This window comes from Rhizobium sp. Root1212 (genome assembly GCF_001424985.1).
In the GTDB taxonomy this organism is placed as follows: Bacteria; Pseudomonadota; Alphaproteobacteria; order Rhizobiales; family Rhizobiaceae; genus Pararhizobium.
This window is the reverse complement of the sequence record NZ_LMDA01000001.1, coordinates 1,353,433-1,466,122: the sequence shown is the minus strand read 5'-3', so window position 1 is coordinate 1,466,122 and position 112,690 is coordinate 1,353,433. Positions and strand designations below refer to the sequence as shown.

The following is a 112,690-nucleotide window of genomic DNA, read 5'->3' as shown; positions in this document are numbered from 1 at the left end:
GCCATCCCAGTTGCGCTTGGCATAGGGGCCGATGATATCGGCCTCGCCTTCCGCGCTGATGCCGTCATCGTTCAGTGAGGCATCGCCGGGGCGGCGCTTGGAATAGCCGTTGGCGATATGGGCGATCTGTCCGGTGTCGAGGTCATGGAGCACGACTTCGACATGGGGGAAGAACAGCCGGGCAATCGCGTCGGCAACGGGAATATGGGCATGGATCGGGCTCGTCATGGCCCATCCATGCTGTCAAAAATACAAAATGTCAATATTAGATTTTTTGTCTAATCCATAGGCGGTGAAATTCCGGATCGCGGGCGGCGAGGCGCTTGTAGAGGTGCACCATCATCGCGCCGGCAAAGAGCGGCGTGGCGAGGTTCAGGATGGGCACGGCAAGGAAGGCGGCAATAATGATGCCGGCGCCGAGAACCGTGCGCGCGTGCTTGGCGCGGAACTCCCGCGCGGCTTCCGGCGGCAGATGGCGCATGGCGGCGAATTCGAAATATTCGCGGCTGAGCAGATAGGCGTTGACGAGGAAGAAGGCGACGAGGTTGATGCCCGGCACCAGCAGCAGGAACAGGGCAAGCAGGTTGCCGGCGATCACCACGCCGAGGAATTTGACCGTGGCGAGCATCGCTTCCCCGAGCGGCAGCGCCCGGCCGGTCGGATCGGTGGGATAATCGCGGCGTTCGACGGCCTCCGCGACCTCATCGAGGAAGAAGCCGGCGATCAGCGCCGTCACCGGCGCCATCAGCAGCGCAAGCCCCAGCGCCAGGCCGAAGCTCGCGAACAGCCCGAGCACGAAGGTTAGCCAGCCCGCCCAGCCGGGCGTGCCCGGCATCCACTGGTCGATGAAGGGCATGGCAAAATAAAGGAAGCTTTCCCGCAATCCGAGCCAGAGGCCGGCAAGCACCAGCAAAGTGAGACCGATCACCTTCCACAGAACCGAGCGCGTCTCCGGCGCGAAGAGATTGCTGAAGGCGAGCCGTGCCGCGTCGAATATCATGCTCGTGTATCTCCGTTGTGACCTAGCATGTAGGCAGGCGCGCAACCGGCGGCAAGATCGCGCAAAAATCATGTGTGCGATAACCGAAAACGCTGCAAAATCCGGCTGATGGCGATAAGGTGCCGGGCAAAGCCGATACGGAGAACAGAGAATGGGCGAAATTGCCGTAAACCGCTCCATTGCGGGGCTCAGCGCCTTGCTGCAGACGGGCGCGCTCGATGCCGTCGTCCTGACGGAAGCGGTTCTGGAAAAGATAGCCGGCTATGCGGATCGCACCGTCTTTACCGCGCTTCTGCCGGAGCGGGCGCGAGCCGAAGCGCAGGCGGCCGCAAAGCGCCTTGCCGAGGGCCGGTCGCTGGGCGTGCTCGACGGCATCCCCTTTGCCTGGAAGGACCTGTTCGATACAGAGGGCAGCGTCACCATGGCCGCCTCTGCCTCCATGATGGAAAATGCTCGCGCCGCGAAGGATGCCGAGGTGGTTTCCGCCCTGCGCGCCGCGGGCATGGTCAGCATAGGTCGCACCAATCTGAGCGAATTCGCCTTTTCGGGCCTCGGCATCAACAAGCATTTCGGCACGCCGGAAAATCCGGCCTCGACCGACGTGCCGCGCATTGCCGGCGGCTCTTCGTCCGGTTCGGCCGTCGCGGTCGCAGCCGGGCTGTTGCCGGCGGCGATGGGCACGGATACGGGCGGCTCGATCCGCATTCCCGCCGCCTTTACCGGTATCGTCGGCTACAAGCCCACCCGCGGCCGCTACTCGATGCAGGGTGTCTTTCCGCTGGCGACGAGCCTCGATTCCATCGGTCCGCTCACCCGCACGGTGCAGGATGCCATCTGGATCGACGCGGCGATGCGCGGGTTGACGGCATCGCCTGTCCGGCGCGGCGGCCTTGAGCGTCTCAAGCTCGTCGTCGCCGAAACGGTGGTCTTCGACGAGGCGGAAGCCGGCGTCGTCGCCGCTTTCGAGCAGGCTCTGGAGCGGCTTTCCGCGGCTGGCGCCCGTATCGTCAGGCGCCCGTTCCCGGTCTTTTCCGAAGTCTATGCCCTTGCCGCGCGCCACGGCGCGTTGGTGGTGGCGGAAGCCTATGCGCTGCATCGTGAACGGCTGCAAAGCCCGGAGGCGGACCGCATCGACCCGCGTATCGCCGCCCGCATCCGCCTGGGCGAGAAGATCACCGCGCCGGACTACATCGCCATCCTTACCGAGCGTCAGCGGCTGATCGCCGCCTTCGAAGCCTCCTTCGCGCCGGACGAACTGATCGTGCATCCGACCGTGCCGCATGTGGCGCCGGCCATCGCCCCGCTCGATGCCGATCCCGATCTCTTCGGCCGGACCAACCTCAAGACCCTGCGCAACACGACGATCGGCAATGTGCTGGATGGCTGCGGCATTTCCATCCCTTGTGGAACGGGCGATGCCGGCATGCCCGTGGGTTTCCTGCTGTCGGCCCGCCGCAATGACGACGAGCACCTGCTGTCGGCCGCCCTTGCCGCTGAAGCCGTCATCCGGGGGGAACCATGATCGCCTGTTTCGACATCGGCGGCTCCGCCATCAAGACGGCTTACGCGGAAACGCCTGACCATATCGTCACGCTCTCGCGCGAGGTGACGCCGCTCAAAAGCTTCGACGATTTCGTATCGGTCCTGAAAGCCTCCATCGATGGTCTGCCTGCAAGGCCGCAGCGCGTGGCGATCTCGATCACCGGCGTCATCGACCCGGAAACTCAAAAAATTACCTGCGCCAACATCCCTTGCATCGATGGCCGCAGGCTTGCGGACGATCTTTCCGAAAGGCTCGGCCTGCCGGTACTGATCGCCAATGATGCCGATTGTTTCGCGCTCGCCGAAGCCGGCCTCGGCGCCGGCCGCGGCCACCGCATCGTGCTCGGCGCGATCTTCGGCACAGGTATCGGCGGCGGGCTGGTAGTTGACGGCCACCTCATCAATGCCGATGGCGGTTTTGCCGGCGAGTGGGGCCATGGCCAGGCGGTGGCGCTGCGGGCCGGCAATCCGCCGGTCGATATTCCCTATTTCGATTGCGGCTGCGGCCAGCGCGGCTGCGTCGATTCCGTCGGCGCGGCGCGCGGCATGGAGCGGCTGCACAAGCTGCTGCACGATGTCTCGCTGACCAGCGCCGAGATCACCGCCCGCTGGGAAGAGGGTGATGCGGATGCGGCACGCACCATAGACGTGCTTGTCGATCTCGTCAGCTCGCCGCTCGCACTCACCATCAATATCACCGGCGCGACGATCGTTCCGGTCGGCGGCGGGCTGTCGAAGGTTCCGGCGCTGATTGCGCTGATCGACAGCACGGTACGCACCCGCACGCTGCGGCGCTTCGAGCGGCCGCTGGTCGTGCCGGGAGAATTGCAGATCGAGCCGGGCCTGATCGGCGCGGCATTGCTGGGCCTTCAGGCCGGGGAGAAACGTTGATGAGTGGATGCCGTCTCGAAGTTTGCGTCGATGATGCGGCCGGCGTCGACGCCGCCGTTGCCGGCGGGGCCGATCGCATCGAGCTTTGCGCCGCGCTCGCCACCGGCGGGCTGACGCCGCCGCCGGGCCTGATGGCCTATGCGGCGAAAGCGCCGATCCCGGTCTATGCGATGATCCGCCCCTGGGCGGGCGGCTTCGTCTTCGATGCCGGCGGGATAGATACCATGCTATGGGATATCGATGCCGCCCGCCGCGCCGGCCTTGCCGGCGTCGTGCTCGGCGCAAACCTGCCCGACGGCCGTCTGGATGCCGAGTTGTTGCGCCGGCTTGCCGCCCATGCGGAAGGCTTGGGGCTGACGCTGCACCGCGCCTTTGATCTGGTCCCGGATTTTACCGAGGCGCTCGAAACCGCCATCGAGATCGGTTTCGAACGCATCCTGACCTCGGGTGGGCAGACATCCGCCGTCGCGGGCATCGATGCGCTGGCCGAGATCGTCGCCCATTCCGCCGGGCGCCTGTCGATCATGCCGGGTTCGGGCGTTTCAATTGCCAATGCCGGCCTGCTCCGCCAAAGGCTCGGCGTCGACGAGTTGCACTCCTCCTGCTCCGTCGCGGTGCGGGAAGAGAATGCACGCCTGGTTTCGATGGGTTTTTGCGGCGAAAAGGCCCGTCACACGGACGCGGCGACCGTCAGGGCCTTGAAGGAAAGCCTCTCGGCATAACCAGCCGCCCGAAGGCGGCTGGTTTGAGTTGCGTCAAGCGCTGTGAACGCAGGTGCCGCCGATATAGGTGGCGGTGAGGTCGAGGCCTTCGGTCAGCACGACGAAATCGGCGTCGTAGCCGGCTGTCAGGCGTCCCTTGTGGTCATCGACCCGCATGGCTTCGGCGGCATAGACGGAGGCCATGCGCAGCGTTTCTTCCAGCGAGATATCGAGCTTTTCGTGGGCGAAGCGTACCGAAGACAGCATGTCGATATCGGCGCCGGCCAGCGTGCCGTCGGCGAGCGCCAGGCGGCCGTCCTTGCGGAAGATCTCGCGGCCGTTGAGGAAGAAGCCGGTCTGGTCCGAGCCGATGGTCGACATGGCGTCGGTGACGAGGAAGATCTTGCCGGGGCCGCGCTTGGCACGCAAGGCGGTTCCCATGCTCGCGGGATCGACGTGGAAGCCATCGGCGATCAGGCCGGCATAAAGGCTGCCGATATCGATGGCAGCACCGACGACGCCGGGCTCGCGGTTGCCGAGCTGGCTCATGGCGTTGAAGAGATGGGTGATCGTGCGGGCGCCGGCTTGTGCATAGGCTTTCACCGTCTGGTAGCCGACATCCGTATGGCCGAGGCTGACGACGATGCCGGTTTTCGCTAGTGCTGCGACCTGCTCGATCGTCGTGTTTTCCGGCGCCACCGTCACCATCAGGGCCTCAAACGCGTCGGCGCAGCCGAGCAGCGCCTGCAGGTCGGCCTCGTCCATCGGCCGGATCAGCGACGGATCGTGCACGCCCTTGCGGGCGACCGACAGGTGGGGGCCTTCCAGATGCAGGCCGAGGAAGCCGGGCACGCCGGCCTTCCGTGCCGCGATCCCCGCTGCAATCGTCCGGGCGCGGACTTCGAACGCGTCGGTGATCAGCGTCGGCAAAAGCGCGGTCGTGCCGAATTTCGCATGGGCGGCGCAGATCGTGCGGATCGCCTCGACATCCTGCTGGTGGTTGAGCAGCACGCCGCCGCCGCCATTGACCTGCAGGTCGATGAAGCCGGGCACGACCAGCTTGCCGTCGGCGGCGATTTTCTCGACACCGGCGGGCAGGGCGCTTTCGGGGCGGATATCGGCGACCTTGCCGTTTTCGACCAGCAGAGCCTTGCTCTCATGCCAGGTCTCGCCGTCGAAGATGCGGGCGCCGGTGATTGCGGTTTGAGCGCTCATCTCGTCTCCGTCACTTTCTTCAGGGCCACCGGTGCATCGGGGTTCAGGCCGCGGGAGCGCGACCAGGCTTCGACGAAGCCGTAGAAGGGCAGGATCAGCGTCAGCGCGTCGGTGATCGGATGACCGGTCGCGACGAAGGGCAGCTGTGTCGCGGTCTTGAGCTTCGCGGAGGTGCCGAAGGCAAGCGCGCCTTTGGCGCCGAGCCCGTCGACGATATCGACGACCGAGCTTTCCGCGGCATCGCGGGCGGCAAGGCCGATCACCGGGAAGCGGCGCTCGACCAGCGCCACCGGCCCATGCAGCACTTCCGCCGCCGAATAGGCTTCCGCGTGCATGCCGGAGGTTTCCTTGAATTTCAGCGCCGCTTCCGAAGCGATCGCCAGCGCGGGGCCGCGGCCGAGCATGTAGAGCGATTCCGCCTCGCCGAGATTATCGGCCAGCACCTGCCAGTCGAGCTTCACGGCCTTTTCAAAATGGCCGGGCAAGGCCTGAACGGCGGCGCGCAGCGCCTCGTCGCCCGTCCATTCGGCCAGAATCGCGAGGCCGGCAACGATGGAGTTGACATAGGACTTGGTGGCCGCGACGGCGATTTCAGGGCCGGCCTGGATATCGAGCGCGTGGATGCTGGCCTCGGCAATCGGCGAGGGCAGGGTATTGGTGAGCGCGATCGTCACCGCTCCGGCCTTGGTGGCCGCGTCTGCCATCGCCACGATGTCCGGGCTCTTGCCGGATTGGGAGATGGCGATCGAGGCGGCGCCTGCAAGCTCGATCTTGGCACCGTAGATCGAGGCGAGCGACGGACCAAGCGATGCTACGGGACGGCCGGTCGAAAGCTCGATCGCATATTTCAGGAAGAGGGCGGCGTGGTCGGAGGAGCCGCGCGCGATGGTGACGAGAAAAGCGGGGTTCTTTTCGCGCAGGGCCGCGCCCGCCTTGCGGATGACCTCGCCCGAACGGTCGAGCACACGGGCCGCCGCCTCGGGGATTTCGTCGATTTCGCGCCGCATATTGGTCTGCATGTCTTTGCCTCTTTCTCGGGGTGGGTCAGGAGTCCGAAAGGGTGAGTTCGGCGACGAAATCATAGGCGTCGCCGCGGTAAAGGGAGCGGGTGAATTCCACCACCCGGCCGGAGGCGAGGTAGGAGATGCGCTCGATGGAAAGGCTGGCGGAGCCCGGAGCGACGCCGAGCATGGCGGCGTCGGGGTCCTTCAGGCTGCAGGCGGAAATGCGCTGTACGGCGCGCACCGGCCGCGACCGGGTCTTGTCGAGTTCCGCATAGAGCGACGACGTCACCCGGCTGGGGTCCGGCAGGAATTCGGCCGAAATGCTCGCCCGCTCGATGGCGAGCGGCATGTCGTCGGCGATGCGCAGGCGGCCGAGACGGGCAACGAGGCCGTCGGCGGGCAGGCCGAGCGTCATGATCTCATCCGGCGAGGGCTGGAACAGGCCGCGCTCGATCCATTGCGCGCGGGTGTTGAGGCCGCGCCGGGCCATGTCCTCGGTAAAGGAGGTGAGGCGCGACAGCGATTGCTGCACGCGGCTCACCGGCTTGACGACGAAGGTGCCCGATCCGTGACGGCGCATCAGCAACCCGTCGCGAACCAGATCGTCCACCGCCTTGCGCACGGTGACGCGGCTGATGCTGGCATAGTCGGCAAGATCACGTTCCGGTGGAAGCGCGTCTCCATGGTTGAGCTTGCCCGACAGGATCGCCTCTTCCAGCGATTGCCTGAGTTTCAGGTAAAGCGGGCCGGAACCGCCGGCCTGCAGCCCTTCGAGCGGGAGGATGGCCTGGAGATGCTGGGTCATGCGCGAACCTCCGTATCGGTGACGAACCGTTTCGCGGCCAGCGCCACCGAGCCGGTCAGGGCATCGGCCTCGGGCTCGACGAACAGCGGCTGGTGCCGCTCGGCAAGCCAGGGGCGATAGAGCGGCGCAAGCCCGCCGAGCAGCGAGATCCGCCGGCTTCCGCGCGCCACGACCACGTCGAGCGCTTCGTTGATCGTCTGTGCCGCTGCTTTCAAAAGCGCCAACGCGACCGGGTCCTGGCGTTCGGCATGGGCAAAGACCTTCGGCGCATAGCGGCCGAAGCCGCCGGGAGAGGCAAGCCGCGCGAATTCTACGACGGCGCTCGGGCTTTGGTCGAATTCCGTCATCACTTCCTCCGTCAAGGGCGAGGGCGGATGGATGCCGTCATGGGCGAGCAGGCTTTCCTGCAGCAGCGCATGGCCGAGGCGGGCGCCGCTGCCGAGATCGCCGACCTTGAAGCCCCAGCCGCCGATATAGGAGACGTCTTGGCCCTTTCGGGAGATATAGATGCTGCCGGTACCGAGGATTGCGACGGCGCCGTCGTGGTCGCCGATCGCGCCCTGGAGCGCGATCAGGCCGTCGGATTCGATATCGGCACGAGCAAAGGGCAGCCGCTTCTTGACATAATGCACGGCATCGCCTGCATTGCTTCCGGCCACGCCCACGAGGGCGTCGGTGGTGGCAAAGCCGTCGGGATCGATACCGGCTTCCTCGAAGGCGGCTTTCGCTGCGCCGACAATATGGATGAGCGCCGTATCGGGGTCCGTCAGGATGTTGGCGGCCCCGCTCTTGCCGCGGCCGAGAATACGGCCGTCGATCCCTGCGACTGCAGCCCGGCAGCTCGTTCCGCCGCCATCGATTCCGAGAATATAGTGTGGCATGGGTACCTCCGAAAATGATGATACCAAAAAAATACCATTAACCAAGCAAAATTCTCTGATTTTCTGAATTCAAATATAAATATTTGAAATTAAACGATAATTTTTTTGACGTGAACTTTTTTGCATTCTCTCATTAATTTTTTCTGGACAATTGGTATTTTTTTGGCATTAATTTGCGGCAGAGGAACTTGGGAGCGAGCCATCCGTGAAAACTGAAGAGCGTCATGATGGAGCCATCGGCCTGGATGCAGCCCATCCGCAGACGGTACTGCGCCTTCTGGCGGCGGGCCAGCAGGCAGCCGCCAAGGCTGTCGACGGCGCGATCGAAAGCATTGCCGCGGCCGCCGAAATCGCAGCCGGCGTGCTGTCGTCCGGCGGACGTCTTGTCTATGCTGGCGCCGGCAGCTCCGGCCTGATGGCGATGGCCGATGCATTGGAGCTTCCGGGCACCTACGGCATCGCCCACGACAAGATCGTCGTGCTGCTTGCCGGCGGTGCTGCAAGCCTTACCGATCTTGCCGGCGGCTATGAGGACGATATCGAGCTTGGGCGAGGGGATGTGGCAAGGGCCGGCATCGGCGCCGGCGATTGTCTCGTTGCGATTTCGGTAAGCGGTTCCACGCCCTATACGCTTGCAGCGCTCGACGAGGCCCGTGGCCGCGGCGCCCGCATCGTCGCCGTCGCCAACAATCCGGGTGCGGCGCTTTTCAAGGATGCCGATGTCTCGATCCTGTTGCAGACGCCGCCGGAAGTTATTTCAGGCTCGACCCGCATGGGTGCCGGCACGGCGCAGAAGATCGCCTTCAACATGTTCTCGACGCTGGTCGGCATTCGCCTCGGCCATGTCTATGACGGCCACATGGTCAATCTGAAGGCCGACAATGCCAAGCTGCGCGGCCGCGCCGTGCGCATCGTCTCCGATATTGCCGGCATCGATGCGACCGAGGCTGCCCGTCATCTCGAGACGGCCTCCGGCTCTGTGAAGATCGCCATCCTGCTTGCCGCCGGTGCCGATCATGTCGCCACTGCCGAAACAACGCTTGCCGGCGCCGGACAGAACCTGCGCCAGGCGCTCGAAAGCTTCAGGCCGAAGGGCTGACGCATCGCCGGCCCGACCGGCTTTAAACGAATCGGCCCTGCTCAAGCGGACCGGGCAGGGTCGGAATACTGAGGACCAAAACGCGCCATGCCGGCGCAGATAAAAGGGAGAACGGAATGACCCGCACGACTTTGAAAGGCCTGCTGCTTGCCACCAGCATACTCGGCTCCGCCGGGCTGGCGCATGCGGAAGACGTGACGCTGACCATCGACAGCTGGCGCAACGACGATCTGTCCATCTGGCAGGAAAAACTGATCCCGGCCTTCGAAGCCAAGAATCCGGGCATCAAGGTGAAGTTCGCGCCGACCGCGCCGACCGAGTATGACGCGGCAACCGATGCCAAGCTCGCCGCCGGCACCGCAGGCGACCTCATCACCTGCCGTCCGTTCGACAAGTCGCTGGCACTTTACACCCGCGGGGATCTCGCCGGCCTGAACGACCTTTCGGGCATGGAAAACTTCTCCGACGTCGCCAAGGCTGCATGGACGACGGACGACGGCAAGACCGCCTTCTGCGTGCCGATGGCATCGGTCATCCACGGCTTCATCTACAACAAGGATGCCTTCGACAAGCTCGGTATCGCGATCCCGGCGACGGAAGCGGACTTCTTCGCCGCCCTCGACAAGATCAAGGCCGACGGCACCTATATCCCGCTGGCCATGGGCACCAAGGATCTCTGGGAAGCTGCGACCATGGGCTACCAGAACATCGGCCCGACCTATTGGAAGGGTGAAGAAGGCCGCGCCGCCCTCATCAAGGGCGAGCAGAAGCTGACCGACGCCGCCTGGGTCGAGCCCTACAAGGTTCTCGCCAAGTGGAAGGACTATCTCGGCGACGGCTTCGAAGCCCAGACCTATCCGGATAGCCAGAACCTCTTCACGCTCGGCCGCGCTGCGATCTATCCGGCCGGCTCATGGGAAATCGGCCTGTTCAACAGCCAGGCCGACTTCAAGATGGGCGCCTTCCCGCCGCCGGTGAAGAATGCCGGCGACACCTGCTACATCTCCGACCACAACGACATCGGCGTGGGCCTCAACGCCAAGAGCGCCCATGCCGAGGAAGCCAAGAAGCTGCTCTCCTGGATCGCTTCGCCGGAATTCGCCGAAATCTACGCCAACGCGCTGCCGGGCTTCTTCAGCCTGAACTCGACGCCGGTGAAGATGGCCGATCCGCTCGCCCAGGAATTCGTCTCCTGGCGTGAAAAGTGCAAGCCGACGATCCGCTCGACCTACCAGATCCTGTCGCGCGGCACGCCGAACCTCGAAAACGAGACCTGGGTCGAATCCGCCAACGTCATCAACGGCACGGATACGCCGGAAGCTGCCGCCGAAAAGCTGCAGAAGGGCCTCGACAGCTGGTACAAGCCGGCAAAGTAAGCTGGCATACCCTGAGGAAATCCCCTCTCCCCGTCTGCGGGGGGAGGGTGCTCCGCAGACCGCTGCGGCGCAGCCGTTGCCAATGGCAACAGACCTTTCCGGATGGGCCGGCCTTTGCAAAACGGCAGGGCGTGCCCGCACATTCATGTAATCTGACATTCATGGGCACGACGATCGGGGCATCGTCGGCGAGGCGTGCGCGGCAAGGCCGGCAGCGCGGGCCTTTCGCACATCGCGACATCGACGATCCGGCCGGAGCGGCAGAGCCATGAGCAGCGCCACCCTTTCTGAAGACGGAACGACGATTGCACCCCGCGCCAGGCGCTGGCACATCGCCGTGTTCCTGTTGCCGGCCTTTATCGTCTATACGGCCGTGATGATCCTGCCGTTGATCGAAACGCTTCGGCTTTCGCTTTTCAACACGGTCGACGGCCACTCCACCTTCGTCGGTTTCAGCAATTTCGGCGTGCTGTTCGGCGACGCCCGCTGGGCTCATGACTTCTGGAACGCATTGAAGAACAACACGATCTTCTTTGCGATCCACATGCTGATCCAGAACCCGCTCGGCATCGCGCTTGCCGCCATGCTGTCGATCCCGAACCTCAGGCTCGCGCCCTTCTATCGCACGGCGATTTTCCTGCCGACGCTTTTGTCCTTCGTCATCGTCGGCTTCATCTGGAAGCTCATCCTCTCGCCGATCTGGGGCATCACCCCGTTCTTCATGGATCTGGTCGGCCTGAAGTCCTTCTTCTCGCCCTGGCTCGGCAAGCCCGGCTCGGCGCTGATCGCGGTGTCGCTGATCTCGGTCTGGCAGAATGTCGGCATTCCGATGATGCTGATCTATGCCGCCCTTCTCAACATTCCCGACGAGGTGATCGAGGCTGCCGAATGCGACGGCATCACCGGCTGGAGCCAGTTCTGGAAGATCAAGCTGCCGCTGATCCTGCCGGCGATCGGCATGGTCTCGATCCTGACCTTCGTCGGCAACTTCAACGCTTTCGATCTGGTCTACACCGTGCAGGGCGCCCTTGCCGGGCCTGACGGCGCAACCGACATCCTCGGCACGCTGCTCTACCGCACCTTCTTCGGTTTCCAACTGCAACTGGGCGACCGCTCCATGGGCGCCACGATCGCGACGGTCATGTTCCTGATCATCCTCGCCGGCGTGTCTCTTTACCTGTTCATCATCCAGCGGCGCATCCGCCGCTACCAGTTCTAAAGGAGGCCGCGATGTCCAAAGCCCGTATCTCGCCGGTTCGCTCCGGCTTCGTCCACCTGGCGCTCGTCGCCTATACGATCATCGCGCTGTTCCCGGTCGTCCTGACGATCGTCAACTCCTTCAAGGACAAGAACGCGATCTTCCGCTCGCCGCTGACGCTGCCGACTGGCAGTTCCTTCAGCACGGTCGGCTATGAAACCGTCCTAAAGCAGGGCGATTTCATCAGCTACTTCCAAAACAGCCTGATCGTGACGGTCGTTTCGATCTTCTTCGCCCTGCTGTTCGGCGCGATGGCCGCCTTCGCGCTCTCGGAATACCGCTTCCGCGGCAACACGCTGATGGGGCTCTATCTCGCCATCGGCATCATGATCCCGATCCGCCTCGGCACGGTCGCGATCCTCCAGGGCATGGTCGCGGCAGGCCTCGTCAATACGCTGACGGCGCTGATCCTCGTCTATACGGCGCAGGGGTTGCCGCTGGCCATCTTCATCCTGTCGGAGTTCATGCGCACCGTCTCCGACGACCTGAAGAATGCCGGCCGCATCGATGGATTGTCCGAATATGCGATCTTCTTCCGCCTCGTGCTGCCGCTCGTCCGGCCGGCCATGGCGACGGTTGCGGTCTTCACCATGATCCCGATCTGGAACGACCTCTGGTTCCCGCTGATCCTTGCGCCCGGCGAGGCCACCAAGACCGTCACCCTCGGCAGCCAGGTCTTCATCGGCCAGTTCGTCACCAACTGGAATGCGGTTCTGGCCGCCCTGTCGCTGGCGATCTTCCCGGTCCTCATCCTCTATGTGATCTTCTCGCGGCAGCTGATCCGCGGCATTACGGCGGGAGCAGTCAAGTGAGCAACACGCAAACCCCGACCCGCGTTCTCGTCGCCGGTCTCGGCAACATGGGCCGCAGCCACGCGCTCGCCTATCACAACAATCCGGGCTTCGAGATCGTCGGCCTCGTCAACCGCAGCCGTCCGGTTCTTCCGGGCGAGCTGGCAGGCTACGAAGTCCTGCCGGATTTTGCGAGTGCGCTGAAGGAGCTGAAGCCTGACCTCTGCTCCATCTGCACCTATTCCGACAGCCATGCGGACTATGCCGTCATGGCCTTCGAGGCGGGCTGCGACGTCTTCATCGAAAAGCCGCTGGCAACGACGGTGGAAGATGCGGAGCGCGTCGTGGCGGCAGCCAGGAAGGCCGGCAGGAAGCTCGTCGTCGGCTATATCCTGCGCCATCATCCCTCGTGGATGCGGCTGATCGAGGAGGCCCGCAAGCTCGGCGGTCCTTACGTCTTCCGCATGAACCTCAACCAGCAATCGTCAGGTCCGACCTGGGCGACCCACAAGTCGCTGATGAAGACCACGTCGCCGATCGTCGATTGCGGCGTGCATTATGTCGACGTCATGTGCCAGATCACCGATGCCAAGCCGGTCGAAGTCCGTGGCATGGGCCTGCGCCTGTCGAACGAGATCGGCCCGGATATGTATAATTACGGCCATCTGCAGGTGATCTATGCCGATGGTTCGGTCGGCTGGTACGAGGCGGGCTGGGGGCCGATGATTTCGGAAACCGCCTTCTTCGTAAAAGACGTGATGTCGCCGAACGGCGCGGTCTCGATCGTCATGGACCCGAATGTGAAGTCCGACGATATCGACGCACACACCAAGACGGCGGTCATCCGCATCCACCGCGCCGAGACCGGCCCGGCCGGAAAATTCCTGCACAAGGACGAAGACCTGAAGATGGACGGCGAACCCGGCCATCAGGAACTCTGCGACCGCGAACAGGCCTACGTGCTGAAGGCCATCCGCGAAAACATCAATCTCGACCGCCACATGGACGACGCCGTCCAGTCGCTGCGCATCTGCCTTGCTGCGGATGAGAGCGTGCGCACCGGTCGCCCCGTTACACTCTGAGGAGAAGGCTTACATGGGATCGCTTCAACTGAAATCCATCCGCAAGGCCTTTGGCGGCCATGAAGTCCTGAAGGGCATCGACCTTGAGGTCAAGGATGGCGAATTCGTCATCTTCGTCGGCCCCTCGGGCTGCGGCAAGTCCACGCTGCTGCGCGTGATCGCCGGTCTGGAAGACGCCACCTCCGGCAGCGTCCAGATCGACGGCGCCGAGGTGGTCAACACCCCGCCCGCCAAGCGCGGCATCGCCATGGTGTTCCAGTCCTATGCGCTCTACCCGCACCTGACGGTCAGGGACAATATGGGCCTCGGCCTCAAGCAGGCCGGCGCGCCGAAGACCGAGATCGACACCAAGGTCGCCAAGGCGTCCTCGATGCTGTCGCTGGAACAGTACCTCGCCCGCCGTCCCTCGGAACTGTCGGGCGGCCAGCGCCAGCGCGTCGCGATCGGCCGCGCCATCGTCCGTGAGCCGAAACTCTTCCTGTTCGACGAACCGCTGTCGAACCTCGACGCGGCGCTGCGCGTCCAGACCCGTCTGGAAATTGCCCGCCTGCACCGCAGCCTGAAGGCCACGATGATCTACGTGACCCACGACCAGGTGGAAGCCATGACGCTCGCCGACAAGATCGTCGTGCTGAATGCCGGCAAGATCGAGCAGATCGGCTCGCCGATGGACCTCTACAACAAGCCCGGCAACATCTTCGTCGCCGGCTTCATCGGCTCGCCGCAGATGAACTTCATCGAAGCCGCCCGCCTCGGCGACACGCAAGCCAAGACTATCGGCATCCGGCCGGAGCACATCACGCTGTCGCGCGATGCCGGTACCTGGAAAGGCAAGGTCGTCCATGTCGAGCACCTCGGCGCCGACACCATCGTCTATCTCGAAACCGAGAAGACCGGCCTGCTCACCGTGCGTCTCTTTGGCGAACACAAGTTCGCGGTCGACGACATCGTCTATGCCACTCCGGACACGTCGCTGATGCACCGCTTCGGCGCCGACGACCGCGCGCTCGGCTAAACTCAAGCGGTCTTTTGTTCACGTTTGTCTGTTCGGGAAAACCGGTTTCCACTTTTCCCTGACAAACTCTTTGTTGCGATTTGTAACCGGACGATGCGGGCTCGTATCGTCCGGTTACGTTTTTTTGTGCGCCGCATCATTGGCTTGCGCGGTTTCAATTTTTAACATACAGAAGTGTTTGTATAATTTGATGCGCTCTTTCGGCTCCCAGTCGATCAAGGCGCATCATGCTGATTTTCTTTATATTCCGGGTGCGGCCACTGTTTTGACGGGAGGTTCGCAGGCGCCGGAGTTTTTCATATGGAACCGACCATGCGGATGAACCGACTGATCCTGACCGCTGCCGCAGCAAGCCTGGCGTTTCTCGCCGGCTGCCAGAAACAGGAGGAGCAGCAGGCTGCTCCCGCCTACCCGCCGGCCCAGGTCTCGGTCGTGACGACCAAGGCCGAAGAGCTGCCGATCATCAACGAACTGCCGGGCCGCATCGCCGCCACGCGCGTCGCCGAAGTGCGCCCGCGCGTCTCCGGCATCGTCGTCGAGCGCGTGTTCGAGCAGGGCTCCGTCGTAAAGGAAGGCGACGTGCTCTACCGGATCGACCCGGCGCCTTTCCAGGTGCAGGTTGATAGCGCCGCGGCGACTTTGGAGCGCGCCAAGGCCGTGCAGCTTCAAGCCCGCCAGACGGCGGACCGCCAGGAGACGCTGCGCAAGGCCAATGCCGCATCGCTGCAGGCCTATGACGATGCCATTGCCCAGCTTGCCCAGGCTGATGCCGATGTGGCGGGCGCGCAGGCCGGTCTCGCGACCGCCCAGCTGAACCTGCAATATGCAAGCGTCACCGCGCCGATCAGCGGCCGCATCGGCCGTGCGCTGATCACCGAAGGCGCTCTCGTCAGCGCAAACAGCACCGAAAACCTGGCGACGATCCAGCAGCTCGACCCTGTCTATGCCGACTTCACCCAGCCGGCGACGGACCTGATCCGCCTGCGCAAGGCGCTGCAGGACGGCCAGATGATGACCGACAAGAACGAGGCGACGGTGCAACTGATCCTCGACGACGGCACACCCTACGATCACAAGGGCAAGCTCCTGTTCTCCGAAGCCGCCGTCGACGAGACGACCGGGCAGGTGACATTGCGCGGCGAGTTCGCGAACCCGAACACCGACCTGTTGCCCGGCATGTATGTGCGCGTGCAGATCCAGCAGGGTGTCGAGAAGAACGCGATCGCCGTGCCGCAGCAGGCGGTGCAGCGCAATGCCGGCGGCCAGTCGCTGGTCTATGTCGTCTCGGCCGACAACAAGGTCGAGTTCCGTACCATCACACTCGGCCGCACGGTCGGCAATCGCTGGCAGGTGACGAGCGGCCTGAAGCCGGACGAGAAGGTCATCGTCGAAGGCTTCCAGAAGATCGGACCCGGCGCGCCGGTCGTGCCGTCCGAATGGGACCCGAATGCAAAGCCGGCAGGCGATGCGCCCGCAGCCGCTGCCGAAAAACCGGCCGGCGACGCGGCAAAGCCCGCAGCAGAAGGCGCCGACAAGGCGACCGCCCCGGCTGAAGGCGAAAAGCCTGCCGAGCAGAAGTAAGGACACGCGACATGCCAAGTTTCTTCATCGACAGGCCGATTTTCGCCTGGGTCGTGGCGATCTTCATCATGATCGCCGGCATCATCGCCATTCCGATGCTGCCCGTATCGCAATATCCCGACGTTGCGCCGCCGCAGATCTCGATCAACACCAGCTATCCCGGCGCCTCCTCGCAGGATACCTATCAGAGCGTCACGCGCCTGATTGAAGACGAACTCAACGGCGTCGAAGGTCTGCTCTATTTCGAATCGACCTCGAGCGCCTCGGGTTCGGTCGAAATCAGCGCGACCTTCCAGCCCGGCACCGATCCGGGCGATGCCGCCGTCGATGTGCAGAACCGCGTTCGCCGCGTCGAGCCGCGCCTGCCCGACAGCGTCAAGCAGCAGGGCGTACAGGTCGATGAAGCCGGCTCCGGCTTTCTGCTGATCATTGCACTCACATCCACCGATGGCACCATGGACGCCATCGGCCTCGGTGACTACCTGAACCGCAACGTGCTGTCGGAAATCCAGCGCGTGCCGGGCGTTGGCCGTGCGCAGCTCTTTGCCACCGAGCGCTCGATGCGCATCTGGCTCGACCCGGACAAGATGCTCGGCCTCAACATGACGGCCAGCGACGTCACGTCCGCTATCGGCGCGCAGAACGCGCAGGTCGCGGCTGGCTCCATCGGCGCCCAGCCGAACCCGATCACCCAGCAGATCGCCGCCCCTGTGCTGATCAAGGGCCAGCTGACCTCGCCGGAGGAATTCGGCGCGATCGTGCTTCGCGCCAACCCGGATGGCTCGGCCGTGCGCCTGCGCGACGTTGCCCGTGTCGAAGTCGGCGGCGAAAGCTACAGCTTCTCCACCCGCCTCAACGGCAAGCCGTCCGCCGCTATCGGCGTGCAGCTCTCGCCGACCGGCAACGCCATGGAAACTTCTGCCGCCATCCAGGAACGGATGAAGGAGCTTTCGACCTACTTCCCGCAGGGCCTCGAATATTCGATCCCCTACGACACCTCGCCCTTCGTCAAGGTATCGATCGAGAAGGTGGTGCACACGCTGCTCGAAGCCGTGGCGCTGGTGTTCCTGGTGATGTTCCTGTTCCTGCAGAACATCCGCTACACCGTCATTCCGACGCTGGTCGTGCCCGTGGCGCTGCTCGGCACCTGTGCCGTCATGTATGGCATGGGCTTCTCGATCAACGTCTTGACCATGTTCGGCATGGTGCTGGCGATCGGCATTCTCGTCGACGATGCGATCATCGTCGTCGAAAACGTCGAGCGCATCATGTCGGAAGAGGGGCTGACCCCGCGCGAAGCCACACGCAAGGCGATGAAGCAGATCACCGGCGCCGTCATCGGCATCACGCTGGTTCTGGCCTCCGTGTTCATTCCCATGGCCTTCTTCCCCGGCGCCGTGGGCGTGATCTACCGGCAGTTCTCGCTGACCATGGTCGTGTCGATCCTGTTCTCGGCGTTTCTTGCTCTATCGCTGACGCCGGCGCTCTGCGCCAGTTTCCTGAAGCAGGTGCCGAAGGGTCATCATCACGCCAAGCGTGGCTTCTTCGGCTGGTTCAACCGCGGCTTCGACAAGTCGTCGCACGGCTACAGCGGCTCCGTCTCGTGGCTCATTCGCCGCACCGGCCGTTTCATGCTGATCTATGTCGTCATCCTCGGCGGCCTCGGCTACCTGTTCATGAAGCTGCCGTCGTCGTTCCTGCCGGATGAAGACCAGGGCTTCGTCATCGTCATGATGCAGCTGCCGTCGGAAGCGACGGGGCACCGCACGGATGAGGTCATCGCCGCGACCGAAGGCATCTTCAGCAAGGAACAGGCTGTCGACCGTATCGTCGCGATCAACGGCTTCTCCTTCTTCGGGGCCGGCCAGAACGCAGCACTCGCCTTCGTCACGCTGGACGACTGGAGCAAGCGAAACGCCGAGAATTCGGCTCAGTCGATTGCCGGCCGCGCCACCATGGCGATGTCCCAGATCAAGGATGCGATCTCGTTTGCATTGTCGCCGCCGCCGATCCAGGGCCTCGGCACGACGGGCGGTTTCTCCTTCCGTCTGCAGGATCGCGCCGGTCTCGGCGAGCAGGCGCTGGCGCAGGCCCGCGATCAGCTTCTGGGCCTTGCCGCCCAGAGCCCGGTGCTCGCCGGCGTGCGCTTCGAAGGCATGCCGGATGCGGCGCAGGCAAACGTGCTGATCGACCGCGAAAAGGCCAACACCTTTGGGGTGACGTTCGCCGACATCAACTCGACGATCTCGACCAATCTCGGCTCGTCCTATGTCAACGACTTCCCGAATGCCGGCCGCATGCAGCGCGTGACGGTGCAGGCGGACGAGAACAAGCGCATGCAGACCTCGGACCTGATGAACCTCAACGTCCGCAACGCCAATGGCGGCATGGTGCCGATTTCCTCCTTTGCCACGGTGGAGTGGGTCAAGGCGCCGACGCAGACGGTGGGCTATAACGGCTATCCGTCGGTGCGCATCAGCGGCGATACCAAGCCGGGCTATTCTTCCGGCGATGCCATCGCCGAGATGGAGAACCTGATGAAGCAGCTGCCGTCCGGTTTCGGCTACGAGTGGACCGGCCAGTCGCTGCAGGAAATCCAGTCCGGCTCGCAGGCGCCGCTGCTCATCGCGCTGTCATGCCTTCTGGTGTTCCTGTGCCTGGCTGCGCTTTATGAAAGCTGGTCGATCCCGGTCTCGGTGATCCTCGTGGTGCCGCTCGGCGTCATCGGTGCGGTTCTCGCCGTCACCATGCGCGACATGTCCAACGACGTGTACTTCAAGGTCGGCCTGATCGCGATCATCGGTCTTTCCGCCAAGAACGCGATCCTGATCATCGAGTTCGCCAAGGAGCAGATGGAAGCGGGCAAGTCGCTGATGGAAGCGACGATCGAGGCGGCGCATCTGCGCTTCCGCCCGATCCTGATGACCTCGCTCGCCTTCACGCTCGGCGTTCTGCCGCTCGCCATCGCCACGGGTGCAAGCTCGGGCAGTCAGCGTGCCATCGGCACCGGCGTCATGGGCGGCATGATCTCGGCGACGATCCTTGCGATCTTCTTCGTGCCGGTCTTCTTCGTCTTCGTGATGAAGCTCTTCGGAACGAAGGATGTGCATGTGAAGACGGCCGAGACACCGGCGACGCCGGCTGAGTGATCGAAGGAGAGGCCCGCCTTGACCGGCGGGCCTTTTCACAAGGGAGGAAAGCCATGCGCAGAACGAAGGCCGAGGCGGCAGAGACGCGCCAGAGCATCCTTAGCGCTGCCGAGCGTGTTTTCTACGAAAAGGGCGTGTCCAACGCGACGATGGAAGAGGTGGCCTCTGCCGCCGGCGTGACCCGCGGCGCCATTTACTGGCACTTCGCCAACAAGACCGACCTCTTCCTCGAACTCTACAATGCCGTGAAAATCCCGCAGGAAGACATGGTGGCGCGGGATATCGAGGCCGACCAGTCGGAGGATATCCTCGGCGATATCGAGCGCGTGGCGAGCGACTGGCTCGATGTCATGAACGCCGACGAACAGCGCCAGCGTGTCCTGACCATTCTCCTGCGCTGCGACTATTCCGGCGATCTCGCCCCCGTGCTGGAGCGCCAGCAGGAAGTCGACGACTATCATACAAGGCTGCTGGAAACGGCCTTCGAGCGCGCGTTGAGCCGCGGCCAGATGGATGGTCGTTGGACGCCGCACGCAGCGACCAACCTTCTGCGCTGGACAATGCAGGGCCTGTGCAGCGAATGGCTGCTCTTCGGCCGGCGCTTCGATCTTCCGACTGAAGGGAAGAAGAGCGTTCAGCAACTCTTCGCGAGTTTCCGGCCCGCTGGAATTTGAGAAAAGAACCCCTCCCCACAAGGGAGAGGGAGCCTATGGAGCAAGCTTTGGGCTCAGAGCGTCAACACCCTCGATAAACTCCCTCCCCCTTGTGGGGAGGGTTGGGGAGGGGGCTTTTCCCGATCCTCAGTGCGCCTCGTCCCAGTTATGGGCGGCGCGGGCATCGACCTTCAGCGGCACCTTCATCGAAAGCGCCGGCATCGCCGCATCTTCCATGACGGAGACGATCAGCGGGATCGCCCGCTCGACGTCGGCATCCTCGACCTCGAAGATCAGTTCGTCATGCACCTGCAAGAGCATGCGGGCGCGCTCGGCAAGTCCGGCTTCCTTGAGCGCCGGTTCCATCTTCACCATGGCGCGGCGGATGATATCAGCCGCGGACCCTTGGATCGGCGCATTGATCGAGGCGCGTTCGTTGAAGGCGCGCAGCGACGGGTTCGACGAGCGGATATCCGGGTAATGCGCCCGGCGGCCGAAGATGGTTTCGACATAGCCGTTTTCGCGGGCGAAGGCCTTGGTCTGCTCCATGTAGTCGCGAATGCCGGGGAAGCGTTCGAAATACTTCTTGATGTAATCGCCGGCTTCCGAGCGCTCGATCGACAGCTGGTTGGCAAGGCCGAAGGCCGAGATGCCGTAGATGATGCCGAAGTTGATCGCCTTGGCGCGGCGGCGGATTTCACTCGCCATACCCTCGACCGGAACGCCGAACATCTCGGAGGCGGTCATGGCATGGATATCGACACCATCGGCGAAGGCCTGGCGCAGCTGCGGAATGTCGGCGACATGGGCGAGAACGCGCAACTCGATCTGGCTATAGTCGGCCGAAACCAGCTTGTGGCCGGGCGTCGAGACGAAGGCGGTGCGGATCTTGCGGCCTTCGGTGGTTCGCACCGGAATGTTCTGCAGGTTCGGATCGGAGGAGGAGAGGCGCCCCGTCGTCGTGGCGGCAAGCGCATAGGACGTGTGGACGCGTTTCGTTTCAGGATGCACGAAGCCGGGAAGGGCGTCGGTATAGGTGGATTTCAGCTTGGTCAGCTGGCGCCAGTCGACGATCTTGCGCGGCAATTCGTGGCCGGTGGCAGCGAGGTCCTCCAGCACCTGCGCCGAGGTCGACCATTGGCCGGTCTTGGTCTTTGATGCACCGGGCAGGCCCATGCGGCCGAAGAGGATATCCCCCAGCTGCTTCGGCGAGCCGATATTGAAGGTCTCGCCGGCCAGCTTGTAGATCTCGTCTTCAAGGGCGGCCGCACCCTGCGCCAGTTCGCCGGAAAGCCGCGACAGGATCTGGCGGTCGATGCTGATGCCGCGCTCTTCCATGCGAGCGAGCACCGGCACCAGCGGCCGTTCCAGCCGCTCGTAAACGGCGCTCAGCTTGCTTGCCGCCAGCCGGGGCTTCAGCACCTGCCAAAGGCGCAGTGTCACATCGGCATCCTCGGCGGCGTAGGCGCTGGCGCGGTCGATATCGACATAGTCGAAGGTGACCATGGATTTGCCGCTGCCGGCCACGTCCTTGTAGGCGATCGGCTTGTGGTTCAGCCAGCGCTCCGAAAGCGCATCCATGCCATGGGTGCCGGTTCCGGCATCGACGACATAGGACATCAGCATCGTATCGTCGAAGCCCTCGACGGTGATGCCGTGGCGCTTCATTACGAGGTAATCGTATTTCAGGTTCTGCGCGACCTTCAGCACGGACGGGTCTTCGAGCAGGCCTTTCAGCCGGTCGAGCGCATCGCGCGTCGAAATCTGGTTCTCGACCAGCCCGCCGCCGAGCAGGTCGCCGACGCCGCTCTTGTGGATCAGCGGCACATAGGCGGCCGTGATCGTCGCCCCTGTCGGATCCTTGGCATTGTCGGAAACGGCGAGCGAGAAGCCGACCAGTTCCGCCTGCATCGCATCGAGTGAGGTTGTCTCGGTATCGAAGGCGACGATGCCGGTCTCGCGGGCAAGCGCGATGAAGGCATCGAGTGTCGCGAGGTCGCGGATGGTCAGGTAGCTGCTATGGTCGATCTTGGCAGCGCCGAAGAGCTGCGCGCGCGACTGCGCCAGCGATTGGGCGGTATTCGCATCCTCGGCCGCCGTGCGGCCGGCGGCGATGAAGGCGCTTGCGGCTTCGGCTGCGGTTTCGCCGGCAGGGGCAGCATCGGCGCTCGCCGTTGTGGCCTCCCCCTTGTCGAGATCGGGGCCATGGGCTGCAGCTCCCCATTCGACCGGCACCTTCGCGGCTTCGACCGCATCCGCATCCGTCTCTGTCGCGGCGGCGACGCGGCGGGTCAGCGTGGTGAATTCCATCGCCTTGAGGAAGGCAATGAGTTTCGCACCGTCCTGCGGCTCAAGTCCCAGCTCTTCCAGCGGTACGTCGATGGGCGTATCCACCTTCAGCGTCACCAGCTGGCGCGAGAGCCGGGCAAGCTCGGCATTAGCGATGATGTTTTCGCGGCGTTTCTGCTGCTTGATTTCGCCGGCGCGGGCAAGCAGCGTGTCGAGATCGCCGAATTCCTCGAGCAGTTGCGCCGCGGTCTTCGGACCGATGCCGGGAATGCCCGGCACGTTGTCGGTTGAATCGCCGGTCATCGCCTGCAGGTCGATCATCTTGTCGGGCTTCACGCCCCATTTTTCGACGACCTCGGGAATGGAGATCTGCTTGTCCTTCATGCTGTCATACATCGAGACGTTTTCAGTCACGAGCTGCATGAGGTCCTTGTCGGAGGAGACGATGGTCACATCCGCGCCCGCGGCTTCCGCAAGCCGGGCGTAGGTGGCGATCAGGTCGTCGGCCTCGAAACCTTCCTTTTCGATGCAGGGCAGGTTGAAAGCGCGGGTGGCGTGCCGGATCAGACCGAATTGCGGGATCAGGTCTTCCGGCGGCGCGGTGCGGTTTGCCTTGTATTGATCGTAGAGATCGTTGCGGAAGGTCTTCGACGAATAGTCGAAGATGACGGCGAAGTGCGTGGGCGTGACGCCGACGGAGGTGTCGCGCGCGTCCGTCAGCAGCTTCCACAGCATGTTGCAGAAACCCGAGACCGCATTGACCGGCAAGCCGTCCGACTTGCGGTTCAGGGGCGGGATGGCATGGAACGCCCGGAAGATGAATCCGGAGCCGTCGACGAGGAAGAGATGATCGCCTTTTTTCATGGCGACAAGGGATAGCGCGGGGCGCTTTGGGCGTCCATCTCTCATTCCCTGGATGCAGCGAATTTTGCCGCCGCCGACCGTCACGGCAACGTTACCAATTTGTAATGGAGGGTAAGACCGACTCTCCCTTGAAAAGCCACATTTGCCACCACAAATCTAGGTCAACGGCGATCGAACGCCGTCGTCTGGCAAGTGGCCTGTCCCCCGCCCGCGTCAGATGTCAGGACAAAGGCCTATCCCCCTCTCCGGGCCTTTGTCCGGTTATGCAGAAAACCGCCATGGCTCCGCCTCCGCCATGGCGGTTTTTCTTTGGCGGTTCAAAAACCCGTGAAAAGCCTGTCAAAATGCCATGTTACGTCGATGTAACTTGTCATCGGATAGCGGGCGGCGTACCCATTGCACATGGCCTTCGACAGGATGGAGTCTGCGACTTATCTGGCCACGCTGCTGGCCAAGAACTTCTCCCGCGCGCTGCAGGAGAGAGGCCACAAGCTCGGCTTCGCGCCGGGCCAGTTTCCAGTTCTCCTGGAACTGTGGAGCGAAGAGGGGCTGACCCAGCGCCAGCTGATCGACCGTCTCGATATCGAGCAGGCGACCATGGCCAACACGCTCGCCCGCATGGAGCGCGACGGCCTGATCTTCCGCAAGCGCCACCCCACCGACAAGCGCGCCCAGCAGATCTTCCTCACCGACAGGGCGCGTTCCATGGAATCGCAAGCGAAGGAAGCAGCCGCTGCCGCCGACCAGTCGCTGTTTACCGGCTTCCGGCGTTTCGAGCGCGAACTGATGCTCGAATATATGCGCATGGCCATCGCCAACAGCGAGCGTGAATAGATCGATCAAAAGTTTTTGCTTAAAGCTGGCCGCGTCTTTGTCTAGGTTCCGCTCCAAACGAAAGGAATCGGATAATGACGCAAAGCGTTCTCACCCGCGCAGACGAAAACCTCACCACCAGCCTGGAACGGCTGTTCGAGCTGGTGCGCATCCAGTCGATCTCCACCGATCCAGCCTACAAGGGCGAATGCCGCAAGGCGGCCGAGTGGCTGGTCAGGGAGCTCGAAAGCCTCGGTTTCACCGCCTCCGTGCGCGACACCCCCGGCCATCCGATGGTCGTTGCCCACCATGAGGGCGCCAAGCCTGACGCGCCACACGTGCTGTTCTATGGCCATTACGACGTGCAGCCCGTCGATCCGGTCGAGCTTTGGGATACCGCTCCGTTCGAGCCGGCCATCAAGGAGCTGAACGGCAGCAAGGTCATCACCGGCCGCGGCACCGCCGATGACAAGGGTCAGTTGCTGACCTTCGTCGAAGCTTGCCGCGCCTATAAGGAAACCGTCGGCTCGCTGCCCTGCAAGGTGACGATCCTGTTCGAAGGCGAGGAAGAATCCGGTTCGCCGTCGCTAAAGCCGTTCCTCGAAGCCAATGCTGCCGAACTGAAGGCCGATTATGCCCTCGTCTGCGATACCAGCATGTGGGACCGCGATACCCCGGCGATCTCCGCCGGACTGCGCGGTCTCGTCGGCGAGGAAATCGTCGTCACCGCCGCCGACCGCGACCTGCATTCCGGTTATTTCGGCGGTGCCGCCGCAAACCCGATCCACATCCTGACCAAGGCGCTGGCCGGCCTGCATGACGATCAGGGCCGCGTGACGCTCGATGGCTTCTACGAAGGTGTCGAGGAAACCCCGAGCCAGATCAAGGCCGCCTGGGAAACGCTCGGCCTGACCGCTGAAAAGTTCCTCGGCGAGATCGGCCTTTCCATCCCCTCGGGCGAAAAGGGCCGTTCGGTTCTGGAACTCACCTGGGCGCGTCCGACCGCCGAGGTCAACGGCATCTGGGGCGGCTATACCGGCGAAGGCTTCAAAACCGTAATCGCCGCCAAGGCTTCGGCAAAAGTTTCCTTCCGCCTCGTCGGTCATCAGAACCCGGACAAGATCCGCGAAGCTTTCCGCGCCTATGTGCGCTCGATGATCCCTGCCGATTGCTCGGTCGAATTTCATCCCCATGGCGGCTCGCCGGCCATTCAGCTGCCCTATGATTCGGCGCTGCTGAACACCGCCAAATCGGCGCTTTCGGATGAGTGGCCGAAGCCGGCGGTTATCATCGGCATGGGCGGCTCGATCCCGATTGTCGGCGATTTCCAGAAGATGCTCGGCATGGAATCGCTGCTCGTCGGTTTCGGTCTCTCCGACGACCGCATCCATTCGCCGAACGAGAAGTACGAACTCACCTCGTTCCACAAGGGCATCCGTTCCTGGGTGCGCATTCTGGAAGCGATTGCCGCGTGATTAACGGCAAAGCGTGATGACTTCCCCGGCCACGGCTTGACCCGACCGGCCGGGGATGGTCTTTTTTACGGATGAAAGTGCCACTGCTCTTGAAATTGTCCGCCGCATGAAGATCGTGCGTAAGTTCATCTGGCCGATTATCGGGCTGGCGGCCATCTGTTTCTCGCTTTACGGCCTTTACCATGAACTGCGCGGCCTTTCGCTCGGCGACGTGCTGGCGAGCCTTGCGGGCGTCTCGATAAAACAATGGTTCCTCTCCGGCTGCGCCACCTTGCTGGCCTATGCGGCGCTTGCGGCCTATGACCATCTGGCGCTCGAACATCTCGGCCGGCGCATCTCCCTCTGGTTCATCACCATCTGCTCGTTCACGGCCTACGCGCTGTCGCACACGGTCGGAGCATCGGTGTTTTCCGGGGCTGTCGTGCGCTACCGGGCCTATGGTTCGCAAGGTCTGTCGGCCGGCGAAACCGGGATTCTGGTCGCCTTCTGCTCCTTCACCTTCGCACTCGGCACCCTGCTTCTGTCGGCGATCGTACTTTTGCTCGAACCGGACATCACGGCGCGCTTTGCATCCTTCCTGCCGGTGGAAGCGTCGATTTCGCTGGCGGTGCTGATCCTGCTGTTGATCGGGCTTTATCTGCTGGGCAGCCTCGTCGGCTTTCGGCCCATACACACGAGCTGGTTCCGGCTGGAATATCCAAAGCCGCGGCTGGCGCTCAAGCAGCTGGTCATCGCGCCGTTGGAGCTGATCGGCTCGGGCGCGATCATTTATTTCGCGCTGCCGGAGGCCGGCAATCCCGGCTTCCTCATCGTGCTCGGCGTCTTTCTCGCCTCGTTTTCGGCGGCGCTGCTGTCGCATGCGCCGGGCGGGCTCGGCGTTCTGGAACTGGTGTTCATCGCCGCCCTGCCGGAAATGGACCCTGCCGCGGTGCTTGCGGCGCTTGCCATCTTCCGGCTGTTCTATCTGGTCATTCCCTTCCTTCTGGCGCTCGGCGTCGTGGTGTTCTTCGAGCGTGCGCAATATGTCGCTGAGCGGAAAAAGGAAAATTCCACGGGAGAAGGCTGAGTGTCCGTCAGGACGGCGTGTGGCAGACCATCGGCACGGCCTGATCGAAGGGTTTGCCAACTTCTTCCAGTTCGGCGCTGTCGATCAGAACGGGCGTGAAGGGCGGCTCCTGCACGGTGGGGCTTGCAAGCCGGGTGACATAGCAGCCGGCAAACACATGCTCCTTGCCCGCCTTGTCGATCGAGCGCACCGCGACCGGCACCGGCATATAGAGGCTTCCCGCGGCGCCTTCCGGGGTCACTGTCCCCGTCTTTACCTCGACCTCAACCGTATCCGCGTAGCCTCCGGCGAAGTCCTGATAGCTGGCAAGCTGGCTCTTGTCGGAGAAATAGCTGTAGGCGCGGGCATATTCCTTGCGGGCGATTGCATTGTAGAGGGAGCGCACCAACGCTGCGCCATCCGAGCGGTCGTCGCTGTAGGCGGGCTCCTGTGCAAAGGAAACGGCGGGATAAGTGATCAGGCAAGCGGCAAGGACAAGGCGCTGGATCATGAAAGCCTCCTCGGGTCAGGGGATAGTTAGGGCAGGAGTTGCGGCGGTTGTGTGACACCCGCAAACGCAAAGAGACGGCATCGGATGATGCCGTCTCCCGACAGGTATCGCATTTTTTTACTGGATGACCTGCACGACCGTATGGGTCTGCGGATCGACGATCACGCGCTGGTCATTGACCACGGCATAGGCATAGCGGTTATCTTCCGGTACGGGCACCAGCACCACATCAGAGGGGATCGGCTTACCGACCACGATCGGCTGCTGGACCACGACCGACTGCGGGGCAGGCTGCTCCTGCACGTAGGTCACGACACGCTGCGGCGGCGGATCGAGTGCGGTGCCGACAACCGCGCCCGCAACACCGCCAACGGCAGCGCCCACCGGGCCACCGACGATCGCGCCGGTGATGGCACCGCCGGCGGCGCCGTTGACCGTGCCCTCCTGGGCAAATGCGGTTGTCGAAGCCAGGCCCAGCGTCGCTGCGGCAAGAATGATCATCTTGGTTTTCATGGTTAGCTCCTTTCGATTTTTCGTCTAGCCATGGCCGGGTAAATGCCTTGGCAGCCGGTTCGTTCCGAAAAAAAATCAGGCCATGCCGGCGGGATCGCCGATCGGCAGCAGGGCCGGATCGAGCACCGGATCGTTCGGATTCTTGGTATCGCCCTTGTCGATGATCGGCGGGTTGGCGGGCTTGTCCTGGCCGCGGTCGGGCAGTCCCGGCGTCGGTTGCGGACCGCGCGGCGTCTCGGCGGTGGGCGTCGATAGAGGGTCGCGATTGGGCATGATGGTCTCCTTTTCGGTTGCGACGCACCGCTTTTGGTGCGGGGCCCGAAAAGGGAACGGGAGGGAAGCGGGATGGTTCCCGGAAAGGCTCAGCTTCTGTCGGCGACGGCATTCAGCCGGCCGCGCGAGCGCGAGGATGTGCGGGCTGCAAGCAGCGTGGCCGCCAGCTTGCGCTCCTGCGGGGTGAACAGCGGTTCGTATTGCGGTTTCAGGATCAGCGCCTCCATCGAGGCATCCGCCATATCTTGCTGCTGCAGGCGTTCGAGGCCGGTCACGCCGGGCTGTTCCAGCAGCTTGCGGGCGGCTGTGACGCCACCCTGCAGCAACACGAACCGGCGCAGCAACACCGGCCGGAAACCGGCCTTGGCGCGGAGATCGTAGATTGCCAGCATATCCCTGTGAAAATCGGCTTCCAGCGAGCCGGTCGTGCGCTTCATGAAAGCCTCATCAAAGGGCAGCCGGCGCAAGGATGCGCCGGCCAGCCAGTTATTTCTATCGGTGGGCGATCGCCATCAGCTGGGCGTCAGGGTGATCGAGGTGCCGGTTGCGGCGAGATTAAGCCCGAGCTGGCCGGTGACGCTGATGGTCTGCAGCTGGATCGAACCCGAAGTGCCGCCCACAAGGATATTGGTGCCGATGCCGGCAAAGACCGTCGCTTCGGCCGTCGCGCCCTGATAGAGGCCACCGAGCGAACCGCGATGATAGCCGGCGGTCGGAGCGAAGACGGCCCAGGCAAGACGACCCTGGGTGGTGAAGCCGAGATCGACGCCCATCTTGCGGATCACGCCGGTATACCGGTCCTGCGTGCCCTTGGTCGAACTGAAGGTGCAATCGAGGTTCTTGGCAGATCCGAGCACATAGCCGACACCGCCGCCGACATCGCATGTCAGCATGCCGATCTTGACGCCGTCGTAGTCGTCGGCCTCCTTGTAGGTGGCGACGGGGTCCGCGGCATAAGCCGCCGTCACGAAGGCCTGTGCGAGAGAGGCCGCAGCAACGATCGTCGCAATGGTCCTTTTCATTGGGTTCTCCTTAAGGTTCAGCCCTGCCCATAAACGAATATATAGCGGGCGCCTTGTTTCCACCAAGGGTGTTAAAACGGCGAAATTGCGATGGTTAACGCGCCGCCCCTACCTATTGTTGCCTATCCCACGGGAATCTCTCGGGAAATTTTGAAAAGCCCATTTGCAACTTCTTAACCACACCTTAAATCGCCGCAATTACAGTCCAAGCGATCGATCATTCGGGCGGACCATCGCGCCGCCATCAAGCTTTCGGAGCAGCTTCCCCCGGCATGGCATCAAAAGGCAGATCACGGCAGAGAGTAGAGCCGTCCTTCGGCGAAGAACGGGGTGACGACGACGCGCTGGATTTCAGCGCGGGCGAACGCGTCACCAGCGGTGGCCGCAAGGCATCCTCCTCCGAAAAGCCCGCCGGCAAGTCGCGTCCTACCCCGGAAAAGCGCGCTGCAAGCACCACGGCAAGCCGCCGCAGCAGCCGCCGTGAACCGGGCCTCGGCTTTTTCGGCGCGATCCGCCGGTTGATCTACTGGGGTATCGTTCTCGGCATCTGGGGCGCGATTGGCGCCGGCGGCCTCGTTCTCTATTACGGTTCGCGCATGCCGAGCGCCACGAGCTGGACCATTCCCGAGCGGCCGCCGAACGTCAAGATCATCGCGGTCGACGGAACGGTGCTTGCCAATCGCGGCATGACCGGCGGCGAGGCGCTGTCGCTGGAGGAAATGTCGCCCTATATCCCGCAGGCCGTCGTTGCCATCGAAGACCGGCGCTTCTATTCGCATTTCGGCGTCGATCCGCTCGGCCTTGCCCGCGCTGTCGTCACCAACCTGACGAGCGGCCGCATGGTGCAGGGCGGCTCGACGCTGACCCAGCAGCTGGCGAAGAACATGTTCCTCTCACCCGAGCGCACGCTGGAGCGCAAGGTGCAGGAAGTGCTGCTCTCCTTCTGGCTGGAGCAGAACTACACGAAGGACCAGATCCTGTCGATGTATCTGAACCGGGTGTTCTTCGGCTCGAACGCCTATGGGGTCGAGGCCGCGTCGCGCCGCTACTTCAACAAATCCGCCCGCGACGTGAACCTCGGCGAAGCCGCGATGCTGGCCGGTCTTTTGAAGGCACCCTCGCGCCTGTCGCCGGCACGCGATCCGCAGGCGGCCGAAGAGCGCGCGCAAGTCGTGCTCGGCGCGATGCGCGAGGAAGGCTATATCTCCGACGCCGAGATCAAGACGGCGATGTCGCAATCGCCGACGAAGGCCAAGAGCTTCTGGTCCGGCGCGCAATATTATGCGGCCGATATGGTCATGGACCAGCTGCCGGGCATGATCGGCAAGATCGATCAGGATCTGGTCGTCGATACGACACTCGATCTGACGCTGGAAAAGAAGGCCGAAGAAACGCTCGCCGCCCGTCTCGATGCCGAGGGTGAAAAGCTGAATGTCTCGCAGGCGGCGCTTGTTTCGATCGACGGCACCGGCGCGATCCGCGCCATCGTCGGCGGCCGCGATTATGCGACGAGCCAGTTCGACCGCGCCGTCAAGGCCAAGCGCCAGCCGGGCTCCGCCTTCAAGCCCTTTGTCTATGCCGCCGCCATGGAGATCGGCCGCACGCCGATGTCGGTGCGCAACGATGCCCCCGTCAGGATCGGCAACTGGACGCCGCAGAACTACGACGAGAAGTATCGCGGCGAAGTCTCGCTCGCCGAGGCACTTGCCAATTCGCTGAACACCATCGCCGCCCAACTCGTGATGGAAGTCGGCCCGCAGAACGTCATCAAGCTCGCGCACCGGCTCGGCATCGAATCGGAGCTGCAATCCAACGCGTCGATCGCGCTCGGTACGTCGGAAGTGAGCCTCCTGGAGCTGACCTCGGCCTATGCTCCCTTCATGAACGGCGGCTTCAAGGCGACGCCGCATATCATCCGTCGCATTTCGACGGCCGATGGCAAGGTGCTCTACGAAAACACCTATGACAGCCCGCCGCGCGTGCTCGATCCGGCCATCGTTTCGGAAATGAACCAGATGATGCTCGGCGTCATCGACCACGGCACCGGCAAGAACGCCCGTCTCAAGGGCTGGGATGCCGCCGGCAAATCCGGCACGACGCAATCCTTCCGCGATGCGCTGTTCGTCGGCTTCACCAGCAATCTCACGACCGGCGTCTGGTTCGGCAATGACGACGGCAAGTCGATGAAAAAGGTGACGGGTGGTGGTCTGCCGGCCAAGGCCTGGCACGACTTCATGACGGCCGCCCACGAAGGTCTCTCACCATCACCGGTCTTCGGCACGGCGGGCGTCGATCCCGTCTTTGACCAGAATGCGCCGGCAAATGTTGGCGATGTGATTTCCGGCAATTTCGGCGATGCGCCGGCTGGCGAATTCCCCGAACGCCCGCAGGTGGCGACCGATGGCGAGGCGGCGCAGTTCCCGGCGGCGAACGACAATTCCGGCCTGATGCCGCCCGCTGACGTCGGCCAGACGACCGGCGCGACCACCCGGCGCACGACGCTCTTCGACATCCTGACAGGCGGCTAAACCGCCGGCCGGGTTACGGTAAATTTCGCTTGGCCGCCAGCGGCAGATTTTCGGGGTCTTTTTGCCCGTTTTCCAGCGCTTCAATGCCTTGCAGTCCCGAAAACCCCTCCTTATATACGCCCCATCACCGCGGCTTTCCGGCCGTGGCACACCCAGACCATCCCGTTAGGGGCTGTCCCATGAATGCCTGACCGGGTTCCGACAGTCCGCTGCAAGGAGAGAACGACATGGCTAAAGTAATCGGTATCGACTTGGGTACGACCAATTCCTGCGTCGCCGTCATGGACGGTAAGGACGCGAAGGTCATTGAAAATGCCGAAGGTGCGCGCACGACGCCTTCGATCGTTGCATTCAACGACGACGGCGAGCGTCTGATCGGCCAGCCGGCCAAGCGTCAGGCCGTCACCAACCCTGAAAACACGCTGTTCGCCGTCAAGCGCCTCATCGGCCGCCGTTACGACGACAAGCTCGTGGAAAAGGACAAGGGCCTCGTTCCCTACAAGATCGTCAAGGGCGACAACGGCGATGCCTGGGTCGAAGCGCACGGCGACAAGTATTCCCCGTCGCAGGTCTCGGCCATGATCCTTCAGAAGATGAAGGAAACCGCCGAATCCTATCTCGGTGAAAAGGTCACCCAGGCCGTCATCACCGTTCCCGCATACTTCAACGACGCCCAGCGTCAGGCAACCAAGGATGCCGGCCGCATCGCCGGTCTCGAAGTGCTGCGCATCATCAACGAGCCGACTGCTGCGGCACTCGCCTACGGCCTCGACAAGAAGGACGGCAAGACCATCGCCGTTTACGACTTGGGCGGTGGTACCTTCGATATCTCGGTTCTCGAAATCGGCGACGGCGTCTTCGAAGTGAAGTCGACGAACGGCGACACCTTCCTCGGCGGTGAAGACTTCGACATGCGTCTGGTCGAATACCTCGCAGCCGAATTCAAGAAGGATCAGGGCATCGACCTGAAGAACGACAAGCTTGCCCTGCAGCGCCTCAAGGAAGCTGCGGAAAAGGCCAAGATCGAACTGTCGTCCTCGCAGCAGACCGAAATCAACCTGCCGTTCATCACGGCGGACGCTTCCGGTCCGAAGCACCTGACCATGAAGCTGTCGCGCGCCAAGTTCGAAAGCCTGGTTGACGATCTGGTCCAGCGTACCGTTGCACCGTGCAAGGCAGCCCTCAAGGATGCCGGCGTCACCGCAGCCGAGATCGACGAAGTTGTTCTGGTCGGCGGCATGAGCCGCATGCCGAAGGTACAGGAAGTCGTAAAGCAGCTGTTCGGCAAGGAGCCGCACAAGGGCGTCAACCCGGATGAAGTCGTCGCTCTCGGCGCCGCCATCCAGGCCGGCGTTCTCCAGGGCGACGTCAAGGACGTGCTGCTGCTCGACGTGACCCCGCTGTCGCTCGGCATCGAGACCCTCGGTGGCGTCTTCACCCGTCTGATCGAGCGTAACACCACGATCCCGACCAAGAAGAGCCAGACCTTCTCGACCGCCGAAGACAACCAGAACGCCGTGACCATCCGCGTTTCGCAGGGCGAGCGCGAAATGGCTGCAGACAACAAGCTGCTCGGCCAGTTCGACCTCGTCGGCATTCCGCCGGCACCGCGTGGCGTTCCGCAGATCGAAGTTACCTTCGATATCGACGCCAACGGCATCGTGCAGGTTTCGGCCAAGGACAAGGGCACCGGCAAGGAACACCAGATCCGCATCCAGGCTTCCGGCGGTCTGTCTGACGCCGACATCGAGAAGATGGTCAAGGATGCCGAGGCCAATGCCGAAGCCGACAAGAAGCGCCGCGAAGGTGTCGAAGCCAAGAACCAGGCCGAAAGCCTGATCCACTCCTCGGAAAAGTCCCTGAAGGAGTATGGCGACAAGGTCACCGAAGCCGACCGCAATGCGATTTCGGATGCGATCGCCAGCCTGAAGACGGCTGTCGAAGCCTCCGAGCCGGATGCGGAAGACATCAAGACCAAGACCAATACGCTCATGGAAGCCTCCATGAAGCTTGGTCAGGCCATGTATGAGGCGCAGCAGACCGAAAGCGCCCATGCGGATGCCGCAGCCGATGCAGCCCGCGATGGCGACAACGTCGTCGACGCCGACTACGAAGAGATCAACGACGACGGCAAGAAGTCGGCCTGATCTTTTCCGCAAGGAAAATGAAAAGAACCCCGGAGCGCCTGCGTTCCGGGGTTTTTGTTGCCGCTTGCCGGGCTTTTTTGTGTCTGCTGCGGTGCAGCGGCGCAACGCGTCCGCCCGAACCGTCGATTTTGAGGCAAAAAACCGCATGTCCGCAGGTTTGGCTATGGTATCGCGCGTGAAGGTTTACTAAATCCTTCTCACGGAAATCAGGCGACCGCCGGACGGCCGGTCCCGGTGCGACCACACGACAGGACAACCCGCACGAATGAAACGTGATCTTTACGAAACGCTCGGCGTTGCGAAAACGGCGGACGAGAAGGAGCTGAAGAGCGCCTTCCGCAAACTGGCGATGAAATATCACCCGGACAAGAACCCCGGTGATGCCGAGTCGGAAAAGACCTTCAAGGAAATCAACGAAGCCTACGAGACGCTGAAGGACCCGCAGAAGCGGGCTGCCTACGACCGCTACGGTCACGCCGCTTTCGAGCATGGCGGCATGGGTGGCGGCGGCGGCATGGGTGCTGGCGGCTTCTCCGATATCTTCGAAGACATCTTCGGCGAGATGATGGGCGGGCGTCAGCGCCGTTCCTCCGGCGGCCGAGAGCGCGGCGCCGACCTACGCTACAACATGGAGATCAGCCTCGAGGAGGCCTACAGCGGCAAGACGGCGCAGATCAGGGTTCCGACCTCGATCACCTGCGACGTCTGCACCGGCACGGGCGCCAAGCCCGGCACCAAGCCTTCCACCTGCTCCACCTGTCAGGGCGCCGGCCGCGTCCGCGCCGCCCAGGGCTTCTTCTCGGTCGAGCGCACCTGCCCGACCTGTCACGGCCGCGGCCAGACCATCACCGATCCCTGCACCAAGTGCCACGGCCAGGGCCGTACCACCGAAGAGCGCTCGCTCTCGGTCAATATCCCGGCCGGCATCGAGGACGGCACCCGCATCCGCCTTTCCGGCGAGGGTGAAGCCGGCCTGCGTGGCGGCCCGGCGGGCGATCTCTATATCTTCCTCTCGGTCAAGCCGCATGCCTTCTACCAGCGCGATGGGGCCGATCTCTATTGCAGCGTGCCGATCTCGATGACGACGGCCGCACTCGGCGGTAAGTTCGACGTGGCAACCCTCGACGGCACCAAGTCGCGGGTTTCGGTGCCGGAAGGCACCCAGGCCGGCAAGCAGTTCCGCCTCAAAGGCAAGGGCATGCCGGTGCTGCGCTCCAGCCAGATTGGCGATCTCTATATCCAGATGCAGATCGAAACGCCGCAGAAGCTCACCAAGCGTCAGCGCGAACTGCTGAAGGAATTCGAGGAAATCTCCTCCAAGGAGAACAACCCGGAATCGGCGGGCTTCTTCTCGCGCATGAAGGATTTCTTCGACACGCTCAGCGATTGATCGCATCCGAGGATGAAAAACGACAAGGCCGGAGGTTCCAATCTCCGGCCTTGTCGTTTGTGACGGGCATGGCCCTTGGCGGAACGATCGCCGCCCCTAGTTTCTCCCAGGCCGATCGGAGCATAGGGGAAGGCCATGGCCTACGAGCTTTATTATTGGGACGGTATTCCCGGACGCGGCGAATTCGTGCGGCTGGCGCTCGAATACGCAAAGGCCGATTACATCGATGTCGCCCGCCAGAAGGGCGGCACCGAGCGCATGATGGCGATGATCAAGGGTGAGAGCGCGGCCTTTGTGCCCTTTGCGCCGCCTTTCCTGAAGGACGGCGAACTGATCGTCTCCCATGTCGCCAACATCCTGCTTTATCTCGGCGAAAAGCTCGCTCTGGCGCCCTCTGACGTGCAGGGCCGCCTCTTCGCTCACGGGCTGCAGCTGACGATCACCGATTTCCTCACGGAAATCCACGATTGCCATCATCCGGTCGGCACCTCGCTCTATTACGAGGATCAGAAGGAGGAGGCCAAGCGCCGCTCCGAAGTCTTTCTCGCCGATCGTGCGCCGAAATTCCTCGGCTATTTCGAGAAAATCCTTGCCCATGGCTCGCAATCGAATGCGGTGGGGGATCGACTGAGCTATGTCGATCTGTCGCTGTTTCATCTGGTGGAGGGGCTGCGTTATGCTTTCCCGCAGGCGATGGAGGGCGACGGCGCCCGCTACCAGCGCCTCGTCGCCCTGCATGACCGGGTATCCGAGCTGCCGCAGATCGCCGCCTATCTCCGCTCCGACCGGCGGCTGGCCTTCAACCAGTCCGGCATCTTCCGCCATTATCCCGAACTCGATGCGCTGAACGGGCCGTGACGGCTTGCCATCGCGGCCAAGGCGGCTTAGCTCTGCCGGCAGAAGTGCAACCGGACAGATCATGCCGCACAAGGTTTTCCTCACCCGCCTGAAGCTCGTCGACTTCCGCAATTATGCGGGCCTGTCGCTCGATCTCGACGCGCGGCATGTGGTGCTGACCGGCGAAAACGGTGCCGGCAAGACCAACCTCATGGAAGCCGTCTCCTTCCTCTCGCCCGGCCGAGGCCTGCGCCGCGCCGCCTATGGTGATGTCGCCCGCGTCGGTTCCGATGGCGGTTTTTCCGTCTTTGCCGAACTGGAGGGCATGGAAGGCGGCGTCGAGCTTGGCACCGGCACGCTGGGCGGTGAAGACGGCCAGTCGCGCCGGCTGCGCCTCAACGGCACGACGGCCAAGAGCGTCGACGAACTGCTCGATCACCTGCGCGTGCTCTGGCTGACGCCGGCCATGGACGGGCTTTTCACCGGCGGCTCCGGCGATCGCCGCCGCTTTCTCGACCGCCTCGTCCTGTCGCTCGATCCCGAGCATGGCCGCCGCGCGACCGACTTCGAGCGCGCCATGCGCAGCCGCAACAAGCTGCTCTCCGAGCCGCGTCCCGATCCGGTCTGGCTGACCGGGCTGGAGCGGCAGATGGCCGAGCTTGGCATCTCCATGGCCCATGCGCGCCACGAAATGTTGAGCCTGCTTGCAACGCTGGTCGAAAAGAACTGGCAAGGCGGTGTCTTCCCCGCTGCCGATCTTGCCCTTTCCGGCTTTCTCGATGGCGAATGGCATCGTCCGGCCGTCGATCTCGAAGAGCAATATCTGGAGATGCTGCAGGCCGGCCGCTACCGCGATGCCGCCGCCGGCCGCACGCTGGACGGCCCGCATCGCAGCGATCTGCTCATCCGCCACCGCGCCAAGGACATGGAAGCCGCACGCTGCTCCACCGGTGAGCAGAAGGCGCTGCTGGTTGGCCTCGTGCTCGCCCATGCCCGGCTCGTCTCGAACTTGACGGGCCATGCCCCGGTGCTGCTGCTCGACGAAATCGCCGCCCATCTCGACGAGGGCCGGCGTGCCGCGCTGTTCGATCTGGTCGACGATCTCGGCGGCCAGGCCTTCATGACCGGCACCGATCGCTCGATGTTTGCAGCGCTGGGCGAACGTGCCCGTCACCTCACAGTTGCCAATGGCAGCGTTTCCGGGTGAGATGCATCCCATGTCCTCGCTCAGCCCTGAAGAAATAAGCCGCTACGCTCGCCACATCGTCCTGCCCGAGGTGGGTGGGGCAGGGCAGCAGAAGCTGAAGGCAGCGCGCGTGCTGGTCATCGGCGCGGGCGGGCTTGGCGCGCCGGTTCTGCTCTATCTCGCCGCTGCCGGTATCGGCACCCTCGGCGTGGTCGATGACGATCATGTGTCGCTGTCCAACCTCCAGCGCCAGATCATCCACGGCACGCCCGATATCGGCAAAACCAAGGTGGAAAGCGCCGAAAACGCTGCTGCGCGAATCAATCCCCATGTGACCTTCGTTGCGCACGCCACGCGCCTCGATGCCGGTAATGTGGAAAGCCTGCTGTCGGCTTACGATATCGTCGTCGATGGTTCCGACAATTTCGCGACGCGCTATCTCGTCGCCGATACGGCTGAGCGGCTGAAGGTGGCCCTCGTCACCGGCGCGGTCGGCCGCTTCGATGGCTCGCTGACGGTGCTGCAGCCATGGCTTTCGGCCAAGGATGGCCGCCTCAATCCCCGCTACCGCGACCTATTTCCTGAGCCGCCGGCAGCGGGTGTCGTACCCTCCTGCGCCGAGGCGGGTGTTATCGGCGCGCTGACCGGTGTGATCGGAACATTGCAGGCTATGGAAGCGATCAAGCTGATCACCGGTGCCGGCGAGCCATTGGTCGGACGGCTGCTGCTTTACGATGCGCTTGCCGCCCGCTTCGAGACGATCCGCTACCGCCGTAAGGACCGGCCGGCCTGACGGTAAATCAGACCCGGTTCGGCAGCACCCGGTCCGGTGGCCGGTGGCCGTCGAAGAAGGTGCGGATATTGATCACCACCTTGTCGCCCATGTCGATGCGGCCTTCGAGCGTCGCCGAACTCATATGCGGCAACAGCACCACCTTGCCCTCGGCGGCGAGCTTGACCAGCTTCGGATTGACGGCCGGTTCGTTCTCGAAAACGTCGAGCCCGGCACCGGCGATCTTGCCTTCGCGCAGGCATTTGATCAGAGCGGTTTCATCGACGATGCTGCCGCGTGCGGTGTTGACGAGGTAGCTCGTCGGCTGCATCAGCGCCAGCCGCCGGGCCGAAAGCAGATGGTAGGTCGCCGGCGTCGCGGGGCAGTTGACCGAGACGATATCGACGCGGGCGAGCATCTGGTCGAGGCTGTCCCAATAGGTCGCCTCCAGCGTTTCTTCGGTCTCGCGGCTCACGCGCTTGCGGTTGTGATAGTGGATCGAAAGCCCGAAAGCCTTGGCGCGGCGGGCAACGGCGGTGCCGATACGGCCCATGCCGACGATGCCGATGCGCTTTCCCGCAAGGCGACGGCCGAGCATCCAGGTCGGCGACCAGCCGGCCCATTCGCCCCGCCGGTCCGTCAGGATATTGGCGCCCTCGATCAGCCGGCGCGGCGTGGCCAGAACCAGCGCCATCGTCATGTCGGCTGTATCGTCGGTCAAGACGTTCGGCGTGTTGGTGACGGTGATGCCGCGACGGGCGGCAGCATCGACATCGATATGGTCGACGCCGTTGGAGAAACTGGCGATCAGCTTCAATTGCGGCCCGGCCTGCTCGATCAGCGCCGCGTCGATCCGGTCGGTCAGCGTCGGCACGAGCACGTCGGCGCGCTTGACGGCGGCCACCAGTTCCGGCTGGCTGCGCGGCGTGTCGTCGATATTCAGTTCGGCGTCGAACAGCTCGCGCATGCGGGTTTCAACGACATCCGGCAGCTTGCGGGTGATATAGACCCTGGGTTTTTTCTTTGCGGTCATCGGCGCCTGACTTGAAGCTTGTTGACGGGTTCTTAACCAAGATGAGTGATCGTCGTCCCGCAGAGCATTTTCTACCAGACCCGGTGCGGAAGACAAACGAAACTCTGAATCTTCTCCGGCGAATTGTTTGCGAAAATCCCGCGCCGATCTGAAGTCTGCCTGCAAGCCACTGATTTTTTTATAAAAGCGGATTTCGTCATGCGTAGGGTTCTGTCCAGCTTCGTCGTCGCTGCGGTTTGTGCCGCAAGCTTGGCCGTCGCGGCCATGCCGGCTTTCGCCCAGGCTGCCAAGGGGCCGAGCGGCCTGCCGCTGCCGCGTTTCGTCAGCCTCAAGTCCAAGAGCGTCAATCTGCGCGTCGGCCCGAGCACGGATTACGCGATCTCCTGGCGCTACATGCGCTCGGGCGTTCCGGTCGAGATCGTCCAGGAATATGACAACTGGCGGCGTATCCGCGATGCCGATGGTTCGGAAGGCTGGGTCAACCAGGCGCTGCTTTCGGGTGACCGCACGGCGATCACCGCGCCGTGGATGCGCGGCAAGGGCGACGAAGTCTTCGTCAACATGCGCCGCGATCCCCAGACGGGTTCCGCGATCGTCGCCCGCATCCAGCCGGGCGTCGTCGTTCATGTCGGCGAGTGCAACGGCGACTGGTGCCGCGCCGATGCGCAGGGCACCGAGGGCTGGATCGCCCAGAGCGAAATCTGGGGCGCCTATCCCGGCGAAGCCTTCAAGTAATCCGGTTCAGAGAAGCCCGGCCGACTTTGCCGCCTCCGAAAGCGAGATCATCGGGCGCGGCCCGATCTGCTCGATGACGATGCCGGCGGCAAGGCTGCCGAGCTTGCCGCAATCGGCCAGCGAGCGGCCGGTCGTGTAGCCGAACAGGAAGCCGGCGGCATAGAGATCGCCCGCGCCGGTCGTATCGACCAGATCCTCGATTTCGGTCGCCTCCACCCGCACCCGCTCATCGCCGCGAACGACGATCGAACCTTCCTCGCTCATCGTCACCGCCGCCAGCTTGCAATCCTTGGCGATACTGTCGAGCGCAAGCCCGAAATCCTCGGTCTCATAGAGCGCCAAGGCCTCGGCGCGATTGGCAAAGACGATATCGACGGTGCCGGAGCGCATCAGGTCGAGGAATTCGGCCCGGTAGCGGTGGACGCAGAAACTGTCGGACAGCGTCATTGCCACTTCGCGACCGTTCGCATGGGCGATGCGCGCGCATTCGCGGATCGCATCCTTGGCGCGCGGCGGGTCCCAGAGATAGCCTTCGAAATAGGTGACCTTGGCCTCGGCCACCACATCGGCTTCGACATCCTCCGGCCCGAGTTCCACGCAGGCGCCGAGATAGGTGTTCATCGAGCGCTCGCCATCCGGCGTCACGAAGATCATCGAGCGGGCGGTCGGCGGAGCCGAGGGGAGGGGCTTGGTCTCGAAATGCACACCCTGGGCGCGGATGTCGTGGGTGAAGATATCGCCGAGCTGGTCGCTCGCAATCTTGCCGAAATAGGCGGCGCGTCCACCGAGGCTGGCGACGCCCGCCGCCGTGTTGCCGGCGCTGCCGCCGGAAGCTTCGAGCGCCGGCCCCATGCGGGAATAGAGCAGCTCTGCGCGGTCGCCGTCGATCAGGTTCATCGCGCTCTTGATAATGCCGTTGTGAACGAGGAATGCGTCGTCGCAACGGGCGATGATATCGACAATCGCATTGCCGACCGTGAGCACGTCGAATTTCGTCATGGGGAACCGCCTGGAAAATATGCTTCAGCCGGTATCCGGTAATAGCGGATTTATGGCTTGAGGAAAGCGGAAATGCTCCATCACTTTATTTTTAACTGATTCCGCTTCGCAATTTTGCGTCACATGCTCTAGAGATGACGCCAGACAGGAGAGTTTCCGTGGCCAGTATTCCCGCCGAAGGCGCGCCCGCCTCGCTTTCCACGCCGATGACGCTGCTGCTTGCCGCAGCCTGTGGCCTGATCGTCGCCAATCTCTATTACGCGCAGCCGCTGATCGGGCCTATCAGCGCCACGCTTGGCCTGTCGCCGGCCGCAGCCGGCCTGATCGTCACCCTGACGCAGATCGGCTATGGGCTTGGCCTGCTGTTTATCGTGCCGCTTGGCGATCTCTTCGAAAACCGCCGGCTGATCCTTGTCATCACCGGGCTCGGTACGCTCGCGGTCATCGGCGCCGGCCTGTCGCAAACGCCGCTGCAATTCCTGACGGCGGCGCTGTTCATCGGCATCGGGTCGGTCGCGGTGCAGGTCATCGTGCCGTTTTCCGCCCATATGGTGGCGGAGGAGCATCGCGGCGCGACCGTCGGCAATGTCATGAGCGGGCTGATGGTCGGCATCATGCTGGCGCGGCCGGCCTCCAGCTTCATCGCCGACTTCCTGCCGTGGCATATGGTGTTTTTCCTTTCGGCCGGCGTGCTGGTGGCGCTGATGCTGGTGATCGCCCGCGCGCTTCCGGATCGCGTACCGCAGGCGGGCCTGAGCTATGGCGAACTCCTGTCCTCCATGGGCCGGCTGTTCATCGCCACGCCGATCCTGCGCCGCCGCGCGCTTTACCAGTCCCTGCTTTTCGGCGCCTTCAGCGTGTTCTGGACCACGACGCCGCTGCTGCTGTCGGGGCCTGAGTTCGGCCTCTCCCAGGGCCAGATCGCGCTTTTTGCGCTGGCCGGAGCCGCAGGTGCGGTCGCCGCCCCGATTGCCGGGCGCATGGCCGATCGCGGCTGGAGTTTCTGGGCCACCCGCGCCGCCATGGCCTCCGTCGCCGTCGCCTTTCTCATGACCCATATCGCGCCGGCCGGCTCGACGCTGGCTTTGGCGCTCCTGACAGTCGCGGCGATCCTGCTCGATTTCGGCGTCACGACCAATCTCGTGCTCGGCCAGCGGGCGATCTTCTTGCTGGGCGCGGAATATCGCAGCCGGCTCAACGGCCTCTACATGACGATCTTTTTTTCCGGCGGCGCCATCGGCTCGGCGATCGGCGCTTATCTCTATGCCGGCGGCGGCTGGGGGGCGGCTTCGCTGTTCGGGATCGCCTTTCCGGTGGCCGCTCTCCTCTACGCGTTCACCGAGAAGCGCTGATCACGGCAAAGGCGGGTCCATGAACTGCTGCGGCAGTTCGACCAGCGGGGCGGGGATGGTGTTGGTCTTTTCCGCCGCCTTGCAGATATCGGCGATCACGCAGCGCAGACATTCCGGCTTGCGGGCCTTGCAGCAATAGCGTCCGTGCAGGATCAGCCAGTGATGGGCGTGATAGAGGTAATGATCGGGAATGATCCGCATCAACTGGGCCTCGACCTCGTCCGGGGTCTTGCCCGGCGCTAACCCCAGCCGGTTGGCGATGCGGAAGATATGGGTATCGACCGCCATGGTCGCCTGGCCGAAGGCCATGGAGAGCACCACATTCGCCGTCTTGCGGCCGACGCCCGGCAGCGTCACCAGTTCCTCGCGAGTGCGCGGCACCTCGCCGCCGAAATCCGCGATCAGCTTCTCGCTGAGCGCGATGACGTTCTTGGCCTTGTTGCGGTAGAGACCGATGGTCTTGATGTAGTCGCGAACCGTGTCCTCGCCGAGCGCCACCATCTTTTCGGGCGTATCGGCGGCGGCAAACAGCGCGCGCGTCGCCTTGTTGACGCCGGCATCGGTGGCCTGCGCCGAAAGCGCCACGGCAACGACCAGCGTGAACGGATTGACGTGTTCGAGTTCCCCCTTCGGCTCCGGTCGCTGGATGGAGAAGCGGCGGAAGACCTCCGCGATCTCGTCCTTGCTATAGGCGGTCTTCGGCAGCGTCTTGCTGCGGGTTTTTGCGGGCGCGGATGCTGTTTTCGGTTTCGCGTTTTTCATGAAGCCATCTATAATTGCCAGCCATGAACGATGGCAATGGCGAGATGACGATCAACGACAAGCCGGTCTTCGAGGCCGAGCTGACGCCCTATCGTTCGCTTGGAATGAAGGGTTTCAAGGTCTTCTTCCTGATCGCCGGGCTGATGAGCTTCGTCCACATCTTCGTCTTCACCATCATGGGTGCCTGGCCGGTCGTGTTCTTCTTCGGGCTCGATTACCTGCTTTTGTTCGGCGCCTTCTGGCTGAACTACCGCGCCGCCCGCGCCCGCGAGGAAATCTCGGTGTCGCGCACCGATGTCCGCGTGCGGAAATTCACCCCAGCCGGCGCGATGACGGAGCTGAACTTCAACCCCTTCTGGGCGCGCTTCGACATCGCCCGCCATCAGGAAATCGGCATCGTCTCGATGAACCTCAGCGACCGCCGCCGCGCCACCGATATCGGCATGTTCCTCAACCGTGATGACCGCGAAAGCTTTGCCACCGCCTTTTCCCGCGCCCTTGCCACGGTAAAGCGCCGTTGAGGCAAGAAACGGGTGGCTACAGGCTACCCACAGTGATTATCTCCCCTACAAGGAGATAAGATCATGAACATCACGACCGCAATCCCCACGGATATCACCCCCAAGGGCAGCGACTACGACGTCGTCAGCCGCGTCGTCGAACTCCTGACCGAGAACTACCGCGAGCAGCCCTCTCTCGACGCGATTGCCGGTGAACTCGGCCAGTCGCCGACGCAGCTGCAAAAGACTTTTACCCGCTGGGCGGGCCTGTCGCCCAAGGCCTTCCTGCAGGCGGTGACGCTTGATCACGCCAAGCGCCTGCTGCGGCAGGAGGAACTGCCGCTGCTCGAAACCAGCTACGAACTCGGCCTTTCCGGCCCCGGCCGGCTGCACGATCTGTTCGTCACCCACGAGGCGATGTCGCCCGGTGAATGGAAGCAGCGCGGCGCGGGCCTGACGATCCGTTACGGTTTCCACCCGTCGCCCTTCGGCGTCGCGCTGGTGATGGTCACGGATCGCGGTCTTGCCGGCCTTGCCTTCAACGATGCCGGCCACGAACGCGAAAGCTTCGAGGATATGGCCGGCCGCTGGCCGAATGCCGTCTATGTCGAGGATAGTGCTACAACGGCAAGCTATGCCGCCCGCATCTTCCAGGCGGATCGCTGGCGTGAGGAGGAACCGTTGCGCATCGTGCTGATCGGCTCGGATTTCCAGGTCCGCGTCTGGCAGACGCTGTTGAAGATCCCGATGGGCAAGGCAGTGACCTATTCCGACATCGCCTGCGATATCGGCCAGCCGACCGCCTCGCGCGCCGTCGGTGCTGCTGTCGGCCGGAACCCGATCTCCTTCGTCGTGCCCTGCCACCGGGCGCTCGGCAAGAGCGGGGCGCTGACGGGCTACCACTGGGGGCTCACCCGAAAGCGCGCCATGCTCGGCTGGGAGGCCGGCAAGGTCTGAAACGAAAAAAGGCCGGAGCGATCCGGCCTTTCTCTTTCGTACTCACCTCTTGGTCATTCTCTGCCTGACCCGAGAATCCACGTTGCTTGGCATGGATGGTCGGGTCGCGTCCGATCATGACGGAGGAGAGGGCGTTTTTACGCCCCGCTCAATGCGCGCCGGACATATCGCCCAGCACTTCCTTGGACGCGACGGTGGAATCCGCATTCAGCTTGTAGACCATGGGAACGCCGGTCGCGAGGTTCAGCGCCAGGATCTGCTCCTTGGTCAGCCGGTCGAGTACCATCACCAGCGAGCGCAACGAGTTGCCGTGGGCGGCAACGAGAACGTTCTGGCCGGCGAGGACGCGCGGCAGGATGTCGGTGAGGTAATAGGGCCAGACGCGGGCGCCGGTGTCGCGCAGGCTTTCGCCGCCCGGCGGCGGCACGTCATAGGAACGGCGCCAGATGTGAACCTGCTCCTCGCCCCATTTGGCGCGGGCGTCGTCCTTGTTAAGGCCGGAGAGATCGCCGTAGTCGCGCTCGTTCAGCGCCTGGTCGCGGATCGTTTCGAGGTCCGGCTGGCCGACATTGTCGAGGATGATCTTGCAGGTGCGCTGGGCGCGCGACAACGCAGAGGTGAAGGCGATGTCGAACTTGATGCCGTAATCGGCAAGTGCCTTGCCGCCGGCATTGGCTTCCTGAACGCCGAGTTCCGTCAGGTCCGGGTCCTTCCAGCCGGTGAAGAGGTTCTTCAGGTTCCAGTCGCTTTGGCCGTGGCGAACAAGGACAAGGGTTCCGCTCATGGGATGATTGCTCCTCAAGAAAAAAGATCAGTTGAGCCCGAGCACGTCGAGCATGGTGTAGAAACCGGGCTTCTTGTCGCGCGCCCAGAGAGCGGCGGTGACGGCACCGCGGGCGAAAATGCCGCGATCGGTGGCGCTGTGCGACAAGGTCACCTGCTCGCCTTCGCCGGCGAGGATGACGGAATGTTCGCCGATGACGGAGCCACCGCGCAGCGTGGCAAAGCCGATGCTGCCGGCAGCGCGGGGGCCGGTATGGCCGTCGCGCACCCGCACGGAGTGGTCGGCCAGATCGATGCCGCGGCCGCGGGCGGCGGCTTGTCCGAGCAGAAGGGCGGTGCCGGACGGCGCGTCGACCTTGTGCTTGTGGTGCATTTCCAAAACCTCGATATCCCAGTCGTCGGGACCAAGCGCCTTTGCCGCCTGCTGCGTCAAGACGCCGAGCAGGTTGACGCCGAGGCTCATATTGCCGGATTTGACGATGCGGGCATGACGGGCAGCCGCCTTGATCCTGGCGTCGTCATCGGCTGAGCAGCCGGTGGTGCCGATCACGTGGACGATGCGCGCCTGCGCGGCCAGCCCGGCAAATTCGACCGTTCCGGCCGGCGAGGTGAAATCGAGCACGCCTTCGGCTTCGACAAAAGCTTCGAGCGGCTTATCGGTGATGGTGACGCCCGTAGGGCCGAGGCCCGCCAGTTCGCCCGCGTCGCGGCCGACGAAAGGGGAGCCGGGGCGCTCGACGGCGGCAAAGACGGTGACGCCTTTCATCGCATGGATGGTGCGGATCAGCGTCTGTCCCATACGGCCGGCGGCGCCGACCACGACGAGTTTCATATCCGTACCGCTCATGCCTGAAACGCTCTCCTATTCTTCGGTTGCGGGCTGTTCTTCCGCGCTAGCCTGCTTTTCCATGCCGCCCTGCAGATTGTGCAGGCGAGCGTAGAGACCGTCGCTGCGCCGCGCAAGCGCCTCGTGTGTGCCTTCTTCCATCACCAGACCGTCGCGCATCACGATGATCTTGTCGGCATTGACGATGGTCGAGAGCCGATGGGCGATGACGACGACCGTGCGGCCGGCCATGGCATGGTCGAGCGCCTTCTGCACCGCGGCTTCCGATTCGGTATCGAGCGCCGAGGTTGCCTCGTCGAGCAGCAGGATCGGCGCCTTGCGCACCAGCGCGCGGGCGATGGAGAGCCGCTGGCGCTGGCCGCCGGAGAGCGTCACGCCGTTTTCGCCGACCGGCGTGTCGTAGCCCTGCGGCTGCGCGGCGATGAAATCATGGGCATAGGCAAGCTTTGCCGCTTCCTCGATATCTGCATCCGTGGCGTCTGGCCGGCCGTAGCGGATGTTGTCGCGGATCGAGCCTTCGAACAGGTAGGGCTGCTGCGAAACATAGGCGAGGCCGTTGCGCAGCGATTGTTTGGTGACATGGGCGATGTCCTGCCCGTCGATCAGGATTTCGCCGGAGCCGGGGTCGTAGAAACGGGGAATGAGGCTGATTACTGTCGACTTGCCGGCGCCGGAGGGGCCGACGAGCGCGGTGGTCTTGCCGCCCTCGGCGATGAAGCTCACGCCCTTCAGGATATCGCCGCCCGCGCCATAGCCGAAATGCACGTTGCGGAACTCGATCTGCGCCTGGTCGAGCTTCAGGTCGGTCGCATCGGCAAGGTCGCGCTGGTGCGGCACCGTGTCGAGGATTTCGTAGATCATGCGGGCATTGACGACGGCCCGCTCGAGGCTCACCTGCAGGCGCGCGAGGCGGCGGGCCGGGTCATAGGCCATCAACAGCGCCGTGACAAAGGCGAAGAAGGCGCCAGGCTGCACGCCGCTATAGATCGAACGGAAGGCCGCATAGGCCAGTACGCTGGAAATGGCGAAGCCGGCAAAGGCTTCCGTCATCGGCGCGGTGCGCTCGCTGAGGCGGGCGATGCGGTTTGCCCGGTTCTCGGCGCGCTCGATAATCGCCTCCACCTTGGCCTTCAGCGGGTTTTCCATGGTGAAGGCTTTGACGATGGTGATGCCCTGGATGGTCTCCTGCATCGCCCCCAGCACATGGCTGTTGATCTCGACGGATTCGCGCGTCGCCTGTCGCAGCCGGCGCGAAACGTAGCGCAGGCCGAGCAGAAGCGGCGGCGCGATGACGAAGACGATCAGCGTCAGCAGCCAGTCCTTGCCGATCATCACGCCGATCAGGGCGATGAGGGTCAAGAGATCGCGGGCGATCGAGGTCACCGTCATGTTCAGGACATCGCGGATGCCGGAGACGTTCTGGCTGATCTGGGCCGAGATACGGGCGGAGCGGGTATCGCTGAAGAAACCGACGCTGAGCGCCATCAGGTGGCTATAGAGCCGGCGCTGGTAGCTGGCGACGATGTTGTTGCCGATCTTGGAAAGCGCCACGGCCTGGCCGTAGGTGGCAAAGCCGCGCAGCACGAAGGCCGCGAAGATTGCACCGCAGATGACGAGCACGATATCGGCGCGCTTGTTGGCGAAGGCCTCGTTGACCACCGATTCCATGATCCAGGCCGAAAACGCCGTCGTTGCCGCCACCACGATCAGGCAGAACACCGCAAAGGCGTAGCCCTTGAGATGGGCGCGGCCGTTTTCGCGGACGACGCGTTTCAAGACGCTGGTGATGGTTTCCGCATCGACATGCGGATGCGTGGTCTTGCTTGGTTTCAAAGGCTGTAATCCCTCGCCCGACAGGTGTTTTACCGGGCTCTATAGTCGTTGCGCCGCCCTTTGGCGAGTCTTGGCGCAACGGCAAGGGCTCAACTTCTCCAGCGGCGTCCCTCTGTGGCAACACCGAAGCGCGACGGCGTGCGCGCATAGGCCGCAAGGCCCGAAAGCGCTGCGGTCGGGTGGGTGATCACAAAGGTCGGGATGGTTCTGAGCAGGGCCGAATGCGGCGCCTTGTCCTCGAAGGCCGCGCGGAACTCGGGTTTTTTCAGCGCCGGCAGGATTTTTTGCGAAATGCCACCAGCCAGGAACACGCCGCCGCGAGCCATGAAGATCATCGCCATGTCGCCGGCGACGCGGCCGAGATAGGTCGCAAACAGCGACACGGTTTCCACCGCAGCGGCATCGCCGCCGGAAAGCGCATGACTGGTGACGCCGGCCGGATCGGGAATATGCGGGTCGCGGCCATCGGCTTCGCAGACGGCACGGTAGATGTTCATGAGGCCGCGGCCGCACAGCAGTTGCTCGCCGGAAATGCGGCCTTCGATCGGTTCGAGGAACGGCCAGATGTGGAAATCGCGCTCGCTGCGTGGGCCGACGTCGACATGGCCGCCTTCGCCGGGAACGGGAAACCACGTGTGGCGGGCATGCAGCAGGCCGGCGACGCCGAGACCGGTGCCGGGGCCGAGCACGGCGCAGGACGCTGCCGGCAGGATTTCCCCGGAGCCGACCTGCTCGCGTCCCTCTTCGTCGATCGAGGCGACGGCCAGCGCCTGCGCCTCGAAATCGTTGATGATGATCACGTCCTGCAGGTTCAGCGCGATCATCATGTCCTTGGGCTTGATCACCCAGCCGGCATTGGTCAGTGGAATTTCGTCGCCGTTGATCGGGCCGGCAATGGCGATGATCGCCGAACGCGGCTGGACGGAGGTCTTGTCGAGAATGCTGGTCTGCAGCGCTTCCTCGATGCTGGCATAATCGCCGGTCGGGATGATCGGGAAAAGCTTGGGTTCCGCATAGGCGTCGAGCAGCAGCGCGAAGCGGGCATTGGTGCCGCCGATATCGCCGACGAGGATGGGGAAAACGAAAGTCGCGTCGGTGTCGTCGAGGTGGGGCTGGTGCGATTGCATGGCGATCCGTTCCGAGGCTGCGAGTGTATGTCGGAAAGCTTTATCAGGCTTGGTTGAAGGCGATCAACTGTTCCGCCGTCGCACGATTGAGCGCCATCGGAATATCGTAGACGGTCGCAAGCCGCATCAGCGCCTTGACGTCGACGTCGTGGGGCATGGCCGTCAGTGGATCGGTGAAGAAGATCAGCATCTCGACCTCGCCGGTGGCGATCATCGCGCCGATCTGCTGGTCGCCGCCGAGCGGGCCGCTTTTCAACCGGGTGATATCGAGGCTGGGACAGGCTTCCTGCACGCGGCCGCCGGTCGTGCCGGTCGCGACGATCCGCCATTGGGAAAGCACCCGTTCATGGGCTTTGGCGAAGGCTGCGAGATCGGCCTTCTTCTCGTCATGGGCAATCAGCGCCACGCATTTTTGCGACGACATGGGTCCATCCTCGCTCACTTTAAATCGATTTGATTTCTGTACAGGAGGATGAAGTGGTTGGGAAGGGAATAGGGAGCAGCGATGAGGCGGAAAAATCCCATTCGCTATTTGCTCAGTCGAGCGGCCGAGGCGTCGGCACCGGAACCGGTAAATCGCTTGCCGCCTGTTCGGCGCTGGCATTGATGACGGCTTCGATGGAAGGCGTGTTGGCTGCGGGGGCGGTATAGGCAGTGCCGTAAGTCGCGGCGGCTTCCGAATTTGCCGGGGCGGCGAGCACCGCACTGCAGGCCTTCGGTAGGTCGGCGAGCGTGGTGAATTTCGGCTTCACCGGCTTGGCGTTGGGGTCCTTCTTCGGCGTCGCCCAGGGCTCCTTTGTGAACCACCAGGCAAGCGACTTGTCGCAGCCGTCACCGGCCGCCACCGGAGCTTGTGGTTTGCAGCCTGGCGCGCCTTCCGGGCAGTGGATGCGGATATGGAAGTGCTCGTCATGGCCGTAGACCGGGCGCACCTTGCCGAGCAGTGAGCGGTCGCCTGTCCAGGTGTCGCAGAGCTTCTTCTTGATCGCCGGATTGACGAAGACGCGCTCGACCTGCGGATAACTTGCCGCCTGCATCACCAGCCGGGCGTGGGTCGGGGTCCAGCGCTGGTTGCTCACGGTCAGGAACTTGCTCTTGTCGAGCATGGAGGTAAACGGCATGTCCTCACGCTGCTGCGCCGTCAGCGGCTGCGCCGGCTTCGGCGTGAACCAGATATCAGCATCGAGGCCGATCTGGTGGGAGGCGTGGCCGGTCAGCATCGGCCCGCCGCGCGGCTGCGAGATATCGCCGATCAGGATGCCTGATCCCCAGCCAAGGCCGGCGGCATCCTGTGAAAATCGCTCGAGAAGCTGGATCATCGCCGGATTGCCCCAACGGCGATTGCGCGACAGGCGCATGGCCTGCCAGGTCGGGCCATCGGTCGGGATCGCGACGGCGCCGGCCATGCAGCCCTTGGCATAGAAGCCGATCGGGCTCGGCGCCCCCTCACTCGGCAGCGTCACCTTGCCGAAAATCTGCTTGGCCGGTTCGGCGGCCATCGCATCGATGCTGCCGAGGCCGATCAGGGCGGCCGTCAAGACGGAGATGGTGCGCCGCAAACGAGGGGAGAGGAAGGGCCGGTTGTTTGCCATGGGTCGTCCAGTATCGATGAAGCAAGCCGCATTTTCCGGCCGGGGCCGAGAGGGTCTCATACCGCCTTTGCCCGAGCCTTGCGGCTCCGCAGGGGTGCGCAAAAAAGATGCCTGATTTGAGGCGGGTTCTGTCATTTGTCCTGATTTTGCCTATTCTGTCCGCCAAAGCATGCGAAAAAAGGGAAGGCGCTATATGCGGCGGATTGGCTCGATCATCGGAAAGACGCTTCAGGGGATTATCACGGCGACTGCTTTGGCCGGCGCAGCCCTGCTTCTGGCAGGCCCCGTAGCGGCGCAGGAGCCCGTCTGGCATGAGGGAACCGCGACGGTTGGTGAACTGAAGTACCAGGACGGCTTCCCCCGCTTCGACTATGTCAATCCCGATGCACCAAAGGGTGGCGATCTTCATCTGACGGCCATGGGTACGTTCGATTCGCTCAACCCGCTGCTTGCCAAGGGCGAAGTCGCCGGCGGCGTGGCCGGTCTCGTCTATGAGACGTTGATGAAGTCGTCGCTCGACGAGATCGCCTCGGATTACGGCCTGCTGGCCGAGAAGATCGCCTATCCCGACGATTTCGCCTGGGTGAAGTTTCGCCTGCGGGCAGAAGCCAGATGGCAAGACGGCCAGCCGGTGACGCCGGAAGATGTCGTCTTCTCCTTCGACAAGGCCAAGGCGCTCGACCCGCAACGTGAATTCTACTACGCGCATGTGCTGAAGGCCGAAAAGACCGGCGACCGGGAAATCACCTTCACCTTCGACCAGAAGAACAATCGCGAGCTGCCGAAGATCGTCGGCGAGTTGGTGATCGTGCCCAAGCACTGGTGGGAGGGCAAGGACGCCAAGGGCAAGCAGCGCGACATTTCCAAGACATCGCTGGAAATCCCGATGGGTTCCGGCCCCTACAAGCTCGCTTCGATGTCTCCGGGATCGACGACCCGCTTCGAGCGCCGTGAGGACTATTGGGGCAAGGACTTGAACATCAATATCGGTCAGAACAATTTCGGCGCGCTGATCTATTCCTACTACGCCGATCTCGATGTCGCCTTCGAAGCCTTCCGCTCCGGCAATGCAGATTACTGGTGGGAGAATTCCGCAAAACGCTGGGCGACGGCCTATGATTTTCCGGCCGTCAAGGATGGCCGCATCAAGCTGGAAAAGCTGGAAAACGAATACCGCAACCGCGGTGTTCTCGTCGGCTTCATCTTCAATCTGAAGCGCGACAAGTTCAAGGATATCAGGGTGCGCGAGGCGCTTAATTACGCCTTCGATTTCGAGGAACTCAACCGCACGATCTTCTACAATCAGTATTCGCGCATCGACAGTTTCTTCTACGGCACCGAGCTTGCGGCAAGGGGCGTTCCGGAAGGCCGCGAACTCGAAATCATCAACGAGATGAAGGGAGAACTGTCGCCGGAGATCGTAGAGCAGATCATGAAGCCCTATACGAGCCCGGTGGGTGGCGATCCGAAGAAGGTGCGCGACAATCTCCGCCAGGCGATCGCGCTTTTCAAGGAAGCCGGTTACGAACTGAAGGGTAACCGCATGGTCAATACCAAGACCGGCCAGCCCTTCACCTTCGAAATCCTGCTGGACGGTCCGACGATCGAGCGCGTCGCGCTGCCCTTCGCCCAGAGCCTCAAGAAGATCGGCATCGAGGCCAGCGTGCGCACGGTGGATTCCTCGCAGTTCACCAACCGTTGGCGCTCGCGTGATTTCGATGTCTTCTATCAGGGCTGGGCGCAATCGCTCAATCCGGGCAACGAGCAGGCGGAATACTGGGGCTCGCAGGCGGCCAATCGCGACGGCTCGCAGAATTATTCCGGCATCAGCGATCCCGGCCTCGATGCGCTGATCAAGCGCATCATCTACGCCAAGGATCGCGACGAGCTGATTGCCACGACCAAGGTTCTGGATCGGGTGCTGCTTGCCGAGCACATCGCGGTGCCGAGCTATACGGCGCGCAACTCCCGCATCGCCTATTCGGCCGATCTCGAACATCCGGCCGCTCTGCCGGAATATTCGACCGGTTTTCCGACGATCTGGTGGCGCAAGAGTGCCGGCTCCCAATGAGGGCCTTGCGCTCTTCGGCCCGGTCACTCCAAATGCAGGAAAACGAATCACGCGGCATCCGGCGAAAAATCCGGCTGTCGGCAAGGAGACCAACGGATTGACCAGGACAGGGCTCGCCGCCGCTGACATCGGAAACGGACGCCGCAAGGCTTTGGGAGCGCTCTGATGGGAGCCTATATCCTGCGACGCCTGCTTCTGATGATCCCGACGATCATCGGCATCATGGCCATTTCCTTTGCCGTCGTGCAGTTTGCCCCCGGCGGCCCCGTCGAGCAGGTGATCTCCGATCTCACCGGCCAAAACCAGGGCGGCGACCGGCTGTCCGGCAACAGCGGCGATCTCGGCGGCCAATCCTTCAACGAGGAATCGTCCGGCAAATATCGCGGCGCGCAGGGGCTCGATCCGGAATTCATTGCCAAGCTCGAAAAGCAGTTCGGCTTCGACAAGCCGCCGCTCGAGCGCTTCGGCCAGATGATGTGGAACTATATCCGCTTCGATTTCGGCGAAAGCTTTTTCCGCAACACCTCCGTCATCGACCTGATCCTCGACAAGATGCCGGTCTCGATCTCGCTCGGCCTCTGGATCTTGATTCTCTCCTACGCGATCTCCATCCCGCTCGGCATCCGCAAGGCGATTTCGGATGGCTCGCGCTTCGACGTCTGGACCTCCGGCATCATCGTCGTGGGATATGCGGTGCCGAGCTTCCTGTTCGGCATCCTGTTGATCGTTCTGTTTGCCGGCGGCTCGTTCCTCGACTGGTTCCCGCTACGCGGTATCGTCTCGGATAATTTCTATCAGCTGCCCTGGTACGAAAAGATCGTCGACTATGCATGGCACATGACGCTGCCGCTGCTCACGCTTTTGATCTCCGCCTTCGCGACAACGACCCTGCTCACCAAGAACTCGTTCATCGACGAGATCCGCAAGCAATACGTCACGACGGCCCGCGCCAAGGGGCTGACGGACAGCCAGGTGCTCTATCGCCATGTGTTCCGCAATGCGATGCTGATCATCATCGCCGGTTTCCCCGGCGCCTTCATCTCGGCCTTCTTCAGCGGCTCGCTGCTGATCGAATATATCTTCTCGCTCGATGGCCTCGGCCGCCTCGGCTATGACGCCATCATGAAGCGTGATTATCCGATCGTCTTTGCGACCCTCTACATCTTCTCGCTGATGGGCCTGTTCATGAGCCTGTTGTCAGATCTGATCTATACCTGGGTCGATCCGCGCATCGATTTCGAGCGGAGGGACGTCTGATGAGCGATGTCGTCTCCCGCGCCACTGTTGCCGAACCGCGCACCGGCTGGCTCACACCCGTCAACCAGCGGCGCTTGCAGAATTTCAAGGCCAACAAGCGCGGCTACTGGTCGTTCTGGATCTTCATGGTCCTCTTCCTGCTCAGCCTATTTGCCGAGTTCATCGCCAACGACAAGCCGCTGATCGCCTCCTACAAGGGTGAGATCCTGTTTCCAGTGGTCGTCAATTACCCGGAAGAGAAGTTCGGCGGCTTCCTGGCCGAGACGGATTATCGCTCGGATTTCATCCGCGATGAAATCCAGGCCAATGGCTGGATGATCTGGCCGCCGATCCGTTATTCCTACAACACCGCCAATTCCAACATCCCCCATTCCGCCCCGACGGCGCCCTTCTGGCTGATGGACAGTCAGGAACGTTGCTCCGGCTACCCTCTGGGCAATGAGGACCCCGGCTGCACGTTCGGCAATCTCAACTGGCTGGGAACCGACGATCAGGCACGCGATGTCACCGCCCGTATGATCTATGGTTTTCGTATCTCGGTTCTGTTCGGCCTCGCGCTCACCATCGCCTCGGCGGTCGTCGGCGTCACCGCAGGCGCGGTGCAGGGTTATTTCGGGGGCTGGACCGATCTGCTGATGCAGCGCTTCATCGAGATCTGGTCCTCGATGCCGCTGCTCTACATCCTGTTGATCATCGCCTCGATCTTGCCGTCCGGCTTCTTCGTGCTGCTTGGCATCATGTTGCTGTTCTCTTGGGTCGGCTTCGTCGGGGTGGTGCGTGCCGAGTTTCTGCGGGCGCGAAACTTCGAATATGTTCGCGCTGCCCGAGCGCTCGGCGTCGGCAACGCCACGATCATGTGGCGCCATCTCCTGCCAAACGCGATGGTGGCGACCCTCACCTTCCTGCCCTTCATCCTTTCCGGCTCGATCACGACGCTGACCTCGCTCGACTTTCTCGGCGTCGGCATGCCGCCGGGATCGCCGTCGCTGGGCGAGCTGATCTCGCAGGGCAAGTCGAACCTGCAGGCGCCGTGGCTGGGCCTCACCGCCTTCGTCGTCATGTCCGTGATGCTGTCGCTGCTGATCTTCGTCGGCGAAGCAGTGCGCGATGCCTTCGATCCGAGGAAAACCTTCCGGTGAACGATAACGTGACAGAACCTATCCTTTCCGTTCGCGATCTCTCGGTCGCCTTCCATCAGGGCGGCAACACGTCGCTGGCCGTCGATCGCGTGTCCTTCGATATCCGCCGTGGCGAAGTGGTGGCGCTGGTCGGCGAATCCGGCTCGGGAAAATCGGTTTCGGCCAATTCGATCCTGAAGCTTCTGCCCTATCCGGCCGCCAGCCACCCGAGCGGCGAAATCCTGTTCAACGGCAAGGACTTGCTGAAGGCATCGGATGCCGAACTTCGCCATGTGCGCGGCAACGACATCACCATGATCTTCCAGGAGCCGATGACCTCGCTCAACCCGCTGCATTCGATCGAACGGCAGATCGCCGAAATCCTCGACCTGCATCAGGGCATCACCGGCGCCGCCGCCCGGACGCGTGTACTGGAGCTTCTGAACCAGGTCGGCATCCGCGAGCCGGAAAAGCGCCTCTCTGCCTATCCACACGAGCTTTCCGGCGGCCAGCGCCAGCGCGTGATGATCGCCATGGCGCTCGCCAACCGGCCGGAGCTGCTGATCGCCGACGAGCCGACCACGGCGCTCGACGTCACCGTGCAGGCACAGATTCTGGCATTGCTGAAGACGCTGAAGGACGAGCATGGCATGTCCATGCTGTTTATCACCCATGACCTCGGCATTGTCCGCAAGATCGCCGATCGCGTCTGCGTCATGACCAAGGGCAAGATCGTCGAGACCGGGCCGACGGCCGAAATCTTCTCCAATCCGCAGCATGCCTATACCAAACACCTGCTCGCCGCCGAGCCGAAGGGCAAGCCGCCGGCCTCCGACCTCTCCAAGCCGGTCGTGATGGAAGCGCAGGATGTCAAAGTCTGGTTCCCGATCAAGGCGGGCTTCCTGCGCCGGGTGGTGGATCATGTGAAGGCGGTCGATGGCATCGATCTTTCGCTGCGGGCCGGCCATACGCTCGGCGTCGTCGGCGAATCCGGCTCCGGCAAGACGACGCTGGGCTTGGCACTGACGCGGATGATCTCGTCGAAGGGTCGCATCGCCTTCGTCGGGCAGGATATAGCCGGCGCTACGTTCAAGGACATGCGGCCCTTGCGCAACCGCATGCAGATCGTATTCCAGGACCCCTTCGGCTCGCTGTCGCCGCGCATGGCCATTTCCGACATTATCGGCGAAGGGCTGAAGGTGCATGAGCGCAATCTGTCGGACAAGGAACGCGATGCCCGCGTTGCCGCCGCACTGGAAGAAGTCGGCCTCGATGCCGCGACCCGCTGGCGTTATCCGCATGAATTCTCCGGCGGCCAGAGGCAGCGCGTCGCCATTGCCCGCGCCATGGTGCTGAAACCGCAATTCGTCATGCTTGACGAGCCGACCTCGGCCCTCGACATGAGCGTGCAGGCGCAGGTGGTTGATCTGTTGCGCGATCTGCAGGCAAAACATTCACTGGCCTATCTCTTCATCAGCCACGATCTGAAGGTGGTCAGGGCGCTCGCCAACGACATGATCGTCATGCGGCTCGGCAAGGTGGTGGAGCAGGGCTCTTCCGAGCAGATTTTCACAGCACCTCAGGAAGACTATACCAAGGCCTTGATGGCCGCTGCCTTCAACATGGAAGCGGTCGCTGTGCCCGCCGTCCATCAGTAATCATCCGAGTGCACCATGTCCGCCAAAAGCCCTGTCATCGTCGATCTGAAGTTCATTCCTGAAGAGGTGGATGCCGCCATTGTCGGGGCGTTCCCCGGCCGTGAGGTGATCAATCTCGCCGATCCGGCCCATGAAGGCCGCGATCTCCGCGGCATCGATTATGCCGTCGTCTGGAAATCCGCGCCCGATCTCTTCTCGCGGGCGCCGGACCTGAAGGTGGTGTTTTCCGGCGGTGCCGGCGTCGATCACGTGCTGACGCTTCCCGGCCTGCCGGATGTGCCGCTGGTCCGCTTCGTCGATCGAAGCCTCACGACGCGCATGAGCGAATGGGTGGTGATGCAGTGCCTGCTGCACCTGCGCCAGCATCGCGCTTACGAGACGCGCGCAAAACAGCATATCTGGGAAGACCTGATCCAGCCGGAAGCGGCCGATATCACCGTCGGCGTCATGGGCCTCGGCGTACTCGGGCAGGATGCGATAACAAAGCTCCAGGTCATGGGCTTCCGCACCATCGGCTGGTCGCGCTCGAAGAAAGAGATCGAAGGCATAGAGACCTTCGATGCCGGCGAACTGGATGCGTTCCTCTCGAAGACCGATTTCCTCGTCGGGCTGCTGCCGCTGACGGATGACACCCGCGAATTTTTCAATGCAGGCCTCTTCGCCAAACTCAGCCGCAAGGGGCCTTTCGGCGCACCGGTATTCATCAATGGCGGCCGTGGCGGCAGCCAGAACGAGCCGGATGTGATCGAAGCCTTGAAATCGGGCCTTCTCGGCGGCGCCTCGATCGATGTCTTCCAGCAGGAGCCGCTGCCGAAGGATAGCCCCTTCTGGGATCTGGAAACCCTCTATCTGACCCCGCATGTCGCGGCATCGTCGGATGTGAAGGCACTCTTCACCCACGTCCAGCAGCAGATCGACCGGCTCGAGAGCGGCCAGCCGCTGCAATATCTGGTGGATCGTAAAGCCGGCTATTGAAGCATGTCGCGCAAAAGTGTGCAGCAGTTTTGCGACAACGACATGCGCTAAAATAAAGTCAGGGCCGGCGATAGCCCGTTGGCTGGTCGTAAAGCCAGCCGATCCGGTGGATCGCCTCTTCCAGCCCTTCGTGCGACACGTTCATCGTGTGGCCGTTGGCATGCAGCAGCGTCCTGTCGTCTTCCATGATGGCGACGTGGCCCTTCCAGAACACGAGGTCGCCGCGCCGCAATTCCTCGCGGGTGATAGGCGTGCCCAAGCCTTTGGCCTGCATATCGGTATCGCGCGGCACCGAGCGCCCCGACATCAGCATGGAAAGCTGCACGAGGCCGGAGCAATCGATGCCGAAACCCGAACGGCCGCCCCAGAGATAGGGCGTTTCGAGGAAGCGGCCGGCAATCGCCACGTAGTCGCCGGAAAAGGCGCTGTCGAGCGGCGCGCAATGATTGGCGATGATCGCCTGCCCACCATCGAGCAGGAAATAGCGCGTGCCGCGGGTCTCGCGTTCATCGACGACGGTGATCCGGCTTCCCATGGAAAGCGCTTGCACGGTCGGGAAACGCAGATCGTGGCCGACATAGACAAAGGTGCGCGGCGCCGTCACCACATGGGTCACGCTCTTCACCACAGGACCGACGGTGTAGTCGGGCACATAACCGACATACCCGTCGCTGTCGGCCTTCACCCAGGCCCATCCGGCCGCACTGTCGAAGACCTGCACGGTTTCGCCGAGCAAAAGCTCCGTATCGGTGCCGCACTCAAGCTCCGGGCGGGCGCGCAGCTGTACGACCGGAACGCTCACCTGCGAGGTGGTTCCGACGATATAGCTTTCCGCCGCAACGAGGCCGCGCAGGCGCTCTTCGGCAAGATCGGGGCGATAGGCGTTGAGCCGGCGGTCGGGAAGATCGGACATGGTTTCTCAAATAGTCAGTTTGCGGCCCTGATCAATGATCAGATCGCCAAGTTTTTCAAGATAGAGCGCGCCTTCCAGCGTGCGCTTGATGATGACGTTGCGTTTGTCCCGGTCGTCGCGGCTGCGCGAAACAAGCTGCAGCTCGCCCATCGTATCGAGCGCGCGGGTGATGACCGGCTTGGTGACGCCGAGCGTTTCGGCAAGCCCGCGCACGGTGTGCGGCGGCGGTATGAGGTAGATATGCAGCAGGATCGAGACCTGCCGCAGCGTCAGGTCGTGCTGGCCGATGCGCACCTGCTGCAGGGAAACGGCGTGCCAGAGGTTTAGCGCCTGCGAGGCGGAAAGTTCGATCGGCAAAGGCAGATCCTCGACCCATGGGTTTCAGCCATGCTAGTCAGGGATCGTTACGGAAGCGTTTCTTTTCCGCTTAGAACAGGCTGCCCTGTTTCGGCGGATCGCCCGCGCTTTCCTTCTCGGTGCGTTTTTTTGCCGGCTTGGCCGGCGGCGGGCCGCTGGTCGTCACCGCATCGATCTTGTTGTCGGCAAATTCGATGGAAATCGCCTGTCCCGAACTCAGGGCCGCAGCCGCATGCACCGGTGCGCCGTTCTCGTCATAGACGATCGCATAGCCGCGCTTCAGCACATTGCGATATGAGAGCGATTGCAGCACCCGGTCCTGCGCCGTGACGAGCCCCCTTAGCCGCCGGACATCCGCGATAACCGCTGCATCGGCGCGGGCGGAAAGCCCGCCGATCCGGTCGCGGGAGCGATGAACCTGGCCGAGAATGCGGGCGGGCAGGGCGCGCAGCGAAGCATCCGCTGAGGCCGTCCGGCTGCGGGCACGGTCGATCATGCGCTCGACGATGCGTTCCCCCCGCATCATCCGCTCCGAAAGCCGCTGCCGGCGCTCGGTGAGCCGGTTGGACAGCATGTCAGGCCGCAGATGCGCGGCGATGCGTTCGAAGCTGCGGCGCTTGTTGGCAGTGTTCATCTGCAGGCCGCGGCCGAGCCCCGTCGCGGCTTCGTCGAAGCGCCGACGCGGCAAAGCGAGAAGCTGGTCGAGCGACGGCAGCGCCCGGCCGAGCGCCCGCAGTGCCTGCCGGCGATTGTCCATCTGCCGGTTCGCGGCGCCCTTCAGCCGAGCGCCGAGGCCCGCGACCGTCGCTTCCAGTTCGGCTTTCACCGGCACGGCCATTTCCGCGGCACCCGTCGGTGTCGGCGCGCGCTGGTCGGCGGCGTGATCGATCAAGGTCCAGTCGGTCTCGTGGCCCACGGCCGAAATCAGCGGGATGTGCGAGGCGGCGGCTGCCCGCACCACGGCCTCGTCGTTGAAGCCCCAGAGGTCTTCCAGACTGCCGCCGCCGCGCGCGACGATGATGACATCGGGGCGGGCGACAGGGCCGCCTGGCGCAAAGGCATTGAAGCCCTCGATCGCGGCAGCCACCTCATTGCCCGAACCTTCACCCTGAACCCGAACGGGCCAGACGACGACATGAACGGGAAAACGGTCGGAGATGCGGTGCAGGATATCGCGGATGACGGCCCCGGTCGGCGAGGTGACGACGCCGATCACCCGCGGCATGAAGGGCAGGGGGCGCTTGCGGGCGCTGTCGAACAGGCCTTCGGCCGCGAGCTTGCGCTTGCGCTCTTCCAGCAGCGCCATCAGCGCGCCGGCGCCCGCCGGTTCAAGCGTTTCGATGACGATCTGGTATTTCGAAGAGCCGGGGAAGGTAGTGACCTTGCCGGTCGCGATTACTTCCATGCCCTCTTCCGGCCGGAATTTTAGCCGGCTCATCGTTCCCTTCCAGATCACCGCGTCGATGCGCGCCTTGTCGTCCTTCAGCGCGAAATAGGCATGGCCGGAAGAGTGCGGGCCGCGATAGCCGGAAATTTCGCCGCGCACCCGCACCTGGTCGAAGGCCTGCTCGACCGTCCGCTTGATCGAGCCGGACAGTTCCGAGACCGAATATTCGGCAAGGTTGGAGGCGGTTTGTGATTCGAAAAAAGAACTCATGGCGCCAGTTTGCCGCGCCTTTGCGGCTTTTGCCAGCATCTCTCCGCCGCCCTCAACAGGCGTTTCGCCATCCCCGTTTTATCCCGCCGGCCTGCACCGGGCGATCATGGCCGAAGTTGCAATCCACCATGAAGGAACTGCCATGCCCGATCGTTTTTCCGCCAATGCCCCCTCGCTGTCCGGCCCGGCGTCCCATGTCTTCTCTGTCACGCCGTCCGACGCGGCCGATCTGACGGAAGCCGTGCGCGCGCTTTATGTCGGCAGCGGCGGCACGGTGAGCCTGCGCACCGTTTCGGGCGCGACGGCGACGTTTCTCAGCGTTGCCGCCGGCTCCATCCTGCCGGTGCGCGCCGACCGTGTGTTGCAAACGGGCACGACGGCGACCGATATCGTCGGTCTGGTGTAGCGAAAGATCAGGCCGCCACACGACAATTGCGGCGGCCTGTTCACGTTTTGTAACGATATGAAACAATTTGCGGGTTTACCCGTTCGGGCAGGAAGGAGCAGGTTAAGCGAAATTTAGCGAGCCTCGTGCAAGAGTAGGAGAGCAAAGTCGCAAACGGGAGGGTCGGATGATTGTCTTGACCGCATTCGCAATCGGACTGCTGGCGACGGGCCTGCGCTCGGTCGTCTGCTACGCGCTTGCCGGTTGCTCCATCCTTGTCGTCTTTGCCGCTGCCGCCCTTTTTTCGGCAGGTCCGGTCCCCCTGACGCTGCTGCTTCTCGCCATTCTCGGCTATAATGCCGGCATCGCGGCCGCCGTCGGCGGCTATCTTGCCGCGGAACGTTTTCGTACAGCCTGAATGAAAGACTCAGCGGCCGAGACCGCTGCGTCCCCATCTCAAACTTTGACGTCAGACCGTTTCCCAACCGTCCTTCTCGCTCGCGCGATAGATCGCATCGATGAGCTTCTGGTTGTTGACCGAGCTTTCCAGCGTCACGATTTCCTCGTCTGCGCCGGTCGCGGCCCGTGAAAAGGCTTCCACCTGCAGCTTGTACTGGCGGGCATCCTGGAAGCGGAAATGCTGCGACTGGGAGTGATTCTGGTTGGTCAACTCGATCTCTTCCGCGCCGTAGCGATCGGCGTTGAACGGCGATTTCACCTCGATGAAACCCTTGTCGCCGTGGAAGACCATGATCTGGCGGGCAGCAAGCTGGGTCGAGATGTAGAACGACAGCTCGAAATCGCCGAAATCGGCGCGCACGCTCGAATAGATGTCGGTGCCGAAATCCGGGTCGCGATCGGTGTTCGCCTGCACGCGCACCGGATCCTTGCCGGTCACGAAGCGGGTGGAAATCGTCGGATAGACGCCGATGTCCGGGAGGCCGCCGCCACCGAGTTCGGGGATGTTGCGCATATTGCCGGTGTCGCGGTTGAAATAGGTGAAGGCCCCCTGCACATGGCGCAGCCTGCCGATTGCGCCTTCGGCGAGCAGCGAACGCACCTTCCGCCACACCGGGCTGTAGGTCACCATATAGGCTTCCGAAACCACCACCTTGTTGCGGTCGCGGGCCGCGATCAACGCTTCGATCTGCGACGCCTGCAGCGAGATCGGCTTTTCGCAGAGCACATGCTTGCCGGCATCCGCAGCCTTGATCGACCATTCGATATGCTGCGAGGTCGGCAGCGGGATATAGACGGCATCGATCAGGTCGGAGGCCAGCATCTCCTCATAGCTGCCGAAAGCGTGCGGCACGGAGAAGCGGTCGGCCATGGCGCGGGCCTTGGTCAGGTCGCGGCTGGCGATGGCCGTCACCACGCAGTTTTCCGCATCCTGGATCGCGGGCACGACGAGTTCGCGGCCGATCTTGGCGGTCGAAAGAATGCCGAAGCGCAACATTTCAAATTCCTCCTGGGTTGGGCGGCACGATATCCCTGAGGTACGTGCCTATCAAGCGGTATCGCATTCGAACAAATCGCCCCTGCCCGCAAAATTTGACCTGTACGAACCCGCCTCTGCTGGGGCACAGTCGAGCCTCCGACGTAATCTCCTCCCCTACGTAAGGAACTCATCCCATGGAAAAGCGCACCCTTGGCCGCACCGGCCTGTCGATCGCCCCGCTGGTTTTCGGCGGCAATGTCTTCGGCTGGACAGCCGATGAAAAAACCTCTTTCGCCTTGCTCGACCGCTTCTTCGATGCCGGCTTCAACGCCATCGATACAGCCGATGTCTATTCGTCCTGGGTGCCGGGCAATCAGGGCGGCGAATCCGAGGCCATCATCGGCAAATGGCTGAAACACTCCGGCCGCCCGCGCGACAGCGCCGTCATCGTCACCAAGGTCGGCTCCGAAATGGGGCCGGGCAAAAAGGGCCTGAAGCCCGGATGGATCAAACAGGCGGTGGAAGACAGCCTGCGGCGGCTGCAAACGGATTACATCGATCTCTACCTCTCCCACTGGCCCGATCCGGAAACACCCTATGAGGAAACGCTCGGCGCCTATGACGCACTCCTGAAGGAGGGCAAGGTGCGCCATGTCGGCGCCTCCAACCTTGATGCGACGCAACTGCGGGCGGCGCTCGATGTATCTGCAGCGAAAAACCTGCCGCGCTACGACGTGCTGCAGCCGGAATACAATCTCTACGACCGCACCTCCTTCGAAGGCGCCTTGCGCAATCTCTGCATCGCCGAGGAGATCGGCGTCATCAGCTATTTCGGGCTCGCCCGTGGCTTCCTTTCCGGCAAATACCGGACGCACAAGGATCTCGAAGGTTCGGCGCGGGGCGGCGGCATCGAAAAATATCTCGATGGCCGCGGCATGCGCATCCTCGGCGCGCTGGATGAGGTGTCGGCGGATCTCGGCGCCACCCAGGCGGAAGTGGCGCTCGCCTGGGTCGCCGCCCGCCGCGGCATAACCGCACCGATCGCCAGCGCCACCAGCCTTAAGCAGCTCGAAAGCCTGATCAAATCGGCGACCATTACTCTCAGCGACGAGGCCTGCCGCCTGCTCAACGAGGCGGGCGAGTAACGAGCGGCGGATAGCCCTGATATTCTTCGGCGTGGCTGCCGTCCTGGTTGGCCATGCCGGGCTTGGTCAGCACTCCGGCCGGGGCGATGTAACTGCGGATGCGCCGCGTCGGGCGCTCATGCCACTGGATGTTGACGGCCCAGAGTTTCGGAAAGAAGCAGAGCGAGGCATAGGGCAGGTGGTCGTGTATCCACCACGCCAGCGATTGCCAGCCCTGCAGCCGGTCGCGCCGGTCCCAGACCCAGGGCACGACGATACAGGCCGTCGCCCCCATGCAGCCATCGGCATCGCGCATGTCCCAGATATGATCGGCGGCGGCCGCCGCATTGGCCGAGCAGTTCAGTTTGTTGCGGTTGCCGAAGTCGTTGACCTCGCGCGAGCGATAGCCGGAGCGGATGTGCAGCCGCCCGAAGGTCCGCTGCAGGGGTTCCAGAAGCTCTTCGCAGAGCCGGCTACCCGCCTCGATCGTCAGATCGGGATCGTCAGGAATATTGGACATGCCGTAGAAATCGGCGATCTCCGAATGCAGGAAGTCGCGCAGGAAGAAATTTTCGGAAAGCCGCGCCCGGCCCATGTCCTCCAGCGCCTTCATCGATCCCGGCTTCTTCATGCGATCCTCCGTCTTTCGGAGGGAAGATAGCAGCAGGGAAAGGCCGCGCCACCCGAAAGCTGCGTAAAGCTTCGCAGATGCGGGCCTCTGTGCTATATTGCTTCCGGCAGTCTTTGCGGAGAACGCGGATGTCGGAAGAGCAAGCCATCAGGACGATCCTGCATCTTTACGTCGATGGCATGGCCTTCGGCAACGAGGCGGCCTTGCGCAAGGCCTTCCATGCCAATGCCCGGATCATCGGCAATTACGAGGGTGCGGTCGAATGGCTGACGCGCGACGAGTTCATCGCCGCCGTTCTTGCCGAGCCACCCGCGCCGCCGGATACGCAGCCGGTGATGGAGATCGAGGCGATCGATATTTCCGGCGATGCGGCCAGCGTCAAGGTCACCGACGAATTCGCTGGCATGCGCTTCACGGATTACCTGTCGCTCTTGAAGATCGAGAGCCGCTGGATAATCGTCAACAAGCTCTATCATTTGCACGCGGCTTAAGCGGATGAGACATCGCACACTTGCCCTCTCCCCGGCGGGAAGAGGGCGAAGGAAGGTTATTGGCCGCCGCCGAGCGAATGGACGAAGACGGTCAGTTCCTTGACGGCGGTATCGCCGAGACGGGCGCCCCAGGCGGGCATCATGCCGTGTTTCGGCGCTTTGACCTGGGCGATGACACCCTCCTCGCCATGGGTCTTCAGCCAGATGGCATCGGCGAGATTGGGTGCGCCGAGTTCCTGGTTGCCCCGCGCATCGTCGCCGTGGCAGGCGGCGCAGTTTTCCGCAAAGACGGTCTTGCCCTTTTCCACCAGGCCGGGGTTGTTCGTCGTGCCCGAGAGGCTGACGACGAAAGCCGCGACCGACGCGATCTGCTCGCGGTCGAGCATGTCGGCGAAGGCCGGCATCTCGGACAAGTGGGTATCGGGATCGCCGGCCGAGCGGATGCCGTGGGCGATGGTGTACTGGATCTGCTCGGGCTTGCCGCCCCACAGCCAGTCGTCGTCGTTGAGGTTCGGATAGCCCGCACCGCCGGCAGCACCCGAGCCGTGGCACTGCACGCAATTGACGCGGAAGGCCGCAGCTCCGGCCTGGATCGCCGTCTGCCGCAGAGTGTCGTCGGCGAGGATTTCGCTGACGCTCTTGTCGGCAAGGGCTGCCGTGTGGACGCTGCGCTCGGCCTCGACCGCGGCAAGCTCGGCCTTCACCTCGTTGCGGCTCGAATAGCCCAGTACACCCTGTGTGGCCGAAGTCACCAGCGGCCAGGCCGGGTAGAAGATCGTATAGATCAGCGCCCAGACGATGGTCGCGTAGTAGCAATAGACCCACCAGCGCGGCATGGGGTTGTTCAGTTCGCGGATGCCGTCCCATTCATGGCCGGTCGTCGATACGCCGGAAATTTCGTCCAGATGGTCTTCTTTCATCTCAGTCGTCCTTGAAGGGGATGTCGGCGGCCTCGTCGGCAAGCGATTTGCTGCCGGGGCGGAAGGCAAAGAGCAGGGCGCCGAGGAAGAAGGCCGCCATGGCGACCAGTCCCCAGCTATCGGCAAAGGCGCGCAGCCAGTGATAATCCATGGGTGCCTCCTATCGCGCGCCGGCGGTTTCGTCGTAGGTCTTGAAGTCGACCAGCGTGCCGAGCATCTGCAGGTAGGCAACGAGCGCATCCATCTCGGTCAGCGCCTGCGGATTGCCGTCGAAATCGCCGAGCTTGGCCTTGGGGTAGCGGGCCTCGATGCCGGACGTATCGGCATTCGGATCGGCCTGCGCCTTGATGTCGGCCGCGGCGTTCTCGATCATCTCGTCGGTATAGGGAACGCCGAGGGCGCGGTTTGCCTTCAGGTCCATCGTCACCGTATTCACCGCGAGCGGCGTGTCCTTCAGGAAGGAATAGCTCGGCATCACCGATTCCGGTACGACGTCGCGCGGCTCGATCAGGTGCTGCACGTGCCATTCGTTCGAATAGCGGTCGCCGACGCGGGCGAGATCCGGCCCGGTGCGCTTCGATCCCCACTGGAACGAGTGGTCGTACATGGATTCGGCGGCGAGCGAATAATGCCCGTAGCGCTCAACCTCGTCGCGGAAGGGGCGGATCATCTGGCTGTGGCAGACGTAGCAGCCCTCACGCACGTAGATGTTGCGGCCCGCCAGCTCCAGCGGCGAATAGGGTCGCATGCCCTCCACTTTCTCGATGGTGTTTTCGAGGTAGAAGAGCGGGGCGATCTGCACGATGCCGCCGATGGAAACGACGATCAGCGATCCTACGAGCAGAAGCGTCGCGTTGCGCTCGATCAGCGAATGCTTGTCAAGAAGTGCCATGGTTGCGGCTCCTATTCGGCCGGCTGGGGCTGGGTGGCGAGACCGGGAATGGCGGTCTCCTCACGCTGGTAGCCGAGGATTGTCATGGTGATGTTGAAAGCCATGATGAGCGCGCCCGTCAGATAGAGCCCGCCGCCGATGGCGCGCACCACGTAGTAGGGGAACATGGCTGCCACGGTTTCCGCGAAGGAGTAGACGAGGAAGCCCTGCGCATCGTATTCGCGCCACATCAGGCCCTGCTGGATGCCGGCAACCCACATCACGGCGGCGTAGACCACGATGCCGAGGGTGGCGAGCCAGAAGTGCCAGTTGACCATGCGCATGCTGTAGAGCCGCTCGCGCCCCCAGAGTTTCGGTGTCAGGTAATACAGCGCGCCAAAAGTGATCAGGCCGTTCCAGCCGAGCGCGCCGGAGTGCACGTGGCCGATGGTCCAGTCGGTATAGTGGCTGAGCGAGTTGACCGACTTGATCGACATCATGGGGCCTTCGAAGGTCGCCATGCCGTAAAAGGCGATGGCCATGACCATCATGCGCACGATCGGATCGGTGCGGATCTTGTCCCAGGCGCCCGAGAGCGTCATCAGGCCGTTGATCATGCCGCCCCAGGAGGGCATCCACAGCATGATCGAGAACACCATGCCGAGCGTCTGCGCCCAGTCGGGCAGCGCCGTGTAGTGCAGGTGGTGCGGGCCGGCCCAGATATAGAGGAAGATCAGCGACCAGAAGTGGATGATCGACAGGCGGTAGGAATAGACCGGCCGGTTTACCTGCTTCGGAACGAAGTAATACATCATGCCGAGGAAGCTGGTGGTGAGGAAGAAGCCGACGGCATTGTGCCCGTACCACCACTGGGTCAGCGCATCCTGCACGCCGGAAAAGGCCGAATAGCTCTTTGAGCCGAGGAACGAGACCGGCACCGCCAGGTTGTTGACCACATGCAGCATGGCGATGGTGATGATGAAGGCGAGGAAGAACCAGTTGGCCACATAGATATGCGGCTCCTTGCGCTTCAGGATCGTGCCGAGGAAGACGACGAGATATGAGACCCAGACGACCGTCAGGAACAGGTCGACATACCATTCGGGCTCCGCATATTCGCGGCTCTGGGTGATGCCGAGCAGATAGCCGGTCGCCGCCATGACGATGAACAGCTGATAACCCCAGAAGACGAACCAGGCGAGATCGCCGCCGAACAGCCGGGCGCGGCAGGTGCGCTGGACGATGTAGAAGGAGGTCGCGATCAGCGCATTGCCGCAGAAGGCAAAAATGACCGCCGAGGTGTGCAGCGGGCGGGTGCGGCCGAAATTGAACCAGGGCTCGATATCGAGATCGGGAAAAGCGAGCTGCAGCGCCACGACGACGCCGACGAGGAAGCCGACCACGCCCCAGAACATGGTGGCGATCACGCCGTAGCGGATCGGCCCGTCCATGAAGGCATCCGGGTCCACCTTCGGCTGAGGCTCGAAGGACGAGATGCGCATCAGGATGGTGGTGGCGCAGATGAGAACGAAGAAAAGCACCCACATGTGGTTTGCAAACGGCTGGTCTACCGCGAAAGCCGCCGCAAGCAGGGCCAGGAAGGCCGAGAGGCCGGTGCCGATGATGGCGCGTCCGTGTGTCATGGAAGAGGTCCCCACCTCGATGTATCAGCGACGAAAGCGGCCGCCGGCGCAAAATGACCCGCAACGGATCGCGGGCCTTCACGTCAATTCATAAGGGGATGGGCTTTATGCGCCTTGATTCAGATCAAGTGGGGCGGCGGTGATGCGAGAGCGGAACCGGAATGGGGGTGGCGGCGTTCTTCCGGCATTGAACCACGGAAGGAAAATTTCGATGCTGAAATGGGCGCTTATCTTCTTCGTCATCTCGCTGATCACCGGCTTTCTAGGCTTCTCCGGCGTTTCGGCGGCAACCGCCACGATCGCGAAAGTCCTGTTCTATATCGCGCTCGTCGTCTTCCTGATTTTCCTCGTGCTCGCCTTCATGGCCGGCAGCGTGGTCGTCTGACCGAAGATGCGAAAGAGGCCGGCGGGATCGTTCCGCCGGCCTTTGCATGTCATTCGCTAAGCGCTGCCGCCTTGATGTCCTCGTAGTGGGCCTGCTTGTCCCGATACATCAGGAGATCGGCTCGGCGCACGACCGTTTCCAACGCATCGCCCGACGCACTGGTTGCGGAGCCCACGGCAATGCTGATCGGGGCGTCGGAATAATACTGGTTGTTGATCTCGAGCAGCTTGCGGACATTGTCTATCATCGCGATCACGTCGGCATCATCGCTACCGGGCATGATGATCGCGAATTCATCGCCGCCAATCCGGGCCGCGTGGTGGGGCTGAGAGACGGCCTCGTTCAGCACTTCGCCCATACGCCGCAGCAGCGCATCTCCCGCCGCATGGCCGAGCTGGTCGTTCGTGACCTTCAACCCGTTCATGTCGATGACGATGATGGAAACCGGGCGCACGGACTTGCGCTGCAGGCGGTTCAGTTCATCCGTATAGAAGGCGCGATTGTGCAGCTTGGTCAGCACGTCGTGCTTGCCGAGATATTCGAGATAGGCCTCGGCCTTCTTGCGTGCGGTGATATCGGTGAGCGACACCTGCACCAGTGACCAGTCGCGCTCGCGGCCAGGGAAGACGGAAAATTGCAGCAGCACATAGCGCTCGGTGCCGTCGAGCGCATAGTTTACGACTTCGCGCTGGTGGAAGAGATTGCCGTTCCACAGATCGATCAGCTGTTCGCGAAAATGCTTTTCCATTTCGTCGCGGAAAATCTCCGCCTGCCGATGCAATAGCGTCTTCACATCGGGCGCGCGAAAAAGATCGAGCGTCGCCCTGTTGACGTCGATGACGCGAATTTCGCTCATGCACTGGCGCACGAACTCCGGGTGGACATCGGTGAAGACGCGGAAATCGACGATGCCGCGATCGCGCACGCCGTCGAGCAGGGCCTTCACGCCGCTGAAATCCTCGACCCAGAGGGAGACGGGGGAATGTTCGAACACGCCCTCGGCATAACGGCGGGCATCCTCGCGCGCGGTGACGTCCTCGGTCGTCAACAGCACCTTGCCGAGCGTCTCCTCATGACCGGGAAGCACCGAGCCGCGCAGCTGGATATCGAGCCTGCGGCCCGAAAGCGTATAGTTGACCGCGGTGCCGGAAAATTCGCGGCGGCCTTCCCAGAGCTGGGACAGCTCATTGATGTGGCTGGTCAGCATCTCGTCTCGGAAAACCCTGTCGAGATTGGCGACGAGGTGATCGCGGTCGCGCGCTTCGAACAGGTCGAGCGTGCGCCGATTGACTTTCAGAACGCGGATGCGCTGCGAACAGGCAGCGACGCGGGCGAGATCCGCCTGCAGCCAGGACCGGATATCCCGCACGCCTTCGGCCCGCCAGAGATCGAACAGCTCCCTGACCCCGCTGAAATCCTCGATCCACATCGCAATCGGCGCAAGGTCGAAGATATTGGCTTCATCGGCATTCATTCGGTGCACTCGCAGAGGTCAGCCGCCCCGCAGCCCAGCCGCAGGACGCAATTGTTCCGTTACGCGCAGAGGTACACGGGCGCTTGCAGGAGCACAACGCAACTTTCGCACACGAGCCATGCGGAACCCAGGATCGAGGGATTCGTATTCCATCTGACATGGAAAACAATGAGGTTGTTCTGCATATCGGCTTGATTTAACTAAATAATATAAAAACTTTGGAGGTTTGGTGGAGCTAAGCGGGATCGAACCGCTGACCTCTTGCATGCCATGCAAGCGCTCTCCCAGCTGAGCTATAGCCCCATATCGGGTTCCGGCGAGGCCGGTCCGGGAAGTCTGTCCGGGCGCTTCGTCCCGGTCAGTGGCGGCTTATTACTTGCGCTTTTCGCAGATGGCAAGCCGAAAAATCAGAGCAGGTGCAATTTTCTCTGTCTGCCCCGCCAGCGGCCTCGCGAAAATCACGCGGGAGCCAATTGCAAGCCTTATGAAAGGCTTAAAAGAAGCCCCGCAGAACCGATCGGCTTGCGGGGCTTTTTTAAAACTCAGACTTCGTCGTCGTCGTCGGAAACGCCGATCAGGTCGGACAGGCCGTCGTCATCGTCGTCTTCGTCTTCTTCCAGGAAGGTGTCGTCGTCGTCGCCTTCGATCTCGACGTCGTCATCGCCCATGTCCGGAATGTCGTCGCCGCTATTGCCTTCGTCGGCCTCTTCCAGCGAGACCAGTTCGACTTCGGTGTTCTCGGTATCGACTTCCTGAACATCCTCTTCCTCGGCCTTTTCCATGACCTTGGCGACCGAGGTCTCTTCGAAGAAGGACAGCGGATAGGACTTTCCGGTATAGGGAGAAACGATCGGGTCCTTGTTCAGATCGTAAAACTTACGGCCCGTTTCCGGATCGATGCGCTTGGTTCCAAGTTCCGCTTTTGCCACGGTCAAAGCCTCTTGAGTAGCCGGAAGAGCCGGCATCTGCCGGAAAACCGGCGTTGACGATGAAATGAATTAGCCGGTCCCCATAATCGTCTTGGCTTTGTCTGTCAAAGCCTAACTTTCCGTGGGTCGCGGCCATGAGAGGTGGCTTTTGAAGCCAAAAAGTCAAGCCGCGCCCGTCGAGATATCGACGGCGCTCGCTCGCCGGCTTGGCCTTCCACCCCGTTTTCCGCTAACAGGAGGAAACATCGGCCGCGCAAACATCTCTCCGCGGCCCTCGGAACGCTAAGGACATGCCCATGATTATCGCCATCGACGGACCCGCAGCCGCAGGCAAGGGAACGCTTTCGCGCCGGATCGCCACGGAATTTGGCTTCCATCATCTCGACACGGGCCTGACCTATCGCGCCACCGCAAAGGCGCTGCTCGATGCCGGCCTGCCGCTCGACAACGAGCCGGTCGCCGAGAAAATGGCGCTGGAAGTCGAGCTTGCCGGCCTCGACCGCAGCGTGCTGTCCGCCCATGAGATTGGCGAAGCGGCCTCCAAGATCGCCGTCATGCCGTCGGTGCGCCGCGCTCTGGTGGAAGCGCAGCGCGCCTTTGCCGCCCGCAAGCCCGGCGCGGTGCTCGACGGCCGCGATATCGGCACCGTCGTCTGCCCCGGTGCGCCGGTGAAGCTTTATGTGACGGCGTCCGCGGATGTGCGTGCCCGCCGCCGTTTCGACGAGATGGTTGGAAACGGCATTCCGGCCGACTATCTATCGGTTCTGGCAGATATCAGGAAGCGCGACGAACGGGATATGGGCCGGGCCGACAGCCCGCTTCGACCCGCCGAAGACGCGCACTTGCTTGATACGTCCGAAATGAGTATAGAGGCCGCATTCTTGGCGGCGAAGGCTCTGATCGACGCTGCATTGAAGAAATAGTCCGAAAGACCGTCCCCGCGCCGGATTTGCTCCTTAACTGATGGAGCGGATGGATTTCGGACCTGATCAACACCAACCACCGGCGCCTGTGCCCGATACGGCACATCAGGAGTATTCATGTCTCAAGCCAATCCCACCCGCGACGATTTCGCCGCGCTGCTGCAGGAATCCTTTGCCACGCAGGATCTTGCCGAAGGCTACGTTACCAAGGGTATCGTGACCGCCATCGAGAAGGACGTCGCGATCGTTGACGTCGGTCTCAAGGTCGAAGGCCGCATCGCGCTCAAGGAATTCGGCGCCAAGGCCAAGGACGGCACGCTGAAGGTCGGCGACGAAGTCGAAGTCTATGTCGAGCGCATCGAAAACGCTCTCGGCGAAGCTGTCCTGTCGCGCGAGAAGGCTCGCCGCGAGGAAAGCTGGATTCGTCTCGAAGTCAAGTTCGAAGCCGGCGAGCGCGTCGAAGGCGTTATCTTCAACCAGGTCAAGGGTGGTTTCACCGTCGATCTGGACGGCGCTGTTGCCTTCCTTCCGCGTTCGCAGGTCGATATCCGTCCGATCCGCGACGTGACCCCGCTGATGCACAACCCGCAGCCCTTCGAAATCCTCAAGATGGACAAGCGTCGCGGCAACATCGTTGTTTCGCGTCGTACGGTTCTGGAAGAGTCCCGCGCCGAGCAGCGTTCTGAAATCGTTCAGAACCTCGAAGAAGGCCAGGTTGTTGACGGCGTCGTCAAGAACATCACCGATTACGGTGCGTTCGTTGACCTCGGCGGCATCGACGGCCTGCTGCACGTCACCGACATGGCCTGGCGCCGCGTCAACCATCCGTCGGAAATCCTGTCCATCGGCCAGCAGGTCAAGGTTCAGATCATCCGCATCAACCAGGAAACCCACCGCATCTCGCTCGGCATGAAGCAGCTCGAGTCCGATCCGTGGGATGGCATCGGTGCCAAGTACCCGGTCGGCAAGAAGATCTCCGGTACCGTCACCAACATCACCGACTACGGTGCATTCGTAGAGCTGGAGCCGGGCATCGAAGGCCTGATCCACATCTCCGAAATGTCCTGGACCAAGAAGAACGTACATCCCGGCAAGATCCTGTCCACGACGCAGGAAGTCGACGTTGTCGTTCTCGAAGTCGACCCGACCAAGCGCCGCATCTCGCTCGGCCTCAAGCAGACGCTCGAGAACCCGTGGCAGGCCTTCGCGCACAGCCATCCGGCTGGCACGGAAGTTGAAGGCGAAGTCAAGAACAAGACCGAATTCGGCCTGTTCATCGGTCTCGACGGCGACGTTGACGGCATGGTGCACCTCTCCGACCTCGACTGGAACCGTCCGGGCGAACAGGTCATCGAAGAGTTCAACAAGGGCGACGTCGTCAAGGCTGTCGTTCTCGATGTGGACGTCGACAAGGAGCGCATCTCGCTCGGCATCAAGCAGCTCGGCAAGGATTCGGTCGGTGAAGCCGCCGCTTCCGGCGACCTGCGCAAGAACGCTGTCGTTTCGTGCGAAGTCATCGCCGTCAACGACGGTGGCATCGAAGTGAAGCTCGTCAACCACGAAGACATCACCTCGTTCATCCGCCGTGCCGATCTGTCGCGTGACCGCGACGAGCAGCGTCCGGAGCGTTTCTCCGTTGGTCAGGTTGTCGACGCCCGCGTCACCAACTTCTCCAAGAAGGATCGCAAGGTCATGCTTTCGATCAAGGCTCTGGAAATCGCTGAAGAGAAGGAAGCCGTCGCACAGTTCGGTTCGTCCGACTCGGGCGCTTCCCTCGGCGACATCCTCGGCGCAGCTCTGAAGAACCGCGCTGGCGAATAAGCCTTAGACCACGACATGAAGAAGCCCGCGGAAAGTGATTTCCGCGGGCTTTTTTGTTGCCGGGATGGTGGGGTTCAGGCGATGCCGCCGAGACGGCGGTAGAGTTCATAGGCATCGGCAGAGGGCTCGGCTTCCGCGCCGCCTTCGCCGTCGTCGTCGGCTTTTTCCCTGCCTGCTTCGTCCTGCTGCTCGTCCTGCTCGGATCGGTCATCCTCGTCGCGACCGAAGGATTGCGGTTCCTCTTCCTCCTCCAGCGACACGCTGCCGATGCCGGTCTTTGCCGGCGGATAGGGAATGGCGATGAAGGCCGGGACTTCGCGGGGCAGGAAAGTCTCGGGCAGGCGCTGCGGCAGCGGCTCGCGCGGCCGTTCCTCGGCTTGATGAGCTGCATTGCGCAGTGCCTCACGCGGAGTTGAGCCGGTTTCGAGATCGTCCGGCTCGGACATGAACTCTTGTTCCGGCCGGTCCGCTGGCACGACCTTCTCCGCCCGAGGATCAGCGCTGCGGAAGGCAACCTGCTCGTCGAGAATGGCTTCGATATCCTCGACCGCGGCCAGCGCGAACAGTGATTCGGCCGGCGTGTCGAGTTCTTCGGTCGTGAGCGCCAATCCCGCCTCGACCAGAACCTTCAGCGCATCGGCAATCAGGCGAGCCGAACGGTCGGTGATGGGTGTTTCCGTGCGGAATGTGGGTTGGTCGATGCCTTCGTCGCCTGCTGGGACCTCATCCTGCAAAGCTGGCGCCGATGTCGGTTCGTCGTCGATATCCTCCGGCACGGCCGTCTTCGCAGGGCCGGCAGCATTGGTTTCTGCGGCCTGCGCCTTGGTCTGCTGCGGCTGCACCTCGTCATCGGCTTCTTCCATCTGGAGCTGGGCGGCGGGGTTCGAGAGCTGCTCCGGTTCTTCCGCTTCGGGAAACGGTAGTTCCAGCGGTGCATCGGCTTCGAGCGCGTGCTCCAACGCCTCGCGGATTTCCGGATCGACCGTGCCGACGGCGATTGCCTCGACCTTGGAGAGGGCAAGCGTATCGTCTGCGAGAAAGCGCGCGATGGAACGCAGTGTCGGGAGGGCTTCTCCAGCGGGTTGGCGCGCGGCGGCAGCCGGCGCGTGTTCGGCATGCTCCGTTTCAGCTCCATCGACAGTTTCGGCAACGATCTCCTCGATGTCGTCGATACCGGTATCGCCGATCGTAGAATCTTCCTCCGCGCTGAAGGCGCTTCTCAGCGCGGCTTGCAACGCAGAGGGATCGAAATTGCCGCCGACAAGGATTGTGGCGGCGGGGCGTTGCGGCAATTCCGGCGGGCGCTGCTGCTGTTGTGGCTGCCTCATCTCGTCCAGAGGGCGGCTGGCGGCCTGTTCCGGCAATGGGCGAATCGGCACTGGCTGTCCATTGGGAAGCCGTTGCTGGGGAGTATCGAAACGGGCGGGCACCTCCGGCAGCGGCGGCTTGACGACCTCGGCGAGGATGCGGGCGGAAAGCAGCAGATTGCGCTGGCCGAGCTGCTTTTCGAGCGCGAGCCGGGCGGCCGGCGGCAGGGCTTCGATGGCCGCGGCGATCCGCTTGCTGAGCGCAAGCAGGCTTTCCTGCGGCAGCGGCGGCAGCTTCAGGAGGCGCGCCAGCGTATCGAGCAGGCGCACCAGCGCCTCCTTCGGCAAGGTCTCGCTGCCGAGAAGCTGCTTGTTGATCGTTTCGAGGATACGCAACGCGGCTTCCGACTGGCGGCCGGAGAGGGTGATCGGCAGCACCGGCACCTTTTCCTTCGGCAGCACGGCTTCGGGCGCCAGCACATGGGCGGACGGCGTCGCGGTCTTGACTGTGAGAATGGGCGTCAGCATCGCAATCTCCGTCCGCTGGTGTTTCGGGTCCGGGTTGCCCCGGCCAATTTACGCATCGCCGCGCGTCGGCTACCATCAGACAAGCCGGGGGACATCATCGGGACGAGAAACTGAGCGCGTCATGCGCAGGCCCGAAAGCATCACCCTCGGCAAACTGCGGCACCTCGACCGCGCCAAGCGCGGCTTGCATTTCGGTTATCAAAGTATGACGAATATATTGATGGATTGTTAATCATGTTGCGGATGCGAAGGCGAAACCGCCGATACCGCTTTCTTGCTTGCCGCTCCGGGAGGCCTCGCGTACATCTCGGGGCACCTTCATCTTTGCATCCGAAAGCGGCGCAATGGACCTCGGCAACCCGATCCTCAACACCGACAGCTACAAGTTCGGCCACTTCCTGCAATATCCGCCGGCAACCGCGGCCATCTCCGCCTATATCGAGGCCCGCGGCCAGCAAGGGGAGCCGGATGTGGTGTTCTTCGGCCTGCAGATGTTCCTCAAGGAATATCTCGGCCGGCCGGTGACGCGGGCGCATATCGAGGAGGCCGAGGCGATCGTCACCGCCCACGGCCAGCCCTTCAACCGCGACGGCTGGATGCAAATCGTCGACCGTTTCGGCGGCTATTTGCCGCTCAGGATCGAGGCCCTGCCGGAAGGCAGCGTGCTGCGCCGCGGCGTGCCGATGGTTCAGGTGGTCAATACCGATCCCGCAAGCTTCTGGCTGACCTCGCATATCGAGACCGCGCTGCTCCGGGCCGTCTGGTATCCCTCGACCGTCGCCAGCCAGGTGCGCAAGCTGAAGCGGCTGCTGCAGCCGATGCTGGAAAAGACCGCCGACAATCCCGATGCGGTGCTGCCCTTCAGCCTGCATGATTTCGGCGCCCGCGGGGCGACTTCGCTGGAGCAGGCGGGGCTCGGCGGCGCTGCCCATCTTCTGCACTTTCGCGCAACCGACAACATGGCCGGCGTGCTCAATGCGCGCCGCTATTACGATGCGGCGATGGCCGGTCTTTCGATTCCGGCCTCCGAGCATTCGACCATGATCGCCTGGGGCGTGGAGGGCGAACCGCGCGCCTTTGCCAATATGGTCGATCGCTTTGCCGCCGGGGGCAGCGTGTCCGTCGTCTCCGACAGCTTCGACATCAACTATGCCGTCTCGGAAATCTGGGGCAGGGAGCTTGTCGAAAAGGTGAAGGCGAGCGGCGGACGGGTAATCATCCGCCCGGACAGCGGCGATCCGATCGAAACGCCGGTGCATGTGGTGCGCCAGCTCGACTATCATTTCGGTTCCAGCCTCAACGGCAAGGGCTTCAAGGTGCTGCATCCTTCGGTGCGGGTGCTGCAGGGCGACGGGCTTTCCACCGCAGACATGAACCAGATTCTCGGCCGCCTCGAAGGTTTCGGCTTCTCGTCCGAAAACATCGCCTTCGCGATGGGATCGGCGATCCTGCAGAAGGTCAACCGCGACACCTATTCCTTCGCCATGAAGGCCAATGCCCGTCAGGACGAGACCGGCCGCTGGCACGATCTCTTCAAGCGCCCGGCGACCATGAACGTGAAAGCCTCCAAGGCAGGCCGGCAGGCCGTGGTGAGCACGCCTGCGGGACCGGAGGCGGTCCGCTTCGACGATCTCGGCGACCGCCGCAACTTGCTCGTTCCCGTCTGGGAAAACGGCCGGCTGCTGAAGGACTGGAGCTTTGCCGAGGTGCGCGAACGCGCCCGCTGAGGGGATGCCAACAGCCGGACTTGCGATCATCCGCACAAAACGCCATGTTTGAAGCTGCGCCCAAACGGGAGTTTCCAGTGACCGTCCGTCTGCCCCAGGCTCTTGCCCCGTCCTTTTCCCGCGATACCGGGCTGAACCTGCTCGAATACGAGCTGATGGCCGAGCGGGCGGATTCGCTCGGGCGCCATGGCCTGAAGGTGGAAAAGGCGATCGAGGCCCTGTCGGCAATCGATGCACAGACGCCGCCGGAAAAGCGCGAGGAGCTTCTGAACGACGCCGCCGATACGGTCTGGGCCTTCTTCATCCAACGGGAAATCTGCGGCCTGCGCTCCAATCGCGATGCGGTCCAGCGCTACGGTATTCCAAAGGAGGTTGTCGCGCGGCTGGGGATCGTTCGGCCCGCAAAGGTGCGTTAAGCGATCAGGCCGCTTCCAGCTCCTTGCGCAACAGCAGAATGGCGTAAATGCCGTTTTCATCCACGTTGACGGCGAGGATATCCTGCTCCGCATCCTGGCGGTCGGCATCGCTTTGCTGGCCTGCCCTTGCCAGAAGCACCGCCTGCTGCATCTCCGCCTCCGGCGTTCCGGGTTCCGGTTCTTCCTGGGCCGCCACGCCCGAAGGTGCTGCGTCACCCGACTTTTCCGCATCCGCAACGGTTTCGGCGATCTCGCCGCTTGCGGCCACGACCTGAATGGTTTCGAGCGCGAGGGCAACGTTGACCTTGCTGTCCGTTTGGCCGGCATCGCCCGTTTTCATCGTCTCTTCGGTGACGTCGCCGATGGCTTCGCGGCTTTCCTTGACGTCTTCGAGCTTTTCCGTGTTTTCGCGGGCGGCGATATCCGCTTCCCGTTCCTTGCGGGTCTCGGTATCCTCGATCTCGGTCGGGTCGCTGTTCAACCGCTCCAGCTTCAGCTCTTCGAGGCTTTTCGGATCGGCGACATCGTCGAGGCGCTGCAGCACCTTGCGTATGTCGGCGCTCGCCATCTTCTCGTCGGCAGCCTTGTCGTCGAGGATCGCCTTGATTTTCTGCGCTTCCTCGCCATGGGGCCGCTTGATCGCGGCGATCATCTCCTGGGCGGTGATGCCGAGATCGGCAAGGCCGGTCTTCTTTTCCAGTGTGTCGGTCGTTTCCGGCAGGCTGCGGCGATCGAGGGCTAGGGCGGTGCCCAGGCGGCGGCTGTAGTCGTCGTCACTCTCATCAGTGCCCTGCACGACGCCGCCACGCACCGCAAAGCGCGCCAGCGTTTCCGCCATGGCGCTCGGATTGTCCGCCGTGCCGTTGATTACACCGGCGATATCCTCGGCGGAAACCTTGAAGCGCGCCAGCGTCACCTCGGGATTGGCGGCAAGCGCCTCCTTCTTGCCGATCATGCTGGAGAGCACGAGGCTGTCTTCAAGACGCGTGCCGAAATCCATGTCGCTTTCGCCGGCATCCCGCGCCAGGCCCATGGCGGAGGCAAAGCGCGCCATCAGCGTCGCCATCGGATTTTCATCGCGCTTCTGCGCGCCGAAGAAATGTTCGCTGATTCGGGCATTGGCGGCTCGCGCCGATTCGTCGGCGGCAACACGGGCCTTGAGGATTTTTTCCTCGTCCTTCGTGCCCTTCAGCTTGTCCTCTTCCTCCTGCCGGCGCTTTTCGACGTCGTCGATGACCGACTGCACGAGCGAGGTGACGATCGTGCTTGCGCCTTGCTGGGTCGGAGGCAAAATCATGGAAAAGGTCCGTTGCCGTCAAAGATGCAGACGATGATAGGCAGCAACCGTTAACTCGGCCTTAACCCTCAGCTATGGGCGAAGATATCGGTTTCCTCCCAACCGAGCAGGTCGAGCTTGGCGCGGGTCGGCAGGAATGCGAAGCAGGCGTCCGCATGCTCCATCCGCCCGTCGCGCAAAAGCCGCGCCGTCAGCTTGTCGCGCAGGGCATGCAGGTAGAGCACATCCGAGGCGGCATATTCGAGCTGCGCCTGCGAAAGCTTTTCCGCCGCCCAGTCCGAGGATTGCTGCTGCTTGGAGATATCGACCTCCAGCATTTCCTTGAGATTGTCCTTGAGGCCGTGCCGGTCGGTATAGGTGCGCGTCAGGCGAGAGGCGATCTTGGTGCAGAACACCGGCGTCGTGGTCACGCCGAAGGTGTGGAACAGAACCGCGATATCGAAGCGGCCGTAATGGAAGATCTTCTGGCGAGCGGGATCGGTAAGCATCGCGACGAGATTGGGCGCTTGCCTCTGGCCGGCCGCGATCCGGATTACATCGGCCGTCCCATCGCCCGACGAGAGCTGGACGACGCACAGGCGGTCCCGGCGCGGGATCAGCCCCAGCGTTTCGGTATCGATGGCGATGGCGCCAGTATAGCGCGCGGTGTCTTCCGCTGCGATGTCGCCCTCGTGAACCCGTATTGTATTCGCCATGGAAATCCCCACTTCACTCTCGAGAGACGACTGGCTATAGCGCATGTCGCGGGCAGGCGATACCGTCTGCGACGGCGGTGGGATGTCTCGGTAAATCGGTGGACCGGAATGCAGATATCGAAGACCACGATTTCCATGATGGCGGGGCTGGCGCTGCTTGCTCCCTTGCCGACGCTTGCTGATGTCGGCCGCGCCGGGCCGGTCGAACTCGCCCAGTTCTTTACCGATCTGCCGGGTGTCGAGCCGCAGGAACCGCTGAATGCGCCGAGCGACGTAGTCTGCGAGCAGATACTAGAGCGGCGCGAGGGCACCGAACCGACCAACGGACAGCGTTACAACGTCCTGAACAGTTGCAGCCGCAAGGGCGGCCCAGAATTCCGCTCGCCGCAACTGCCTTTGTCGCTGGAGCGGGAGAAGCGCGGGCTCGGATATTGAGCGCACCGGCCGTTTGATTCCAATGGAAACGGCACCGAGATTCCTGTTTACCCTTAGCGTAACTTGTGCTTTACGAATGCACCGTTCGGATACACTGTCGCTACAGTGGTAAACGAGCTACAGGCCTTGCATGTCAAGCATTTCAACGGGAAAGCTTATTGACAGCGCCGACAAGAAGATTCTAGTGTGGTTATTATAGTTTTAATTGCGTCAGGCATTTCCAGGAGTCTTTCGCGTTTTGAGAGGTTTGATTATGTTTAAGAAGACTTTCTTCATTGCCGCGCTCGCGATTGTCGGCGCATCCGCATCAGCAAATGCCGCAACGCTTGGCGAAGCCAATTCCGCAATCGGCGCGATCTCGGGTTGCAGCGGCGCTGCATGCGACAGCTCGATCCAGGCCGCTATCGCTGCGGTTCAGTCGCTTCCGGCTGGTGCGCAGCGTGATACCGCAGCAAGCGATCTCGTTGCCGCCATTGCCAACGCATCTGCCGGCAACACCGGCATGTCCACCCAGATGGCGTCCTATGCCGCCAACTCGTGCACTTTGATTTCCAATCCGGAAGCCGCTTCGGTTTGCGCAAACATCGAAGTCGCCATCCGTACCGGCCAGCCGCAGACCGCAACCGCAGCGATTGCCGATCCGGGCACGGGCGGCAACGGCGGTTATGACGGCGCGACCCGCGGCGATAACTTCGGCGACGACGACGCCAGCTGATTCGGCTGCTCTTGTCGAAATTCTAGAAGAAGACGCCCTCCCTGTGAGGGCGTTTTTTTGTGGCCTTCCGCCACTTGCCGTCCGGTGCCGCCGTCTTTTCGAATATGCCTTCTGATATTTCATGATGCGGCCAGGAAACTCGCATGTGCCCGCACAGTCTATCCGCGAATAATTCGGCTCTTTGGAAATAAACGCACCGGGTATCACGTCTGATATCTTGCTTAAACTTTTCCGGATATATACGCCCTGTCGCCTGCGCACCGGGGAAGAGGCGTGCGTGAAGGGCGGTTTCGCTCGAGGATACGGCCCGCAAATGTGCGGTTTGAAAGAAAGCTTTGATGAGACGCTCGTACATGTCGATTGCTGCCGTTTGTCTTCTGGCAATGCTTGCAAGCGCCTATGCTTTGTCGAAGGAGCTGTCTCCGTTTCTGGCGCTGCCTGTCGAAGAGGCCGCCAATGCGGAAGCCTATGCTTCCGAGGATTTCGGCGTCGGCCTGTCCTCCTATTCGCGGGAAATGGTCATGAAGAGCTGCTTCAGGATCGTGCTCGGCTATACCGACCTGCAGTTGCTCTATGAGCCGGCCCGCAATGTGGTCGACAAATGCCGCCTGCGCGCCGCTGAAGTCGTCGAAAGAACTCCCAGCGATTCCTTCGCATGGCTCGTTCGGGCCGCGTCGTCCATCCGGCTCGTCAAGGTCGAGGAGTTCAACGCGGCCCTGCGCAACTCCCAGAAGACCGGTCCGAATGAGCAGTGGATTGCACGCGAGCGCATCGAGCTGGCCGAGAATTTCTATGGCCGCACGGACGACGCCACCAAGACCACGCATGAAACTGATCTGGCCCTTATGGCGAGCAGCTATCGAGGCGTGAAGGTGATTGCGCGCCGCTATGTGTCGGACCCAAATTTCCGCGCCCGCATCACCACGGTCGTTGAGAAGCTGCCGGCAGAGCGGCAACGTCTGTTCGTCGGGAACGTCAAAAAGGCGATGCAGGAGATAAGAAACGCCGCCCCGCCGGCAGAGGGAAACAAGATCTGACATGAAGCCATCGGCCCGCTTCCACTCGGCGCGAAACGCCCTCAACAACCAGATCATCTGGCCGATCCTGCTGGTGCTGTTTCTGGCGCCCTTTGCCTTCGGCAGCACCAAGCCCGCATTCTGGACATTGTGGAGCACGATCCTGTTCGGTTGCGGCACCTATGTCTTCGCGCGCATGGCCATCGTCGATGCGCAGTTCCGTATTTCGCCGAGAAGCATGCCGGTATCCCTGACCCTGTTTGCGGCCCTCGGGCTTTACATGCTCGTTCAGATCATCCCGCTGGGAAGCCTTGCGCCGGTGATGCCGGCCGGGACGCAAGGCGTCTTCGAGTTCGGCAGCGGCGCGATCAGCCTGGCGCCGAACGATACCCTGCTTGCGGCCATGCGCTGGGCGACCTACGGCCTTCTGTTTTTCCTCGTGCTTCAGGCCACCGCCAACCAGCAGCGTGCCCGGCTGTTCCTCAAGATACTTTTCTGGAGCATCGTTCTTCATGCGATCATTGCCCTGCTCTTTCTTCTGCAATTCGGAGATACGATCCTCGGCATTCCGAAATGGAAGTATTTCGGCGATGCGCTCGGCGGTTTCATCAACCGGAATTCCTTTGCGACTTTTCTCGCGATGGGATGCGTCATCGGTCTGAATTTCCTCCTTCCTGGAAACGGCGCCGCCTCGATGATAAAAACCGGGCGTCCGACCCGGATCGGCCGCGACACGGTTTTCATCGGCGTCGGACTGCTTATCCTGCTGGTGGCGCTGATTGCGACGAATTCGCGGATGGGCGCCTTTGCCGCGATCTGCGGCATGGCGATGTCGCTCGGGCTTGCCTTGTCCAAGCGGCTCACCGGTTTTCGCGCCTGGCCCCTCGTCGCGCTTCTTCTCGCGGCAATCGTCTTTGCCGTCATCACCTATGGCGCGACATTTACCGAGCGGCTGGGGCGGGCGGGAGACGATGCGGCTATCCGCCAGCAGCTCTATGCGCAGGTGATCGACATGATCGGCCTGCGGCCGCTGCTCGGCTATGGCGGCGACAGTTTCGAATATGTCTTTCTCCTGTTCCACCAGCCGCCCGTCAGCGTCGATCTCGTCTGGAGCAAGACGCATTCGACCTACCTCGCGCTTTGGAGCGATTACGGGCTTGTCTTCGGCAGTCTGCCTATTCTTCTCATCGGCTTCCTATTCTTTCAGCTATTGTCCACCCACCGCATGCTTGTCGGTCAGGATGCCTTGATCCGCTGCGGTATCGGCGCGATCGTGACCGGGGCCGTACACTCGCTGGTCGATTTCAGTCTCGAGATCGAGGCAGTCACGTTCGTCTTCGTCGCGTTGCTTGCCGTCGCCTGCGCGCGCAGCTTCGAAGTCCGAACTGCGGCCCGGGAGGAAAATCCATGATCGCCAGCTTGTTTGGCTTCTTGCGGCGCAGCCACAAGGAACCGGTTCACGCCGCCGAGCGGCCGAAACGCTTTTTCGATGAAGGCCCGGATCACATCTATGCTATCGGCGACGTTCACGGCTGCGACGACCTGCTGGCCGCGCTCGAAGACCGGATCATCGAGGATGCCCGGCAGCGTCAGGGGACCAAATGGCTGGTCATGCTCGGCGATTATGTCGACCGCGGCCCGAAAACCGCCTCTGTGCTCGATCGACTGACGGCGCGCGCGCCAGAGGGCTTTACGCGCATCTGCCTGGCGGGAAACCACGAGGAGATCATGCTCGACTTTCTCGAAAATCCCGCCGCCGACCATCGCTGGCTCGATTTCGGCGGTCTGGAAACGCTCCACTCCTACGGCATCCACAAGCTGCCGAGCAATCGACAGGCGCTCCGCAATACGCTGCTGAGCTACATTCCCCAGGAGCATATCGAATTCCTCGAGCGGTTGCCCTCGTTGGTGAGCGTGCCCGGCTATTGCTTCGTGCATGCCGGCATACGGGAAAACCAGCCGCTGAGCGAACAGGAAGATGCGGCGCTGTTGTGGCTACGTCCGCGCGCTAGCGGCGAACCGGCGCCGCAGCGCGACTTCATCGTCGTGCACGGCCACACGCCCGTTACCGATGTCGAGATCGTCGGCGGTCGCATCAACATCGACACCGGCGCCTATATGTCGGGGAAACTCTCGGCTGTCCGTCTTTCCCGCAATGAAAAGCCTGCACTTCTTCAGTGCAGTTAATGATGTTGCAATTTCGCAATTGTAGCAAAACGGTTATCTGCTAAGACTTGTCGCGATAATAGACGGCATATTTTGTGCCTGAGATAAAATTACGTATTTATTCATCGCGGCATGATCCGCCAAAATAATGGTTTCCATATTATGGATGCAGAAATCGACCTCAAGGGCATACTTGGAATAATTCGCCGTCAGATGTGGCTTATTCTAAGTACAATTGCCGCCATCCTTGTCGTCACGATTATCCTCACATATTCGCTTACGCCAAAATATACTGCGACGGCGCTCATTCTGGTCGATACAAGCCAGAAGAATGTTCTAGACGCGACCAATGTTCTGGCCAATCCGAGCGCTGACAACGCACGCGTGGAAAGCGAGGTGGGCATCCTCAAGTCCAACCGCATCCTGCTCGATGTGATCAGAGACAACAACCTCGTCAGCGACGACGAATTCGGCATCAAGGTCTCGCTCAAGGACCGGGTCTTGTCGTGGCTACACGTGCCGCTGCCGCCCGCGCCGACCCCGGATGAGGCGGTTGCGATGGTTCTGGACAAATTCCAGAAGGCCGTCACCGTCAATCGTTCGGGCCTGACCTATCTGATCAACGTCAGCGTGGTGTCGATCGATCCGGCCAAGGCGGCCAAGCTCGCCAACTCGATTGCCGACACCTACATCGAGGCGCAGATCGGTGCCAAGGTCGCCTCGACGCTTGCGGCGCGCAATGCGATCCAGAACCGCGTGCCCTCGGCAAGCGCCGCCATCGTCGAAAACGAGAAGCGATTCGATTCCTACATCAACGAAAACATGGACCGGCTGGAACAGTCGAATTCCGTCGGGCTGAAGGCCTTGAGGACACAGCTCGACCAGATCAATGCGCAGCGTATGGCCGAAGCCGGCCGTATCGACACGATCCAGAAATCGCTGCAGACGCAGGATTTTGCCTCCCTCGTCAGCGAGTTGGGCACGGATGCGCTGAAGAAGCTTCAGGAACAGCGCGAAACCCTGGCGTCGCAGATGTCGCGGGCCGCCGACGGCAGCACGGAAGCGATCAACCTCAAGGCGGAACTGGCAAAGCTCGACGATCAACTGGCCCAGACCGCAACACACGAAATCAGCGGCCTGCAGAAGTCGCTCGGTTCCTATCAGGACCGGGCAAACGACGTGCGCAACCAGATCCGCACGACCGTCCTGCAGGGCGATCTTCCGCCGGAAGTGCTGACCGAATTCCTTGGCCTGCAGCAATCGGCCGAAAACGCCCGCGCCCAGTACCAGAACCTCCTGAAGCGCGTTCAGGATCTCGACGCCCAGTCGACCCTGCAATTGCCGGACAGCCGCGTCGCCTCGGCTGCGATGGTGCCGAATTCGCCGTCGTTCCCGAACAAGATGCTGATCATCTCGCTGGCCCTGCTGGTTGCGATCGGCCTTGGCCTTGGCCTCGCGATCCTGCGTGAGTATTTCATCGGCGGCTTCGTCGATGAAAACCAGATCGAGACCGTGCTGAAGCTGCCGCTCTCGGCTATCGCGCCGCGCCAGTCCACTGCCGATGAGAGCAACAAGGCGTCCTCGCCGAACTCCAGCCTGTCCGACCTGATGGTGACGGCGCCGCTGTCGCTGTTTGCCGAATCCGTCCGGCGGCTGCGCCTGACGCTCGACCAGCAGGAGCGGAAACGTCCGGCCTCGGCGCGCGGCGACGGCGATGAGGGCCAGATCATCATGGTCTCCTCGTCGCTTCCCTCCGAAGGCAAATCGACCATGGCGCTTTCTCTCGCGCGCGCCTACGCCCTGACCGGCAAACGCACGCTGCTGATCGATTGCGATCTGCGCAAGCCGAGCATCAACCGTCACCTGAACCTCGAACCGAACCACGACTTCATCGACTATCTGCGCCAGGACCGAAACTCGGCGACGCTGACCTCGCTGATCATGCGCGACCCGATGACCAATCTCACCGTGCTTCTTGGCGGACGCCGCAGCGATATCGCCACGGACGAGTTGGTCATGAGCGAGAAGATGGGCCGCATCCTCGCCAGTGCCCGCAAGCATTTCGATTATATCGTGCTCGACACGCCGCCGGTCGAGCCGGTCGTCGACGGGCTCTATCTCGCCCGTCATGCCGATATGATCGTGTTCGTGATCAAGTGGGCGAGCACGCCGCAATCGAGCGCCAAGCACTCGGTCAATGCGCTCAAGGAAAATCGCAACCCGCATGCCGGCATCGTCACCCTGCTCAACCAGCAGGACCGTGCGAAGATGTCGGGTAACTACAGCTACTCCGGCTATTACACCGAATAGTCACGACCTGCGACAAAACTCAAAAATTGCCTGAACTCCCCGGTTTCCGGGGAGTTTTTTCATTTTCAGACCGGTTTTCGCGTCGGTGCGCGAAACGTGGTTGGCAACCGGTAAACGTCCGTTTGCGCCGGTAAATATCGGCATTGTTTCAAATTCTTACAGGAGCGGTCTTCGGGCCTTCCCGGCCAGGCTGGAAGCACGAAAGGCCTGGCGTTCAAGGGGGACAGCCTGGCAATCGTCATTTGCATAAAATTGTACCGATCGATTTAAGCGCACCGAAAAGCCCCTTTTGTATCGTGGTGATACAGGCGGACCAGGGAAATGGTTTCCTTCGGCGGCATGATGCTCCTCCCCCTGACCCGAGATGAACTCGGTTCAACAAAAAGAAGCCTTGGACAGAAGGCTGACGGACAGGGAAAAGAACATGTTCAAGAAAGCAATCATCGCGATCGCAACCATCGCCGCGCTCGGCGCCTCCAGCATGTCTTCGGCCAACGCCTTCATGGGCCAGAGCCGTAACGTCAAGATCGGCCGCCAGGCTACGGTCCCGATTGCCTTCTCGCTCTATTGCCTCAAGCATCTCGAAGAGTGCCGCCCCTCCAGCCAGTCGCAGGTGGCCTACACCGCCAAAGTCCGCAATCTGCTCGCCTCGGTCAATCGTTCGGTCAACCGCAGCATCCGCCCGGTGCGCGAAAGCCGCGACGTCTGGTCGTTGAACCCGACCTCCGGCGACTGCGATGACTATGCCGTCACCAAGCGCAGCCGCCTCATCCGTGCCGGCATTCCGTCGGGCGCTCTGCGTATCGCCGTCGTCCGCACGCCAGCCGGCGAGGGCCATGCCGTGCTGCTGGTCAAGACCAATGCCGGCGAATTTGCGCTCGACAACCTGCGCCAGACCATCGTCAAGCGCAACCAGACCGGCTACCGCTACGTCAGCGTTGCCTCGGCCAATCCGATGCGCTGGACGCGTTAACGGATCAGCGCCGTTCCGGGAGAGACGAGGGGAGAGGTGGTCTCATCGCCTCTCCCTTTTCTTTGCGCGAAGGGCGGCAAAGAGCCCAATTCGGTGAAATTCCGTTAGTCAAATCGAATGTAGAATAGGGCAACGGTTTGAAACGTTTCCCTCGGGGAAAAGGCTTGGCGCAGGGGGCCGGTCATGAGCATTACAGAAACAACGACGACATCCTGGTTCTCACGGCTAAAGAGCGGTCTGCTCGGATTGCTGATCGGGCCGCTTCTGGGCCTGGGCATGATCTGGCTTCTGTCCTGGAACGAGGGCCGCTCGGTCAAGACCTACAATGCGCTGGTCGAAGGCGCAGGCGTCGTCGTCTCGGTCGACAGCGGCGCGGTCGATGCGGCCAATGACGGCAAGCTCATCCATATTTCCGGGCCGGTGACGCCGCAGGGCGTGCCCGAGGACCAGAGCTTCGGCATCGAGGCGCAAGGCGCCGTTGGCCTGAAGCGTCAGGTCGAGATGTACCAGTGGGTCGAAGACACGAAGAGCGAGACCAAGAAGACGCTCGGCGGCGGCGAGGAAACGGTCACCACCTACAGCTACCACAAGGAATGGCAATCGCGGCCGATCGATTCCTCTGATTTCCGCGATGCCGGCAGCCACGAAAACCCGTCGATGCCGGTCGAGAGCGAGCGTTTCTGGGTTGAAAGCGCAACCGTTGGCGCCTTTACGGTCGATGGTGAAGCTGTTGCCGATCTCGGTGCCGATAAGCCGCTTGCCGTCGATGCCGCGGCGCTGGGCCGGATCAGCACCAATCTCGGCACCGATCTGCCGGTCAGGGCAAACGGCGCCACGATCTATGTCTCGCAAAACCGGCAATCGCCGGCCATCGGCGATCTGAGGATCAATTTCACGCGGCAGGATGTCGCCACCGCCAGCTTCGTCGGCGCCCAGCGCGGGGATGCGCTGACGGACGATTTCAAGACCAGCAACGGCCGCACCGTGTTCCTCAGCGCTGCCGGCACCGTCGGCGCGCCGGACATGTTCGAAACCGCCCAGAGCGAGAATACACTGATCACGTGGCTGGTGCGTGCCGGTGGTTTGCTCGGCATGTTCATCGGCTTTGCCATGATGCTGTCGATCCTCGGCATCGTCGCCGATGTCATTCCCTTCGTCGGCTCGATCGTCAGCTTCGGCACCTCGGCCATCGCGCTGATCCTGACCGTGCTTCTCGGGCCGTTGGTTATCGCCGTCGCCTGGATCGCCTATCGGCCGATCATTGCCATCGCCGTGCTTGCGGCCGGTGTGCTGCTGGCTGCTGGTGTTATCTACCTGCGCCGCGGCAAGGCGGCAGCCCCCGCGGCGGCCGCCGGCTAAGCCCTGCGGTGCAGCACCGTTCATAAAGCAAGCCCCCGAAGCGAGCATCGTTTCGGGGGCTTTGTTTTACCGCCGGTGCAAAACCGCTTCACAGCCTTGCGCAACATGCTTTAGGGTCGCGGCAACCGAAAGCTTCGCATGACCGGCTGATCTCGATGTTTCTTGTCTCCAAACTGTTCTGGCTGGTGGCGCAGCCGCTTTCCCTGGTTTTCATCCTCCTGTTCCTCGCGCTGGTGCTGAACGGCTTCGGCATGCGCGGCGGGTTCGTTGCCGGGCTTGCCGCGGTCATCCTCTTCGTGACGCTGTTCACCACGGCGGGTTCGGTGATGCTGCAAACGCTGGAGGATCGTTTCCCCCGCCCCGCCGCGCTACCGGCCGATCTGTCCTGCATCATCATCCTGGGCGGCGCCTTCGAAAACGAAGTCATGGCAAGCCGCGGCGGCATCGAATTCAACCAGGCGGCCGACCGTTTCGTCGAGGGTCTGCGGCTGGCGCAGGCGCATCCGAATGCCCGCATTCTCGTTTCCGGCGGGGATGGCTCGTTCAGCGGCAGCTATCAGGGCGATGCCCATGCGGCGGAAGCCTTCTTCACCACCTTCGGCATTCCGGCGGAGCGGCTGATCCGCGAAGGCGCCTCGCGCACCACCTTCGAGAATGCAGCCAATACCCGCGAACTCTTGGAAAACGAGAAGCTGTCGCAATGCGCGCTCGTTACTTCGGCCTTCCACATGCCCCGCTCTGTCGGGCTGTTCCGCAAGCTCGGCATCGACGTCATCCCCTGGCCGACCGATTATCGCACGACGGGCAAGGCCAATCTCTGGTTCGATTTCAGCCAGCCGTCGCTCAATGCCCAGCTGACGACGACGGCTGTGCGCGAATGGATCGGGCTTTTCGCCTATTACATCGGCGGGCGCACGCACGCGCTCTTTCCCCGCTGACCCGGCTCTGGCAAAACATCGGTATCTGCCGCCGGAGGACGACGTTTGCCGATTCTTGAATTTCTCGATTACGCCGGTGTCGCGGTCTTTGCCGCGACCGGTGCGCTTGCCGCTTCGCGAAAACATCTCGATATCATCGGCTACGTCTTTTTTGCCGCCGTGACCGGCATCGGCGGCGGCACGCTGCGCGATCTGGTGCTGGGAGCCACCCCTGTCTTCTGGATCAGAAATCCGCTCTATATCGTCGTGTGCGGGTGCGTGGGCCTGATCGTGTTCTTTTTCGCACGGCGGTTGGAATCGCGCTATCGGCTGCTCGTCTGGCTCGATGCGGTCGGGCTTTCCGCCTATTGCGTGATGGGGGCCGGAAAGGGGCTTGCCGCCACCGGCTCGCCGATCGTCGCGCTGGTGACGGGCATGCTGACGGCAACCTTCGGCGGGATCTTGCGCGATCTGCTGGCCGGCGAACCTTCCGTGCTGATGAGGCCGGAAATCTATGTCACCGCCGCCATGGCCGGCGCTACCGTCTTCACCGCGCTCAGCTATTTTGGTGCGCCGCTGCTGGCTGCCTCCGCATGCGGCGTGCTCTGCGCCTTCTGCGTGCGCGGCGGCGCCCTGAAATACGGCTGGACGCTGCCGACCGGCGATCCGCGCCCGCCGCGCAAGCCGGATGATGTTCTTTGAAAGAGGAAAAGAAGCTCAGCGCTTGGGGCGCAGGCGAATCACCACGTCGACATGGGCGATTTCCATGCCTGCGGGCGGCTCCGGCAGGTTGCCGATCGAGATGTTGTTCACCGGAATATCCAGCACTTCATTCTCACCTTCGATGAAGAAGTGGTGATGATCGGAAACATTGGTGTCGAAATAGGTTTTGGCGCTTTCCACGGCCAGCACCCGGATCATGCCGGCTTCAGTGAACTGATGCAGCGTGTTGTAGACGGTAGCGAGCGAGACCGGCACGCCGGCCGTCACGGCCTCCTCATGCAGTTCCTCGACCGTCAGGTGACGGTCGCCCTTGGCGAAGATCAGTTCGGCAAGCGCCATGCGCTGGCGCGTCGGACGCAGCCCATACTGGCGCAGGCGGTCTTCCGAACCGATTTCCGATGCTGTCTTCATAAGATGGAGCCGGAGCCTTTTGCCTATTGCGAAATGGATATTCCTTGCCGATATAACTTTTACCCTGCCGGCTTTCAATAGTTAGCGGAGGCTTCGAAGGTCTGGAGCCGATGAAAACGGCCCGATTCTGGGGGCAAAGGGCAATTAACTCTGGCTGTCGCCCCCCCCTTCATGTATGCGACGGCGGCAATGGAACACGTGTGGGGCCGGGGGAAGCCGGGCAGCATCGGCGAGATGCCGACTGCTTTTACTTCAAATCCGTTTCGTCTTGCTCTACACAAAGTCAACGAAAAACCTTTTGCAGCGGGGAAACGGAAAGCCCATGACGACCAGACAATCCAGCTTCAACTATGAAGAAATCCTCGCCTGCGGCCGCGGCGAGCTGTTTGGTCCGGGCAATGCCCAGCTGCCGCTGCCGCCAATGCTGATGGTTCACCGCATCACCGACATTTCCGAAACCGGCGGCGCCCATGACAAGGGCTATATCCGCGCCGAATACGACGTGAAGCCGGACGACTGGTATTTCCCTTGCCACTTCCAGGGCAACCCGATCATGCCGGGCTGTCTCGGCCTCGACGGCATGTGGCAGCTCACCGGCTTCTTCCTCGGCTGGCTCGGCGAAGAAGGTCGCGGCATGGCGCTTTCGACCGGCGAAGTGAAGTTCAAGGGCATGGTCCGCCCGAACGTCAAGCTCCTCGAATACGGCATCGACTTCAAGCGCGTCATGCGCGGCCGCCTCGTGCTCGGCACCGCAGACGGCTGGCTGAAGGCCGATGGCGAAACCATTTACCAGGCATCCGACCTGCGCGTCGGCCTGTCCAAGGAAAAAGCTGCCTGAACCGCGGCCACATCGCAGCGAAATCAAAGAAGAGGTCATCGACATGAGACGGGTTGTTGTCACGGGTCTGGGAATCGTTTCCTCGATCGGAAATGATGCGCAGGAAGTCACCGCGTCGCTGCGCGATGCCAGGTCCGGCATCTCGTTTTCCAACGATTTCGCCGAGCATGGCTTCAAGTGCCAGGTCTGGGGCGCGCCGAACATCGACACGACCGAACTCGTCGATCGCCGCGCTGCGCGTTTCCTGTCGCAGGGCGGCACCTGGAACCACGTGGCGATGAAGCAGGCGATCGCCGATTCGGGCCTTGAAGACAAGGACATCGGCGGAAACGAGCGCACCGGCATCATCATGGGTTCGGGCGGTCCTTCCACTCGCACGCTGATCGATGCCGCGGAAATCACCATCAAGAACAACTCGCCCAAGCGCATCGGCCCGTTCGCCGTGCCGAAGGCGATGTCGTCGACCGCGTCCGCCACGCTTGCCACCTGGTTCAAGATCCACGGCGTCAACTATTCAATCTCCTCGGCCTGCTCCACCTCGGCGCACTGCATCGGCAACGCCATGGAAATGATCCAGTGGGGCAAGCAGGACGTTATGTTCGCCGGCGGCCACGAAGATCTCGACTGGACCATGTCCAATCTCTTCGACGCCATGGGCGCGATGTCCTCCAAATACAACGACACGCCGTCAACGGCGTCCCGCGCCTATGACGTCTCCCGCGACGGCTTCGTCATTGCCGGCGGTGCCGGCGTTCTGGTTCTGGAAGAGCTGGAGCACGCCAAGGCCCGTGGCGCCAAGATTTATGCCGAAATCGTCGGCTACGGCGCGACGTCGGACGGTTACGACATGGTCGCTCCTTCGGGTGAGGGCGCCATCCGCTGCATGCGTCAGGCACTGGCGACGGTGAACGGCGAAGTCGACTACGTCAACACCCACGGCACCTCGACGCCGGTGGGCGACTCGAAGGAAATCGGCGCGATCCGCGAAGTCTTCGGCTCGAAGATTCCCCACATCCAGTCGACCAAGTCGCTGACCGGCCATTCGCTCGGCGCGGCAGGCGTGCAGGAATCGATCTACGGCCTCCTGATGATGCAGGCCGGCTTCATCGGCGAAAGCGCCCATATCACCGAACTCGACCCGGAATTCGAGGGCGTTCCGATCGTGCGCAAGCGCATCGACAACGCCAAGATCGACACGGTTCTTTCGAACTCCTTCGGGTTTGGCGGCACCAACGCGACGCTCGTGTTCCAGCGCTACAACGGATAAGACGATGACCGGCATCATGGCAGGAAAACGCGGCCTCATCATGGGCGTCGCCAACAACCACTCGATCGCCTGGGGCATCGCCAAGGCACTGGCCGGCGCCGGTGCCGAGCTGGCCTTCACCTATCAGGGTGAAGCGCTCGGCAAGCGGGTCAAGCCGCTTGCGGCGGAAGCCGGTTCCGACTTCCTGCTGCCTTGCGACGTCGAGGACATCGCCTCCGTCGATGCCGTCATCGCGGCGCTGAAGGAAAAATGGGGCAAGCTCGATTTCGTCGTGCATGCCATCGGATTTTCCGACAAGAACGAGCTGAAGGGCCTCTATGCCGACACCTCGCGCGACAATTTCAGCCGCACCATGGTCATCTCCTGCTTCTCCTTCACGGAAATCGCCCGGCGCGCCGCCGAGCTGATGACCGATGGCGGCGCGATGCTCACGCTGACCTATGGCGGCTCGATGCGCGTGATGCCGAACTACAATGTCATGGGCGTTGCCAAGGCAGCACTTGAGGCCTCCGTGCGCTATCTTGCGTCCGACTACGGTGCATCCGGTATCCGCGTCAACGCGATCTCCGCCGGCCCGATCCGCACGCTGGCTGGCGCCGGCATTTCGGATGCCCGCGCCATGCTCTCCTGGCAGCAGAAGAACTCGCCGATGCGCCGCACCGTCACCATCGAGGATGTCGGCAATTCCGCGCTCTATCTGCTCTCCGACCTGTCGCGCGGCGTGACCGGCGAGATCCACTATGTCGACAGCGGATACAACATCACCTCGATGCCGGCCCTCGATACACTGCGCACCGCCGATAGCGAGTAAGCCGCCGCGCTGAAATTGCCTCTTGATTTTTGGACGATGGCTCGCCAGTTACGGGCCATCCAATCCAACCTGATCGAGGCAATCCAAGCATGAGCGATGCTTCTGAAAAACCTGTCGAAAATCACGTCTTCGAGGCCGATGTCGCGCGCCTCCTGCACCTCATGGTGCATTCCGTCTATTCGGATAAGGACGTTTTCCTGCGCGAACTGATCTCGAACGCGGCCGATGCCTGCGAAAAGCTGCGCTATGAGGCGATCAGCGCACCGGAACTTCTGGGCTCCGACCCGTCTCCCCGCATCACCCTGTCCCTCGATGCCGCCGAAAACCGGCTGATCGTCGACGACAACGGCATCGGCATGAGCCGCGACGAGATGATCGAGGCGCTCGGCACCATCGCCCGCTCGGGCACCCGTGCCTTCATGGAGCGCATCGAGGCGGCGAAGGCCGGCGATGGTGCCCAGCTCATCGGCCAGTTCGGCGTCGGCTTCTATTCCGCCTTCATGGTCGCAAGCCGCGTCGATGTCGTCTCGCGCCGCGCCGGCAGCGAACATGCCTGGCGCTGGTCCTCGGATGGCCGGGGCAGCTACACCGTCGAAGCGGTTGATCTCGCTGACGCACCGGCGCGCGGCACGCGCATCACCCTTCAGCTCATGGACGATGCGAAATCCTACACCTCGAAATGGAGCGTGGAGCGCATCGTCAAGGAACAGTCCGGCCATGTGCCGGTGCCGATCGACCTGATCGAGCTTCCCGATGGCGAACCGAGCCGGATCGGCGACGGCACGGCGCTCTGGACGCGCCCGCGCAACGAGATCACCAAGGAAGAATATGCGGATTTCTACCGCAGCGTCGCCGGCCACTATGACGAGCCGTCGTTGACGGTGCATTTCCGCGCCGAAGGCCGCCATGAATATACCGGCCTTGCCTTCGTTCCGACCGCCAAGCCCTATGATCTCTTCGATCCGACCGGAAAGGGCCGGATGAAGCTCTATGTAAAGCGCGTCTTCATCACCGACGATGCCGAGCTTCTGCCGCGCTACCTGCGCTTCGTGCGCGGCCTTGTCGATACGTCCGACCTGCCGCTCAACGTCTCCCGCGAGATGATCCAGGAAAGCCCGATCCTGACGGCGATCCGCAAGGGCCTGACCAACCGCGTGCTGACCGCCATCGAGAAACTTGCCGAAAGCGACAAGGACGCGTTCGCCAAGCTCTGGGATGCCTTCGGCCCGGTGATCAAGGAAGGCATTTACGACGATTTCGAGCGTCGGGCGCAGTTGATGGCGCTCGCCCGTTTCCGCACCACGGCGTCGGGTGACGCACATCGTTCGCTGGCGGATTACGTCAAGGACATGAAGGATGCGCAGGCCGCCATCTACTACATGACCGGCAGCAATCTCGAACAGCTGCAGGCCTCGCCGCAGCTCGAAGGTTTTCGCGCCCGCGGGATCGAGGTACTGCTGCTGACGGATTCGATCGACAGCTTCTGGGTGACGGCAGCGCCCGATTTCGAGGGCAAGCCGTTCAAGTCCGTCACCCAGGGCACGTCCGATCTCGCCCAGGTGCCGAAACTGGACGCGAAGGAAACGCCGGACGCGGAAGCGTCCGCGACGGTGAAGGATTTCATCAGCTTCGCCAAGACGACCCTGGCCGATGCCGTTTCCGACGTCCGCGCCTCCGATCGCCTGACAGAAAGCGCGGTCTGCCTCGTGGCGCCCGAGCACGGCCCGGATCGCCAGCTCGAAAAGATGCTGCAGGGTGCCGGCCGGCTCGATTCCGCCGCCAAGCCGATCCTGGAGATCAATCCGGACAACGGCCTGATCGCAGCGGTCGCGGCAAGCACCAACGAGGCGTTTCGTGTGGATGCGGTGAACCTGCTTCTGGATCAGGCCCGCATTCTCGACGGTGATCGCCCGGCCGACCCGCGCGCCTTCGCGGAACGGCTTTCACGGCTGTTCTCGCAGGCTCTGAAGGGCTGAGGTTATTGGCCGGCATGCTTTTCGCGCATGCCGGCTTTTTCGTTCCAAGACTGTCAGGCAAGCGCCCAGACGGCGATGAGCACGGCGAGAACGCCGACGGCGAAGGTGATGAACATCATCATCTGCCTGCGGGTTTCGCCGATCATCGCCGGATCGTCCGGTTTGCGGCCGGGAATGAAGGCGAGCGGTATTTCCGAGGTCGCGCCATGCCCCTCTTCGCTCTTGATATCCTTCGCAATGACTTCGGCGACGTCTTCCGTGACGGGCGGGCGGGCAGGTCCAAAAACCATCTGCATGCTCCATCGGACGCGGCGCATCCGAAGGGGTGCGCAAGGACGCGGCTGAAGGATGTTGAACCTTCTTCCGCCCCGAGGCAATTGGCTAATGGTTGAACGGTGAGCAGCCGTTGTTTAGCGGCGGCCCCAGAGCACCTTGAAGCGGGCGTTGCGGCAGGTCTCGCCCCATTCCTTGAAGGCTTCAGTCATGACCGGCTCGTAGGGCAGACCGCGATTGGCAACCAGCATGACACGTCCGCCGATCTTCACCGATTTTGCGGCCATGCGGATCATCGCGGCACCGAGCGCCGGCTCGGCCGCCTGGCTCTCGTGGAAGGGCGGGTTCATGATGATGAGGTCGAACTTGTCGCGCGGCTCTTCGCTGGTCAGGTCCTGCCAATGGAAGCGGGTGGCAACGGCGGGCGCATTGGCCGCCATGTTGCTGCGGGCGGCTTCGAGCGAATGGAAATCGGCCTCGAACAGGTCGATGCCCTTCAGGCCCGGCGATTTTTCCGCCAGCATCACGGAAAGATAACCCCAGCCGGCGCCGAAATCGGCGGCATGGCCGGTGAAATCGGTCGGCAGGCGCGAGGCGAGAAGCTCCGAGCCGGCATCGATGCGGTCATGGGAGAACATGCCCGGCGCGGCGTCGAAACGGCCTTCGACAACGACCGGCTTCTTGGCGAAACGTTCGATCACCGGAGCCGCATCCGCATCGTCGGGACGCCCGAACCAGAAGGCGACGCCATGATATTTCGGCAGCGAATCCCCACCCCAGCCAAGCTGGGTGAAGCGCTTGCGCAGCGACTGGATGCCGTCTTCCTTGCCGCCGGCGACGACGATCGTACCACCGACCTTGGTGCGCTTCAGCGCCTCGGCGATCCGGTTCTCGTTTTCGCCCTTGTGCTTGCCGCAGAGCACGAGGGCCACGTCATAGTCCTCACCCTCGGCGGAGGTCGTGACTTCGGCGCGGGCGACCTGCAGAGCCTTGTGCAGCGGCTTCAGCGGCTGGACGGCGGCGATCCTGCCCAGAAAACCTTCCGGCAGCCTGTAGCCCGCCTCGGCGCCGAGGAACAGCACGCGCTCGCCTTCGCCAGGCGGCGGCAGCACGCCGTTGTCGAAGGGGTAGAAAAGGGTTTTCAAGGTGTCGCGGCTCATGGCGGAAGTCCCGTGGAGATAAAGAAAGGGCGCGGAACGATCTGCTCCGCGCCCGGATGTCTAAAGCATGTCGCGCAAAAGTGTATAGCGGTTTTGCGGTACGACATGCGTCAAAACAAAGACCTAAAGCGCACGAGCGAATCTGAAAGATCGCGATGCGCTTTAGAAAGGACGCGAACGCTTATTCAGCAGCTTCGCCTTCGCCCTTGGCAAGTTCCTTGCCGGTGGCCTGGTCGACGACCTTCATGGAGAGGCGAACCTTGCCGCGCTCGTCGAAGCCCATCAGCTTGACCCAGACCTTGTCGCCTTCCTTGACGACGTCGGTCGTCTTGGAAACGCGTTCCTGGGCGAGCTGCGAGATGTGCACGAGGCCGTCGCGCGGGCCGAAGAAGTTGACGAAGGCGCCGAAGTCGGCGGTCTTGACGACCGTGCCTTCGTAGATCTGGCCGACTTCCGGCTCGGCCACGATGGAGTGAATCCACTTGCGGGCGGCTTCGATTTCCTTGGCCGAGGAAGAGGCGATCTTGATCGTGCCGTCGTCTTCGATGTTGACCTTGGCGCCGGTCTTTTCGACGATCTCGCGGATGACCTTGCCGCCGGTGCCGATGACTTCACGGATCTTGTCGACCGGGATCTGCATGACTTCGATGCGCGGGGCGAATTCGCCGAGCTGGCTGCGGCCTTCGGTGATGGCGTTGGCCATCTCGCCGAGGATGTGCTTGCGGCCGCCCTGTGCCTGGCCGAGAGCGACCTTCATGATCTCTTCGGTGATACCGGCGATCTTGATGTCCATCTGCAGCGAGGTGATGCCGTCGGCAGTGCCGGCGACCTTGAAGTCCATGTCGCCGAGATGATCTTCGTCACCGAGGATGTCGGAGAGAACGGCGAAACGGTCGCCTTCGAGGATCAGGCCCATGGCGATACCGGCGACCGGCTTGGCGAGCGGAACGCCTGCATCCATCAGAGCGAGCGAGGTGCCGCAGACGGTTGCCATCGACGACGAGCCGTTGGACTCGGTGATTTCGGAAACGACGCGCAGCGTATAGGGGAACTGTTCCGGGGTCGGCAGCATCGGGCGGATGGCGCGCCATGCAAGCTTGCCATGGCCGATTTCGCGGCGGCCCGGCGAACCCATGCGGCCGGTTTCACCAACCGAGTAGGGCGGGAAGTTGTAATGGAGCAGGAAGCGCTCCTTGTACATGCCCGTCAGGCTGTCGACGTACTGTTCGTCTTCGCCGGTGCCGAGCGTCGCAACGACGATCGCCTGGGTTTCGCCGCGGGTGAACAGCGCCGAACCGTGGGTGCGCGGCAGGAGACCGACTTCCGAGACGATCGGACGGACGGTTTCGAGGTCGCGGCCGTCGATGCGGCTCTTGGTGTCGAGGATGTTCCAGCGAACGATCTTGGCCTGCAGGTGCTTGAAGACCGAGCCGATGACTTCAGCCGTGTACTTCGGCTCGACGCCTTCGGGGAAGAAGTGCGCCTTGACCTTGGCCTTGACGAGGTCGACGGCAGCGTAGCGGTCGGCCTTCTGGGTGATCTTGTAGGCGGCGCGCAGTTCGGTTTCGGCAAGGCCGAGCATCTCGGCTTCGAGTTCCGAATAGTCTTCCGGCTGGAAGTCGCGCGGCTCCTTGGCGGCAACTTCAGCGAGCTTGATGATCGCATCGATCACCGGCTGGAAGCCCTTGTGGCCGAACATGACGGCGCCGAGCATGACGTCTTCGTTGAGTTCCTTGGCTTCCGACTCGACCATCAGGACGGCGTCCTGGGTGCCGGCGACGACGAGGTCGAGAACCGACTCGTCCATCTCGTCGAGATGCGGGTTCAGAACGTATTCGCCGTTGATGTAGCCGACGCGCGCTGCGCCGACCGGACCCATGAACGGAACGCCGGAGAGGGTCAGGGCAGCAGATGCCGCAACCATGGACAGCACGTCCGGATCGTTTTCGAGGTCATGCTGGACGACGGTGACGACGACCTGGGTGTCGTTCTTGTAGCCTTCCGGGAAGAGCGGGCGGATCGGACGGTCGATCAGGCGGGAAACCAGCGTTTCCTTTTCCGACGGACGGCCTTCGCGCTTGAAGTAGCCGCCCGGAATCTTGCCGGCGGCGTAGGTCTTTTCCTGGTAGTTGACGGTGAGCGGGAAGAAATCCTGGCCCGGCTTCGGCGCCTTGGCCGAAACGACGGTGGCGAGAACGACGGTCTCGCCGTAGGAGGCGAGAACGGCGCCGTCAGCCTGGCGGGCGATCTTGCCGGTTTCTAGCTTGAGCGGGCGGCCTGCCCATTCGATTTCTACCGTGTGGGTATCGAACATATCTTGTCCTTTTATGCGGCCTTGTCCGCGTTGCAGCCTTTAAAGAGACGGCGCGCGCGGCATCGGGTTTCCGCAAATATGACACATCATGGGCAAGACAACGGGAGGCTTCGTTATTTTCAGCGCTACGCAAGCGCAGAAGCATCCTGCAATCCTGCCCCATGACAGGTCATCGGTTGTTCCGCAGCGCCGGCCCATCCGGGCTGCTGGAAGAAATGGAGCGCCTCTGCGCCAGGGTGGCCTGCAGATGGCGGAACACGGGGAAAAGACCCCGTCAAAAGCGACCGGCGGACACCCTTTGAGGATATCCGCCGGAAGCGAGGATTAGCGGCGGATGCCGAGAGCCGTGATCAGCTTGGTGTAGCGCGCTTCTTCTTTCTTCTTGAGATAGTCAAGAAGCGAACGGCGGCTGGAAACCATTGCCAGAAGGCCACGACGCGAGTGGTTGTCCTTCTTGTGGCCCTTGAAGTGTTCGGTCAGGTTGTTGATGCGCTCGGTGAGGATCGCGACCTGAACTTCCGGGGAACCGGTATCGCCTTCGACGATTGCGTATTCCTTGATGAGCGCAGCCTTGCGCTCTGCAGTGATCGACATCGTGTGATCCTTTCGATTTTACAGGATTTCGGGACGCCTGCAGCCGGGATGTCGTCTAGCTGCGGCCATTAGGGGCAGAAGACCATCTCTTGGGACGGGGCTTTTGCTGGCGCTGCCTATAAACCAATCCGCGGCAAAAGGAAAGAGGCGGCTAAACCTGGTTTCGAGGTCTCTTTCAACCCTTGTCCGGCTGCTCGACCTGCAGGCGCGCCTGCGGGATGGTCACATGCCATTCGATACCGTCTTCGTGCAGGCTGCGCTTCAGCTTGGCGCCCAGCGCCATGGCCAGCATACGCTCCAGCACCATGGTTCCGAACCCCTTGCGTGGTTCGCCGAGGCCGGAGAGATCGGCACCCCTTTCGCGCCAGACGATGACGATATCGTCGTTTTCCAGCGTCCAGGTGAGATCGACGATGCCCGTGCCGTTGGCGAGCGCCCCGTATTTGGTCGCATTGGTCGCAAGCTCGTGCAGCGCCATGCCCAGCGTCTGGGAGACCTGGGCATCGAGGCGGACGGGCGGGCCGGACAGGCGCACCCGCTTCGGATCTTCAGGCACGAAGGGCTGAAGCTGGTTCTGCGCCAGTTCGCCAAAATCGACGCCATGGGCGGCATTGGCGATCATCAGGTCGGTGGAGCGTGCGAGCCCCGCGATGCGTTTGCGGAACATATCGACGAAATCCTGCCGGCTTTCCGTATTGGTCACCGACTGGTTGAGCATAGACTGGATGACGGTGAGCTGGTTTTTCGAGCGGTGCGCCACCTCGCGCATCAGGAAGCGGATTTCGTTTTCGGCCTTGGCGCGGGCCTGCGCGGCTTCCGCGATCGCCTGGGAAACGGTCTCGACTTCGGTGATCATGTGGGCGCGGGCCGCGATCGGCCGGCCTTCGCCGAGCAGGCGGGCATCGCGCGCCAGCATCGAGACGCCCTGGCTCAGGATGCGGGCGATCAGCGTCGAGCCGGTAAGCGCAAAGGCGGCAAACAGCACCGCTCCCAGCACCAGCCAGAGATAGGACCAGAGCACCGGCGCATCGACATCGGAACTCTTTGCCCATGCAACGATCCGCCAGCCGGTCGAAACGGAAAATTCCGTGACCGTGCGATAGGTCTCGCCGTCATGCGCGGCCTCGCCGATGCCGACATTCAGGCTCGGTACCAGCGCCATGAAAAACGGCTTGCCGACGGGAAGCGACGGATCGGAGGAGGTGATCAGCTTGCCGGAGCGGTCGAGCAGCGCCGCGCTCCATCCCGGCGAGAGAATATCGCGATTGACCGCCTTCTGCATGTTGCTGGCGTCGCCGGTCAGCGTCATCAGGTAGTCGGGGTTGCCGAGCGGCGTTCTGACGGGAAGGTAGAGATTATAGACCCAGTGGCCGGCCGTCTTGCCGAAGAAGACGTCGGACACCATCGGCTGGCCCCTTTGAAACGCCTGCTCCACGGAAGCGGGATCGGAGACCGAGCCCAGCGCCGTGCCGAAGGGGACGCGGGTGTTGAGCAGTTGGTGGCCGGAGCGGTCGATGAGGATCAGGTTGTTTCCGGTTCCCGCCAGCGCCGTCGTTGCCCGCTCGTGCAGGGCTGCGAGGTTCGATGGATCGATCTCGTTGCCCGGCGACAACGCCTTCAGCGTCGTCAGCATGCCGTCGATTTCGCGTTCGACGATGCGGGTCACCGATCCGGTCGAGGCTTTCAGGAGTGCTGTCACCACCCGCTCCTGTTCGTCGGTGATCCTTTTCAGGATGACCATGGAAAACAGGAAGGAGGGGACGATGGCGACCACCAGGAGCGCCGTCAGGTAAAACGACAGGGGCCGCCGGAGCCGGTGGCGCAGGCCCATCAGCAGAGCGCCACGCCGCGGGCGGATGCCGTTTTCATGCACGTCCTTCAAACGCAGCCCTCGCTTGTCGCGATCTTTCGACGCGGCATTGCCGGTTCGCGGCGGCTTTCGCCGCCCGAATCCTGGGCGCGATCATGCGTCAGCCGGCTGCGGAAGGCAAACCGCAGAACTTGACGGGTTTCAATCGGTGACGAAGACGCGCTTCGGGCGGAACTCGCCTTCGCCGATCTCGCCGATGGCGACGAGCTTGCCGCGGGCGGTGGCATAGGCTTCCGGCTCGGCCAGCGGCGCATCGCGGCCCCGCAGGATGATCGGGTTGCCCATGCGCAGGCGGTGGGCCTGATCGTCGCTGATGGCGATATGCGGCAGGCTGGACAGGGCTTCGCCGGTATCGATCAGGAAGGCATCGAGGGCGGCGAGGCGCTCTTCGTCGCTTTCGATCTTCTCCAGCGCGACCAGCGAGGCGAGCGGCACCATCTGCTCTTCGGCGAAGGGCGCGACGAAGCTGCGGCGCAGCGAGGCGATATGGCCGTAGCAGCCGAGTTCGCGGCCGAAATCGCGGGCGAGCGAGCGGACATAGGTGCCCTTGCCGCATTCGATTTCGAAATGCGCGAGACCCTGGGTGCAGCCGAGCAGCGACAGGCGGAAAACCTCGACCTCGCGGGCTGGGATATCGACCGTCTCACCTTCGCGGGCGAGATCGTAGGCGCGCTCCCCGGCGATCTTGATCGCCGAAAACTGCGGCGGCACCTGCGAGATAACGCCGGTATATTTCGGCAACAGCGCGCGGATCGCCTCTTCGCTCGGGCGTGTATCGGACGACTTCACGACCTGTCCTTCGAGATCGTCCGTCGAGCGCTCCTCGCCCCAGGCGATGGAGAATTCGTAGATCTTGCGGCCGTCCATGACATAGGGAACGGTCTTGGTGGCATCGCCGAGCGCGATCGGCAGCATGCCGGAGGCGAGCGGATCGAGCGTGCCGGCATGACCGGCCTTCTGGGCCTTGAACAGCCACTTGATCTTGGACACGGCCTCGGTGGAGCCGAAATCAAGCGGCTTGTCGAGGATCAGCCAGCCGGAAATAGGCCGGCCCTTGGGCTTGCGCGGTTTTCCCATCGTCTTCTTTTTCCATCATTTCAAGAAAGCGCCCGAAGGCGTGGGCCTTGGGGCCTTACTGATCGTCTTCGTCGTCGAGATCGCGCTGGACCTCCGGCGACCGCAACAACTCGTCGATCTTCTTGTAGTTGTCGAAGCTCGTATCGTCGCGGAAGCGCACCTCCGGCATGTACTTCATCTGCCGCAGATGCGGCGTCAGCCGCCCGCGGATGTATTTGGCATTGCGATTGAGGGCTTCGATGGTGGCTGCGTGATCGGCAACGCCGAGCGGCGTCACATAGGCCGTGCCGATCTTCAGGTCGGGCGACATGCGCACTTCCGAAATCGAGATCACGGTCTTTTCGATCAACGGGTCGCGCACCTCGCCCCGCTGCAGAACCTGGGTCAGGGCTGCACGGACTTGCTCGCCGACCCTCAGCATGCGCTGCGAGGGGGCGGATGAGGTTGCTCTGCTCATGGTTTTTCCGCTGTTTGGCGTTTCGATGAACGCGATTTTGGCGGTCAAATGCCTCTTTCAGACCCAAAGGTCAAGGCTTGCCGGGTTTTTCGGGCCTCGGATATGGCAGGAAGGCCTTGAAAGCGGCGGGGCCGCATGCTCAATCAGGGCTGAAATTCAAGACGACAGGAGAAGCCATGCGGGTTCTGGTGGTAGAGAACATGCCCCATTCGAAACTGGGGCAGGTGGGTGTGGCGCTTGGCGAAGCCGGCGCCGATATCGACCTGCGCCGGCCCTACGAGGGCGCGGCCTTGCCGGACGATGCGGCAGGCTTCGACGCGCTGGTCGTCTTCGGTGGTGAGCAGAGTGCTGTCGATGACGAACTCCATCCTTATCTGCCCGCCCTTGCCCGGCTGATGCGGGTCTTTACCGAGGCGGGCAAGGCGGTGCTTGGGATCTGCCTCGGAAGCCAGTTGCTCGCCCGCGGCCACGGCGGCGAAAACCTCCTGAACCGCACCCGCGAATTCGGCTGGCACACGGTTTCGCTGACGGACCAGGGCCGCGCCGATCCGGTGCTTTCGGCCGCAGGCGAGGTCTTTCCCATCTTCCAGTGGCATTCCGACACCTTCACCCTGCCGGACAGCGCCGTTCATCTCGCCGAAAATCCGGCCGTGGCTCATCAGGCGTTCCGCGTCGGCCGCGCCGGCTACGGCATGCAGTTCCATTTCGAGGCTTCGACGGAAGTCGTCACCGAATGGAACGACATCTTCCGCCATCAGATCGTCGAGCGGGACGGGCAATGGCTTGCGGATTACGCCAAGCACGCCGCCGCCGATGGCCCGGCGGCCGATGCCGCAGGACTGGCGCTGGCGCGAGCTTGGGTCAAGCAAATCCGCGTCGAAGCCGAAGACGTGCCGAGGAAAGCCATAGCCGGCTAATTATTTCGACGCACGCGCCTTCAGTTGCGTGATGATGTGCCAGGAACGCCTGACAACGGTGATCACGCAGCCGACGACGATGATCATCAGGGCGATGGTGAGAATTTCATCCTGTCCCGACCATAAGGGTTCGAGCACGGTCAGAAGGGCCGCTGCCGTGATCGTCGCCATGCGGTGCTGCTTGGCCATCGGCCCGGAAAAATCCGCCGGCAGGCCGTTGGAGCGGCCCAGTTCACGGGTATAGGCCGTCAGGATCGCCAACGCCGCTGCGGCCCAGCCGAGTTCCGGCAATTCGATGCCCGCGCCGGCGCCGGCGAGAATGAAGACATCGGCCACGCGATCGGGAAACTCGTTCCAGAACGGTCCGTCGGCCGCACCCTTGCCACCCTCGACCGCCACCATGCCATCGAAGAGATTGCACAGCAGCCGCAACTGGCAGAACAGCGCCGCGAACAGCAGCATCACCGTGCGCTCCACGCCCTCGCCATGACCCGCCCACCAGAAGGCAAGCCCGGCCAGCGCCGCCGCGACCATACTGGCCTGGGAAATATGGTTCGGCGTCACCGAGCGGCGGGCGAGAAAACGGGCAATGGCCTGCGCCCAGCGCGTGTTGCGACTTGCCAGCGGACGGCGGTCCTTCAGTTCTTCCTGTGTCATGTCAGCGACCATCCGAAGCGAACGATATGGAAGAAGATCGGGGCGGAGAACACCACCGAATCCAGCCGGTCGATCAGCCCGCCATGGCCACCGATCAGATGGCCCCAGTCCTTGACGCCGCGATCGCGCTTGATCGCCGACATCACGAGGCCGCCGAGGAAGCCCATGATGGCGATGGTGAGCGCAAGTCCCGCCGCCTGCAGCGGCGAAAACGGCGTGATCCACCAGAGCCCCGCCCCAACGAGCGTCGCGCTCGCGACACCGCCGACAAAGCCCTCGACCGTCTTCGATGGCGAAAGCTTCGGCGCGATCTTAGTTTTCCCGAAGAGCTTGCCCCAGACATATTGCAGCACATCGCTCATCTGCACGACGATGATGAGGAAGGCGATCAGCAGCACGTTCTTGCCCGCATAGCCGGGAATATCGAGGCTCAGCAGCGCCGGCACATGGGAGGCGCAGAAGACGCAGATCATCAGCGCCCATTGCACTTCCGCGATGCGGATCAGGAAGCGCTCGGCATCGCCCCTGAGCACCGAAATGATCGGCATGAACAGGAAGGCATAGACGGGGATGAAGATCGAATAGAGCCCGTAATATTCGATGGCGACGAGATAATACTGGATCGGCAGCACGACGAAGAACGCCGCAGCCAGCGCCCAGTGATCGGCGCGGCGGGTGTTGGTGAGCGTCACGAATTCACGCAATGCCGCGAAAGAGCAGAAGGCGAAAAGGATGACGACGCCGATGCGGCCGGCGATGAAGGCAAGGCCGATCAGCACCACCATCACCCACCAGGCGTTGATGCGGGCATTAAGGTTTTCGATGGTGGTGTTGGAACCGTCCGGCGAAAGCCGGAGCTTCAAGACAGTGCCGATCAGCGAAGCCAGCGCGAGAAAGCCGCCGGTGCCGATCAAAAGAAGGATGAGATCAGACCGCGCCTCGTTCATTCCGCCGCCCCTTGAGATTTCGGTGAAAGGGAAAGCAGCGCCGCCGTCGTCCGCGCCAGGAAATCCTCGCGGCTCTCATCGGGTAAAAGCCGTAGCGGCTCGCCGAAGGTGACGGTGCAGATCAGCGGGATCGGCACGATCTCGCCCTTCGGCATGACCCGGTTGAGATTGTCGATCCAGACCGGCACGAGATCGATCTCCGGCCGGGAGGTCGCGAGATTGAAAAGCCCGCTCTTGAACGGCAACAGCGGCTGATCCGTCTCGTTGCGGGTGCCTTCGGGAAACAGGATCAGCGAGGAGCCGTCATCGAGCACCTCGGCCATCCGGGCGATCGGGTCGCCGGTGCGCTTTTCCCGGTCGCGCTCGATCAGCACGGCATTGAAGACGTCGAGGCCGATGAAGCGCTTCAGCTTCGTCGCCAGCCAATATTCGGCGCCGGCCACCGGCCGCGTGCGTGATCGCATCCATGGCGGCAGCACCGCCCAGATCAGGATGAAATCGCCATGGCTCGAATGATTGGCGAAATAGACGCAAGGCCGCATCGGCGGCCCGCTTTCCGGCCAGATCGCCCTGACGGCCGTCAAGGCGCGTGCAAAGACGACGACCATCGTCGCGACCGGTCTGGTGATCAGCGCTGTCATGCCTTCCCCCTTGGCCGCACAGATCAACCGATGGGCGCAGAAATGTCAATTCTTTGAAAGAAATCAGCCCTGCGCCTGAAACTCCGCTATCAACCCTTCATAGGCCTCCATCGGCGGGAAGGTCTCGTAGCTGTGGCGTGCACCGGTTTCGGCGAAGGCAAGCTTTTCCGAGGTAAAGGTCTCGATGAAGGGTGAATACCAGCTCGTATCATCGAGCATGGTGGGGCGCACATTGACGAACCAGTCCATGCCGGCCGGGCGCGTGAACAGCCAGCTCATGCAGTGGCCGCAGAAATAATGCCTGTTTTCGCCATGCAAGCCGCCGATCACCGGCTCGTCGCCGGAGACCTCGAAGCCATCGGCCGGAATGGCCGCACTCAAGGAATAGGCGCTGGAGGACATGCGCTGGCAGCCGGTGCAATGGCACGCCATGGTCATGATCGGCGGTTTGGAGATTTTCAGGCGCACCCGCCCGCAGCGGCAGGCTCCTTCGCTCGGCAGTGTCGGCTGGCTGGTCATCGTGATTCTCCCGCTCGTCTTCGTCCTGTCTATCAGGATGAAACCGGATTCGGGAGATGTCGGCACATCAAAAGGCTGACGCGCTGTCTCAGTCGAGACGCTTCTTGTCCTTGTCAGCCTCGCGGATGGCTTCGGCGTGATACCAGCTGTTTTCCAGCGCTTCGTAGCAGATGTTTTCCGGCGCCTTGCGGAACGTCACGACATCGGCCGTTTCGCCGAGCGGCCGCGAGCGGCGTCTGAACATGCCTTCCGGGAACTGAACGATCTCGGCAGGTCCGTGATGCGTATGCGTTGCCATGAAATGGCCTCCGGTGCCGGCGCGGGGTGCGCCACACAGGAAATATAGCAAGCTTGCCCGGTTTTTGCACCAGTGACTGCAAAATATTTCGGCAAATGTTGATTTTGTAAGCAGACTATGACGCAGTCGGCTCTGAAAATCGAGCCACCCTCTCGACCGATTCTCATTCTGATTAAATTATAGGCACAAAATTTTGCGATCTGCTAACCCCGCGTGACCATTGCAGGAATCCCGGCGATCCATGCTGCAAAGCGGGAAGGAACTGGTTTTCCTGACGATTATCGGGCGGTCTCCGTCAAACTGGCACGCATTATGCTTTGATCATTCCGGGTCCTCGGTGATCGGACAGGCTCCGGCCGCTCGACCATCGAGACATGCTCGTTTTCGAAGCAACTTATGATGAGAGACGTCAAATGACTAAATACAAGCTCGAATACATCTGGCTCGATGGCTATTCGCCGGCGAACCTGCGCGGCAAAACTCAGGTCAAGGAATTCGAAACCTTCCCGACGCTGGAGCAGTTGCCGCTCTGGGGCTTTGACGGCTCCTCGACGGAGCAGGCCGAAGGCCGCTCGTCCGATTGCGTGCTGAAGCCGGTCGCCGTTTATCCCGATCCGGCCCGCACCAACGGCGCTCTCGTCATGTGCGAAGTGATGATGCCCGATGGTGTCACCCCGCATCCGTCCAACAGCCGCGCCACCATCCTCGACGACGAAGGCGCCTGGTTCGGCTTCGAGCAGGAATATTTCTTCTACAAGAACGGCCGTCCGCTCGGCTTCCCGGAAACCGGCTACCCGGCGCCGCAGGGCCCGTATTACACCGGCGTCGGTTACAAGAACGTCGGCGACATCGCCCGCCAGATCGTCGAAGAGCATCTCGATCTCTGCCTCGCCGCCGGCATCAACCACGAAGGCATCAATGCCGAAGTGGCCAAGGGCCAGTGGGAATTCCAGGTGTTCGGCAAGGGCTCCAAGCGGGCTGCCGACGAAGTCTGGATGGCGCGCTACCTGCTGCTGCGCCTGACGGAAAAATACGGCATCGACATCGAGTTTCACTGCAAGCCGCTCGGCGATACCGACTGGAACGGCTCGGGCATGCACTGCAACTTCTCGACCGAATACATGCGCACCGTTGGCGGCAAGGCCTATTTCGAAGCGCTGATGGCACAGTTCGAAAAGAACCTGCAGGACCATATCGACGTCTACGGCCCGGACAACCACCTGCGCCTGACCGGCAAGCACGAAACCGCCCCGTGGAACAAGTTCTCCTACGGCGTTGCCGACCGCGGCGCCTCGATCCGCGTTCCGCATTCCTTCGTGAAGAACGACTATCGCGGCTATCTGGAAGACCGCCGTCCGAACTCCCAGGGCGACCCCTACCAGATCGCCTCGCAGGTCCTGAAGACCATCTCCGAAGTCCCGACCGCCGGCTCCGCTTCCGTCGCAGCCTGATCAAGGTTCATCCCAAGACGAAAAACGGCGCGAACCTAGTTCGCGCCGTTTTGTTGTTTTTGGCGGATATCATTCCCACCTCTCGATCATCCTCGGGCTTGGCCCGAAGATCTATCTGGGGGCCGAGCATGACGAGGGTGGGAAGCGTGCGGTTAACGCGCCGGACATTTGATGCCCGCGGTCAGCGATCGCCTTATTCGTCGCCCATCTTCAGCGCCGCAATGAACGCTTCCTGCGGGATTTCCACCTTGCCGAACTGGCGCATGCGCTTCTTGCCGGCCTTCTGCTTGTCCAGCAGCTTGCGCTTGCGGGTGGCGTCGCCGCCGTAGCACTTGGCGGTCACGTCCTTGCGCAGCGCCGAGATGGTCTCGCGGGCAATCACATTGCCGCCGATGGCGGCCTGGATCGGGATCTTGAACATGTGCTTCGGGATCAGCTCCTTCAGCTTCTCGCACATATCGCGGCCGCGTTTTTCGGCGGCCATGCGGTGCACCATCATCGACAGCGCATCGACCGGCTCGCCGTTGACGAGGATCGACATCTTTACCAGATGGCCTTCCTGATGGTTGGTGATCTGGTAGTCGAAGGAGGCATAGCCCTTGGAAATCGACTTCAGCCGGTCGTAGAAATCGAAGACGACTTCGTTGAGCGGCAGGTCATAGGTCAGCATCGCGCGGGTGCCGACATAGGTGAGTTCCACCTGGATGCCGCGCCGGTCCTGGCAGAGCTTCAGGATGCCGCCGAGATAATCGTCCGGCGTCAGGATCGTCGCGCGAATCCACGGCTCGTGGATTTCCTTGATCTTGACGACGTCGGGCATGTCGGCCGGATTGTGCAGCTCGCGCATCGTGCCGTCGGTCATATAGAGCTGGTAGACGACGGACGGGGCGGTGGCGATCAGGTCGAGATCGAATTCACGCTCCAGGCGTTCCTGGATGATTTCCAGATGCAAGAGGCCAAGGAAGCCGCAACGGAAGCCGAAGCCGAGGGCGGCCGAGCTTTCCATTTCGAAGGAGAAGGAGGCGTCGTTGAGGCGAAGCTTGCCCATGGCGGCGCGCAGGTCTTCGAAATCGGCCGCATCGACCGGGAACAGGCCGCAGAACACCACCGGCTGAGCCGGCTTGAAGCCGGGCAGGGCCTTGGCGGTCGGGCGCTTGTCTTCGGTAATGGTATCCCCGACGCGGGTGTCGGCCACTTCCTTGATCGAGGCGGTGATGAAGCCAATCTCGCCTGGGCCGAGTTCGTCGACGGTCACCATCTTCGGCGTGATGACGCCAACGCGTTCGATCTGATATTTCGCATCGGTGCCCATCATGCGCACGGTCATGCCGCGCTTCAGGCGGCCGTCGAGGATGCGCACCAGAACCATGACCCCGAGATAGGTGTCGTACCAGCTGTCGACCAGCAGCGCCTTCAACGGCGCGTCTTCGCCGCCTTCGCTCTTCGGCGCCGGCAGCTGATGGACGATGGCTTCGAGCACGTCGGGAATGCCGAGGCCGGTCTTGGCCGAGATCAGAACGGCCTGCGAGGCATCGATGCCGATGACTTCCTCGATCTGTTCCTTGATGCGCTCGGGCTCGGCGGCCGGCAGATCGATCTTGTTGAGAACGGTGACCAATTCGTGGTTGTTGTCGATCGCCTGGTAGACGTTGGCGAGCGTCTGGGCTTCGACACCCTGAGACGCATCGACCACCAGCAGCGAGCCTTCGCACGCCGACAGCGAGCGCGAGACTTCATAGGCGAAGTCGACGTGGCCGGGCGTGTCGATCAGGTTCAGCACATAGGTCTCGCCATTATTGGCCTTGTAGTGCAGGCGCACAGTCTGGGCCTTGATGGTGATGCCGCGCTCTTTCTCGATATCCATGTTGTCGAGAACCTGCTCCGACATCTCACGGTCGGCAAGGCCGCCGGTGGTCTGGATCAGGCGGTCGGCCAGCGTCGATTTGCCGTGGTCGATATGGGCCACGATCGAGAAGTTGCGGATATGCGACAGGGGCGTCTTGGAAGGTGTTGTGCTCATGGGCCGCATATAGATCGTTTCATCGTTAAATGGAACCATTCTGCCGGAAGGAATTTCGGCCAGAACCAAGGACGATGGCGAAGAGCGCAGCAATAGCTGCGGTCGAGACGGCGGCCGACGGTAATGGCCGAAATTCATCCGGCCCGAAGGGTTGGCTCAAACCGGCCCTCCACTTTGTCGGCCGGCTTGTGCGATGGGGCGGCATCGCCCTGCGCCAGCCTTCGCGTGGAAGGCCGGTTTGAGCCAACAGAATTGTTTCCATTTAACGATGAAGCGATCTACAGTGCTCTGAAGCGCCGCAAAGCGGGAAATGAACGGATTGTTGACTATATTGGCGCCTCAGCGCGACGAGCCTGCATCTTCCACCAGCCCCTCGACATTCGGCATCTGCGCGGTCTTGAGCTCGAAGTTTTCGCGCAGGTGCGGCGGCACGGTTTCGCGGTGGCGCAGACGGATCGCAACAAAGGCGGCATAGGCGACGGCGACGCCGAGCACGGCATAGATGAAGGTCTGCGGCCCGAATACCGGCGTCAGCACGGTGATCGCCAGCGGCACGGCGGTTGCCGAGACTGACCAACAGAGCAGCATGGTCGAGGCGAGGGGCACGAAATCGGCCGGCGCCGTGCGGTCGTTGGCATGGGCGTTCGCCAGCGAATAGACTGCCTCGACGGCGCCCGCCCACACAGCGAAGACCAGCATCAGTAGCAGGAATTGCGAGACGGGGATGAAGAAGGCCGTTGTCGCCGCCCCCGCGATCAGCAGGCAGGTGATAATCAGCACGATGCGCCGGTCGATGCGGTCGGAGAGCGCGCCGAGCGGATACTGGATGAAGACGAGGCCGAACTGCATGACGAACATCAGGAGCGCCACGTCCTGCTGGCTCATCGCATTGGTGGCGGCATAGATCGGGGTAAATCCCTGCACGGCCATGGAAAGCCCGCCGGCGGCGAGCACCCCGACGAAGGCGACCGGCGAATTGCGCCAGGCCATGGGGATATCGACGCTGACCTTGGCTGGCGGCGGCGGATTGGGAAGCCGCGTCAGGCCGACCGGCAGGATGGCAATCGCAGTGAAGCAGATGGTGAGCAGCGGCGGCAGGTTTCCATCGGCCGGCAGCTGCCCGAAAATCCAGGCGCCGACGCCGAGGCAGATGACATAGGTCATATAAAAGGCCGACATCGCCCGGCCGCGCCAGCTGTTGGCGCTGGCGTGGTTCAGCCAGCTTTGGGAGATGATGAAATTGGCATTGCCCGACATGCCGTAAAGCGCCCGCGCCGCGACCCACAGCAGCGGATTGACGCCGAGCGCGATGAGAAACGCCGAGAGGATGACGAAGGCCATGGAGCAGGCGAAGGCGCGGGCGTGGCCGACGCGGCGAATGACCGGTCCGGCCAGAAAGCAGCCGGCAAGCCCGCCCGAGGCCAGCGCCGTCACCGCCGCACCCGTGATCCACGAGGGCGCATCCGCGCGCGACAGCACGAAGGGTACATAGGCGAGCATCAGCCCGTTACCGATGGCGACGCAGGCCATCGAGGCGACGATGCTGATGATCGACAGGAACGAGCCCTCGCGTGCTGCGGCGGCCACCATGGAATCCTCCTAAAACGCCCTCTAACATATTGCCGGGGAAGGGTTTTCCAGGCGAGAGCACGCGGTCATGCTAACGGCATGGCGATGCCGCGGCTATCGTCAAAACGCCATGGCCAAAATAATTTTTCGATGAAAAGGTAACGCTTGATTCCACTATAAGAAAATGTAAATCTCAAATAATGGAATTGAATGAGTTGGAAACCGCCATCGGCGACCGCATTCGCCTGCTGCGCCAACAGCGGGCAATGACGCTCGATGATCTTGCCGCCCGCTCCGGCGTCAGTCGCGCCATGATCTCCAAGGTGGAGCGGGGCGAAGCGAGCCCGACGGCGCAGCTGCTCGCCCGGCTGTGCGCAGCGCTCGGCACGACGCTGTCCCGCTTCTTTGCCACGGAAGAAGAGGCTGCCTCCCCGTTGTCGCGCCGCGGGGATCAGCGCCTTTGGCGCGACCCGGAGACCGGTTACATCAGGCGCTCAGTCTCCCCGGACGGCGTCCCGTCTCCGGTCGATATCGTCGAGGTGGAGTTTCCGCCCGGTGCGCGCGTGGTGTTCGCTCCCCATCAGATCGAAACCGGCACGACCCAGCATGTCTGGGTCTTCAGCGGCCGGCTGAACATGACGCTTGCCGACGAAACCCATGTGCTGGAGGCGGGCGACTGCCTGTTCATGGCGCTCGGCGACGGCCATATCTTCCATAACCCTTATGAGGAACCGGCGCGCTACGCCGTTGTCCTCAACCGCAGCAGGTGA

The 112,690-nt window shown here is 62.6% G+C and carries 106 protein-coding genes and 1 tRNA gene (1 of these 107 cut by a window edge); 56 read left to right on the top strand and 51 right to left on the bottom strand.

The features are described from left to right. Positions 1 to 228: the 5' portion of a PAS domain-containing protein gene (locus ASC86_RS06960; protein WP_056317969.1), read on the bottom strand. 411 nt of this gene lie to the left of the window's left edge; only the first 228 of its 639 coding nucleotides appear in the window; it begins with the start codon at positions 226 to 228; its stop codon lies off the left edge, out of view. A gap of 37 nt (positions 229 to 265) precedes the next feature. Further along, on the bottom strand, positions 266 to 1,000 hold the full coding sequence (locus tag ASC86_RS06955) for a sulfate transporter family protein (RefSeq protein WP_056317966.1): 735 nt from the start codon (positions 998 to 1,000) through the stop codon (positions 266 to 268). Between the two features lie 151 nt (positions 1,001 to 1,151). Between ASC86_RS06955 and ASC86_RS06950 the strand changes: the two genes are divergently transcribed. From ASC86_RS06950 to ASC86_RS06940, 3 genes are read left to right on the top strand one after another with little or no spacing between them, the layout of a single operon-like run. Beyond that, on the top strand, positions 1,152 to 2,522 hold the full coding sequence (locus tag ASC86_RS06950; RefSeq protein ID WP_056317963.1) for an amidase: 1,371 nt from the start codon (positions 1,152 to 1,154) through the stop codon (positions 2,520 to 2,522). Beyond that, the gene (locus tag ASC86_RS06945; RefSeq protein WP_056317960.1) at positions 2,519 to 3,433 is read left to right on the top strand and encodes an ROK family protein; all 915 of its coding nucleotides are present in this window, start codon (positions 2,519 to 2,521) and stop codon (positions 3,431 to 3,433) included. The genes ASC86_RS06950 and ASC86_RS06945 overlap by 4 nt, the downstream gene beginning before the upstream one ends. Next, a complete protein-coding gene (locus tag ASC86_RS06940) occupies positions 3,433 to 4,155 on the top strand; it encodes a copper homeostasis protein CutC (protein WP_056317958.1) in 723 nt (240 codons plus the stop codon). The genes ASC86_RS06945 and ASC86_RS06940 overlap by 1 nt, the downstream gene beginning before the upstream one ends. Positions 4,156 to 4,188: 33 nt before the next feature. Here the strand turns inward: ASC86_RS06940 and nagA are convergent, their stop codons facing one another. Genes nagA through ASC86_RS06920 form a run of 4 tightly spaced genes read right to left on the bottom strand, consistent with a single transcriptional unit; the run spans position 4,189 to position 8,039 of the window. Next, positions 4,189 to 5,349 (bottom strand): N-acetylglucosamine-6-phosphate deacetylase, encoded by a 1,161-nt coding sequence (gene nagA, locus ASC86_RS06935; RefSeq protein ID WP_056317955.1) that lies wholly within the window; start codon positions 5,347 to 5,349, stop codon positions 4,189 to 4,191. Beyond that, positions 5,346 to 6,368, bottom strand: a complete 1,023-nt coding sequence (locus ASC86_RS06930) for an SIS domain-containing protein (protein ID WP_056317951.1) — start codon at positions 6,366 to 6,368, stop codon at positions 5,346 to 5,348. The genes nagA and ASC86_RS06930 overlap by 4 nt, the downstream gene beginning before the upstream one ends. Before the next feature lie 25 nt (positions 6,369 to 6,393). After that, complete coding sequence (locus ASC86_RS06925; RefSeq protein ID WP_056317948.1) at positions 6,394 to 7,158, bottom strand: GntR family transcriptional regulator; 765 nt, start codon at positions 7,156 to 7,158, stop codon at positions 6,394 to 6,396. Next, positions 7,155 to 8,039: an N-acetylglucosamine kinase gene (locus tag ASC86_RS06920; RefSeq protein WP_056317946.1), complete on the bottom strand. Its 885-nt coding sequence runs from the start codon at positions 8,037 to 8,039 to the stop codon at positions 7,155 to 7,157. Before ASC86_RS06920 ends, ASC86_RS06925 begins: the two co-directional genes overlap by 4 nt. A gap of 205 nt (positions 8,040 to 8,244) precedes the next feature. Between ASC86_RS06920 and ASC86_RS06915 the strand changes: the two genes are divergently transcribed. From ASC86_RS06915 to ASC86_RS06875, 9 genes are all read left to right on the top strand, one after another. After that, positions 8,245 to 9,138, top strand: coding sequence for an N-acetylmuramic acid 6-phosphate etherase (locus tag ASC86_RS06915; protein ID WP_056317942.1), 894 nt, complete (start codon positions 8,245 to 8,247; stop codon positions 9,136 to 9,138). A 116-nt stretch (positions 9,139 to 9,254) separates the two neighbouring features. Further along, complete coding sequence (locus ASC86_RS06910; protein WP_056317938.1) at positions 9,255 to 10,514, top strand: ABC transporter substrate-binding protein; 1,260 nt, start codon at positions 9,255 to 9,257, stop codon at positions 10,512 to 10,514. A 268-nt stretch (positions 10,515 to 10,782) separates the two neighbouring features. Next, a complete protein-coding gene (locus ASC86_RS06905) occupies positions 10,783 to 11,733 on the top strand; it encodes a sugar ABC transporter permease (RefSeq protein ID WP_056317933.1) in 951 nt (316 codons plus the stop codon). Positions 11,734 to 11,744: 11 nt separating this feature from the next. Beyond that, the gene (locus ASC86_RS06900) at positions 11,745 to 12,584 is read left to right on the top strand and encodes a carbohydrate ABC transporter permease (protein ID WP_056317930.1); all 840 of its coding nucleotides are present in this window, start codon (positions 11,745 to 11,747) and stop codon (positions 12,582 to 12,584) included. Further along, entirely contained in the window at positions 12,581 to 13,645 is a 1,065-nt protein-coding gene (locus ASC86_RS06895; RefSeq protein ID WP_056317925.1) for a Gfo/Idh/MocA family oxidoreductase, read from the top strand. Before ASC86_RS06900 ends, ASC86_RS06895 begins: the two co-directional genes overlap by 4 nt. Positions 13,646 to 13,658: 13 nt before the next feature. Then, positions 13,659 to 14,660: an ABC transporter ATP-binding protein gene (locus ASC86_RS06890; protein WP_056317922.1), complete on the top strand. Its 1,002-nt coding sequence runs from the start codon at positions 13,659 to 13,661 to the stop codon at positions 14,658 to 14,660. A gap of 300 nt (positions 14,661 to 14,960) precedes the next feature. Next, the gene (locus ASC86_RS06885; protein ID WP_056317920.1) at positions 14,961 to 16,241 is read left to right on the top strand and encodes an efflux RND transporter periplasmic adaptor subunit; all 1,281 of its coding nucleotides are present in this window, start codon (positions 14,961 to 14,963) and stop codon (positions 16,239 to 16,241) included. Positions 16,242 to 16,252: 11 nt separating this feature from the next. Then, positions 16,253 to 19,390: an efflux RND transporter permease subunit gene (locus ASC86_RS06880; RefSeq protein ID WP_056317917.1), complete on the top strand. Its 3,138-nt coding sequence runs from the start codon at positions 16,253 to 16,255 to the stop codon at positions 19,388 to 19,390. Positions 19,391 to 19,443: 53 nt separating this feature from the next. Next, positions 19,444 to 20,064: a TetR family transcriptional regulator gene (locus tag ASC86_RS06875; RefSeq protein ID WP_056317914.1), complete on the top strand. Its 621-nt coding sequence runs from the start codon at positions 19,444 to 19,446 to the stop codon at positions 20,062 to 20,064. Between the two features lie 126 nt (positions 20,065 to 20,190). Here ASC86_RS06875 and polA read toward each other — a convergent pair whose 3' ends face one another. Further along, positions 20,191 to 23,196 carry a DNA polymerase I gene (gene polA, locus ASC86_RS06870; protein WP_056317911.1) on the bottom strand — a complete coding sequence of 1,002 codons (3,006 nt, stop codon included), beginning with the start codon at positions 23,194 to 23,196 and terminating at the stop codon, positions 20,191 to 20,193. A gap of 402 nt (positions 23,197 to 23,598) precedes the next feature. Between polA and ASC86_RS06865 the strand changes: the two genes are divergently transcribed. The 3 genes from ASC86_RS06865 to ASC86_RS06855 all read left to right on the top strand — a co-directional run bounded on the left by ASC86_RS06865 (position 23,599) and on the right by ASC86_RS06855 (position 26,550). Continuing rightward, a complete protein-coding gene (locus ASC86_RS06865; protein ID WP_056317909.1) occupies positions 23,599 to 24,030 on the top strand; it encodes a MarR family transcriptional regulator in 432 nt (143 codons plus the stop codon). A 74-nt stretch (positions 24,031 to 24,104) separates the two neighbouring features. Continuing rightward, positions 24,105 to 25,484, top strand: coding sequence for a dipeptidase (locus tag ASC86_RS06860; protein ID WP_056317906.1), 1,380 nt, complete (start codon positions 24,105 to 24,107; stop codon positions 25,482 to 25,484). 106 nt (positions 25,485 to 25,590) lie between these two features. Then, the gene (locus ASC86_RS06855; protein WP_056317904.1) at positions 25,591 to 26,550 is read left to right on the top strand and encodes a lysylphosphatidylglycerol synthase domain-containing protein; all 960 of its coding nucleotides are present in this window, start codon (positions 25,591 to 25,593) and stop codon (positions 26,548 to 26,550) included. Between the two features lie 7 nt (positions 26,551 to 26,557). Here ASC86_RS06855 and ASC86_RS06850 read toward each other — a convergent pair whose 3' ends face one another. From ASC86_RS06850 to ASC86_RS06830, 5 genes are all read right to left on the bottom strand, one after another. After that, positions 26,558 to 27,040 carry a hypothetical protein gene (locus tag ASC86_RS06850; RefSeq protein WP_056317901.1) on the bottom strand — a complete coding sequence of 161 codons (483 nt, stop codon included), beginning with the start codon at positions 27,038 to 27,040 and terminating at the stop codon, positions 26,558 to 26,560. A gap of 117 nt (positions 27,041 to 27,157) precedes the next feature. Then, positions 27,158 to 27,553, bottom strand: coding sequence for a DUF1236 domain-containing protein (locus tag ASC86_RS06845; RefSeq protein WP_056317898.1), 396 nt, complete (start codon positions 27,551 to 27,553; stop codon positions 27,158 to 27,160). Positions 27,554 to 27,628: 75 nt separating this feature from the next. Then, positions 27,629 to 27,826, bottom strand: coding sequence for a hypothetical protein (locus tag ASC86_RS06840; RefSeq protein WP_056317893.1), 198 nt, complete (start codon positions 27,824 to 27,826; stop codon positions 27,629 to 27,631). Between the two features lie 89 nt (positions 27,827 to 27,915). Continuing rightward, positions 27,916 to 28,263: a hypothetical protein gene (locus tag ASC86_RS06835; protein WP_056317889.1), complete on the bottom strand. Its 348-nt coding sequence runs from the start codon at positions 28,261 to 28,263 to the stop codon at positions 27,916 to 27,918. 75 nt (positions 28,264 to 28,338) lie between these two features. Next, entirely contained in the window at positions 28,339 to 28,848 is a 510-nt protein-coding gene (locus ASC86_RS06830) for a DUF992 domain-containing protein (protein WP_056317886.1), read from the bottom strand. A 272-nt stretch (positions 28,849 to 29,120) separates the two neighbouring features. Between ASC86_RS06830 and ASC86_RS06825 the strand changes: the two genes are divergently transcribed. The 6 genes from ASC86_RS06825 (at position 29,121) to ASC86_RS06800 (ending at position 37,729) form a co-directional block, all read left to right on the top strand. Beyond that, entirely contained in the window at positions 29,121 to 31,376 is a 2,256-nt protein-coding gene (locus ASC86_RS06825; protein ID WP_056317881.1) for a transglycosylase domain-containing protein, read from the top strand. Between the two features lie 227 nt (positions 31,377 to 31,603). Continuing rightward, entirely contained in the window at positions 31,604 to 33,523 is a 1,920-nt protein-coding gene (gene dnaK, locus ASC86_RS06820) for a molecular chaperone DnaK (protein WP_056317877.1), read from the top strand. 265 nt (positions 33,524 to 33,788) lie between these two features. Then, positions 33,789 to 34,913 carry a molecular chaperone DnaJ gene (dnaJ, locus tag ASC86_RS06815; protein ID WP_056317874.1) on the top strand — a complete coding sequence of 375 codons (1,125 nt, stop codon included), beginning with the start codon at positions 33,789 to 33,791 and terminating at the stop codon, positions 34,911 to 34,913. Between the two features lie 135 nt (positions 34,914 to 35,048). Beyond that, positions 35,049 to 35,771, top strand: coding sequence for a glutathione S-transferase (locus tag ASC86_RS06810; RefSeq protein ID WP_056317871.1), 723 nt, complete (start codon positions 35,049 to 35,051; stop codon positions 35,769 to 35,771). A gap of 61 nt (positions 35,772 to 35,832) precedes the next feature. Beyond that, a complete protein-coding gene (gene recF, locus ASC86_RS06805; RefSeq protein WP_056317869.1) occupies positions 35,833 to 36,957 on the top strand; it encodes a DNA replication/repair protein RecF in 1,125 nt (374 codons plus the stop codon). 1 nt (position 36,958) lies between these two features. Next, complete coding sequence (locus ASC86_RS06800) at positions 36,959 to 37,729, top strand: molybdopterin-synthase adenylyltransferase MoeB (RefSeq protein WP_056318379.1); 771 nt, start codon at positions 36,959 to 36,961, stop codon at positions 37,727 to 37,729. 7 nt (positions 37,730 to 37,736) lie between these two features. On the opposite strand, the gene ASC86_RS06795 is transcribed toward ASC86_RS06800, so the two are convergent. Further along, positions 37,737 to 38,741, bottom strand: coding sequence for a D-glycerate dehydrogenase (locus ASC86_RS06795; RefSeq protein WP_056317865.1), 1,005 nt, complete (start codon positions 38,739 to 38,741; stop codon positions 37,737 to 37,739). Between the two features lie 198 nt (positions 38,742 to 38,939). Here ASC86_RS06795 and ASC86_RS06790 point away from each other — a divergent pair, with 198 nt between their 5' ends. Beyond that, on the top strand, positions 38,940 to 39,476 hold the full coding sequence (locus ASC86_RS06790) for an SH3 domain-containing protein (RefSeq protein ID WP_056317862.1): 537 nt from the start codon (positions 38,940 to 38,942) through the stop codon (positions 39,474 to 39,476). 6 nt (positions 39,477 to 39,482) lie between these two features. Here the strand turns inward: ASC86_RS06790 and ASC86_RS06785 are convergent, their stop codons facing one another. Beyond that, complete coding sequence (locus ASC86_RS06785; RefSeq protein ID WP_056317858.1) at positions 39,483 to 40,475, bottom strand: adenosine kinase; 993 nt, start codon at positions 40,473 to 40,475, stop codon at positions 39,483 to 39,485. Positions 40,476 to 40,609: 134 nt separating this feature from the next. Here ASC86_RS06785 and ASC86_RS06780 point away from each other — a divergent pair, with 134 nt between their 5' ends. After that, the gene (locus ASC86_RS06780; protein ID WP_056317855.1) at positions 40,610 to 41,827 is read left to right on the top strand and encodes an MFS transporter; all 1,218 of its coding nucleotides are present in this window, start codon (positions 40,610 to 40,612) and stop codon (positions 41,825 to 41,827) included. Here the strand turns inward: ASC86_RS06780 and nth are convergent, their stop codons facing one another. Then, on the bottom strand, positions 41,828 to 42,589 hold the full coding sequence (gene nth / locus ASC86_RS06775; protein ID WP_056317854.1) for an endonuclease III: 762 nt from the start codon (positions 42,587 to 42,589) through the stop codon (positions 41,828 to 41,830). A gap of 23 nt (positions 42,590 to 42,612) precedes the next feature. On the opposite strand from nth, the gene ASC86_RS25600 reads away from it, so the two are divergent. Together ASC86_RS25600 and ASC86_RS25595 are read left to right on the top strand one after the other, a co-directional pair. Continuing rightward, on the top strand, positions 42,613 to 43,110 hold the full coding sequence (locus ASC86_RS25600; protein WP_056317847.1) for a DUF2244 domain-containing protein: 498 nt from the start codon (positions 42,613 to 42,615) through the stop codon (positions 43,108 to 43,110). 63 nt (positions 43,111 to 43,173) lie between these two features. Further along, on the top strand, positions 43,174 to 44,046 hold the full coding sequence (locus ASC86_RS25595) for a bifunctional helix-turn-helix domain-containing protein/methylated-DNA--[protein]-cysteine S-methyltransferase (protein WP_056317843.1): 873 nt from the start codon (positions 43,174 to 43,176) through the stop codon (positions 44,044 to 44,046). A gap of 148 nt (positions 44,047 to 44,194) precedes the next feature. Here ASC86_RS25595 and ASC86_RS06760 read toward each other — a convergent pair whose 3' ends face one another. The 6 genes from ASC86_RS06760 to mepA all read right to left on the bottom strand — a co-directional run bounded on the left by ASC86_RS06760 (position 44,195) and on the right by mepA (position 50,228). After that, positions 44,195 to 44,830: a 2,3-bisphosphoglycerate-dependent phosphoglycerate mutase gene (locus ASC86_RS06760; RefSeq protein ID WP_056317840.1), complete on the bottom strand. Its 636-nt coding sequence runs from the start codon at positions 44,828 to 44,830 to the stop codon at positions 44,195 to 44,197. A gap of 27 nt (positions 44,831 to 44,857) precedes the next feature. After that, positions 44,858 to 45,676, bottom strand: coding sequence for a 4-hydroxy-tetrahydrodipicolinate reductase (dapB, locus tag ASC86_RS06755; protein ID WP_056317839.1), 819 nt, complete (start codon positions 45,674 to 45,676; stop codon positions 44,858 to 44,860). A 15-nt stretch (positions 45,677 to 45,691) separates the two neighbouring features. Then, a complete protein-coding gene (locus ASC86_RS06750; protein ID WP_056317836.1) occupies positions 45,692 to 47,509 on the bottom strand; it encodes an ABC transporter ATP-binding protein in 1,818 nt (605 codons plus the stop codon). Positions 47,510 to 47,598: 89 nt separating this feature from the next. Continuing rightward, a complete protein-coding gene (locus ASC86_RS06745; RefSeq protein ID WP_056317835.1) occupies positions 47,599 to 48,636 on the bottom strand; it encodes a glucokinase in 1,038 nt (345 codons plus the stop codon). Positions 48,637 to 48,679: 43 nt separating this feature from the next. After that, positions 48,680 to 49,060 carry a methylglyoxal synthase gene (locus tag ASC86_RS06740; protein ID WP_056317832.1) on the bottom strand — a complete coding sequence of 127 codons (381 nt, stop codon included), beginning with the start codon at positions 49,058 to 49,060 and terminating at the stop codon, positions 48,680 to 48,682. Positions 49,061 to 49,172: 112 nt separating this feature from the next. Beyond that, positions 49,173 to 50,228 carry a penicillin-insensitive murein endopeptidase gene (gene mepA / locus ASC86_RS06735; RefSeq protein WP_056317829.1) on the bottom strand — a complete coding sequence of 352 codons (1,056 nt, stop codon included), beginning with the start codon at positions 50,226 to 50,228 and terminating at the stop codon, positions 49,173 to 49,175. A gap of 193 nt (positions 50,229 to 50,421) precedes the next feature. On the opposite strand from mepA, the gene ASC86_RS06730 reads away from it, so the two are divergent. The 5 genes from ASC86_RS06730 (at position 50,422) to ASC86_RS06710 (ending at position 57,307) form a co-directional block, all read left to right on the top strand. After that, complete coding sequence (locus tag ASC86_RS06730; RefSeq protein WP_056317827.1) at positions 50,422 to 52,299, top strand: extracellular solute-binding protein; 1,878 nt, start codon at positions 50,422 to 50,424, stop codon at positions 52,297 to 52,299. A 165-nt stretch (positions 52,300 to 52,464) separates the two neighbouring features. Next, positions 52,465 to 53,556, top strand: a complete 1,092-nt coding sequence (locus ASC86_RS06725; RefSeq protein ID WP_056317822.1) for a microcin C ABC transporter permease YejB — start codon at positions 52,465 to 52,467, stop codon at positions 53,554 to 53,556. Then, the gene (locus ASC86_RS06720; RefSeq protein WP_056317819.1) at positions 53,556 to 54,695 is read left to right on the top strand and encodes an ABC transporter permease; all 1,140 of its coding nucleotides are present in this window, start codon (positions 53,556 to 53,558) and stop codon (positions 54,693 to 54,695) included. The genes ASC86_RS06725 and ASC86_RS06720 overlap by 1 nt, the downstream gene beginning before the upstream one ends. An 8-nt stretch (positions 54,696 to 54,703) precedes the next feature. Next, positions 54,704 to 56,332: an ABC transporter ATP-binding protein gene (locus ASC86_RS06715; RefSeq protein WP_056318376.1), complete on the top strand. Its 1,629-nt coding sequence runs from the start codon at positions 54,704 to 54,706 to the stop codon at positions 56,330 to 56,332. Between the two features lie 15 nt (positions 56,333 to 56,347). Beyond that, the gene (locus tag ASC86_RS06710; RefSeq protein WP_056317815.1) at positions 56,348 to 57,307 is read left to right on the top strand and encodes a glyoxylate/hydroxypyruvate reductase A; all 960 of its coding nucleotides are present in this window, start codon (positions 56,348 to 56,350) and stop codon (positions 57,305 to 57,307) included. A 58-nt stretch (positions 57,308 to 57,365) separates the two neighbouring features. Here ASC86_RS06710 and ASC86_RS06705 read toward each other — a convergent pair whose 3' ends face one another. From ASC86_RS06705 to xseA, 3 genes are all read right to left on the bottom strand, one after another. After that, the gene (locus ASC86_RS06705; protein ID WP_056317813.1) at positions 57,366 to 58,220 is read right to left on the bottom strand and encodes an NlpC/P60 family protein; all 855 of its coding nucleotides are present in this window, start codon (positions 58,218 to 58,220) and stop codon (positions 57,366 to 57,368) included. Between the two features lie 6 nt (positions 58,221 to 58,226). Further along, positions 58,227 to 58,577 (bottom strand): MarR family transcriptional regulator, encoded by a 351-nt coding sequence (locus tag ASC86_RS06700; protein ID WP_056317809.1) that lies wholly within the window; start codon positions 58,575 to 58,577, stop codon positions 58,227 to 58,229. Positions 58,578 to 58,647: 70 nt separating this feature from the next. Next, positions 58,648 to 60,234, bottom strand: coding sequence for an exodeoxyribonuclease VII large subunit (gene xseA, locus ASC86_RS06695; protein ID WP_056317807.1), 1,587 nt, complete (start codon positions 60,232 to 60,234; stop codon positions 58,648 to 58,650). 142 nt (positions 60,235 to 60,376) lie between these two features. On the opposite strand from xseA, the gene ASC86_RS06690 reads away from it, so the two are divergent. Both ASC86_RS06690 and ASC86_RS06685 read left to right on the top strand, forming a co-directional pair. Further along, positions 60,377 to 60,640: a hypothetical protein gene (locus ASC86_RS06690; RefSeq protein WP_056318372.1), complete on the top strand. Its 264-nt coding sequence runs from the start codon at positions 60,377 to 60,379 to the stop codon at positions 60,638 to 60,640. 175 nt (positions 60,641 to 60,815) lie between these two features. Continuing rightward, positions 60,816 to 61,037, top strand: a complete 222-nt coding sequence (locus tag ASC86_RS06685) for a hypothetical protein (RefSeq protein ID WP_156386912.1) — start codon at positions 60,816 to 60,818, stop codon at positions 61,035 to 61,037. 51 nt (positions 61,038 to 61,088) lie between these two features. On the opposite strand, the gene ASC86_RS06680 is transcribed toward ASC86_RS06685, so the two are convergent. Beyond that, on the bottom strand, positions 61,089 to 62,075 hold the full coding sequence (locus tag ASC86_RS06680) for a Gfo/Idh/MocA family oxidoreductase (protein WP_056317801.1): 987 nt from the start codon (positions 62,073 to 62,075) through the stop codon (positions 61,089 to 61,091). A 176-nt stretch (positions 62,076 to 62,251) separates the two neighbouring features. Here ASC86_RS06680 and ASC86_RS06675 point away from each other — a divergent pair, with 176 nt between their 5' ends. Then, complete coding sequence (locus ASC86_RS06675) at positions 62,252 to 63,202, top strand: aldo/keto reductase (RefSeq protein WP_056317798.1); 951 nt, start codon at positions 62,252 to 62,254, stop codon at positions 63,200 to 63,202. On the opposite strand, the gene ASC86_RS06670 is transcribed toward ASC86_RS06675, so the two are convergent. Next, positions 63,183 to 63,812 (bottom strand): hypothetical protein, encoded by a 630-nt coding sequence (locus ASC86_RS06670; protein ID WP_056317795.1) that lies wholly within the window; start codon positions 63,810 to 63,812, stop codon positions 63,183 to 63,185. The genes ASC86_RS06675 and ASC86_RS06670 overlap by 20 nt on opposite strands. A 128-nt stretch (positions 63,813 to 63,940) precedes the next feature. Here ASC86_RS06670 and ASC86_RS06665 point away from each other — a divergent pair, with 128 nt between their 5' ends. After that, on the top strand, positions 63,941 to 64,303 hold the full coding sequence (locus ASC86_RS06665; protein ID WP_056317792.1) for a nuclear transport factor 2 family protein: 363 nt from the start codon (positions 63,941 to 63,943) through the stop codon (positions 64,301 to 64,303). Between the two features lie 56 nt (positions 64,304 to 64,359). On the opposite strand, the gene ccoP is transcribed toward ASC86_RS06665, so the two are convergent. The 4 genes from ccoP to ccoN are packed head-to-tail and all read right to left on the bottom strand — an operon-like array spanning position 64,360 to position 67,737. Continuing rightward, entirely contained in the window at positions 64,360 to 65,223 is an 864-nt protein-coding gene (ccoP, locus tag ASC86_RS06660; RefSeq protein WP_056317789.1) for a cytochrome-c oxidase, cbb3-type subunit III, read from the bottom strand. 1 nt (position 65,224) lies between these two features. Continuing rightward, complete coding sequence (locus ASC86_RS06655; RefSeq protein WP_056317787.1) at positions 65,225 to 65,374, bottom strand: CcoQ/FixQ family Cbb3-type cytochrome c oxidase assembly chaperone; 150 nt, start codon at positions 65,372 to 65,374, stop codon at positions 65,225 to 65,227. Positions 65,375 to 65,383: 9 nt separating this feature from the next. Next, complete coding sequence (ccoO, locus tag ASC86_RS06650) at positions 65,384 to 66,115, bottom strand: cytochrome-c oxidase, cbb3-type subunit II (RefSeq protein ID WP_056317784.1); 732 nt, start codon at positions 66,113 to 66,115, stop codon at positions 65,384 to 65,386. An 11-nt stretch (positions 66,116 to 66,126) separates the two neighbouring features. Then, positions 66,127 to 67,737, bottom strand: coding sequence for a cytochrome-c oxidase, cbb3-type subunit I (ccoN, locus tag ASC86_RS06645; protein ID WP_056317781.1), 1,611 nt, complete (start codon positions 67,735 to 67,737; stop codon positions 66,127 to 66,129). 211 nt (positions 67,738 to 67,948) lie between these two features. Here ccoN and ASC86_RS24955 point away from each other — a divergent pair, with 211 nt between their 5' ends. Beyond that, complete coding sequence (locus ASC86_RS24955) at positions 67,949 to 68,122, top strand: DUF1328 domain-containing protein (protein WP_082509894.1); 174 nt, start codon at positions 67,949 to 67,951, stop codon at positions 68,120 to 68,122. Between the two features lie 49 nt (positions 68,123 to 68,171). Here the strand turns inward: ASC86_RS24955 and ASC86_RS06640 are convergent, their stop codons facing one another. The 3 genes from ASC86_RS06640 to ASC86_RS06630 all read right to left on the bottom strand — a co-directional run bounded on the left by ASC86_RS06640 (position 68,172) and on the right by ASC86_RS06630 (position 70,525). Next, entirely contained in the window at positions 68,172 to 69,596 is a 1,425-nt protein-coding gene (locus ASC86_RS06640; protein WP_056317778.1) for a sensor domain-containing diguanylate cyclase, read from the bottom strand. A gap of 227 nt (positions 69,597 to 69,823) precedes the next feature. After that, positions 69,824 to 69,899 (bottom strand) — tRNA-Ala (locus ASC86_RS06635). A gap of 239 nt (positions 69,900 to 70,138) precedes the next feature. Beyond that, positions 70,139 to 70,525 carry a TIGR02300 family protein gene (locus tag ASC86_RS06630; protein ID WP_056318370.1) on the bottom strand — a complete coding sequence of 129 codons (387 nt, stop codon included), beginning with the start codon at positions 70,523 to 70,525 and terminating at the stop codon, positions 70,139 to 70,141. A 290-nt stretch (positions 70,526 to 70,815) separates the two neighbouring features. On the opposite strand from ASC86_RS06630, the gene cmk reads away from it, so the two are divergent. Both cmk and rpsA read left to right on the top strand, forming a co-directional pair. Continuing rightward, positions 70,816 to 71,448, top strand: coding sequence for a (d)CMP kinase (gene cmk / locus ASC86_RS06625; protein ID WP_056317775.1), 633 nt, complete (start codon positions 70,816 to 70,818; stop codon positions 71,446 to 71,448). Positions 71,449 to 71,565: 117 nt separating this feature from the next. Continuing rightward, a complete protein-coding gene (gene rpsA / locus ASC86_RS06620) occupies positions 71,566 to 73,269 on the top strand; it encodes a 30S ribosomal protein S1 (protein ID WP_056317772.1) in 1,704 nt (567 codons plus the stop codon). A gap of 74 nt (positions 73,270 to 73,343) precedes the next feature. Here rpsA and ASC86_RS06615 read toward each other — a convergent pair whose 3' ends face one another. Continuing rightward, positions 73,344 to 75,104: a hypothetical protein gene (locus tag ASC86_RS06615; RefSeq protein WP_056317771.1), complete on the bottom strand. Its 1,761-nt coding sequence runs from the start codon at positions 75,102 to 75,104 to the stop codon at positions 73,344 to 73,346. Positions 75,105 to 75,448: 344 nt separating this feature from the next. Here ASC86_RS06615 and ASC86_RS06610 point away from each other — a divergent pair, with 344 nt between their 5' ends. Together ASC86_RS06610 and ASC86_RS06605 are read left to right on the top strand one after the other, a co-directional pair. Beyond that, a complete protein-coding gene (locus tag ASC86_RS06610) occupies positions 75,449 to 76,831 on the top strand; it encodes a nicotinate phosphoribosyltransferase (RefSeq protein ID WP_056317768.1) in 1,383 nt (460 codons plus the stop codon). Between the two features lie 77 nt (positions 76,832 to 76,908). Continuing rightward, positions 76,909 to 77,247, top strand: coding sequence for a DUF6665 family protein (locus ASC86_RS06605; RefSeq protein WP_056317765.1), 339 nt, complete (start codon positions 76,909 to 76,911; stop codon positions 77,245 to 77,247). A gap of 4 nt (positions 77,248 to 77,251) precedes the next feature. On the opposite strand, the gene ASC86_RS06600 is transcribed toward ASC86_RS06605, so the two are convergent. Together ASC86_RS06600 and ASC86_RS06595 are read right to left on the bottom strand one after the other, a co-directional pair. Next, positions 77,252 to 78,544 carry a hypothetical protein gene (locus tag ASC86_RS06600; protein ID WP_056317763.1) on the bottom strand — a complete coding sequence of 431 codons (1,293 nt, stop codon included), beginning with the start codon at positions 78,542 to 78,544 and terminating at the stop codon, positions 77,252 to 77,254. A 68-nt stretch (positions 78,545 to 78,612) separates the two neighbouring features. Continuing rightward, the gene (locus tag ASC86_RS06595; protein WP_056317760.1) at positions 78,613 to 79,239 is read right to left on the bottom strand and encodes a ribonuclease D; all 627 of its coding nucleotides are present in this window, start codon (positions 79,237 to 79,239) and stop codon (positions 78,613 to 78,615) included. 108 nt (positions 79,240 to 79,347) lie between these two features. Between ASC86_RS06595 and ASC86_RS06590 the strand changes: the two genes are divergently transcribed. From ASC86_RS06590 to ASC86_RS06540, 10 genes are all read left to right on the top strand, one after another. Beyond that, on the top strand, positions 79,348 to 79,674 hold the full coding sequence (locus ASC86_RS06590) for a hypothetical protein (protein WP_056317757.1): 327 nt from the start codon (positions 79,348 to 79,350) through the stop codon (positions 79,672 to 79,674). 253 nt (positions 79,675 to 79,927) lie between these two features. Next, complete coding sequence (locus ASC86_RS06585) at positions 79,928 to 80,389, top strand: hypothetical protein (protein ID WP_056317754.1); 462 nt, start codon at positions 79,928 to 79,930, stop codon at positions 80,387 to 80,389. Positions 80,390 to 80,742: 353 nt separating this feature from the next. After that, positions 80,743 to 81,426 (top strand): hypothetical protein, encoded by a 684-nt coding sequence (locus ASC86_RS06575; RefSeq protein ID WP_056317748.1) that lies wholly within the window; start codon positions 80,743 to 80,745, stop codon positions 81,424 to 81,426. A gap of 1 nt (position 81,427) precedes the next feature. Further along, complete coding sequence (locus ASC86_RS06570; RefSeq protein WP_056317746.1) at positions 81,428 to 82,816, top strand: O-antigen ligase family protein; 1,389 nt, start codon at positions 81,428 to 81,430, stop codon at positions 82,814 to 82,816. Continuing rightward, complete coding sequence (locus tag ASC86_RS06565; RefSeq protein WP_056317744.1) at positions 82,813 to 83,592, top strand: metallophosphoesterase; 780 nt, start codon at positions 82,813 to 82,815, stop codon at positions 83,590 to 83,592. The genes ASC86_RS06570 and ASC86_RS06565 overlap by 4 nt, the downstream gene beginning before the upstream one ends. Positions 83,593 to 83,703: 111 nt before the next feature. Next, on the top strand, positions 83,704 to 85,881 hold the full coding sequence (locus tag ASC86_RS06560; protein ID WP_056317741.1) for a Wzz/FepE/Etk N-terminal domain-containing protein: 2,178 nt from the start codon (positions 83,704 to 83,706) through the stop codon (positions 85,879 to 85,881). Between the two features lie 424 nt (positions 85,882 to 86,305). Further along, positions 86,306 to 86,854, top strand: coding sequence for a transglutaminase-like cysteine peptidase (locus ASC86_RS06555; protein ID WP_056317738.1), 549 nt, complete (start codon positions 86,306 to 86,308; stop codon positions 86,852 to 86,854). Positions 86,855 to 87,037: 183 nt separating this feature from the next. Then, a complete protein-coding gene (locus tag ASC86_RS06550) occupies positions 87,038 to 88,213 on the top strand; it encodes a TMEM43 family protein (protein WP_056317735.1) in 1,176 nt (391 codons plus the stop codon). A gap of 155 nt (positions 88,214 to 88,368) precedes the next feature. Further along, complete coding sequence (locus ASC86_RS06545) at positions 88,369 to 89,151, top strand: YdcF family protein (RefSeq protein WP_056317734.1); 783 nt, start codon at positions 88,369 to 88,371, stop codon at positions 89,149 to 89,151. Between the two features lie 45 nt (positions 89,152 to 89,196). Continuing rightward, positions 89,197 to 89,832 (top strand): trimeric intracellular cation channel family protein, encoded by a 636-nt coding sequence (locus ASC86_RS06540; protein WP_056317731.1) that lies wholly within the window; start codon positions 89,197 to 89,199, stop codon positions 89,830 to 89,832. Between the two features lie 15 nt (positions 89,833 to 89,847). Here the strand turns inward: ASC86_RS06540 and irrA are convergent, their stop codons facing one another. Continuing rightward, positions 89,848 to 90,264, bottom strand: coding sequence for an iron response transcriptional regulator IrrA (gene irrA, locus ASC86_RS06535; protein ID WP_056317728.1), 417 nt, complete (start codon positions 90,262 to 90,264; stop codon positions 89,848 to 89,850). Between the two features lie 322 nt (positions 90,265 to 90,586). Between irrA and fabA the strand changes: the two genes are divergently transcribed. From fabA to htpG, 4 genes are all read left to right on the top strand, one after another. After that, on the top strand, positions 90,587 to 91,102 hold the full coding sequence (gene fabA, locus ASC86_RS06530) for a 3-hydroxyacyl-[acyl-carrier-protein] dehydratase FabA (RefSeq protein WP_056317726.1): 516 nt from the start codon (positions 90,587 to 90,589) through the stop codon (positions 91,100 to 91,102). Between the two features lie 43 nt (positions 91,103 to 91,145). Then, positions 91,146 to 92,369 carry a beta-ketoacyl-ACP synthase I gene (gene fabB, locus ASC86_RS06525; RefSeq protein WP_056317723.1) on the top strand — a complete coding sequence of 408 codons (1,224 nt, stop codon included), beginning with the start codon at positions 91,146 to 91,148 and terminating at the stop codon, positions 92,367 to 92,369. Between the two features lie 4 nt (positions 92,370 to 92,373). Continuing rightward, positions 92,374 to 93,180: an enoyl-ACP reductase FabI gene (fabI, locus tag ASC86_RS06520; protein WP_056317720.1), complete on the top strand. Its 807-nt coding sequence runs from the start codon at positions 92,374 to 92,376 to the stop codon at positions 93,178 to 93,180. 89 nt (positions 93,181 to 93,269) lie between these two features. Next, positions 93,270 to 95,156 (top strand): molecular chaperone HtpG, encoded by a 1,887-nt coding sequence (gene htpG / locus ASC86_RS06515; protein ID WP_056317718.1) that lies wholly within the window; start codon positions 93,270 to 93,272, stop codon positions 95,154 to 95,156. A 53-nt stretch (positions 95,157 to 95,209) separates the two neighbouring features. Here the strand turns inward: htpG and ASC86_RS06510 are convergent, their stop codons facing one another. The 7 genes from ASC86_RS06510 to rbfA form a co-directional block, all read right to left on the bottom strand. Beyond that, entirely contained in the window at positions 95,210 to 95,446 is a 237-nt protein-coding gene (locus tag ASC86_RS06510) for a hypothetical protein (RefSeq protein WP_056317714.1), read from the bottom strand. Positions 95,447 to 95,566: 120 nt separating this feature from the next. Beyond that, the gene (locus ASC86_RS06505; protein ID WP_056317710.1) at positions 95,567 to 96,589 is read right to left on the bottom strand and encodes a class I SAM-dependent methyltransferase; all 1,023 of its coding nucleotides are present in this window, start codon (positions 96,587 to 96,589) and stop codon (positions 95,567 to 95,569) included. Positions 96,590 to 96,770: 181 nt separating this feature from the next. Beyond that, positions 96,771 to 98,903 carry a polyribonucleotide nucleotidyltransferase gene (gene pnp, locus ASC86_RS06500; protein ID WP_056317707.1) on the bottom strand — a complete coding sequence of 711 codons (2,133 nt, stop codon included), beginning with the start codon at positions 98,901 to 98,903 and terminating at the stop codon, positions 96,771 to 96,773. 324 nt (positions 98,904 to 99,227) lie between these two features. Then, positions 99,228 to 99,497, bottom strand: a complete 270-nt coding sequence (rpsO, locus tag ASC86_RS06495) for a 30S ribosomal protein S15 (protein WP_056317704.1) — start codon at positions 99,495 to 99,497, stop codon at positions 99,228 to 99,230. Positions 99,498 to 99,672: 175 nt separating this feature from the next. Further along, positions 99,673 to 101,370 (bottom strand): sensor histidine kinase, encoded by a 1,698-nt coding sequence (locus tag ASC86_RS06490; RefSeq protein WP_244477544.1) that lies wholly within the window; start codon positions 101,368 to 101,370, stop codon positions 99,673 to 99,675. Positions 101,371 to 101,508: 138 nt separating this feature from the next. Continuing rightward, positions 101,509 to 102,444, bottom strand: a complete 936-nt coding sequence (gene truB, locus ASC86_RS06485; RefSeq protein ID WP_056317698.1) for a tRNA pseudouridine(55) synthase TruB — start codon at positions 102,442 to 102,444, stop codon at positions 101,509 to 101,511. A 55-nt stretch (positions 102,445 to 102,499) separates the two neighbouring features. After that, positions 102,500 to 102,901 carry a 30S ribosome-binding factor RbfA gene (gene rbfA, locus ASC86_RS06480; RefSeq protein WP_056318367.1) on the bottom strand — a complete coding sequence of 134 codons (402 nt, stop codon included), beginning with the start codon at positions 102,899 to 102,901 and terminating at the stop codon, positions 102,500 to 102,502. Positions 102,902 to 103,077: 176 nt separating this feature from the next. On the opposite strand from rbfA, the gene ASC86_RS06475 reads away from it, so the two are divergent. Further along, entirely contained in the window at positions 103,078 to 103,818 is a 741-nt protein-coding gene (locus ASC86_RS06475) for a type 1 glutamine amidotransferase (protein WP_056317695.1), read from the top strand. Here the strand turns inward: ASC86_RS06475 and ASC86_RS06470 are convergent, their stop codons facing one another. From ASC86_RS06470 to ASC86_RS06450, 5 genes are all read right to left on the bottom strand, one after another. Beyond that, the gene (locus ASC86_RS06470) at positions 103,819 to 104,475 is read right to left on the bottom strand and encodes a CDP-alcohol phosphatidyltransferase family protein (RefSeq protein ID WP_056317692.1); all 657 of its coding nucleotides are present in this window, start codon (positions 104,473 to 104,475) and stop codon (positions 103,819 to 103,821) included. Next, the gene (locus ASC86_RS06465; RefSeq protein ID WP_056317689.1) at positions 104,472 to 105,422 is read right to left on the bottom strand and encodes a phosphatidate cytidylyltransferase; all 951 of its coding nucleotides are present in this window, start codon (positions 105,420 to 105,422) and stop codon (positions 104,472 to 104,474) included. The genes ASC86_RS06470 and ASC86_RS06465 overlap by 4 nt, the downstream gene beginning before the upstream one ends. Continuing rightward, the gene (locus ASC86_RS06460) at positions 105,419 to 106,063 is read right to left on the bottom strand and encodes a lysophospholipid acyltransferase family protein (RefSeq protein WP_056317686.1); all 645 of its coding nucleotides are present in this window, start codon (positions 106,061 to 106,063) and stop codon (positions 105,419 to 105,421) included. Before ASC86_RS06460 ends, ASC86_RS06465 begins: the two co-directional genes overlap by 4 nt. A 63-nt stretch (positions 106,064 to 106,126) precedes the next feature. Further along, positions 106,127 to 106,582 carry a GFA family protein gene (locus ASC86_RS06455; protein WP_056317683.1) on the bottom strand — a complete coding sequence of 152 codons (456 nt, stop codon included), beginning with the start codon at positions 106,580 to 106,582 and terminating at the stop codon, positions 106,127 to 106,129. Positions 106,583 to 106,670: 88 nt separating this feature from the next. Then, entirely contained in the window at positions 106,671 to 106,880 is a 210-nt protein-coding gene (locus ASC86_RS06450) for a DUF2735 domain-containing protein (RefSeq protein WP_056317681.1), read from the bottom strand. Between the two features lie 413 nt (positions 106,881 to 107,293). Here ASC86_RS06450 and ASC86_RS06445 point away from each other — a divergent pair, with 413 nt between their 5' ends. Further along, complete coding sequence (locus tag ASC86_RS06445) at positions 107,294 to 108,331, top strand: glutamine synthetase beta-grasp domain-containing protein (protein WP_056317679.1); 1,038 nt, start codon at positions 107,294 to 107,296, stop codon at positions 108,329 to 108,331. A 193-nt stretch (positions 108,332 to 108,524) separates the two neighbouring features. Here ASC86_RS06445 and lepA read toward each other — a convergent pair whose 3' ends face one another. Next, positions 108,525 to 110,360, bottom strand: a complete 1,836-nt coding sequence (lepA, locus tag ASC86_RS06440; RefSeq protein ID WP_056318365.1) for a translation elongation factor 4 — start codon at positions 110,358 to 110,360, stop codon at positions 108,525 to 108,527. A 330-nt stretch (positions 110,361 to 110,690) separates the two neighbouring features. Continuing rightward, positions 110,691 to 111,941, bottom strand: a complete 1,251-nt coding sequence (locus ASC86_RS06435; RefSeq protein WP_056317676.1) for an MFS transporter — start codon at positions 111,939 to 111,941, stop codon at positions 110,691 to 110,693. Between the two features lie 179 nt (positions 111,942 to 112,120). Between ASC86_RS06435 and ASC86_RS06430 the strand changes: the two genes are divergently transcribed. Next, positions 112,121 to 112,690: an XRE family transcriptional regulator gene (locus tag ASC86_RS06430; protein WP_056317673.1), complete on the top strand. Its 570-nt coding sequence runs from the start codon at positions 112,121 to 112,123 to the stop codon at positions 112,688 to 112,690.

Excerpts from the sequence above, each read along its gene's own strand:
- ASC86_RS06955 (WP_056317966.1), bottom strand. The coding sequence starts at position 1,000 with ATGATATTCGACGCGGCACGGCTCGCCTTCAGCAATCTCTTCGCGCCG.
- ASC86_RS06950 (WP_056317963.1), top strand. The coding sequence starts at position 1,152 with ATGGGCGAAATTGCCGTAAACCGCTCCATTGCGGGGCTCAGCGCCTTG.
- ASC86_RS06945 (WP_056317960.1), top strand. The coding sequence starts at position 2,519 with ATGATCGCCTGTTTCGACATCGGCGGCTCCGCCATCAAGACGGCTTAC.
- ASC86_RS06940 (WP_056317958.1), top strand. The coding sequence starts at position 3,433 with ATGAGTGGATGCCGTCTCGAAGTTTGCGTCGATGATGCGGCCGGCGTC.
- nagA (WP_056317955.1), bottom strand. The coding sequence starts at position 5,349 with ATGAGCGCTCAAACCGCAATCACCGGCGCCCGCATCTTCGACGGCGAG.
- ASC86_RS06930 (WP_056317951.1), bottom strand. The coding sequence starts at position 6,368 with ATGCAGACCAATATGCGGCGCGAAATCGACGAAATCCCCGAGGCGGCG.
- ASC86_RS06925 (WP_056317948.1), bottom strand. The coding sequence starts at position 7,158 with ATGACCCAGCATCTCCAGGCCATCCTCCCGCTCGAAGGGCTGCAGGCC.
- ASC86_RS06920 (WP_056317946.1), bottom strand. The coding sequence starts at position 8,039 with ATGCCACACTATATTCTCGGAATCGATGGCGGCGGAACGAGCTGCCGG.
- ASC86_RS06910 (WP_056317938.1), top strand. The coding sequence starts at position 9,255 with ATGACCCGCACGACTTTGAAAGGCCTGCTGCTTGCCACCAGCATACTC.
- ASC86_RS06905 (WP_056317933.1), top strand. The coding sequence starts at position 10,783 with ATGAGCAGCGCCACCCTTTCTGAAGACGGAACGACGATTGCACCCCGC.
- ASC86_RS06900 (WP_056317930.1), top strand. The coding sequence starts at position 11,745 with ATGTCCAAAGCCCGTATCTCGCCGGTTCGCTCCGGCTTCGTCCACCTG.
- ASC86_RS06890 (WP_056317922.1), top strand. The coding sequence starts at position 13,659 with ATGGGATCGCTTCAACTGAAATCCATCCGCAAGGCCTTTGGCGGCCAT.
- ASC86_RS06885 (WP_056317920.1), top strand. The coding sequence starts at position 14,961 with ATGGAACCGACCATGCGGATGAACCGACTGATCCTGACCGCTGCCGCA.
- ASC86_RS06880 (WP_056317917.1), top strand. The coding sequence starts at position 16,253 with ATGCCAAGTTTCTTCATCGACAGGCCGATTTTCGCCTGGGTCGTGGCG.
- ASC86_RS06875 (WP_056317914.1), top strand. The coding sequence starts at position 19,444 with ATGCGCAGAACGAAGGCCGAGGCGGCAGAGACGCGCCAGAGCATCCTT.
- polA (WP_056317911.1), bottom strand. The coding sequence starts at position 23,196 with ATGAAAAAAGGCGATCATCTCTTCCTCGTCGACGGCTCCGGATTCATC.
- ASC86_RS06865 (WP_056317909.1), top strand. The coding sequence starts at position 23,599 with ATGGCCTTCGACAGGATGGAGTCTGCGACTTATCTGGCCACGCTGCTG.
- ASC86_RS06860 (WP_056317906.1), top strand. The coding sequence starts at position 24,105 with ATGACGCAAAGCGTTCTCACCCGCGCAGACGAAAACCTCACCACCAGC.
- ASC86_RS06855 (WP_056317904.1), top strand. The coding sequence starts at position 25,591 with ATGAAGATCGTGCGTAAGTTCATCTGGCCGATTATCGGGCTGGCGGCC.
- ASC86_RS06850 (WP_056317901.1), bottom strand. The coding sequence starts at position 27,040 with ATGATCCAGCGCCTTGTCCTTGCCGCTTGCCTGATCACTTATCCCGCC.
- ASC86_RS06845 (WP_056317898.1), bottom strand. The coding sequence starts at position 27,553 with ATGAAAACCAAGATGATCATTCTTGCCGCAGCGACGCTGGGCCTGGCT.
- ASC86_RS06840 (WP_056317893.1), bottom strand. The coding sequence starts at position 27,826 with ATGCCCAATCGCGACCCTCTATCGACGCCCACCGCCGAGACGCCGCGC.
- ASC86_RS06835 (WP_056317889.1), bottom strand. The coding sequence starts at position 28,263 with ATGAAGCGCACGACCGGCTCGCTGGAAGCCGATTTTCACAGGGATATG.
- ASC86_RS06830 (WP_056317886.1), bottom strand. The coding sequence starts at position 28,848 with ATGAAAAGGACCATTGCGACGATCGTTGCTGCGGCCTCTCTCGCACAG.
- ASC86_RS06825 (WP_056317881.1), top strand. The coding sequence starts at position 29,121 with ATGGCATCAAAAGGCAGATCACGGCAGAGAGTAGAGCCGTCCTTCGGC.
- dnaK (WP_056317877.1), top strand. The coding sequence starts at position 31,604 with ATGGCTAAAGTAATCGGTATCGACTTGGGTACGACCAATTCCTGCGTC.
- dnaJ (WP_056317874.1), top strand. The coding sequence starts at position 33,789 with ATGAAACGTGATCTTTACGAAACGCTCGGCGTTGCGAAAACGGCGGAC.
- ASC86_RS06810 (WP_056317871.1), top strand. The coding sequence starts at position 35,049 with ATGGCCTACGAGCTTTATTATTGGGACGGTATTCCCGGACGCGGCGAA.
- recF (WP_056317869.1), top strand. The coding sequence starts at position 35,833 with ATGCCGCACAAGGTTTTCCTCACCCGCCTGAAGCTCGTCGACTTCCGC.
- ASC86_RS06800 (WP_056318379.1), top strand. The coding sequence starts at position 36,959 with ATGCATCCCATGTCCTCGCTCAGCCCTGAAGAAATAAGCCGCTACGCT.
- ASC86_RS06795 (WP_056317865.1), bottom strand. The coding sequence starts at position 38,741 with ATGACCGCAAAGAAAAAACCCAGGGTCTATATCACCCGCAAGCTGCCG.
- ASC86_RS06790 (WP_056317862.1), top strand. The coding sequence starts at position 38,940 with ATGCGTAGGGTTCTGTCCAGCTTCGTCGTCGCTGCGGTTTGTGCCGCA.
- ASC86_RS06785 (WP_056317858.1), bottom strand. The coding sequence starts at position 40,475 with ATGACGAAATTCGACGTGCTCACGGTCGGCAATGCGATTGTCGATATC.
- ASC86_RS06780 (WP_056317855.1), top strand. The coding sequence starts at position 40,610 with ATGACGCCAGACAGGAGAGTTTCCGTGGCCAGTATTCCCGCCGAAGGC.
- nth (WP_056317854.1), bottom strand. The coding sequence starts at position 42,589 with ATGAAAAACGCGAAACCGAAAACAGCATCCGCGCCCGCAAAAACCCGC.
- ASC86_RS25600 (WP_056317847.1), top strand. The coding sequence starts at position 42,613 with ATGAACGATGGCAATGGCGAGATGACGATCAACGACAAGCCGGTCTTC.
- ASC86_RS25595 (WP_056317843.1), top strand. The coding sequence starts at position 43,174 with ATGAACATCACGACCGCAATCCCCACGGATATCACCCCCAAGGGCAGC.
- ASC86_RS06760 (WP_056317840.1), bottom strand. The coding sequence starts at position 44,830 with ATGAGCGGAACCCTTGTCCTTGTTCGCCACGGCCAAAGCGACTGGAAC.
- dapB (WP_056317839.1), bottom strand. The coding sequence starts at position 45,676 with ATGAGCGGTACGGATATGAAACTCGTCGTGGTCGGCGCCGCCGGCCGT.
- ASC86_RS06745 (WP_056317835.1), bottom strand. The coding sequence starts at position 48,636 with ATGCAATCGCACCAGCCCCACCTCGACGACACCGACGCGACTTTCGTT.
- ASC86_RS06740 (WP_056317832.1), bottom strand. The coding sequence starts at position 49,060 with ATGTCGTCGCAAAAATGCGTGGCGCTGATTGCCCATGACGAGAAGAAG.
- mepA (WP_056317829.1), bottom strand. The coding sequence starts at position 50,228 with ATGGCAAACAACCGGCCCTTCCTCTCCCCTCGTTTGCGGCGCACCATC.
- ASC86_RS06730 (WP_056317827.1), top strand. The coding sequence starts at position 50,422 with ATGCGGCGGATTGGCTCGATCATCGGAAAGACGCTTCAGGGGATTATC.
- ASC86_RS06725 (WP_056317822.1), top strand. The coding sequence starts at position 52,465 with ATGGGAGCCTATATCCTGCGACGCCTGCTTCTGATGATCCCGACGATC.
- ASC86_RS06720 (WP_056317819.1), top strand. The coding sequence starts at position 53,556 with ATGAGCGATGTCGTCTCCCGCGCCACTGTTGCCGAACCGCGCACCGGC.
- ASC86_RS06710 (WP_056317815.1), top strand. The coding sequence starts at position 56,348 with ATGTCCGCCAAAAGCCCTGTCATCGTCGATCTGAAGTTCATTCCTGAA.
- ASC86_RS06705 (WP_056317813.1), bottom strand. The coding sequence starts at position 58,220 with ATGTCCGATCTTCCCGACCGCCGGCTCAACGCCTATCGCCCCGATCTT.
- xseA (WP_056317807.1), bottom strand. The coding sequence starts at position 60,234 with ATGAGTTCTTTTTTCGAATCACAAACCGCCTCCAACCTTGCCGAATAT.
- ASC86_RS06690 (WP_056318372.1), top strand. The coding sequence starts at position 60,377 with ATGCCCGATCGTTTTTCCGCCAATGCCCCCTCGCTGTCCGGCCCGGCG.
- ASC86_RS06680 (WP_056317801.1), bottom strand. The coding sequence starts at position 62,075 with ATGTTGCGCTTCGGCATTCTTTCGACCGCCAAGATCGGCCGCGAACTC.
- ASC86_RS06675 (WP_056317798.1), top strand. The coding sequence starts at position 62,252 with ATGGAAAAGCGCACCCTTGGCCGCACCGGCCTGTCGATCGCCCCGCTG.
- ASC86_RS06670 (WP_056317795.1), bottom strand. The coding sequence starts at position 63,812 with ATGAAGAAGCCGGGATCGATGAAGGCGCTGGAGGACATGGGCCGGGCG.
- ASC86_RS06665 (WP_056317792.1), top strand. The coding sequence starts at position 63,941 with ATGTCGGAAGAGCAAGCCATCAGGACGATCCTGCATCTTTACGTCGAT.
- ccoP (WP_056317789.1), bottom strand. The coding sequence starts at position 65,223 with ATGAAAGAAGACCATCTGGACGAAATTTCCGGCGTATCGACGACCGGC.
- ASC86_RS06655 (WP_056317787.1), bottom strand. The coding sequence starts at position 65,374 with ATGGATTATCACTGGCTGCGCGCCTTTGCCGATAGCTGGGGACTGGTC.
- ccoO (WP_056317784.1), bottom strand. The coding sequence starts at position 66,115 with ATGGCACTTCTTGACAAGCATTCGCTGATCGAGCGCAACGCGACGCTT.
- ccoN (WP_056317781.1), bottom strand. The coding sequence starts at position 67,737 with ATGACACACGGACGCGCCATCATCGGCACCGGCCTCTCGGCCTTCCTG.
- ASC86_RS24955 (WP_082509894.1), top strand. The coding sequence starts at position 67,949 with ATGCTGAAATGGGCGCTTATCTTCTTCGTCATCTCGCTGATCACCGGC.
- ASC86_RS06640 (WP_056317778.1), bottom strand. The coding sequence starts at position 69,596 with ATGAATGCCGATGAAGCCAATATCTTCGACCTTGCGCCGATTGCGATG.
- cmk (WP_056317775.1), top strand. The coding sequence starts at position 70,816 with ATGCCCATGATTATCGCCATCGACGGACCCGCAGCCGCAGGCAAGGGA.
- rpsA (WP_056317772.1), top strand. The coding sequence starts at position 71,566 with ATGTCTCAAGCCAATCCCACCCGCGACGATTTCGCCGCGCTGCTGCAG.
- ASC86_RS06615 (WP_056317771.1), bottom strand. The coding sequence starts at position 75,104 with ATGCTGACGCCCATTCTCACAGTCAAGACCGCGACGCCGTCCGCCCAT.
- ASC86_RS06610 (WP_056317768.1), top strand. The coding sequence starts at position 75,449 with ATGGACCTCGGCAACCCGATCCTCAACACCGACAGCTACAAGTTCGGC.
- ASC86_RS06600 (WP_056317763.1), bottom strand. The coding sequence starts at position 78,544 with ATGATTTTGCCTCCGACCCAGCAAGGCGCAAGCACGATCGTCACCTCG.
- ASC86_RS06595 (WP_056317760.1), bottom strand. The coding sequence starts at position 79,239 with ATGGCGAATACAATACGGGTTCACGAGGGCGACATCGCAGCGGAAGAC.
- ASC86_RS06590 (WP_056317757.1), top strand. The coding sequence starts at position 79,348 with ATGCAGATATCGAAGACCACGATTTCCATGATGGCGGGGCTGGCGCTG.
- ASC86_RS06585 (WP_056317754.1), top strand. The coding sequence starts at position 79,928 with ATGTTTAAGAAGACTTTCTTCATTGCCGCGCTCGCGATTGTCGGCGCA.
- ASC86_RS06575 (WP_056317748.1), top strand. The coding sequence starts at position 80,743 with ATGTCGATTGCTGCCGTTTGTCTTCTGGCAATGCTTGCAAGCGCCTAT.
- ASC86_RS06570 (WP_056317746.1), top strand. The coding sequence starts at position 81,428 with ATGAAGCCATCGGCCCGCTTCCACTCGGCGCGAAACGCCCTCAACAAC.
- ASC86_RS06565 (WP_056317744.1), top strand. The coding sequence starts at position 82,813 with ATGATCGCCAGCTTGTTTGGCTTCTTGCGGCGCAGCCACAAGGAACCG.
- ASC86_RS06560 (WP_056317741.1), top strand. The coding sequence starts at position 83,704 with ATGATCCGCCAAAATAATGGTTTCCATATTATGGATGCAGAAATCGAC.
- ASC86_RS06555 (WP_056317738.1), top strand. The coding sequence starts at position 86,306 with ATGTTCAAGAAAGCAATCATCGCGATCGCAACCATCGCCGCGCTCGGC.
- ASC86_RS06550 (WP_056317735.1), top strand. The coding sequence starts at position 87,038 with ATGAGCATTACAGAAACAACGACGACATCCTGGTTCTCACGGCTAAAG.
- ASC86_RS06545 (WP_056317734.1), top strand. The coding sequence starts at position 88,369 with ATGTTTCTTGTCTCCAAACTGTTCTGGCTGGTGGCGCAGCCGCTTTCC.
- irrA (WP_056317728.1), bottom strand. The coding sequence starts at position 90,264 with ATGAAGACAGCATCGGAAATCGGTTCGGAAGACCGCCTGCGCCAGTAT.
- fabA (WP_056317726.1), top strand. The coding sequence starts at position 90,587 with ATGACGACCAGACAATCCAGCTTCAACTATGAAGAAATCCTCGCCTGC.
- fabB (WP_056317723.1), top strand. The coding sequence starts at position 91,146 with ATGAGACGGGTTGTTGTCACGGGTCTGGGAATCGTTTCCTCGATCGGA.
- fabI (WP_056317720.1), top strand. The coding sequence starts at position 92,374 with ATGACCGGCATCATGGCAGGAAAACGCGGCCTCATCATGGGCGTCGCC.
- htpG (WP_056317718.1), top strand. The coding sequence starts at position 93,270 with ATGAGCGATGCTTCTGAAAAACCTGTCGAAAATCACGTCTTCGAGGCC.
- ASC86_RS06510 (WP_056317714.1), bottom strand. The coding sequence starts at position 95,446 with ATGGTTTTTGGACCTGCCCGCCCGCCCGTCACGGAAGACGTCGCCGAA.
- ASC86_RS06505 (WP_056317710.1), bottom strand. The coding sequence starts at position 96,589 with ATGAGCCGCGACACCTTGAAAACCCTTTTCTACCCCTTCGACAACGGC.
- pnp (WP_056317707.1), bottom strand. The coding sequence starts at position 98,903 with ATGTTCGATACCCACACGGTAGAAATCGAATGGGCAGGCCGCCCGCTC.
- rpsO (WP_056317704.1), bottom strand. The coding sequence starts at position 99,497 with ATGTCGATCACTGCAGAGCGCAAGGCTGCGCTCATCAAGGAATACGCA.
- truB (WP_056317698.1), bottom strand. The coding sequence starts at position 102,444 with ATGGGAAAACCGCGCAAGCCCAAGGGCCGGCCTATTTCCGGCTGGCTG.
- rbfA (WP_056318367.1), bottom strand. The coding sequence starts at position 102,901 with ATGAGCAGAGCAACCTCATCCGCCCCCTCGCAGCGCATGCTGAGGGTC.
- ASC86_RS06475 (WP_056317695.1), top strand. The coding sequence starts at position 103,078 with ATGCGGGTTCTGGTGGTAGAGAACATGCCCCATTCGAAACTGGGGCAG.
- ASC86_RS06470 (WP_056317692.1), bottom strand. The coding sequence starts at position 104,475 with ATGACACAGGAAGAACTGAAGGACCGCCGTCCGCTGGCAAGTCGCAAC.
- ASC86_RS06465 (WP_056317689.1), bottom strand. The coding sequence starts at position 105,422 with ATGAACGAGGCGCGGTCTGATCTCATCCTTCTTTTGATCGGCACCGGC.
- ASC86_RS06460 (WP_056317686.1), bottom strand. The coding sequence starts at position 106,063 with ATGACAGCGCTGATCACCAGACCGGTCGCGACGATGGTCGTCGTCTTT.
- ASC86_RS06455 (WP_056317683.1), bottom strand. The coding sequence starts at position 106,582 with ATGACCAGCCAGCCGACACTGCCGAGCGAAGGAGCCTGCCGCTGCGGG.
- ASC86_RS06450 (WP_056317681.1), bottom strand. The coding sequence starts at position 106,880 with ATGGCAACGCATACGCATCACGGACCTGCCGAGATCGTTCAGTTCCCG.
- ASC86_RS06445 (WP_056317679.1), top strand. The coding sequence starts at position 107,294 with ATGACTAAATACAAGCTCGAATACATCTGGCTCGATGGCTATTCGCCG.
- lepA (WP_056318365.1), bottom strand. The coding sequence starts at position 110,360 with ATGCGGCCCATGAGCACAACACCTTCCAAGACGCCCCTGTCGCATATC.
- ASC86_RS06435 (WP_056317676.1), bottom strand. The coding sequence starts at position 111,941 with ATGGTGGCCGCCGCAGCACGCGAGGGCTCGTTCCTGTCGATCATCAGC.
- ASC86_RS06430 (WP_056317673.1), top strand. The coding sequence starts at position 112,121 with ATGGAATTGAATGAGTTGGAAACCGCCATCGGCGACCGCATTCGCCTG.